Here is a 114612-nt window from a genome sequence, read left to right on the forward strand (position 1 = left end):
GCCGAGCCCGGTGACACTGAAGGCGATCAAGGCCAATCCGGCGCTTGAAGGAATCGAACTTGTCCGCCTTGGCCGCCTCTCAGTGGCCGAGCTGACCGTTAAGGAATGGGACGAGATTCTGCGTATGTCGAAGGACGCCGCCTAGGCCCCACGCAACCCGCTGATCGTCGCGCCGCCCGCGCTGAGCTGCTCGATGTCGGTCAGGCAGTGGATCAGGCGCAGGCCATCGTGCCGCATGGCCTCCTTAACCGCGGCGTCGAACTCGGCATTGGTGCTGACCGTTGCGGCCCAGGCGCCGTAGCTGCGGCCCATCATGGCAAAGTCCGGATTGGCGAGGCGAGTCGCGGAGACGCGGCCCGGATACTCGCGCTCCTGATGCATGCGGATCGTGCCATAGGCAGAGTTGTCGAACACGATCACCAGCAGGCTCGCGCCATGTTGCGCGGCGGTCGCCAGTTCCTGCGCGTTCATCAGGAAATCGCCGTCGCCGCAAACGGCCAGAACGCAACGCTCGGGAAAGCGCAGGGCGGCGGCAACGGCGGCGGGAATGCCATATCCCATCGCGCCCGCCGTGGGGGCCAGCTGCGAGGGGAAGCCCGCATAGGGCCAGTAGCGGTGCCACCAGCCGGAGAAATTGCCCGCGCCGTTGCAGATAATCGAATCGGCTGGAAGCACTTCGCGCGCCGTCGCCAGCGCGCGGGCGAGGTCGAGAGGGAACAGCGCTTCTTCTCGCGGCGTGTTCCATTCGCGCCATTCGGCGTGGGCCAGCGCTCCGGCATCGAAGGTGATGATGCTGCCATCGTCCCAAAGCATGGCATTTTCGGAGAATTCCGCCGGGTCGGCGCAGATCGCCAAGTCGGTGCGATAGACGCGGCCCAGTTCCTCCGGGTCGGGGTGAACGTGGACCAGCACCTGCCCCGGATGCTCGGGCGTGATGAGGGTATAGCCGTCGGTGGTCGCCTCGCCGAGCCTTGCGCCGACCACCAGCACCAGATCGGCATCCTTGATCCGGCTGACCAGCTGGGGATTGGGGCCATAGCCGAGGATTCCGGCATAGATGCTCGAAGAGGGGGGCAGCGCGTCCTGACGGCGAAAGGCCGTGGCGACAGGCAGGCCGATCCGCTCGGCGAACTGGGTGAAGTACGTGCGCGCCTTTTCGTGCCAGCCCGCTCCGCCGACAATTGCCACGGGGGCGGCGGCATCGCCGATCATCGCCATCAGGGCGGATAGCGCATCGGGGCAGGGCGGCTGGGCCGGGCGCACTACGGCGGGGCGCGGGGTGGCGGCAACTTCGGCCTCGTGCAGCATGTCCTCGGGCAGGGCCAGCATCACCGGGCCGGGGCGTCCAGCAATGGCGGTCGACCAGGCGCGGGCGACATATTCGGGGATGCGGGCAGGATCGTCGATCCGCGCGGCCCACTTGCATATGGGGCCGAAGAAGGCGGCGAAGTCCATCTCCTGAAAGCCCTCGCGATCACGCATGGTGCGGTCGACATCACCGATAAACAGGATCATCGGCTGCGAATCCTGCATCGCCACATGGACGCCGATGCTGGCGTTGGTGGCGCCTGGGCCGCGGGTGACGAAGGCTACGCCCGGCTGCATCCGCATCGCTCCATCGGCGCAGGCCATGAAGGCTGCGCCCCCCTCTTGTCGGCAGGTTACCACGTCGATGGCATCGTCATCGGCCAGAGCGTCGAGCACCGGCAGGAAGCTTTCGCCCGGGACGGTAAAGACGCGGTCGCAGCCCTGTTCGGCAAGGCAGGCGACAAGCAGCTTGGCTGCGGTGAGCGGGCTTTTGGCAGGAAGTTTCATCTGCAACGGGCTAGCGCGGCAGCTCCAGCTGGGCAAGCGAGGCCATCGCGGCCAACCTGTCCCCTCTCTGGACATAGGCCATGGCGCGCTCGCCAATAGTTACTGAAACGTTAACCTGCCTCGCCATGAGAAGAGCACTCGTCCTGACTTCCGAATCGGCTCGCCACCCGTTCCGGGCTTCGCTGCCTCCCCATGTCTTCGCGCGGATGGGGGAGGTCGAGCGGCGCGTGCCGTGGCATGTTCGCCTCGGCCTCAGCCGGGCGGATATCGAGAGCGCGGCCGCGACCTATTGCACCGGCTTCGTCGCGGCCTTCACCTTCTTCGCCTGAACCGGCAAGATCAGAGGCGGCGCGCGGCCTTTTCGGCCTGCCACAGCCGCCAGCCAAGCCAGGCTGAGATCACGCACATCCCTGCGCTGAGCAGCAGTTGCTCGGCCAGCGGAACGCCGACGAAGCTCAGCCCCAGCGCCAGGATAGAGCCGATCACCATGGCTCCGGCGTTGACGATGTTGTTCGCGGCTACTGTCCGGCTCGCTTCGCTGGTCTCGACCCGGGTGGTGAGGAAGGCATAGAGCGGCACAACGAACATGCCGCCGAACACCGCGATGAGCAGCAGCGCGCCGAGCACGATCCAGGCCATCGGGTGCGAGATGAACTGGCCGACATCCAACAGGTCCGTGCTGCCGATGCTGGCGTGCCAGGCGCGGCAGACGAAGTAGAACACCGCCACCATCACCCCCATTACAATCACCGAGGCAGGCGAGAACCGCGCCGAGACATCGCCCTTGAGCAGTGCGTTGATCGCCACCGAGCCAATCGCAATCCCGATCGAGAACACCACGAGGAACAGGCTCGCCACTTCCTTGCTCGCCATCAGCACGTTTTTGGCGAGCGGCGGGAACTGGATGAACAGCACCGCGCCGATGGTCCAGAAGAAGCTGATCGCGAGAATGGCGTAGAACACCTCGCGGTTGTGCATGGTGCGGGCAACGATGCGGACCGAGGCGGTGAAGGGGTTGTAGTCGATCGGCTCGACCGCGCCGATGGCAGGGGCAGGCGGGATCTTGCGGCTGGAAACGAAGCCCAGCGCAGCAATCACGATCACCAGTATCGCTGCCACCTCGACCTCGATGAACCCGGCAAGGATCGTGCCCGCCATGATCGCGAGATAGGTGCCTGCCTCGACCAGCCCCGTTCCCGCCAGCACTTCCTTGGGTTGCAGGTGTTGTGGCAGGATCGAATACTTGATCGGCCCGATAAAGGTCGAGTGGATGCCCATGGCGAACAGCGCCAGGAGCATCAGCGGCAGGGCGAGCGCTTCTGTCAGCACTCCCATCCAGGCGAGCGTCAGCCCTGCGGCGCCCACGAACATGATCCCGATCTCTGCAGCTTTGACGATGCGGATGATCTTCGCCTTGTCGCGCATGTCGGCCAGTTGCCCGGCCAGCGCCGAGAGCAGGAAGAACGGCAGGATGAACAGGCCCGAAGCGACACCCGAAAACACCGTCTCCGCCGCGGCCGAATTGTAGACCGAGTAGACCACGAACAGCACCATGGCGTTCTTGTAGAGGTTGTCGTTGAAGGCGTTGAACAGCTGGGTCACGAACAGCGGGCCGAAGCGCTGCTGTCGGAGAAGATAGGTCGAGGTGAGCATTTATGCCTTCGCGCTGCCTGCGGACTTTCACGCCCGCGGGCGCTGTCATCTGCCTTAGGGATTTACATCTGATTGCGCCAAGGCCTTTTTCCCGTCGCCATATCGCACTAGGGGCAAGACATGCTGACGCTGCCCAACATTCTCACCATGAGCCGGATCGCGATGATCCCTCTGCTTGCCGCTCTCTTGTGGTGGCCCGGCTGGCACGCGGGTTATCTCGCCGCCTTCGCGCTTTACTGCGTGATGGGGATCACCGACTATTTCGACGGGATGCTGGCGCGCCAGAGCGGGAGGGTATCGAAGCTCGGCATCTTCCTCGATCCGATTGCAGACAAGATCATGGTTGTTTCCGTGATCCTCGTGCTGGCGGCGATGGGGGTGCTGAACGGGCCCTATGCGGGCGATGTGCATGTGATTGCGGGAATGACTATCGTGATCCGTGAGATCGCGGTGTCGGGCCTGCGCGAGTTCCTGGGCGGCCTGCAGGTGAGTGTCCCGGTGTCGAAACTCGCCAAGTGGAAGACGACCTTTCAGCTGATTTCGCTTGGCTCACTCATCCTCGGCGAGGGGCTGCCCGGCTGGACCATGGAGGCCGATGGCATCGTCCACAACGTGCCGCACATTGTGGGGCTCATCAGCCTGTGGGGCGCGGCGGTGCTGACGGTGATTACCGGCTGGGACTATCTGCGCGTTGGCCTCAAGCACATGGATTGAGCCGCTCGGCGCGGGGTCACTTCCACCATTCGCAATAGAGCACGTTGCTCCATCTGCGTGCGCCCTTGCCGAGACCGATGGCGCTCACCCTTGCCTGCCCGAGCAGCGCCGCAACATCGCCGGTAAGGTTCTGTCCGCAGAGCGGCGGGGTTTCGACACCATATTGTGCTTCGGGCCCGATCCGGTCGCGCATGGCTTCGCGGAACGCGCGATGCAGGTCGTAGGTGCCGATGTCGCTGGCGCTTGGGGTCGGGCGGAAGTCGGTGGTCACATGCAGGTTCACGAAGTCGGCGGCATGCGGACCGAAGCGCATCAGTTCGAGATAGGGCTCGGCATAGTTTCCGCAGTCGAGGCAAGCACTGGCAATCTGGAGATCGAGCGGGAAGGCCGCATCGGGGTTCTGTGCCTCCAGCGCTGTGATTATATCACCCATCGCCAATTGGTCGGGCGCTGGCATGCTGGAGCGAGCGCTTATGAGACCCTCCACATCCACGTCGCAAGGCAGTTGGGCACTGTTGCCGTTGGGCGTGCCATCGGGGCCGGTCTCCTCCACATATTTGCTGAGGTCGGCGCTAAAATAGCTGACTGCGTCATTGGTGTACTCGACGCTGACCCAGCAGCCGTCGAGATTGTAGCTGTAAGCGCTGTTGCGGACCCATTCCGCGGCGGGGAGCTTCCGGTCGATCAGGTCCTTGGGCCGGCCGATCGTGTTCCACTGGGCGAAGTCCCGCAGGGTCCAGCACGGCGGGCCGCTGCAATTGGCCATGACAACTTCGTGTACCTCGCTGACATCGAAAGCGACCGTGTCGACGGTGGTCTGGGCGGTGGCAATCTGCTGGGTAGTTTCGGCGGATTCTTTGCGGTCGATCTTGAATGCGGCGACCGAGATGACAAAACCGAACACGCCGAGAATAGCCAGCAGGCCCGTGGCAAAGGGATGCGCCCCGAATAATTCGATTGTGCCCCGAATCGGCCCCGGCTTTTGCTGTTCGCTCATCGTGCTGCCCCCACTGGCGTGAGGCGGCACTATCAAGCTCAATCACCCCTATGTGAAGCCCTCAATACCTAGCCCGCGCACAGCTCCTCGGCCAGCATGCGGAATTCCTCCTCGCGCGGCGAATTGGCGCGCCAGACCAGAGCGATCTCGCGGCTGGTCTTCGCACCTTTGAGGGGGCGGGCGACCACGTTCGTCTCGTGCAGGATGCCGGCATCGATCGCCATCTTGGGCAGCATCGTCAGGCCTAGGCCATTGTCGACCATCTGCACGAGCGTGTGCAAGCTGGTGCCGATCATCGTCGCACTCGCGCGCAGTTCGGGCCGGTTGCAGGCAGCGAGCGCGTGTTCCTTCAGGCAGTGCCCGTCTTCGAGCAGCATCAACCGTGCCTCGTCGATCATAGTGGGGGGAATCTCGGCGGGTGGATCGCGCGGGTCGTTTTTCGGAAAGGCGACGTAGAGTTCGTCGTCGCAGATCGTTGCCTTGGCGACCTCCCCCGTGGCGAAGGGCAGGGCGAGCAGCACGCAATCGGCGCGGCCATGGTGGAGCGATTCGATGGCGTGGTCGCTCGTCTCTTCGCGCAGGAACAGTTTCAGCTGCGGGCGTTCCTTGCGCAGACGTGGGAGCATGCGCGGGAGCAGGAACGGGGCGATGGTGGGAATCACGCTCATGCGCAATTCCCCCGAGAGCGGCTGGCCCGCCGCCTGCACCAGTTCGCTCAGTTCCTCGGCCTCGCGCAGCAGGCGGTGCGCCTTGGCCACCACCTGATTGCCGAGCGGCGTGAACCGCACGACCCTGCGGCTGCGCTCGACCAGCGTCACGCCGAGCAGGCTTTCGAGTTCGCGGATGCCCGCCGAAAGCGTCGACTGCGAGACGAAGCTGGCATCGGCCGCGCGGCCGAAATGGCCAGCCTCGTGCAGCGCGACGAGATATTGCAGCTGCTTGATGGTGGGGAGGTAGGTGCTCATGACAGTGCCTCCCTTATCCGCTCGCCCTGAGCTTGTCGAAGGGCTGCTTTCGTCTTTCCGACCGCCAGAAGGAAGAGCAATGCTTCGACAAGCTCAGGATGAGCGGACGTTGTGAAAACCTACTCCGCCTCAGCCTGCGAGGCCATGTCGGCGTGGATTTCGTCGATGTGCGTCATCTTCAGCCGCCCTTTCTCGACCGCGAAGGCGAGCTTGCCTTCGACCAGATCGAGCGCATCGCGACCGAACACCTCGTAGCGCCAGCCGTCGAGCACCGGCAGCTTGCGGATACCGGCGGCCAGCGCCTCCATCTCGTCCGATCGGGTGAGCAGGCGCGAGGCGACGTCGATCTCGCGGCAGCGGATTTTCAGCAGCAGCTTGAGCAGGTCGGCCACCAAGGCCCCTTCCTTGCCCAGCGGCGCGCCGCGGCCCGAACGTTCGGGCAGCTCGTCGCTGGGCAGCGGCTCGGCAGCGGCGAGCACCTTCATCAGCCGCTTCCCGATGTCGTTCTCGGCCCAGGCCTGCGACAGACCGCGCACCTTGGCGAGATCTGCCTGCTTTTTCGGCGGGTGGCTGGCGATGTCGGCCAGCGTCTCATCGCGGATGATGCGGCCGCGCGGGATGTCCTTGCCCTGCGCCTCGGTCTCGCGCCACGCGGCGAGCGCCTTCAGCCGCCCGAGCACCGCCGGGTTGCGGCCGGGTGCGCGGATGCGCCGCCAGGCGACCTCGAGATCGTTCGCATAGTTCGCCGGGTCGGCCAGCTTCTCCATCTCGGCATCGAGCCAGTGGCCGCGGTCGGTCTTGATCAGTTTCTTCAGGATGCGCGGGAAAATGTCGGCCAGATAGGTCACGTCTCCGATCGCATATTCGATCTGTCGCTCGGTCAGCGGGCGGCGGCTCCAGTCGGTGAAGCGGGCGCCCTTGTCGATGGTCTTGCCGAGCCAGCTTTCGACGAGGTTGGCATAGCCGATCTGCTCCGACTGGCTGATCGCCATCATCGCGATCTGGGTGTCGAAAATCGGGTGCGGGGTTTTGCCGGTGAAGTTGTAGACGATCTCCACGTCCTGCCCGCCGGCGTGGAAGACCTTGAGCACGTCCTCGTTCTCGCACAGCAGGTTCCACAGCGGGGTAAGGTCGATGCCCTTGGCCAGCGGATCGACTGCCGCAGCTTCCTCGCCATTGCCGATCTGGATCAGGCACAGCAGCGGATAATAGGTGTTCTCGCGCATGAACTCGGTGTCGACACAGACGAAATCGTGTTCTGCAAGACGCTCGCACAGTTCGGCGAGTTCGGCGGACTTGGTAATCAGGGGATGGATCTTCATGTCTTTCCCATACATCGTTCGGACGGTTCACCGCCCATCGGCCCGCCCTTCGCCATAGCCATCGCCAGCGGTGCTGACCTTGACAAAGCGACTGGCTTGCCCTGTTAGCGCGCGCGTAAAGCACCGGCTTTGAGCGACCCTTGCGTAGCGCGCTCTTAGCCCCTTAGCCCGCCTTTTGGAAAGAGTCCCCATGCACGCCTATCGTACTCACACATGTGCCGCCCTGAACCAGAGTGACGTCGGCCAGAGCGTCCGCCTGTCGGGCTGGGTGCATAACAAGCGAGATCATGGCGGCGTGCTGTTCGTCGACCTGCGCGATCACTATGGCATGACCCAGATCGTGGCCGACAGCGATTCCCCCGCGCTGCCGGTGCTCGAAAAGCTGAAGCTGGAATCGGTTGTCACCATCGATGGTGATGTAAAGGCCCGCGCGCCCGAGGTGGTGAACCCGAACCTGCCGACCGGCGAGATCGAGGTCTTCGCGCGCGAGGTGAATATCCAGAGCCGTGCCGAGGAACTGCCGCTGATCGTCAACTCGGCGGAGGATTACCCGGAGGAAACGCGCCTCAAGTATCGCTTCGTCGACCTGCGGCGCGAGCGGGTTCACAACAACATCGTGCTGCGTTCGCAGGTCATTTCGAGCCTGCGCCAGCGGATGATTGCGCAAGGCTTCAACGAGTTCCAGACCCCGATCCTCGGCGCGTCCAGCCCCGAGGGCGCGCGCGACTATCTGGTGCCGAGCCGCCTGCATCCGGGCCGCTTTTATGCGCTGCCGCAGGCGCCGCAGATGTTCAAGCAGCTGCTGATGGTGGCGGGCTTTGATCGCTATTTCCAGATTGCCCCCTGCTTCCGCGACGAAGATCTGCGCGCCGACCGCAGCCCCGAATTCTACCAGCTCGATTTCGAGATGAGCTTCGTCACGCAGGAAGACGTATTCCAGGCCATTGAGCCGGTGCTGGCAGGCGTGTTCGAGGAGTTTTCGGGCGGCAAGTCGGTCACCCCGGCAGGCGAGTTCCCGCGCATTCCTTATCGCGAGGCGATGCTCAAGTACGGCTCCGACAAGCCCGACCTGCGCAACCCGATTGTCATTTCAGACGTGTCGCACCACTTCACCAAGTCGGGCTTCGGCATCTTCGAGAAGATCGTCGGCACCGGCGGCGTGGTCCGCGCGATTCCCGCGCCGAACACGGCGGAAAAGAGCCGCAAGTTCTTCGACGAGATGAACGACTGGTCGAAGAAGGAGGGCTTTGCCGGGCTCGGCTACGTCACCCGCAAGGGCGGCGAGTTCGGCGGACCCATTGCCAAGAACCATGGCCCCGAAAACATGGCCAAACTCTATGAAGAGCTGGGGCTGGGCGACGACGACGGCCTGTTCTTCGCTGCGGGCAAGGAAAAGGACGCGGCCAAGCTCGCTGGCGCGGCGCGCACCCGCACCGCCGAAATCCTCGGCCTGATCGAAGAGAACTGCTTCAAGTTCTGCTGGATCGTCGACTTCCCGATGTACGAGTACGACGAGGAGGCCAAGAAGGTCGACTTCAGCCACAACCCGTTCTCGATGCCGCAGGGCGAGATGGAAGCGCTCGAAACGCAGGACCCGCTCGATATCCTCGCCTGGCAGTACGACATCGTCTGCAACGGCTATGAGCTGTCTTCGGGCGCGATTCGGAACCACCGGCCGGACATCATGTACAAGGCCTTCGAGGTCGCCGGGTACAGCAAGGCCGATGTGGACGAGAATTTCTCGGGCATGATCGAGGCGTTCAAGCTCGGCGCGCCGCCGCACGGTGGCTCGGCGCCGGGGATCGACCGCATCGTGATGCTGCTCGCCGACGAGCCGAACATCCGCGAAGTGATCGCCTTCCCGCTGAACCAGCGCGCGCAGGATCTGATGATGGGCGCGCCCTCGCAGGTCTCGGCCCGCCAGCTGCGCGATGTCCATATCCGCACTGTTGAACCGCCGAAGGAAGGATGACCCGGGAGACCGCTATAGTTGCATCCCGTTCAGGTTTCTCCGCCTAAAGCTTACGCAAAGCGAGCAGGCGAAAGGGCGTGAGCATGATACGAAAAGCGGTTCTGGCGGCTTTTGCGGCGCTGGCATTGGCGGCTCCGGCTGCGGCGGAAACGCTGACCGTCGAGACCTATCGTCCCTCACATAGCGAGGCTGCGCTCGGGGTGCAGAGCCTGGTGGTCGAGCGTTTCGCTGGCAGGGAAGGCGCGCGCTTCTCGTTCATGGTCGCCGACGCGCTGCAACAGGCCTCGATCCGCGGGCGTCCATGGTTCACGGTACTGGTCGATGCGGGAGGCGAGGCCAATGCCGTGCTTGAGGGCCGGGTGACGCCGCACATTTCCGAACACCGGTTCCGCCGCAAACGCGAGGTCTGCTGGACATACGATGAAGACGGCGACTGCACCGAGGAACGCAAGGTAGACCTCGAGTGCATCCGGCTGACGGTCAACGTGCGGCCCGATGTGCGGCTGTTGGCGCGCGACGGCATCTTGCTGTGGACCTTCACCTCGGCGCGGAACGATCAGGAAGAATTCTGCCCGGATGTCGATGACTATCCCGATGTGGATGCGATGATCGACGGCGTGTTGCCCGATCTTGTGCAAGACATTCGCCGGGAGCTGGCCCCTACGGGTGTCCTTGAGCCGGTCCGCATCATGGAAAGCCGCAGCGGCCTCAGCGGCGATGCGCGCGACGCCTTTCGCGAAGCCGTCCGCCTCACCAAGAACGACGAAGCCGCCGCCTGCGACATGTTCGAACGGCTTTATGCCGCCAACCGCGAGCAGCCTTCGCTTATGTTCAATGTGGGCCTGTGCGCGGAACGGCGCGGCGATCACCCGCAGGCTCAGGTCCTGTATCAGGCCGCGCTGGCCTCCAGGCGGTCGGACGACGAGGCTTCGGCGGGGCTGCGCCGGATCGACGATACGGCCGTCGCGATCTCGCAAATCGCCTTTCACTTTGAACAATAGCGTTGCAATCCCCATATTGGACGGCGCAAAGCCGTTGCACGGCACTTGCCAGCCATCGCAGCACTCATTAGGGGCGATTGCGAAACGAACTCAGAACCCTTCGAAAGGCACAGTTTCATGAGCGATATCGCTGACCGCGTTAAGAAGATCGTCGTCGAGAACCTCGGCGTCGAGGAAGAGAAAGTTACCCCCGACGCAAGCTTCATCGACGATCTGGGCGCCGACAGCCTCGACATCGTCGAACTGGTGATGGCGTTCGAAGAGGAATTCGGTGTCGAGATCCCCGACGATGCGGCTGAGAAGATCAACACCGTTGGCGATGCCATCAAGTACATCGAAGAACATACCGACTGAGGTCGGACCGCCTCGTTCGCGAAAGGTCCGCCCGATCGCGGACGGGGATTAAAGGCTCAGCCATATCGGCTGGGCCTTTTGTGAATGTGGAGAGCTACTATGCGGCGTGTCGTCGTAACCGGATTGGGGCTTGTCACGCCACTGGGCGCTGACGTCGAAACAACATGGGCCAACCTGATTGCGGGCAAGAGCGGGATCGGCACGATCACCCGCTTCGATACCGAGGGTCAGAAGTGCCTGATCGCCGGCGAGGTAAAGCCTGCGGACCATGAGTATGGGTTCGACCCGAACAAGCGGGTCGATCACAAGGTCCAGCGCCAGGTCGATCCGTTCATCATCTATGGCATCGATGCCGCCGGACAGGCGATCGAGGATGCGGGCCTTGAAGACATGCCCGAAGAGATGCGCCTGCGCGCGGGCTGTTCGATCGGCTCGGGTATCGGCGGCCTGCCGGGCATCGAGCTCGAATCGGTCAACCTGCACGAACGCGGGCCAAGCCGCGTCTCGCCGCACTTCGTGCATGGCCGCCTGATCAACCTGATCTCGGGTCAGGTCTCGATCAAGTACGGGCTGATGGGTCCGAACCATGCGGTCGTCACCGCCTGCTCCACCGGCGCGCACTCGATTGGCGATGCCGCGCGGATGATCCGCGACGACGATGCCGACATCATGCTGGCGGGCGGCGCGGAAGGCACGATCAACCCGCTCGGCGTGGCCGGCTTTGCCCAGGCGCGCGCGCTCAACTGCTCGATGAACGATCGGCCCACCGAGGCCAGCCGTCCCTATGACAAGGACCGCGACGGCTTCGTGATGGGCGAGGGCGCAGGCGTGGTAGTGCTCGAGGAATACGAGCACGCCAAGGCACGCGGCGCGAAGATCTACGCCGAAGTGGTCGGCTATGGCCTGTCGGGCGATGCCTATCACGTCACCGCGCCGCATCCGGAAGGCAAGGGCGCGGAAAATTCGATGCGCATGGCTCTGCGCAAGGCTGGAATGGAGTCGGGCGACATCGACTACGTCAACGCCCACGGCACCTCGACCATGGCCGACACCATCGAACTGGCCGCGGTCAAGCGTGTGCTCGGCGACGATCTGGGCGGTGCCTCGATGAGCTCGACCAAGAGCGCGATTGGCCACCTGCTTGGCGGCGCGGGTGCGGTGGAGAGCATCTTCTGTATCCTCGCCATGCGCGACGGCGTGGTTCCGCCCACGCTCAACCTGCACAATCCGGATGAGGGCACCGAAGGCGTCGATCTGGTGCCCCTTGAGGCGAAGAAGCGCGAAGTGCGCGCGGTCCTCAACAACAGCTTCGGCTTCGGCGGCACCAACGCCTCGCTGGTGATGAAGAAGGTCGACTGACATGCGCCTGCTCGGCGGTTTCCTGTTTGCCGCCGTTCTGGCCGTGGTGGCCGTCGTCGGGTGGGGCGCATGGGGCTGGTATGGCGCCTCGACAGTGGAGAAGGAGACATCCTTCATCGTGCCGTCGGGTGCCTCGCTGGCGTCGGTGGCCGACAAGCTCGAAGACGATGGCCTGATCGCCTCGGCCGAGACCTTCACCCTGCGCGCCAAGCTGCTGGGCAGCGATGAGCCGATCAAGGCAGGCGAATTCCTGATCCCGGCAGGCGCAAGCGGGGCGGCGATCCTGTCGAAGCTTCAGAGCAACGACGTGCTGCGCCGTTACGTGACGATCCCCGAGGGTATGCCTTCGATCCTCGTCTACGAGACGCTGATGGCTGAACCGCTGCTCACTGGCGAGATTGAGGTCCCTGCGGAGGGCTCGGTGCTGCCTGAAAGCTACGACTTCCAGCGCGGCGAGAGTCGGCAGGCGGTGCTCGATCGGATGCAGTCGGCCATGACCGAGGCGCTGGCCGAGGAGTGGGAAAAGCGCGGGCCGAACGCTGCGGTAAACACTCCGCGTGAGGCGCTGATTCTCGCTGGCATCGTGGAAAAGGAAACCGCGCTGCCCGAGGAGCGGACGAAGGTCGCCGGGCTCTATTCCAATCGCTTGCGGCAGGGGATCATGCTGCAGGCCGATCCGACGATCATCTATCCGATCACCAAGGGCAAGCCGCTGGGACGGCGCATCCGCCAGTCTGAAATCGCGGCGGTGAACGATTACAACACCTATTCGATGCTGGGCCTGCCCAAGGCGCCGATCACCAATCCGGGCCGCGCCAGCATCGCCGCCGTGCTCAACCCGGCCGAGACGAGCGCGCTTTACATGGTGGCCGATGGCAGCGGCGGCCATGCCTTTGCCGACACCATCGAAGAGCACAAAGCCAACGTCGAGAAGTGGTATGCGCTGCGCCGCGAGCGGGGCGAGATGTGAGCCCGGACCGGGCCGGGGGTGACAAGGGCGAACCAGCTCCGCTGATCGTTACCGCGCTCCTGCCCGAGAGCTTGCAATCGCGCGCCGACCAGCTGCGGCAGGCGCACTTTCCGCCAGAGCGCAACTTTCTCAAGGCGCATGTCACGCTGTTCCACGCGCTGCCGCCAAGCTGTGAGAGTGAGGTGCGCGCGGTGCTGTCCGAGCTGGTGCGCGAACACGCCCCGGTTCCGGCCTATCTGACCGGTGTGATGAAGCTGGGACGGGGCACGGCTCTGGGGATCGAGAGTGAAGGCATGCTCGCCTTGTGGGAGCGGCTAGCGGAGCGCTTCCACGGCCTGCTCACCCCGCAGGACGAGCATCGCCCGCGCCTGCATGTAACAATCCAGAACAAGGTATCGCTGGAGGATGCCAAGGCGCTTCAGGCCGAGCTTGCGCCGCGCATCATGCCGCGCGAATTCGCCTTTCGCGGCTTTGGTCTGTATGCGTACCGTGGCGGTCCATGGGAGCTTCTGCGCGACTTTTCGTTCAGGGGCCAGGCGCGGGTCGACGACTGATTTGCAAAGAGAGAAGAGGCAGGGTTGACCGCCGCCTCAGGGCGACCTAAAGGGCGCGCCTTGCCAGCGCGTTTGCACAGCAAACCAAGGCGGCAAGCATGGTATGGCGGAGTAGCTCAGCCGGTTAGAGCAGCGGAATCATAATCCGCGTGTCGGGGGTTCGAGTCCCTCCTCCGCTACCATTTCGTGAAACATCTCAAACCTCGCAAAAATGGCGGTTTTCCGGCGCGTTGTGGTGTTGGAGATGATCGCAATCGTCCTCACGCATGCGTCCTTGAGTTGGAAAGTTCTGGTCAGCTTTCGACCGGTTTGGACGCCTGTTGTGCTATGATTTGCGCTATTGTTTTCTCGCCTCATGTTGATCGAGGTAGCCATGGGAAAGGCCCCCAATTTCGATCCTTCGAGCCTTGATATGCTCCGTTCGGACAGGCGTTCCGATCCGTTGGTGGCCGGGCTTTGTGGGATTGTCAGCGTCACCGGTACGAAGACCTGGACGTATCGGAGGCGCATCGCGAAGCCGGGTGCGATCGTGCAGCTCACGCTTGGCACCTATCCAGCTCACACTAATCTGGATGCGCGCGAGTCGGCCAGCGGGTTGAATGCCGCTTTAGAGCGAGGGGAAGACCCTGCGCTCCTTGCTCCAGCGCAGGATCGCCATGCTGCCCAGTTCCCTGATACGCTCGCGTGCCTTTGCATCGTCGAGCCACGGCCTGTCGTCCGGCACCGGGCGCCAGATTATTTTGCGCTGATCTCCTTGAGCATGGCGTTGTCCAGCATCGAATCCGCCAGCAGATTCCTATAGGGCTTCGGCCTTTCACGGCTTCCGTCCAGACCTAAAGCTGGGTGCACCGCGCGCATTCAGAGCGTCCGCAACGATCGAATTCCGAGTGGAAGGCGGCTTACCATCTGTTGGGCCTGTGTTGGGCAAATTTTCAAGCACCACCAACAAATGAATATGCGCTCGATCAAGCAGTAAGCTAAACGAGCCGCCACATTCCTTTGGGCAGAATCGCCAAAAATGAGCTTGAAAACGAGAAAGAGCTTCCAGCTTGGCAGTCTTGCCAAACGGAACGCATCGGATGTCCTCCCCCTTGGTGACGAACACGCACTTCAGTCCGCGGGGGCGGCTTTCCACGCGCTTGCCGACACAATGCCGCAAATGGTCTGGTCCACTTTGCCCGATGGTTCGCACGACTACTACAATGCGCGCTGGTACGAGTTCACCGGCGTCGCGGAGGGCTCGACCGATGGTGAAGGCTGGGCGGGCATGTTCCATGAGGATGATCAACCAGAGGCCTGGAAGAAGTGGAGTCACAGCCTTGCAACCGGCGAACCATACGAAGTCGAATATCGACTAAGGCATCATAGTGGCGACTATCGGTGGATGATCGGTCGTGCGCTTCCGATCATCGATGAAAATGGCGAGATTCAACGTTGGATCGGCACTTGCACCGATATTGAGGATCAGAAACGGACAGCGCTTCAGAACGAGATTTTGAGCCAAGAGCTTAGCCATCGCATCAAGAACATTTTTGCCATCGTATCGGGGCTTATCAGTCTTACAGCGCGAGCGGACTTAGCCTTCGCCGAAACGGCACGGAAACTGATGGAGCGCATTGCCGCGCTGGGCCGTGCGCACGAATTCGTGCGACCACATACCGACAGGTCACGGCCCAAAGTTGATCGTATGACGCTTTCAACGTTGCTGGCTACGATCTTCGAGGCCTATCCTGCCTACTCCGAGGGACGTATTGAGATAATCGGCGCCGAAGTCCCGATCGATAGCAAGGCGGCCACTCCGGTCGCGCTGATCTTTCATGAGTTGGCGACGAATGCGATGAAGTACGGTGCTCTCGCCGAGCCGGACGGGCGTGTCCGGCTTGAAGTTTCCGAAGACAACGACATGGTTTGTCTCGGGTGGGGCGAATTCGGGAAGAATGCAGCGCGGGTAAGTTCACCAGCGGGCTTTGGTACCCGTCTCATCGACATGGCCATCAAGCAACAACTTGGCGGTTCTTATGAGCGTCGGTGGGAAGCTGGCGGACTGGTGATGCAAATGTTCCTGAAGCGGAACCGTCTGGAGCAGATGGCCTAGCTCTATTCGAAAAGGACCATTTCAGCTGGCGGTTCGGTGTCCTTTCCTTGTCGTACCGCGAGAACATACGCCAGCACATCTTTCAGCATGGCAAGGTCGACAGGTTTTTCTACCGCACCCAGAGTGCCGGAGATGCCATCGCCGAGTTGCGCAGGATTGGCCGTTACAAAAACGACTTCCACCTTGAACTCGTTAGCCAGTCGGGCGCCGATGTCAGGACCGGTCGCTCCGTCGGCCAGGTTCACGTCAACCAATGCAACGTCCAGCTCTTTTTCGGCAATCTCCATGGCCGACTTCATATCGTCAGCAACTCCAGCGCAGCGATAGCCCAGGTCGCACACCACGGCCTCCATCTCCATCGCAATCAGGAATTCGTCTTCGACTATGAGAATATTGGTCATTGCGATTATCAGTCGGCTTGTGCGGTGGAAGGGTTCGCATGCCTAACGGGGGCAGGCTGTAAGGGTTCCCAGGTCTGATGGATATCCTAGTGTCGTGGGTCTCTTCCCCGCTGCCTTATGCGGCACGAAAATGCCCAACCGTAGCCTGCAGATCAGTTCTACCGTTCGTGGATGGCGCGCTTACTGCCCTTTGGTACTCGGACTCCGATTTTCTTTCGCGGCAATCCATGGCCCGGACCATCATTTGAAGGCAATATCAGGTCGAGTAGAATTCCGTTCCGACGAAGATATCTGACTGCGCTTGGTGAACTTCCGGGGACACCGCAAATCCGACACCCCGCTGCCGCAAGGTCCTCGAGCCGACAGGTTGCAAGCGATACACTTTTCCCGCTGACATTTCGCAATCCAGCGCCTAACGGACAGACCCGATGCAACCCTTGCGTGCTTTACTTGATCGGCGATGCCATCTTGCGCTTGGGCTCGTTGTGCTTGCAATCTGCATCAAGGCACTGATGCCTGCCGGCTACATGGTATCGCCTTCGGCCGACAAGGTGCTGACCGTCACGATCTGCTCCGATGTCAGCAAGGGCGTCAAGCAGCTGCAACTGACCGTTCCCGGCAAGCCTGCAGGGTCAGACCATGCGAGCGCGGCCACCAAGGGTGACCATTGCGCCTTTGCCGGGCTCGGTCATGTCGCCATTGGCGGGGCCGATGGCTTCCTGCTCGCGCTCGCCTTTGCCTTTATCCTTGTGCTCGGCCTTGCGCCCTCGCGGCGTTTGTCGATCGGAGAGGTCGCCTATCTTCGCCCGCCCCTGCGCGGGCCACCGACTGCCGCCTGACAATCTAGCCTGATCTGTCGGCCCTGCCGACGCGCGCCTTCGCTGCGCGCGTTGCGCTGTCGGAGTTGTTTTTCCATGTATTCGATTCATCGCTGCCCGCAGGGGCAGTCCCTTGCGTTCAATACTGCGCATGCAAAGGGCATCGTCCTGCACCTGCGCGAAAATCGTTCGTCGCTGTCGCAGGACGCGCGCATCACTTTCACCGTGCTCATCGGCCTGTTTATGGCCATGGCAATCCTTCCCGCGCTCAAGGGCGAACTGCTGGTGCCCATCTTTGCGCTTGGCACCACGGCACTGCTGCTTTGTGCTCTCGATTGGCACAAGCGGTCACGCCCCGCGGCAGAGTACCTGACCATCACCGGCACCAGCCTGAGCTGGTCCAGTCACGATGCGGCATCGGTCGAGCTGCCTCTTCACGCCACTCGGCTGGTGCGCGAGGAGGCGTCGCCTACGCGCTTCAGGCTGTTTCTCGAATGCCGCGCCGAGAGGATCGAGGTTGGTCGGTGTCTTAGTCTGATGGAAAAACGGGCAATCGCCCCGCTGATCGCCAGCCATCTTGGGGAGGCAGGCGCATGAGCGTCGCCGCGATCTGCCCGTACACTGCACGCATTCTGTTGCGGATACGGTGGCTGGCCTGGGGCGCAATTTTCGCGCTGATGGCCATGCAGTTGGCACCGCATCTAGCCGGACCGTCTCAAACCCAAACAGCGCCAGCCTCTGACTTCGTCGCCGGACGCATGTCCGTCCTCGGCTGATCGCATTCACCCGCACACATCGAATGAAGGACCACCAACCAATGACCATTATCGCCAACCACCTGCGCCTTGCCCTTATCAGCAGTTGCGCCATCGCGCCTATCGCGGCCAATGCGCAAGACAGCACACCCATCGAAGCCATCGACGTCGTGTCGGGCCAGAGCAGCGAGAGCATCGTCGAGACTCCGATCACCGGAACACGCCTTGAACGCGACAGTCTGGCGCGCAAGCAGGCCAGCACTAGCGACACTGCCGAGATCCTGGCCGATATCCCCGGCGTGAGCGCCAGCTCGGGCGGCGGCTTTTCGTCGATGCCGGCGATCCGCGGCCTGTCGGAGCAGCGCCTCACGGTGTTGGTCGACGGCTTTGCCATCGACATGGCCTGCCCCAACGACATGAATTCGCCGTTGTCTTACACTGACCCGCAGACCGTCTCTTCGATCAGCGTGCTGACCGGCATCGCCCCGGTCAGCAGCGGCGGTGACAATATTGGCGGTGTGATCGCAGTGGAAAGCACGCCGCCGCAGTTCGCTATCATGGGCAACACGCTGCTAACCGGAGAGCTGTCGAGCTTCTATCGCTCGAACGGTGACGGCTTCGGCGGTGCCGCCAAGCTGACCTTTGCCACCGACAGCCTCAGCGCGACCTATACCGGCTCTTACATCCAGTCCGACCAGTACGAAGGTGGCGAGGACGACGGCCTCGTGCGCTCGACCGAATTTGCCAAGACCGATCATACGCTGGCATTGGCATGGCAACATGCCACCGGTCTGGTCCAGCTCAAGGGCGGGATTCAGCGCTCGCCTTACGAGGGTTTTGCCAACCAGTACATGGACATGGTCGACAACAAGAGCTGGTTTCTGAACGGCAGCTACGATGGCTATTTCGACTGGGGCGATGTGGAACTGCGCGCAGCTTACCGTGACACCGACCACATGATGGACTTCCTCGAAGACAAGCAGCCTGGTGCCATGCCGATGAACACCGAGGTGCATAGCTTCGATGGCTCGGTGAAACTGTCACTGCCGCTGTCGATGCACGAGACACTGCGGGTCGGGGCCGAATACCACGATCAGTGGCTCAACGATTACTGGCCTCCGGTCGAGGGCAACATGATGATGGGGCCGGGAGAGTTCGTGAATGTCAACGGCGGCAAGCGCGACCGCGCAGGCGCCTTCGTCGAATGGGAGCGTCACTTCAGCGACCGGCTGTCGGCCATTGCGGGTGTACGCTATGACCGGGTGACGATGAACACGGGCGAGGTGAAGCCCTATGGCACCAGCATGATGCAGATGGCTGACGTCATGGCCGCCTCCGCCTTCAACGCCGCCCAACGTAAGCGTACCGATGACAACTGGAGCGGATCGGCTGTGATCGTCTATGAACTTTCGGACATTGCTGCGCTCGAACTCGGCTATGCCCACAAGGCGCGTTCGCCCAACCTCTATGAGCGTTACAGCTGGGGGCGCGGCTCGATGGCGAGCCGCATGATCGGCTGGTATGGCGATGGCAACGGCTATGTCGGCAACCTCGACCTCAAGCCAGAGCGCGCCGACACCGTGAGCGCGGCGCTTGGCCTGGGCGACGACAAGGCTGGCTGGAGCCTGCGGATCGCTCCCTACTATACCCGCGTCAACGACTACATCGACGGTGCCTTCGTTCAGGAATTCACCGACATGATGGGAGTGCCGACCGGCTTTGTGCAGCTGCAGTTCGCCAATCAGGATGCCGAGTTCTACGGGGTCGATGTGTCGGGTGCGGTTGAGTTGGGCGAGGGCAGGCCGGGCAACAGCACGCGGCTGACCGGTGCGCTGTCCTGGCTAGAGGCCAACAACCTTTCCGATGGTGGCCCGGTTTACCGGCAGATGCCGCTCGACGTGAAGCTGGGCATCTCGCATCACAGCGGCGCGCTGGAACTTGCCGCCGATGTGGAATGGGTGGCCGAGAAGACTCGTGTCGATGCAACGCGCAACGAGCCGCGCACCGATGCCTATGCGCTGGTTAATCTTGGCGCGGCCTATACCATCGGCGGCGTGAGGGTGAGCCTCGATATCGAGAATGCGCTGGACACAGGCTATGCCTTGCCTTTGGGCGGTGTCTCGCTTGGCGACTATCGCGCAACCGGTGGGCTTCGTCCGGTTCCGGGCCGCGGACGTTCGATCAACGTCGGTCTGTCGACAGGCTTCTGACGGACGCGGGGAGGCCAGCTGGCGAGGGGAAGGGGCCAAAGCTGATGGCTTATGCAGACGTCCGAGACGGCTGGCATCCTACAGTTCTTGCTGGCACGCTGGCGGCGCATCTCGCGCTGCTGGCGGTCGCGGCAACGGCGCTGCACGTCTCATCGAAGCGAGGGGACCGCAAAGCCGAGGCGGTCGTTGCGCTGTTCGATGGCGCACAGGCGGCCCCCGCGGCCGAGGTATCTCCGCCGCCTGAGGCGCCTGCGACTAATCCGCGCCCACTGCCCTCGCCGGAGCCTGAACGGCCGCCGAAGACATCGTCCGTTTCGGAGCATGGCGAGGGCGAGCCGGGGGAGCCGGTCGCTGTGGACATGCCGGCATCGGTCGGGCCGCAACTTGCTTTGCAGGTGCCGGAACTGGCCACGGGCGATACCCTGTCCCTGCCGCCACAACCGGCTCCCATGCGACCGCCGCCGGAAGCTGCACACGATGCCTTGAGCAGATACGCAACTGTGCTTCGCAGCAAGATTATGGCTTGGGTTCCGCGGGGGCGTCGCAAGGAAGGGCAGGTGTTGGTGCGGTTCCGGCTCGACAGAGGCGGGCGCTTGCTCGAAGCAGAAATCGCGCGTTCCAGTGGTGATGTGCAATTTGACCGGACGGCTTTGCGTATGGTGCGTCAGGCCGCCCCGTTCCCGCCCCCGGACGTAGCAATTCCTGAAGAAAGGCTGGATTTCACCATCCCTGTCCGCTTCCACTGAAACCGGTGGTCGGGCAAAGTGAGGTAGCGTGGAGGCTGGGCTACCTCACCCTCGATATCGCTGCATCCTGCGCCGGGGCGGTTCGGTCAGCCCTTGCCACGGATTGAAGCCGGTCAGGCAGTGAAGTGATTTCGATGGGCCTTTTCGATTGCACATTCCCACGCATCAATTTGCCTGTCCAGGCTAAGCGCTTCTCGGCGTGAATAGGTGAGGGCGCTCTCGCGGAGGGACTTATACTTCTCCTTGTTAGTCCATAGCTCTCTGATCTGATCTGCCCAAACAGAGGCGTGAGCTTCATGCGAGATCACAACCCCTCCATCGCCGATGGCTTCTGGGAGCCCACCACGGTCGCTGCCGACAACGGGTATGCCGGAAAACTGCGCCTCACTCGCAATCCTTCCATAGCCTTCATTCCACTGGCTGGGGCAGAGCAGAATCCGCGCCTCCCGGTAGACATCCCGCATGTCCTGGGTGGTTGGCCTGAGCGTGATGTTGTCCAGATTTTCGATGCGCTTGTTGAGCGAGGCACGCTCCTCTGGCGTTAGCGGCCAGGCTTCCTGAAAGATGAAAGGAATATCCGGGAGGAGGGCGGCGACTTCCAGCGCAATGTCCAGGCCCTTGACGCGGCTTGGATTGATGAAGACGACATTGCCTCCGGTTTCCTCGACAAGATACTGCCCTGGATCGATCAAGGGATGGATCACCGAGCAGTCGGCCCGAAATTTTTCACGGTATGCAGCGGCGGTAAATTGCGAGTTTGCGACGCCCTGAAGCGGTCCCAGGCCGCCTATATCGAAGCCGTGCTCATTGAACTCGACGTCCTGAAAGCTGAAAAGGATCGGCAAGTTCAGGCGATGAAAGGCCTGGGCTACAAGGCCAGTCTTATGTGCCTGCACGATAACCACGTCGGGTCTGAAATGTTTGGCTACCTCTGCAGCAGTTTCGTGAGGAAACCAGCTTCGGTATATTGGATAGCCCTGATTGTTGTCAGTTACTGCACGGCGGCCGGTCAGCTTCATCAGCAGGCGCGCTCTCCAGCCAATAAGGCCATTGCCAATAAGGGCGCTGGTCAGAGCGACATCATGCCCACGTTCAGCCAAGCGCTTTAACAATGTATCGCCTGACCGCTGCGATCCGCCGATCATTTGCGGTATTGTCGGTCCGCCCGTGGCCAGCAAGATTTTCAAGTCATTTTTTCCTGTGTTGGATTTTGCCCTATTGCTTGTGCAAGGTAATTAATTGGGAACAGCACAGCGCAACTGTTTATAGATACGAAAATTCGACAAATCACATGTGCTTCGATTGATTGGGATGAATACGTTCACACCGCTTCGAGAATGCTTTCCGGATGGCTTCCGCTGCCTTCCCTGTGCATGGTTCGTCCGCTAAGTAGCGAGCAGTTGTTGCGACGCAATAAAAATGGCCCGCCGATGCGAACGAAATCGGCTGCGCAGCTATCGGGCGCGAATGGAGTTCATGGGTGAACAAGAACGTGCGAAAACGCATTGCGCTGTCGCCGGTATCGACCGAGTCCAATGCGTTCTGCAACCTGTTCACGCAGGCGGTGGAGCAGGCAGGCATGCAGCCCGTGCCCTATCAGTGGGGGCTGCGCGATCTCTCTGGTACAGATGCTGTGATCTTCCACTGGCCCGATCGGTTCCTGCGTCCCGACGATCCTTATACAACGGCCCAGCAGCTCTGGCGCCTGCTGCTCTTGCGAAAAACCCATGGGCTCAAGCTGGTATGGGTGGCGCACAATGTTGCGCCGCATGATGGGGCGGATTCGCGCTCCGTGCTTCGTTCAATGTTTCTGGGGGCACTGGACGGGATCATCTACCTGTCTCAGCGCTCGCGAGACCTCGTCCGCGAACGGTATGACGTTCCCCGGCATGTCATCGAACAGCTAACCGTCCATGGAAGCTATCCGGGGTCCTCCACGCCTTTCCTGCCGCCGGAGCCGGGCATGCCGGTTTCGATCGCATCGGTTGGCCTCGTGCGTCCGTACAAGAACCTGGAAGAACTCGTCGAAGCCGCGCGCGCTCTAGATCCGGCCAAGGTGGACGTGCGCATTGCGGGCAAACGCCATGATGCCGGATATGCCGCCGAACTGGAGTCGATGGCCGGGCCGGGCGGCGCGATACGTTTCGACCTGCGCGATACCTTGCTGAGCGAGGCGGAGATGGAGGCCGCGATCGACGCCGCTCACGGGGTTGTGCTGCCTTATCGCAACATCCTCAACAGCGGATCCGCCATTCATGCCTTGTCACGCGGACGCCCGGTGCTGGTCCCGGCGCTGGGGTCCATGCCCGAACTGGCGCAGCTTGTCGGTGAGGATTGGGTGCGGCTCTATGATGGTGCATTGAGTGCGCCGACGCTGGCCGACTTTGCGGCGCATATTCGCCGCCTGCCAGCTAGCGCGAAGCCGAATCTTTCACCGCTCTCATGGGACCGCGTGAAGCGTGACCTAGATGAGTTTTTTGAGCAGCTTTTCGCGCAACGGCGATAGCCAACCGCCCACCGGCAACGCACGACTTTCGCGACCTGATTGTTCTCAATACTCAATCCATGCCGACTTCTCGCGGAACATTTCTTTCCGTCAGACCATGGCGACAGAGGCAGCGCTAGCCGTGGAATGTCGCGTGGAGTTCGTGATAATTGCGCGCGATGCTACGGGCTAATTCCTTGTCAAATCCGCGCAACCCACGGTCCGCTGTACGTCGCCTTAGCGATAGCTTTAGCTTATCAAGGCGTGTGGGGCGCCGCATCTCCCGCACCAGCTCCGCATTGCGCTGATGGATCAGCGAGCGGCCTGCATGGATGGAAGATGGATAGGCGATTTCCATCAAGGGAAATGGATAGGGAAAGACGATCGGGAGGCCGGTCGACCAATACGAATCGTTGGTATCGTCGATCGGCTTGGTCAGCCCGCCATTTGCGGCGGCATTGTCCAGCAATATGCGAGCGCCCGCGCGCGATACGACGTAGCACTGCGTGCCCAACGTGGGCCATTGAGCGCGGTAGAAAGCTAGCCGTCCGATGTTGGCGATGAAGCGCGACGGCACAAAGAAGCGTGCGTAGAGCTTGTAGAAATCGAGGTTGCATAGTTGCATGAATTTCACGTGGGCCGCAAACTTGGCGGTAGGATCGAACAGCACATCGTCTTCGACTGCCATCAAGTAATCGGCGGAGCCATCCAGAAACTCGCGCATCACGGTGAGGTGGCTGGCCGCACAGCTTCGTTCCGCAGGGGACAGTACGGATCCACCGGTCTGGAAGGCTATCCGGTCGTCATAGGAGACCGGCAGGGCTTCAGCAGGAACGACATCGTGAAATGCCCAGTCGATGTCCCCAAACGGCTCCATCATCGCGGTGAATCGTTGGCGCCGCTCGATCGCATCGGCGAAGGAAATCACACGAGTAATAAGTTTGGGCTCGAGCTTGGCCATGGACTTCGTGGAGGTCGTTTGCTCATTCACGCAATAACTCTCCTCATCATGTTCACCCATGCGCTTAGCTATGACTTACGTCTTCTGACGACCGGCGCAACCTCAGGTGCCGAATGGCAGTCCATATTGGCGCTCTGCTTCACGAGGTTTGATGGTGGAGAACGGCGACTCTCCTCGATTCGCGCCTTGCGCCTTTTGGGAGAGCGCGAACCAGTCTTCAATCCGCGCGAATAGGGGGCAGTGCAGGACTCGTAAGCCGTCGGCGCCGATCACGACCACCCTCGCGCAAGGCAACCGTGTGGGCATCGTTGCCTTGCCTTCCGGCGAGTCCTTGCAAATCGATGACGAATTTGCGACCTCGCGCGCCAGCAGTCGGTCCTCATGCCGGGGGCAAGGCAAGGGATACTGATTGAGAATGGCCGGTTACGAGGCTCTGCCCGAACGCAACCCCACCCGTTTGAAGCGGAAAATGCGCAACTTCTTCGGAGCCTGGGGAGTATTCTTCCAAGGTTTTGTGGAGCACCCGGTGATGGTCGGTTCGATCATCCCGTCGTCGCGTTTCACGATCAGGAAGATGCTTGAGCCCGTCGATTGGGGAAGTTGCAGGCTGTTTGTTGAATATGGGCCAGGCGTGGGTACCTTCTGCCAACCGGTGCTCGACAAGCTGCCGAGCGATGCCAGTTTGATCGTGATAGACACGAACAGGCTGTTCATCGATTATCTGAACCGTACGATCCAGGATAGCCGCTTCATCGCCGTCCATGGTTCGGCGGAAGATGTCGAGCAGATCATTCGCTCGCACGGCCACAAGCATGCCGACTATGTGCTGTCGGGCCTGCCGTTCTCGACCTTGCCCGAGGGGCTCGGTCCGCGCATCGCTGCGGCGACATACCGTGTGATCCGTCCAGGCGGGGCCTTCCTGACCTATCAGTTCAGCAAGGCAGCCTATAACCTTACCGCGCAGCATTTCGATCGCGTGGACAGCGGCTTCGAACCACTCAACATCCTTCCGTGCCGCCTTGCCTGGGGGTGGAAGAGTGCGCCACAGTCCGGCGCTGCCGGCGAGTAGCTCTTCACCAGGCCTGACATCGCAAGCTGTCGAGAGCCGGCAGGACATTCTCGATGCGTTTTTCGCCCATTGCTGGAACCAGCCGAGCAAGGGTTCGTAAGGTAATAGTCACAAGTAGGGAATGACCGGCTGCTGTTGCGGATGCTCCATTCCCGATAGGAATCCTACCGCAGGAAAGGTCTACATTGCCCTACCAGCCGCTCTCCGAATACCGCGCCCTTATCAGAACCAACCACTTCGCCGACGAGCAGATGCTGCTCGATCAGCTCATTGCCAACCATGGCCCGTCGGAGGAGCAGCGCAAGGCGATAGGCGAGCGCGCGTGGAGCGTGATCGACCGGGTGCGCAAGCACACCAAGCCGACGATGATGGAAAGTTTCCTTCAGGAATATGGTCTTTCCACCGAGGAAGGGCTGGGCCTGATGACGCTGGCCGAGGCGCTGCTGCGCGTGCCCGACAGCGAGACGGTCGACCGGCTGATCGAGGACAAGATCGTCCAGGCCGACTGGGGCGATCACTTCGGCCATTCTGACAATGCGCTCGTGAACGCCTCAACCATGGCGCTCGGCCTCACCGCCACGCTGCTCGATGATCCAGAACATGCCGGGCCGCTCTCCGCAGTGCAGAACGCTGCCAAGCGCCTTGGCGCGCCGGTGGTTCGCGCTTCGGTGCAGCAGGCCATGCGCGTGTTGGGCGGGCAGTTCGTGCTCGGCGAGTCGATCGAAGAGGCGATGAAGCGGGCGCGCAAGTGGGAAAAGCAGGGCGCGACCTACAGCTACGACATGCTCGGCGAGGCGGCGGTTACGGCCAAAGACAGCGAAGTGTTCTTCGATGCCTACATGCATGCCCTCGATGAGATCGCGAAGGCGGCCAAGTCCGATGACATTCGCGAAAATCCCGGCCTGTCGATCAAGCTCTCGGCGCTTTATCCGCGCTATGAGATGAGCCAGCAATCACGCGCCATCCCTGCGCTGGCCGAGCGCGTGAGCGAGCTTGCGCGCAAGGCGGCGGAGGCCAATGTCGGGCTCAATGTCGATGCCGAGGAAGCCTATCGTCTCGGCCTCTCGCTTGATCTTATCGAACTGGTCCTGGCCGACCCGCGCCTGGCCGACTGGGACGGCTTCGGCGTCGTGGTCCAGGCCTTCGGCAAGCGCGCCAGCTTCGTGATCGACTGGCTCTATGCGCTGGCCACACAGCTTGATCGCAAGATCATGGTGCGGCTGGTCAAGGGCGCCTACTGGGACAGCGAGATCAAGCTCGCGCAGATGAACGGGGTGGAAAGCTTCCCCGTCTTCACCTGCAAGTCAGCCACCGACATCAGCTTCATCTGCTGCGCCAACCAGTTGCTCGACAAGGCCGACCGCATCTATCCGCAGTTCGCCACCCACAATGCGCACAGCGTGGCCGCCATTATGGAGCTGGCCGGCAACCGCCGCGACTTCGAATTCCAGCGCCTGCACGGCATGGGCGAGGGGCTGCACGGTTTCCTGCTGAAGGATCGTGACGTCCGCTCGCGCATCTATGCGCCCGTTGGCGCGCATCGCGAGTTGCTCGCCTATCTGGTGCGGCGCCTGCTCGAAAACGGCGCGAACAACAGCTTCGTGGCCCAGCTTTCGAACCCGCAGGTGGCGACAGAGGAGATCGCCGCCGACCCGTTCGAAACGCTGGCTGCGGATCGCGAGAAGTCGAAGGACAAGGTGGTCCCTCCGGCGGACATCTATCTTCCCGAACGCATCAATTCACGCGGCTATGATCTGGCGGTGCGCGAACACCTGAACCGCTATCAGGAACTGCGTATGCCCTATGCGGAGAAGATCTGGCGCGCAGGCCCGCTAACGGCGGAAGGAGCTAATTCCGGCGAGGAGATCACCATTTGCAACCCGGCCTTTCCTGATCGGGTGGTAGGCTATGTGATCGAAGCGGACGCTGAGACGGTCGAGTATGCGCTGGACGCTGCGCGGCCTTGGGATGCCACGCCCGAAGAGCGCGCAGAGAAACTGCGCCGCATTGCCGATCTTTACGAGGCGAACGAGGGCGAATTCTATGCCCTGCTGACGCGCGAGGCGGGCAAGAGCCCGGTCGACACCGTAACCGAGCTTCGCGAAGCGGTGGATTTCCTGCGCTACTACGCCAGCCAGTGCGAGAAGCCCGAGCTGGCTGGACGCAAACCGCGCGGTGTGATCGCCTGCATCAGCCCATGGAACTTCCCGCTCGCGATCTTCACCGGCCAGATTGCGGCCGCATTGGCAGCGGGCAACGGCGTGATCGCCAAGCCCGCCGAGACGACGCCGCTGGTCGCCTTCATGGCCACCCGGTTGTTCCATCTGGCGGGTGTACCGGAAACGGCGATCCAGCTCCTGCCCGGAACGGGCGCTGAAGTGGGCGGTCTGCTCAGCGGCGATGCGCGGATCGATGGTGTGTGCTTCACGGGTTCGGTCAACACTGCGCAGGTTATCAACCGGAGCATAGCCGACGCGCTGTCTCCCGATGCCCTGCTTATCGCTGAAACCGGCGGGTTGAACTCCATGATCGTCGATAGCTCGGCCTTGCCCGAGCAGGCGGTGAAGGACGTGATTACCTCGGCCTTCCAGTCCGCTGGGCAACGCTGCTCGGCCTTGCGCATGCTCTATGTCCATCAGGACGTGGCCGAGCAGTTCATCGAGATGCTCTCGGGCGCGATGGATGAACTGACGGTCCAGGATCCGTGGTACCATTCGACCGACGTTGGCCCGGTAATCGATGCCAAGGCGCAAGAGTCCATCAGCGATTATATCGACAGGGCCAAGGCTGAAGGGCGGCTCATCAAGCAGATCGATGCGCCCGAGGAAGGTCACTTCGTCGGCCCCGCAGTGATCCGCGTGAACGGCATCAACGATCTCGAACGCGAGGTGTTCGGCCCGGTGTTGCACCTCGCGCTGTTCGGCAAGCAGGAGCAGCTGCAGGACATCATCAACAATGTGAACGGGCGCGGCTACGGGCTCACCGCAGGGCTGCACACGCGCATCAAGCGGCGGCAGAACTTCATCTCCGACCGGATCCACGTCGGCAACATGTACGTCAACCGCAACCAGATCGGCGCGGTGGTCGGCACCCATCCGTTTGGCGGCGAGGGCCTTTCAGGCACCGGTCCCAAGGCGGGCGGACCGCACTACTTGCCGCGTTTCTATGTTGATGAGATGACGAATGATCCGGTGACGCAGGGGCGCGAGGTTTCGCTTGAGGAACTGAACGCGGCGCTCGCTGAGCTACCCGAAGCACCGAACCGCAAGATCGACGAAACCGAAATGCCCGGTACGACCGGCGAGAGCAACTGCCTCTCGTTGCACCCGCGCGGGCCGATCTTGTGCCTTGGCCCCGATGGCGAACAGGCCATGCGTCAGGCCCAGGAGCTGCGCGAACTGGGCTGTCCCACGCTGGCCGTGGCGCCCGGTGCAACCGGTGAGCATGCGATCGACGGGTTCGTGGATCGTGAACTGCTGGCCGAAGCCGAGCCGCTGAAGGTCGTGGTGAGCTTCAGCAACGCCGAGGACCGCAAGGCGATCCGCAAGGCGCTGGCTAGCCGCGATGGTGCGATTGTGCCGCTCTTCACCACGCCCGACTTCGCCAGCCGGTGCCTGGTGGAGCGGCACATCTGCATCGACACGACCGCCGCTGGCGGCAACGTGTCGCTGCTCAGCTAGCGCTTCTCGTCGGGGAACGGTTCGAATGTGGCCTGCTTGGCCGGTTCGGGCCGTTCCCACGGCAGATGGCGTTCGTCCAGCGTGGTCAGGTTGTTCTGTTCGACCAGCACCGCGCGGGAATGATAGCCGAGCAGCTGCTTGACCGGAATGTCGAGGTTGCGCACGAGGATCTCTGTTTCCTCGGACGTGAAGTCGCTCATCCCGCGCGCGCGCTCCTTGCCATCTTCGTCGTAGATGTGGATCACGTCGCCCTTGTTGTAAGAGCCTTCGATCCTGATCACGTCTTCGCGGTGAACGCCGCGTTCACCCGCATCGACCTCATCGGCAGCGCTGCCATTGATCACGATAGAGCCGGCAATGTGCAGCCGTTCGGACAACCAGGCGTGCCAGGTCGCCAGAGGTTCCGAATGGGCGAGGCAGATGGTGCGCGGACGCTCACCAAACAGCGCTGACGAAATCGGGCTGTCGGCCTCGCCATTGGCGATGATCGTGTGGCAACCCGAATTCTGCGCCATGTTGGCAGCCTGCAGTTTGGTCAGCATGCCACCAGTGCCCAGAGTGCTCACTCCCTCTGTCACCGACAGATACTGGCTGACGTCCTGCACCTCTTCCACCAGCTTGGCATCGGGGTTCGATGGATCCTGGTCGTAAAGGCCATCGACGCTGGTGAGGATGATGAGATGTTCGGCGAGCACCATCTGCGCGACCTTGGCGGCGAGGCGGTCGTTATCGCCCACGCGGATTTCCTCGGTGGTGATCGTGTCGTTCTCATTGATGATTGGAACGACGCCGGCCTCAAGCAGGCGCACCAGAGTGTTCTTGGTGTTGAGGAAGCGCGAATGGATCTCGAAATCGCCCAGCGTCACCAGAATTTGCGCAATATTGAGGTCGTATTCGTGGCCGATCTGCTTGTAGGCGTTGAGCAGAAGAGGCATCCCGCAGGCGGCAGAGGCCTGCTTGTCACGCAGCCCGGCATCTTCGGGTGATACGCCCATCATCTTCATGCCGAGCGCAACAGAACCGGAAGAGCACAAAAGAACTTCGTAACCCTGATCACGGAGCAGCGAGAAATCTTCCATTATTCGCTGCATGAATCCCCAGCGTGGGGTCAAACGGGTCTGATCCGTAAGAAGGCTGGATCCGATTTTTACGACAATCCTTTTGCGAGCCATAGAACAACCAAGTATTACTTCGGGACAAGGGCGATATATTTAAAAGGTTAATTTCGGTGTAACCGGCAGGATTTACGTGTCGTGTTGCCCGCCGATCTGACGGCAGACCATATAGGCGACGATGAATTTCTCGCAAGGCACTGGCTGGGTAAATTAAGCCAATGCGTCTGCAATATCGCTGAGTCGGGGGCAAAAGCGCAGATTGCGCAAGGCTGACCTTGAATGCGCGCCGTTCCGGCGATACCGCGATGCAACACGCAGTTTCAGCCGGGGAAGTTACCAGCCTGACCATGAGCGACTTCGATGCTCTGGAATTTCGCAGCGCGCTCGGCCGTTTTGCGACCGGGGTGACCATCGTCACCACCGTCGATGCGGCTGGCGAACGTTACGGTGTGACGGCCAATAGCTACAATTCGGTCTCGCTCGATCCGCCGCTGGTGCTGTGGTCGCTGGCAAAGACCTCGCGTTCGATCGCCGCATTCGAGGATTGCGAGGCTTTCGCGGTGCATATCCTTGGCGCGCATCAGGAAGAGCTCGCCAAGCGGTTCGCATCCTCGTCGGCGGACAAGTTCTCCGGGCTCGACGTTCATGCCGGGCTGCATGGGGTGCCGCTGTTCGAGGAATGCGCGGCCCATTTCGAATGCACGCTGGAAAACCGCTTCGAGGGCGGGGACCACGTGATCTTCCTCGGCCGTGTGGAGCACTTTGCGCACGGTGATGCGGCGCCGCTGTTGTTCCACGATGGCAAGTTTGCCCGTGTCGAGGCGTCGGAGAAAAAGGCATAGCGGGTGATGCTGAAATGAATGCAACCGGTGGGGAGGCTCGACATGAGCCTCTGCCCGCGCCGCCGAGCCTGCGCGACCTGAGCGAACGCGGCCCGTTCGCCCTGTTCCTCGATTTCGATGGCACGTTGGTCGAACTCGCGCCTGGTCCCGATGAGATCGTGATTCCCTCTTGGCTGGTTGAGTCGCTGAACCGCCTGTCGGCCCGTCTGGATGGGCGACTGGCGCTGATAAGCGGGCGCGCTATCGTCGATCTTGAAAAGCATCTCGGCCCGCTGGCGCTGGCGCGGGCTGGGTCGCACGGGGCTGATTGCCGTCTGGCCGATGGTACGGTCTTGGGCAGGGCGCCCACGGCGCTCACCGATGGCGCGCTGGGCGAACTCGCCGCCTTTGCAGAGATCGAAGGTTTCGTGCGCGAAGACAAGCCACACGGTGGCGCGTTGCATTATCGCCATGACCCCATGCTTGAGGACAAGGGGCAGGCCTTCGCCAAAGCCTTCGCGGGCCGCCACGGACTTGAGATAAAGCGTGGGAAATGCGTGATTGAATTCGTTGCCAGCGGGGCAGACAAGGGCGGTGCAGTCTCCGCGCTGATGGCCGAGCCACCCTTTGCCGGGGCGTTGCCGGTGTTCGTGGGCGATGATGTGACCGACGAAGACGGCTTTCGCGCCGCCGGGCAGCTTGGCGGCTTTGGCGTGCTGGTGGGCGATCGCGAGGGGTCGCAGGCGCGTTTTGGGCTGGATGGGCCCGCTGATGTTTACCGATGGCTGGAGATTGGATGACACACACACCTTCGCTCGAACTATGGCCGATCGGCAATTGCCAGGTGTCCGGCCTTGTCGACCGGACCGGCGCGATTGTCTGGGGCTGCGTGCCGCGTGTCGATGGCGACCCGACGTTTTGCGCGCTGGTCAACGGCGATGCGCAGGACGTGGGCGTCTGGCGCTTCGAGATAGAGGGGCAGGTCTCTGCCTCGCAAAGCTATATCCGCAACACGCCGATTCTGGTCACGCGGCTTGAATCGGAAGATGGCAGCGCGGTCGAGGTGCTCGATTTCTGTCCCCGGTTCGAACGTTCGGGCCGCATGTATCGCCCGGTCGCCTTCGCGCGGATCGTGCGCCCGGTGGCCGGAACGCCGCGGGTCAAGGTCGTGCTACGACCGATGAAGGATCACGGCAACACGCTGGCGGAAACCACCTACGGCACCAACCATATCCGTTATCTCACCAGCGGTCAGGCCTTGCGGCTGTCGACCGATGCGCCGGTCGGCTATGTTCTCGAACAGCGCGTCTTCCGCGTCGAAGAAGATACGCATTTCTTTCTCGGCCCGGACGAGCCGTTTTACGGCAACTTGCGCGAACAGGTGCGCTCGATGGAGCAGCAGACGCGCAAGTACTGGCAACTGTGGTCGCGTGGCCTTGCTACCCCTTACGAGTGGCAGGAAGAAGTGATCCGCTGCGCGATCACGCTCAAGCTGTGCCAGCACGAGGAAACCGGCGCGATTGTCGCTGCGCTGACGACCTCGATCCCCGAGGCGCCAGGTTCGGAGCGCAACTGGGACTATCGCTACTGCTGGATTCGCGATTCGTATTATACGGTCCAGGCGCTCAACCGGCTCGGCGCGCTTGACGTGCTGGAGAAGTACCTCGGCTATCTGCGCAACATCGTCGATGCGTCCAAGGGCGGGCACATCCAGCCGCTTTATTCGGTGATGGGCGAAGGGGAACTCAACGAAACCACCGCGGGGTGGCTGGCCGGCTATCGCGGAATGGGGCCGGTGCGCATCGGCAATGCCGCCTACAAGCAGGTGCAGTACGATTGCTATGGCCAGATTGTCCTGCCGACGGTGCAGGGCTTTATCGACAAGCGACTGCTCCGGATCGCCGACGAACGCGATTTCGAAGCGCTTGAAGAAGTGGGCGAAAAGGCCTGGCAGATGCACGACAAGCCCGATGCGGGCCTGTGGGAATTCCGCACCCGGCAGCAGGTCCACACCTATTCCGCAGTCATGAGCTGGGCGGCCTGTGATCGGCTTGCCAACAGCGCAGAGCATCTGGGCAAGCCCGACCGGGCCGAACACTGGCGCACGCGCGCCGACGCCATTCGCGCCACCATCGAGGCGAAGGCCTGGAAGGAGGAGGGCGGCCACTATGGCGCCAGCTTCGAGAGCGATTATCTCGATGCGAGCCTGCTGCAGCTGCTCGAACTGCGCTATTGCTCGCCCGACGATCCACGCTTCGTGGCCACCTTCGAACAGGTCGAGAAAGAACTGCGCAGGGGCGAACACATGCTGCGCTACGCCGCCGAAGACGATTTCGGCGCGCCGGAAACGGCTTTCAACATCTGCACCTTCTGGCTGATCGAAGCGCTTGCCATGACCGACCGCAAGGACGAGGCGCGCGAACTGTTTACCACCATGCTCGATCATCGCACCGGCTCGGGGCTGCTGTCGGAGGATATGGATTTCGAAACCGGCGAACTGTGGGGGAACTTCCCGCAGACCTATTCGCTGGTTGGAGTGATAAACTGTGCCGCCCTGCTGTCGCGCCCGTGGAATGCGTTACGCTAGGCCAAGCGCGTCAGCCTGAGGGCTGAACGGGGGACAATATGAGCAGACTGGTAGTCATTTCGAACCGCGTCGCGGTGCCCAAGGCGCGCGGCGCTGCCGGGGCGCAAGGCGGGCTTGCCGGTGCGCTCAATGCGGCCCTGCGCAAGAATGGTGGAATCTGGTTCGGCTGGTCAGGGCAGGGGGTGGACCAGTTCACCGGCTCGATCAACTATGCCCGATCGGGCGACGGCGTCACCACCGCCACCATCGATCTCGAATATCAGGACGTCGACGAATATTATAACGGCTATGCGAACTCCACGCTGTGGCCGCTGTTCCACTTCCGTATCGACCTGACCCGCTACGAAAACGAATTCGGCGTGGGCTACGAGCGCGTGAACGAGCGCTTTGCCGAGGCGGTTCTGCCGCTGATTGAGGCAGGCGATGACATCTGGGTGCATGACTATCATCTGATGCCGTTGGGGGAACAGCTGCGCGAAAAGGGGGTGAAGAACCGCATCGGATTCTTCCTCCACATCCCGTGGCCGCCGACCAATCTGCTGGTATCGCTGCCATTCCACGAGCGGCTCGTGCGCGCATTGCTCCGCTATGACCTGATCGGATTGCAGAACGACACCTGGCTCGACAGCTTCCTGCATTATTGCCGCAAGGAGCTGGGGGCAGAGGTCGACGAAGAGACCGGCACCGTGGTCCTCGAAGGGCGCAAGACCATAGCCAGGGCCTATCCCATCGGGATCGACTTCGAGCACTTCATGAGCAAGGGCGAAACCGGAGAAGCGCGCCAGGCGCAGCAGCGGCTCGAATCCTCGACCCGCCACCGCACGGCGATGATCGGGGTGGATCGGCTCGACTATTCAAAGGGACTGCCCGAGCGCCTCGACGGTATCAGCCGCTTCTTCGACAACTACCCCGAGCGGGTGCGCGACCTCGTTTTCATCCAGATTGCACCGCCCAGCCGCGAAGACGTGCAAAGCTACCAGCACATCCGCGCCGTGCTCGAACAGAAGACCGGCCAGATCAACGGCGCGCGTTCCGAGGTCGATATCGTGCCGATCCGCTATGTGAACCGGGGGCATAGCCAGGAGGAACTGTTCGGCTTCTATCGCGGCGCGAAGATCGGCCTCGTCACGCCCTTGCGCGACGGGATGAACCTGGTGGCCAAGGAATATGTCGCGGCGCAGGACCCTAACGATCCGGGCGTGCTGATCCTGTCGCGGTTCGCCGGTGCTGCGCCGCAGCTCGATTGCGACGGCGAAGGCGCGCTGATGATCAACCCGCACAGTTCTGACGATATCGCGCACCATATCCGGCTCGCGCTCGACATGCCCTTGGAAGAGCGCAAGGCACGGTGGGAGCGCATGATCGGCACCGTACGCGACGACAACGTCCATTGGTGGACCGAGAACTTCGTCGGCGATCTGGCTGCGATCAAGCTGGATTGACCTTGGTGGCAACCGCTTGGGGGCCTCGCGGTTAGCGCTCCATCGCGGAACGCTATTGTGGTCAGACTGTCGATATCAGCGCATTGATGGCCATGAACAGCAAGGCCAACGAGCTGAGCAGGAACAGTGCGAAGCGAAACGGCACGGTGTTGACCAATGCCTGCCACAACGAATGCGCGATCCGCAGCGCGGCATAGAGCCAGGCGGCAATAAGCACGGCCTGTGAGTAACCGACCAGAGCGAGGATCAGTACGCAGGCATAGAACAGCGTTGGCTGCTCCATGAGGTGTGCGTAATTGTGGGCTTTCCAGTTTACCTCGGGTGCGAGGACGCCCTCAAGGTCCTGTCCCCGACCGCCCCTGCGTTTCCCGATAGGGATGTTGGCGTGGGCAAGCGCAGGCAGACGTACGGCCGCCATCCAGATCAGCATTATCAGCGACCAAATGATAAGCACCGCTGCGGGGGCTAGAATCTGGGTATGCATCGTTAGACCTCCTCAGCCGGCGACTTGCCGAGCCCTATCTAGCGTGCTCCTGCTTCGAGAACACGTGCGAACTGGCCGGGATCGACATTCCCGCCGGTCGCCATGACCACAGTGGTTCCATCGAGACTGGCCTTGCCGGAAAGCGCAGCGGCCAGCGCCACCGCTCCGCCGGGTTCGAGAACCAGCCGCAGCCGGTCGAAGGCAAGGCGCTGGGCATCCTGCACCTCGGCTTCGCTGACGCGCAGGCCGAAAGGGCAACGCTCGCGCAGTACGGCGAAGTTCAGCGGGCTGGTGGCCAACGTTTGCAGAGAGTCGCATTGAGTGGTTGGCGGATTGTCGGCCACACGGCAGATCTCGCCCGCTTCGAGCGACCGGCAGACATCGTCCCAGCCTTCGGGCTCGACCGGGACCACCGCGGCATCGGGGCAGGCCAGCGCCAGACCGGCGGTCAGCCCGCCGCCGCCACAACAGGCGATGATACGATCGACCGGAGGCGCGCCCCGGGCTGCCAGTTGCTCGGCAATCTCGATCCCGGCGCTGCCCTGTCCCTCGATCACCCACGGGTCGGCGAAGGCATGGCAATAGGTCGCGCCTTTCTCTTCGGCGATGGCCTGCGCGATCTCCTCGCGGTTTTCCTTGAGACGGTCGTAAGTCACGATCTCGGCGCCCAGCTCGCGGGTGCGCGCCAGTTTGATCGGCGGCGCATCGGCGGGCATGACGATGGTTGCCGCCATGCCCAGCCGGTGGGCGGCCCAGGCGACGCCCTGCGCATGGTTGCCGCTCGACACGGCCACAACGCCCGCCGTGCGTTCCTCTTCACCGAGAGCGGAGAGTCGGTGCCATGCGCCGCGTATCTTGAATGCGCCGACAGGTTGCAGACACTCGGCCTTTATCCAAACCTGCTGGCCATTGATCGTCATCGGGAGGAGAGGCGTGGGTGGGAGGATTTCGGCCACCTTCCGAGAAGCTTCGAGTACGCCGTCGCGGGTGGGCGTGCGGGGTTCCTGATCGATCATTCGCCAACCTATGGCACTCGTCTGCGTTGCGGACCAGCCTCACCGATGCTGCGCATGCGTTCGGAGCTTTATCCCGTGCGCGAACGCGGCTATCTGCGGCCCCGACCTATACCTATCTTCGGAGTCTTCTCCCCATGACCGATCCTCTCAAGAGCAACCGCAAGGCCGAACTGCTGTCGACCCAGGTCGAGCATATCGACATCACGAGCTTCGATGCGCGCCCCATCATCGACGCCATGGGCAAGATGAGCTTCACCAGCCGTGACCTCGCGCGCGCCACCGGCATTTACAACGACATGCTGTCCGACAAGGACTGCACCGTGTTCCTCGTCATCGCAGGGTCCACCAGCGCGGGCGGCTGTATGGATCTCTATGCCGAGCTGGTGCGCAACAACATGGTCGACGCCGTCGTCGCCACCGGCGCCACCATTGTCGACATGGATTTCTTCGAGGGGCTGGGCCACAAGCACTATCAAGCGCTCGAAGTGCCTGACGACGATACGCTGCGCTCGCTCTACATCGACCGCATCTACGACACCTACATCGACGAGGACGACCTCCAGAACGTCGATCACACGATCTTCGAGATCGCCGAATCGCTCGAGCCGAAGGCCTATTCGAGCCGCGCCTTCATCCGCGAGATGGGCAAGTATCTGGTCGAGCACGGCAAGAAGGAAAACAGCCTCGTCAAGCTCGCCTACGAGAACGACGTGCCGATCTTCTGCCCGGCCTTCGTGGATAGCTCTGCAGGCTTCGGTCTCGTCAAGCATCAGGTCGACGCGATGAAGGCGGGCAAGCCGCACATGGTGCTCGATGCCATTGCCGACTTCCGTGAGCTCACCCAGATCAAGATCGAGGCGGGCGTATCGGGCCTGCTGATGGTGGGCGGCGGTGTGCCCAAGAACTTCATTCAGGACACCGTGGTCTGCGCCGAAATTCTCGGCCACGAAGAAGTCGATGTTCACAAGTATGCGGTGCAGGTGACGGTGGCCGACGTGCGCGACGGTGCCTGCTCGTCCTCGACGCTGCAGGAAGCGGCAAGCTGGGGCAAGGTGAACACGGCAATCGAGCAGATGGTGTTCGCCGAGGCCGGTTCGGTCATGCCGCTGCTGGCGTCCGACGCCTACCACCGCGAGCACTGGAAGAAGCGCGAACCGCGCCGCTGGGCCAAGCTGTTCGATCAGTAAGCTCGCGCGAAGGGCCGAGCTAGCGCGGTGCCTCGTTGAGGCTCGTGGCCAGCTCGGCCATTGCCATGAACTGATCAATCGAACGTCCGACATTGGCGCGATCCCGCGTGGCGTCGATCGAGCCGCTTTCGAACATGTTCTGCGACGACAGGACGATCGTCAGTTCGCCGTCCTTGAACAGCGCGCGCACGTCCCTGCCGTTGAAGGCGTCTTCGAGCGCGATCAGCTTTTCGATATAGATCGGGTGCACCAGCCAGCGCGCCTCGACCTGATCGTTGGTGTAGATGGTGAAGGCGTCCTCGAATGCGGGGTGGACCATATCGGCCCGCGCCAGCTTCACGCCGTCGAGTTCGATCTGCTCCTTCTCGCCGAGCCAGAGCATCTTCTGGTGCTTGCCCGAGCGCTCGACCAGCGTAACGCCGTGGAAATGCCGCGCCGCGGCAATCGTGATGATCGGGCCTCGGAAGACGGTCACGTAACGGGTGTTCTTGCCGCTCTTCTGTTTGCGTTCGAGATGGGCCTCATGAAGCGAAAAGGCGAGCTCGCCGAGATCGCCCTGCCACAGATCCTCGAATGACGCGCGCGAATAGGACTTGAACATCTCGTGTTCGCGCGCGCGCCGAAACCCTTCTCCGGCGGCGCAGTCGTGGGTGTAGGTGAGGCCCAGCGTGCCGGCGATGGCTTCGTTGATGCCGGTTTTCGTCGCCTTGACCGCCTCTGCGCGCGGGCGCCAGGCCCAGACCGCGCCGAGCATCGCCTTCGCGAAGATCAGGAACAGGCTGATCTCCTCGCCCGCCGAAGCGATGCTCAGCACTGCGATCAAACCCAGGATTCCCGACCCGAGCCAGAGGAAGCGTCGGTTGCTTTTCTCCCGCGCTTGATCGCGAACACCGGCCTGTGTTTCCAACCATCGGCCAAGATCGCCTGCCATCAAGGCGTCAATGTCCGGTTTTTCGATCATGGCCCCAAACCCTTTGCGCGGGCGAGGATTACTGGCACAAGACTCGCGCACAGGGATAGAGGAGAAATGGGCGCATGGACCTGATTGTGGGCATGGCCATCGTTGGCGTGCTGCTGCTGGTGGTGATCGGCATTTACAACCGGCTCGTTTCGCTGCGGCAGCAGGTGCGGCAGGGCGTTGCCGATATAGACGCGCAGCTGCGCCAGCGGCACGATCTTATTCCCAATCTCGTCAATATCGTGAAGGGCTATGCCGCGCACGAGCAGGATACGCTGGAGCAGGTGATCGCGGCGCGCAACGCGGCTGCGCAAGGCTCGCTCGCCTCGGGCGACGAGCAGCAGCTGCGTGCCGCGCTCGACCGCCTGCTGGCATTGGGCGAGGCCTATCCTGATCTCAAGGCCAACACCAACTTTCAGGAACTCCAGCGCGAGCTTTCTGTTATAGAAGACAAGCTGGCTGCCGCGCGCCGAGCGCTTAATGCCGCGGTTGCCCGGTACAACACCGGGCGGGAAACATTTCCGGCGGTGCTGTTCGCCGGTGTCCTTGGTTTTTCGGAGGCAGATTTCCATCGTCTTGACGACAGCGAGAAGGGTTCTGTGGACGCAGTGCCGCAAGTGCGATTCTAGTGGTCCATTTTCACTTGCAGTTCATTCTGTGCGGACTATATGCGCGCTTCCGCTGCCCCAAGGGATTCCCACCGCAAGGCAGCTTCTTGTCGGTTTAGAGCCTTAGGGGGTCCCTTGAATTGCACCATTTTCCTGACGCACAAGCTGTAGTCCGCGCCCTTTCGCCCGACGAGCCCGTCATTCTGACGCGGCCGCAGGCGGCTGCGCGGGCGGCGCGTTTCTTCGTCGAGCATTTCCCGGGCACTGCGATGTATGCGGTGAAGGCGAATCCCTCGCCCGATCTCATTCGCATCCTGTGGGAGAACGGCGTTACCCATTACGACGTCGCCTCGATTGGCGAGGTGCGCATGGTTCGCGCCGTGCTGCCGCAGGCCGAGCTGTGCTTCATGCACCCGGTGAAGACCGCCAGCGCCGTGCGCGAGGCCTATTTCACCCACGGCGTGCGCACCTTCAGCCTCGATACCATCGAAGAGCTGGGCAAAGTGGTGAAGGCCACCACCGATGAGAACGGCGAGCCCGCCGAAGATCTGCGCCTGCTGGTGCGCCTGCGCGTCTCGTCCGAGCATTCGGAGCTGTCGCTGGCGGCCAAGTTCGGGGTTGACCTCGTCGATGCCGCGCCGCTGCTCCAGGCCACGCGCCAGCATTGTGACGCGCTGGGCATCTGTTTCCACGTCGGCAGCCAGGCGATGACGCCGTTCGCCTATGTCCAGGCGCTCGAACGTGTGCGCGCGGCGATTGCCGAAGCGGCGGTGACGGTCGATATCGTCGATGTCGGCGGCGGGTTCCCCTCGTCCTATCCGGACATGGAGCCTCCGCCACTGGAGGATTACTTCGCGCTCATCCACCGCCACTTCGAGGCGCTGCCGATTTCCTATTCGGCGGAGCTGTGGGGCGAGCCGGGCCGTGCGCTGTGCGCCGAATATTCGTCGATCATCGTGAAGGTGGAGAAGCGTCGCGGCGACGAGTTGTTCATCAACGACGGCGCCTATGGCGCGCTGTTCGATGCGGCGCATGTGGCCTGGCGCTTCCCGGTCCGCGCGCTGGAGGACGACCTCACCCAGCCGCTCGCCGAGTTCTCCTTCTACGGGCCGACCTGCGACGATGCCGACTTCATGAAGGGCCCATTCCTCCTGCCGGAGGATATCCAGTCGGGCGACTTCATCGAGATCGGCATGCTCGGGGCCTATGGCGCTGCCATGAAGACCGGGTTCAACGGCTTCGGAGCGGTCGAGGCCTCCGTGGTCGACGACGAGCCGATGGCGAGCCTTTACCTCGGCCGCAAGGACGAGCGGGTCTCCGACAATGTGGTGAGCCTACGCTAAGGTCGGGTGGCCCCGCGTAACCATTTGCAAAATTACTTCCCGTAATGGGACGGAGCCATCTGGTCGTTTAGCGGCGGTTCGATGGCACTCTACGCGCACGCGACAAGCCCGGTTGGAGTTCCCATGATTCGCAGCAAGCTTTTGACCGCCTCTATACTGGCCGCCGGTGGAGTGATGTTCTCGACTGCCGCTATGGCGGAGGTTCCCGTTGGAACCGAGGTGCTGCGGGAATGGAACCTCGTGGTTCTCGGCGATCTCGCTTCCAGCTCGGAAGTCGAGGGGCGCACCTTCGTTGGCGGCAATCTCAGCGGCAACGCGTCGAACTACAACATCATGCCCGATGAGCCTTCGCCCAATGGCCAGCCCGGCCTGATCGTGGTCGGCAACGTGACCGGCGGCCACAAGAACCTCAACAATGGTTCAGGTGCTATCGTTGGCGGCAATGTGGACAGCGGGTTCAACCTCAATGGCCAGCAGACGGTGCAGGTCGGAGGCACGCTGTCGAACACCAATATCAATTCGAATGTCGTCACCAGCGGCATTGCCGCGAGCGATCCCGCCTTCGTGCAGAACCTCAAGCAGGACGCGAGCCTGCTTGAGAGCAGCATGCTCAACCTGTCTGCCGACCTGGAGGGCCTCTCGCCCAACAGCACAATGGAGACCATGGGCAGTCGGGGTGTCTTCAACGCTGCGCCCGACGCCGAAGGGCTCGCGGTCTTCTCGATCGACGCAGCCGACCTTAACGCGATCGGCGAAATCGACTTCCGCCTCAACGGCGCGGAAACGGTGGTGGTGAACGTGACCGGATCGTCGGTCGTTCTGAACGACAACTTCCTCGGCGGAACGCAGGAACTGGGCGAGAATGTGATCTGGAACTTCTCCGAGGCCGAGAACCTGGAGTTTACAACGGCTTTCGGCGGCTCGGTGCTGGCTCCCAAGGCCAAGGCGACGACTGCCAACTACATCGAAGGCTCTGCCGTGTTCGGCAGCCTGACGCAGAACGGCGAGATGCACGTCGGCACCTACAAGGGCGGCTACACCCCGCCGGGAAATCCCGGAACGCCTCCGGGTGGTTCGTCGACATCGAGTGGCGGCACGCCGGTTCCGGAGCCGGGCATGCTGGGCCTGTTCGGTGCTGCGTTGGCTGGTCTTGTGTTCCTGCGCCGTCGCCGCCGCCGCCAGAACGCCTGAGCACTTAAATCCGCTTCAAACAAAAGGGGCGGCCTCCAAGCAGGAGGTCACCCCTTTTTATATGCCGGATCTCCGGCGGAGGATTGTCGGGATGTCAGGCTGCTACGCGAAGTTGCAGTTCTAGCCGCTCCCAAATCTCCACCAGCGCGGTGGTCAGCTCGTCCATCATCACCTCGGTGTGCGAGGGGCCGGGGGTGAAGCGCAGCCGTTCCGTGCCGCGCGGCACCGTCGGGAAGTTGATCGGCTGCACATAGACGCCGTATTCCGCGAGCAGAATGTCGGAAATCTTCTTCGCGCGCACCGGGTCGCCCACCATCAGGGGGACGATGTGCGTGGTCGAATCCATCACCGGTAACCCGGCATCGCGGAACTTTGCTTTCAGCATCGCTGCGGCGGCCTGCTGGCCATCGCGCTCTGCGCTCGATTGCTTGAGGTGTTTCACCGAAGCGAGCACGCCCGCAGCCAGCACCGGGCTGATCGAGGTGGTGAAGATGAAGCCGGGCGCATAGGAGCGGATGCAATCGATGATCCGCGTATCGGCAGCGATATAGCCGCCCATCACGCCAAACGCCTTGCCCAGCGTACCCTCGATGATGTCGATCCTGTGCGCGGCCTCGTCGCGTTCGGAAATACCGCCGCCGCGTTTGCCGTACATGCCCACCGCGTGGACCTCGTCGATATAGGTGAGCGCGCCGTACTTCTCGGCCAAGTCGCAAATGGCGTGGATCGGAGCCACGTCGCCATCCATTGAATAGACGCTTTCGAAAGCGATCAGCTTGGGCACGTCGGAAGCTTCGGCGGCGAGCAGCTCTTCAAGATGGGCGACATCGTTGTGACGCCAGATGCGTTTTTCGCAGCCCGAATTGCGGATGCCCGCGATCATGCTCGCGTGGTTCAGCTCGTCGGAGAAGATCACGCAGCCGGGCAGCAGCTTGCCCAGCGTGGAGAGCGTTGCATCGTTCGAGACATAGCCCGAGGTGAACAGCAGCGCGCCTTCCTTGCCGTGAAGTTCGGCCAGTTCGCGCTCAAGTTCGATATGGTAGTGCGTGTTGCCGCCGATGTTGCGCGTGCCTCCCGAGCCCGCGCCAACATCGTGCAGCGCCTCTTCCATGGCGGCGACGACCTTGGGGTGCTGGCCCATCGCGAGATAGTCGTTCGAGCACCAGACAGTGATCGGCTTGGGGCCGTTGTGCCCGGCAAAGCAGCGCGCATTGGGGAAGGCACCCTTGTTGCGCAGGATGTCGATGAAGACGCGATAGCGACCCTCGCCGTGGAGACGGTCAATCGCCTGGTCGAAGATATGATTGTAGTTCAGCGTACCGGTCCGATCTGCGCCGCGCGCTTGGCTGCGGCAATCCTCATGCGCGGAATTAGTCAACACAGCGTTATTTTGAAAGGGCGATGTTTGCGAAGGGTTCTCATTACAACCCTGCAATTCTGCCAATTCCGTAGTGTTGGAGAGCCCGATGTAGCGCGGTGTCATGGCTGGCGTCACCTGTGATGATTGCAAGATCGCTGTCGGGCTTCGTGAAGGCCTGACCGCGCGTGAGATAGGCAATGCGGCGGGCAATTCCTTGCGCTCCATCAACAAATGCGACTTCCGGCCCGAATTCTTTGGCCAGTTCTTGGGTCAGCAGCGGGAAATGGGTGCAGGCGAGTACCACCGTGTCGATCCGCTCGCCGCCCGCTTGGCGGCGTAGCCCGGCAACGGCTGCGGCAATGGCTGCCGGGTCGGGTTGTTCGCCGCGCAGCTTCTGTTCTGCGGCCAGGACAAGCTCGGGGGCGGCGTGGCGCAGCAACGTCTTGCCCTTGGCGAACTCGGCCTCGAGGCGGTCGACATAGGGTTGGCGAATCGTAGCGGCGGTGCCGAGCAGACCGATACCCCCGGTTTGCGTTGCTTCGGCGGCGGGTTTGATCGCAGGTACGGTGCCGACAATCGGTGTTTCGAGCACCTCGCGCACCATGCCCAGTGCAATGGTCGAGGCGGTGTTGCAGGCGATGCAAATGAGGCGCGGGTGATAGCGTTCCGCGAGTCGCCCCGCCAGCCCACAGACGCGGGCGGCGATTTCATCCTCGCTTTTGTCGCCATAGGGCAGAGCCGCACTGTCAGCGACGTAGATGTATGACGCTTCGGGCAGCAGCGCGCGTGTTGCGGACAGCACGGTGAGCCCGCCGACGCCCGAGTCGAACATTAGGATGGGGGCATCGGCACGCATATTCGCTCCAAATCCGTTCGGGCCGAGCTTGTCGAAGCCCTGTCTTTTCCCGTAAGCGCGGCGCTATAAGATTGCACGGCCCTTGGGCAAGCTCGGGGCGGATGGAGCTGTGGTTTGGATTCTCTTTTTGCATTCCTGATCGGATATGCCTTCGGTTCGATCCCGTTCGGCTTGCTGCTCGCTATGGCGGCGGGCAAGGGCGATATTCGCCAGATCGGCAGCGGCAATATCGGCGCGACCAATGTGCTGCGCACCGGCTCGAAGGGGCTGGCGGCGGGGACGCTGTTGCTTGATCTGGCCAAGGGGCTGGCTCCGGTGCTGATCGTGCGCGCGCTGTTTGGCGAAGAGGGCGCGCTGCCTGCCGCTGCGTTTGGCCCGGTGCCGCTCGCGGCGCTCGGCGCGGTGTTGGGGCACTGCTTCCCGGTGTGGCTGAAGTTCAAGGGCGGCAAGGGCGTGGCCACCAATGCGGGCGTGGCCTTCGGGATCGGTTGGCCGGTTGGGCTGGCCTATGCGCTGGTGTGGCTCGGCTTGCTCGGCACAGTGCGGATCAGCTCGGTCGCGGGTATGGGCGCGGTGCTGGCGGCTGTGCTGGCCGGGGCGCTGCTGGGCTATGATCGCTTCGTGCCGATACTGGCGGTGATCGCAGTGCTGGTGATCTGGCTCCACCGCGCGAACATCGCTCGCATCAAAGCCGGGACTGAACCGAAGGTCGGCGGCAAAAAGTGAGCGAGGGGCGGGCTGCAGGATCGTCGCTCTCGCAAGCGGAAGCCTATGCCCGCATCCGCCTGCTGCGCTCCGCCAATGTTGGCCCCGTGTCCTATCGCCAGCTGCTGGCGCGGTATGGCAATGCCGAGGCCGCGCTGGAAGCTCTGCCCGAACTGGCCGCGCGCGGGCTGAAGAAATCCTATCGGGTGGCGACGCGCACCAGGGTAAGCGCCGAGATCGAGGCCGCGCGGGCGACAGGCGCGCGCTACCTGTTCCACGACAGCGCCGACTATCCGCCGCTGCTGGCCGAGTTGGAAAGCGCTCCGCCGATCCTCACCGCGCGCGGTGACCCTGCGCTTGCGCATCGGCCCGCCGTGGCGATGGTTGGCGCGCGCAATGCCTCGGCGGCGGCGTTGAAGCTGGCGCGCGATCTGGCGCATGAGCTGGCGGGGGAGGGCTATGTGGTCGTCTCAGGGCTGGCGCGCGGGATCGACGGGGCCTGTCACGAGGGCGCCTTGCCCGCCACCATCGGCGTGATCGCCAGCGGGATCGACATTGCCTATCCGCCGCAGCACGCCAAGTTACAGGAGCGCATCGCCTGCGACGGCCTGCTGCTGGCGGAACAACCCCCCGGTACCGAACCACGCGGGAGCCACTTTCCCTCGCGCAATCGCATAATCGCCGGAATCGCCGCCGGAACGCTGGTGGTCGAGGCCGCCCCGAAGTCGGGCTCGCTGATCACCGCGCGGCTTGCGGGCGAGGCGGGACGCGAGGTGATGGCGATCCCCGGCTCGCCGCTCGATGCGCGCAGCCACGGGTGCAACCAACTCATCCGCGAGGGCGCGATCCTCGTCCAGAGCGCTGAGGACGTGATCGAACTGCTCGCCGGGTTCGACGGCATGCCCCGCTCTCAGGTGCGCGAGCCCGAGCCGGACTTCGCCTCCGCGCCTGACGATGAGGTGCCGGCCACTGACCTGGCCGACCTCCTCAGCACCGCCCCCGTCGCCATCGACGAATTGATCCGCCAGACCGGCTCCAGCCCCGGCGCGGTGCACATGGCCTTGCTTGAACTGGAGATTGCCGGGCACCTTGCGCGCCACGCCGGGGCAAAAGTCTCGCTAGCCGGATGAGCCCAGCCTCGCTAACTGCCTGCTTGACGCGAGGCTGCTAATCGCACCACCCTCGCGTGTACGTACACGTGTAAGGGACTGACGGCTTTCTCCATGCAGCTAGTTATCGTCGAATCGCCCGCGAAGGCGAAGACCATCGAGAAGTACCTCGGCAAGGACTACAAGGTCCTGGCCTCCTACGGTCACGTCCGCGACCTGCCGCCGAAAGACGGCTCGGTCCGCCCGGACGAAGATTTCGCGATGGACTGGGAGGTCTACGCCGACAAGCGCAACCGCGATCAGGTGAAAGCCATTGCCGACGCGGCCAAGAAGGCCGACCGCCTGATTCTCGCCACCGACCCCGATCGCGAGGGCGAGGCGATCAGCTGGCACGTGATGGACCTGCTCAAGCGGAAGAAGGCTCTGCCTGCCCATGTGCAACGCGTCACCTTCAACGCGATCACCAAGCCCGCTGTCACCAGCGCTATGGAGAAGCCGCGCGATCTCGATCAGGATCTGATCGACGCCTATCTCGCCCGCCGCGCGCTCGACTATCTGTTCGGCTTCACCCTGTCGCCGGTGCTGTGGCGCAAGCTGCCCGGTGCCAAGAGCGCGGGCCGCGTGCAGTCTGTCGCGCTGCGGCTGATTTGCGAGCGCGAGCGCGAAATCGAGGCGTTCAAGCCCGAGGAATACTGGTCGGTCGTCGCCCATATGGAGCATGATGGCAGCCAGTTCGACGCGCGCCTCGTCAAGTTCGACGGCAAGAAGCTCGACAAGATGTCGCTCGGCAATGGCACCAGCGCCGAGGCGGCGAAAGCGGCGGTCGAGGCCGGGCGGTTCACCGTTGAAGAGGTCGAGACCAAGCCGCTCAAGCGCAATCCCGCGCCGCCGTTCACCACCTCGACCTTGCAGCAGGAGGCAGCGCGCAAGCTCGGCTTCTCGGCCAGCCACACGATGCGCTGTGCCCAGTCGCTCTACGAGGCGGGCGCGATCACCTATATGCGTACCGACGGCGTGCAGATGGACCCATCGGCCATCGACGCCTGCCGCGATGCCATCGGCGACCGCTACGACAGCGCCTATCTGCCCGAGAAGCCGCGCTTCTATTCGACCAAGGCAAAGAACGCGCAGGAAGCGCACGAGGCGATCCGCCCGACCGACTTCACCCGCGACCGCGCCGCATCGGGCGACGAAGCAAAGCTCTACGACCTCATCTTCAAGCGCGCGATGGCGAGCCAGATGGCAACTGCGCAGCTTGAACGCACCAGTGTCACCCTGCGCGAGGCGACCGGCCAGCACGAACTGCGCGCCACAGGGCAGGTGGTGAAGTTCCCCGGCTATCTCGCTGTCTATTCGGAAAGCTTCGACGAGAAGAATGACGACGAGGACGACGGCCTGCTGCCGGTGCTGCGCCAAGGCGATTTGCCGGCCAAGAAGGGTGTCGACGCCACCCAGCACTTCACCCAGCCGCCGCCGCGCTTCTCCGAGGCGAGCCTCGTCAAGCGGCTGGAGGAACTGGGCATCGGCCGTCCGTCGACCTATGCCTCGACCATCCAGACCCTAAGGGATCGCGCCTATGTGCGAATGGAGAAAAACCGTTTCTTCGCAGAGGATTCGGGCCGTCTTCTGACAGCCTTTCTCGAACGCTTCTTCCCGACCTATGTCGCTTATGACTTCACCGCCGGGATGGAAGACGAGCTTGACGAGGTCTCGGGTGGCCGCGCCGAATACAAGGCGCTGCTCGAAAACTTCTGGAAGGACTTCAAGCCCAAGTCCGACGAGGTGATGGAGCAGCAGCCTTCGGAAGTGACCGAAGCGCTCGATGTGTTCCTGGAGGACTATCTGTTCCCCAAGCGCGACGACGGCAATCCGCCGCGCTGGTGCCCGAAGTGCGCCGAGGAAGGCCGTGACGGCGGCGAGCTGCATCTGCGCGGTGGACGGTTCGGCGCCTTCATCGGCTGCGTGAACTATCCCGAGTGCAATTTCCGCCGCAAGTTCGGCCAGCCGGGCGAGGGCGATGGCTCGGAAGACGAGAGCATGGGCACCGATCCCGAAACCGGCCTGCCGGTCGAGCGCAAGACTGGCCGCTTCGGCCCCTACGTGCAGATCGGCGAGGGCAAGGACGCCAAGCGCGCGAGCATTCCCAAGGATATCGATGACTTCGACCTCGACTGGGCGCTGAAGCTGCTGGCGCTGCCGCGCATCATCGGCAAACACCCTGAGACGGGCATGGATATTGAGGCTGCGATAGGACGTTACGGGCCATACCTCAGGCACGATGGCAAGTATGCCAAGCTCTCGGGCACCCGTGACGTGTTCGAGACGGGCATGAACGCGGCGGTCTCACTGTTGGCCGAAGCGGCCAACCGCAAGGGTGGTGGCAGGGCCAAGGCCGAGCCGGTCAAGACCTTCGGCGCGCACCCCGAAAGCGGCGGCGAGATGAAGGTGATGCCGGGGCGCTATGGCCCCTATGTCACCGACGGCACGACCAATGCGACCATTCCCAAGGATGTGAAGCCCGAAGACCTCACCGAGGAACAGGCGATCACGCTGATCACGGAAAAGGCCGCGAAGGGTCCGGCGAAAAAGCGCAAGGCTCCGGCAAAGAAGAAAGCCCCTGCCAAGAAGAAGGCGCCTGCGAAGAAGAAGGCTGCGGCGAAGAAGCCCGCTGCGGGAGACTAACGCGCCGGCGCGATGGTTTCCTGCAGCGGCGTGGATGTGCCACAAGCGCCGCGTGAAACCCGCTCCCGCCTTTCAGCATTGCCCCGCTGCATGCAAAGCGCTTGTCGCGCGTTCTGACTCGCTGCGGTGTCAACTTCGACAGGTCGACGTAAGCCGGTGGGAACTTTGGGCTTTTCCCAAGGTTGTGGGCGCGACAGTGTGTCAACTTTGTCAAGTTCGGGTGCGAAAAGAACAATTGGCGATCAGCTTGCCTTTCTTCGCAGTTGCACACAAGTGGGGCGGATGGATCAAATGAGCTCAGTCGCACGCGCCCGGGAGGCCGCCGCTTCCGAAGACGGCTTGCCACTTCCGCGCCGGATCTGGGCGATTGTCGCCATCAGCCTGGGCACGAGCCTGCTGGTGATCGACGGCGCAATCCCGACCGTGGCGCTGCCGACAATTGCTCGCGACCTTGGCGTTTCCAGCGCGATGGTGACCAATATTATCACCGTTTATCAGCTCGTGCTGGTCATGCTGCTGCTGCCTTTCTCCTCGCTCGGCGACAGGCTCGGTCATCGTACCCTTTATCAGTATGGGCAGGCGATGTTCATGGTCGCCTCGGGGCTGTGCTACTTCGCCGATAGCTTCGCCTTGCTCATGGTGCTGCGTGGGGCGCAGGCGATAGGCGCGGCGATGGCGCTGAGCGTTTCGGCAGCGATGCTGCGGCAGATTTATCCGTCGACCAAACTTGGCACCGGGCTGGGCGTCAATTCGGTGATCGTGGCCAGCTCCGCCGCGCTGGCGCCGACATTGGGCGGCTACATCGTGGGCCACACCGATTGGCACCTGGTGTTCGTGGCCGCCGTGCCCTTTGCCATCGTGTCGCTGATAATTGGCCGCACCTTGCCGGACCCAATTCCGCTTAACCGGCGCAGCGAGCTGGTTTCGGGCGTATGGAGCGCGCTATCGATGTTGCTGCTTGTTGGCGGGCTGCAACTGGGCACGCATGGGAGCGTGGTGGTTGGTATGGCGGTCTTTGCCGCTGGCATTGCATCCACCGCGATGCTGGTGCGCCGTGAACGCCAGCGTGAAACGCCGGTGTTGCCGGTCGACCTGCTGGCAAGGCCCGTGATCGGGCTGTCCGCTCTGGCGGCGATGGCTTGCTTCGTATCGTCGGGCGCGCTGCTCCTGTCACTGCCGTTCCGCCTGGAGACAGGCATGGGCTACGATCCGCAAGTGGTCGGTACGCTGCTGCTGCCGTTTCCGCTCACCATGTTGGTAGTCTCGCCAGTGGCGGGCTGGGTTTCGGACCGGGTGGCGCCCACCAAGCTCGGGGTGGCGGGTATGGCCATCGCGATCGTTGGCCTGCTGCTGTTGGCGACGATGGGCGACGATCCGGGCAAGTTCGGCATCAGCTGGCGGTTGTCGTTCACGGCGCTGGGCTTCGGCCTGTTTTTCAGCCCCAATTCGCGCCTGATGATCGGCCGCGCCCCGCGCGAGCGGGCGGCAGCGGCGGGCGGACTGCTCAGCACCTCGCGGCTCTTCGGGCAGACGCTGGCCGCCGTGCTGGTGGGTATCCTGTTGCAGGCCGGTTTCGGCCAGAGCCCGGTTCCGCTCTATGCCGCATGTGCGCTGGCGGTGGTGGCAGCGGTCTGTTCGTTGGCGCGCTATCGGACCTTCACCAATACGTCGGTCAGCTAGCTGGAAAGCATCGCGGCCAGCGCCTCGGCAATCGCGGTATGGCCTTGCGCGGTTGGATGCCAGGGGGCACCGGGGCCGGATGCTGTCGGCGAGAACCCGCGTGAAAAAGGGCGCGGGTCGCAGACAGTGTGCGATGCCGAAAGTGTGTCGACGGAAAGAACTTCGGCCCCGCTCGCCCGTGCCGCGCTGGCCGTCACCTCAGCAAGCCTGTGCGCAAGCTCGCGAGCCTGTTCGGCGGCATTCGCGCTGATAGGCGTGGCGCTGCACAGTTCCTCGGGCACCAGTGTGACATATTGCACGAACACCACCCTGGCGGCAGGTGCGGTGTCATGGATTTCGCGAACGATTTGCCTCAGGTTGGTTTCAAGCGCGGCATAGTCAGCATCGGAGGGCCGATGCGGCAGGTCAGGGCAGGACCGCGTTTCTCCGCCCATCGCCATGCCCACCGCCGGATCGCATGAGGCGGAGAACAACAGACCCATGTAGTTGAGGTCATTCCCGCCCACGGTGATCGTGACCAGCCGTGTATCGGGACGCACCGCAGAAAGCTGGGCAGGCAGTTCGTTCCATGCGTCCAGCAGGTGCGCGGACGTGGCCCCGCCGCAAGACTCATCTTCCAGCGCAAGGTTCAGATGGGCGGCAAGCAGGCTGGGATAGTTATTGACGGCGCGGTTGCAACGTTCGGGAGTACCGGGTTTGTTCGGCCCGATCCCCGCGCCAGCCGCAAACGAGCTGCCCATTGCAACATAGTGCGAGCCTGTTGGTACGTCGCGGGCGTCAGGAAGGCTTGCGCAGGAAGTCGCCAGCGAAAGAAGTGCAAGGGCAGCCAGCGGCCTCACTTGACCCAGTCGAGCCCGATTTCTTCGAAGATCTCGCGGCTTTCCGACCACTTCTCGTCCACCTTCACATGCAGGAAAAGGTGGACCTTCACGCCGAGGATTTCCGCTAGCTCGGCCCGTGCCGCCTCACCGATGGCCTTCAATTTGCTGCCGCCCTTGCCGAGGACAATGCCCTTCTGGCTGTCGCGCGCGATCACGATCTGCTGGTGGATTTCCACCGAGCCATCGGGCCGCGTCTGATAGCTTTCGGGCCGCACGGCGCTGTCGTAGGGCAGCTCTTCATGCAGTTGCCGGTAAAGCTGTTCACGGGTAACTTCGGTGGCGAGCAGGCGCTCGCTTGCATCCGAAACCTGATCTTCGGGATAGTGCCAGACGCCCTCGGGCATCAGCGAGGCCAGATGGGTCTTGAGTTCGGGCACACCGTCGCCGGTCAGCGCCGAAACGAAGAACACCTCGGCGAAGTCGGCCATCTCGGTCAGCTCCTGCGCCAGCGCTAGCAGTGGCTCTTTCTTCGAGACATCGACCTTGTTCAGCACCAGATACTTGCGCTCAGGGCGGCCCTTGAGGTTCTCTAGCAGCGGGATCAGCTCGTGCCGCCGCTGCTTGACCGGGTCGACAATCAGCAACACCGCATCGGCCTCCACTGCGCCTTCCCACGCCGCTGACACCATCGCCCGATCAAGCCGCCGCTTCGGCGCGAAAATGCCAGGGGTGTCGACGAGGATCATCTGCACTTCGTCGTGCAGTGCAATGCCGAGCATCCGCGCGCGGGTGGTCTGCGCTTTGGCGCTGGTGATGGCGACCTTCTGGCCGACCAGCTGATTAACGAGCGTCGACTTGCCCGCATTTGGCGCGCCGATCACGGCCACAAGGCCGCACTTTGGGGGAGCCTGATCGCTCATCCGTATTTCTCCATGAACAGCCTTGCGGCTTCGGTCTGCGCGTCTTGCTTGCCGCTGGCAGTGGCCTCGACCGCGCCGACCTTGTGTACGCTCACGCGCACTGTGAACTTGCGGGCGTGGTCGGGCCCTTCGATGTCGACCACTTCGTATTCAGGGGGCTTGCGCTGGTTGCCTGCGGCCCATTCCTGCAGCGCGCTCTTGGGATGTTTGGCGCGGCCTGCTGCGCCGTCCATTGCCTCGGCCCAGATCGTGCGGATCAGGTCGCGAGTGGGGGCGAAGCCGACTTCGAGGAAATTGGCCCCCAGCAGCGCCTCCATGATGTCCCCGAGCACGTTGTCGCTGTCGGACGCGCCATCGTCACGCGCCTGCTTGCCCAGGCGAATGTGCGCGGGCGCTCCGATGGCGCGGGCACGCGCAGCGCACTGATTGCGTGAGACGAGCGCGTTCAACCGCTGGGCGAGCTTGCCCTCGGCGCTCTGGTCGCGTTCGTAGAGCCACTCGGCCACGGTCAGACCAAGCACCCGGTCGCCGAGGAATTCGAGCCGCTCGTAGTTTCCCGCCTCGCCGGTGCTGCCGTGGGTGAGCGCATCGCGCCACAGGCCCGCCCGGTTGACGGTGAAGCCCACGCCGGTGAGCCATTTGCGGGTGTCGGAGGAAAGCTCGCTCATATCGGCTGTCCGATCCGGCTCCACCGCGCGGCGGTGAACCATGTCCACGGCTTGAGCCATTCGGCGCTGCCGTCGGTCGAGAAATACATGAAGCTGGCGCGGCCGACGAGGTTCTCGACCGGCACCATGCCGACCCATCCGTTCGCCACCGCAGGCTTGCGCGAATCCTGCGAGTTGTCGCGGTTATCGCCCATCATCAGCAGGTGGCCTTCGGGCACGGTGATCGACGGCGTGTTATCGACTTCGACGGTGGTGAGATCGAGCACGTTGTAGCTCACCCCGTTGGGCAAGGTCTCGCGGAACTGCGGGAACGAGCAGGCGAAGCTGCCATCATCCTGCCGCACGGTGAAACGCGCACGACCGGGGCCGCAACCGCGCGCGGCGGTGGTCGGCAGCACGAAGTTCGCGACCGGCTCCTTCGGAACGGCCGCGCCGTTGATGTAGAGCACGCCATCCATCATCTGGATCGTGTCGCCGGGCAGGCCGATCACGCGCTTGATATAGTCGCTCTTGTCGAGCGGATGCTTGAAGATCGCCACGTCGCCGCGCTCGGGCAGGGTGGAGAACAGCCGCCCGTCGCCGACATCGAGGTCGAACGGCAGCGAATACCGCGAATAGCCATAGGGCCACTTGGCCGCGAACAGGTAGTCACCCACCAGCAGGCGCGGCATCATCGATTCGGACGGGATGTTGAAGCTCGTGAACACCAGCGTGCGGAACAGCAGCACGATAAGCACCAGCTTCACGAGGAACCAGGCGAAGCTCTTGGCATCCTCCGGCTTCTTCTCGGGCTCGGCCGCTGCGCCGGTGGGTTCGGGCTCGCGCAGTTCGCGGATATGGTCGGTGTCGCTCATCGTGGCGCGGTCATGTTGCCCGCGCGGCCCTCCGTCAAGCGGGGCTTCGCCTTGATTGCCTTCGCATGTGCAACATTTTGCGGTTTTCTTTGCCCGACGATAGGCCTAGCCATTGCGCCGAACAGAATTGAGGAAGGGATCTGACATCACCATGAGCACCACTCGCGAGGAATGCTGGAACGCGCTGGCGCAACTGCCGCAACCCACCTTGGCGGAGCTGTTCGCGGCGGATGAGGCTCGGGTGGAGAAGCTGACCCGGCGGATAGAGCTCGACGATGGCGGCATTCGTTTCGACTGGTCGAAGACCCACCTCGACGATGCGCGGATCGAAGGCTTCGAAGCGCTCGCCAAGGCTTCCGACTTCGACGAGATGCGCCGGCGGTTGTTTGCGGGCGAAGTGGTGAACCCGACGGAGGAGCGCGCTGCCGAGCATTCCGCACTGCGCGGTGTTGGCAAGGACTCCAGCGTGGAGGAAGCCGAGGCTCTGCGCGCACGGATGCTGATGCTGGTGCAGGCGATTCACGATGGCGTGCTGGGCGAGGTGCGCCATCTGATCCACGTCGGCATCGGCGGTTCGGCGCTCGGTCCGGCGCTCGCGGTTGACGCGCTGGCGCGCGAGGATGCGCTGGTCGATGTGCATGTGGTCGCCAATATCGACGGGCTCGCGTTGGAAGAGGCCTTCGCCAAGTGCGATCCGGCCACCACGCTGGTGGCGGTTGCCTCGAAAACCTTCACCACCATCGAGACGATGACCAACGCCCAGAGCGCGCTGCGCTGGCTGGCCGACAACGGTGTGGACGACCCCACGGGCCGGGTGATCGCGCTCACCGCCGCGCCGGAAAAGGCGGTGGAATGGGGCGTGGATGAAACGCGCATCCTGCCCTTCGCCACCAGTGTGGGCGGCCGCTATTCGATGTGGTCGAGCATCGGCTTTCCGATTGCGCTTGCCATCGGGGTGGAGGGCTTCGAGCAGTTCCTCGCCGGTGCCGCGGCGATGGACCGGCACTTCGAAAGCGCCGAGGACAGCGATAACCTTCCGCTGCGGGCGGCCTTTGCCGACTTGCACTATGCCCGTATCTTGCGCGCGCAGACCCGCGCGGTCTTCGCCTATGACGAGCGGCTGCGGATGCTGCCCGACTATCTCCAGCAGCTCGAAATGGAATCGAACGGCAAGAGTGTGACCGTGGGGGGCGAGCCCGCCGAAATCACCGCACCGATCACCTGGGGCGGAGTGGGCACCGATGCGCAGCATGCGGTGTTCCAGCTGCTACATCAGGGCACCCACCTCGTCCCGGTCGACTTTATCGCCAGCATCGAGCCGGGCGATGCGCTCGACCCGGCGCATCACCATATCCTGCTGATGAACTGCTTTGCCCAAGGCGCGGCATTGATGGCGGGCAAGAGCAACGACGATCCGCATCGCAACTATCCCGGCAACCGTCCCTCGGCGACGATCCTGCTCGACGACGTGACGCCGGAGAGTTTCGGCGCCCTGATTGCTTTCCACGAACACCGCGTTTTCGCCGCGGCGGTGCTGATGGACATTAACCCTTTCGACCAGTTCGGTGTCGAGCTGGGCAAGGAGATCGCCAAGAAGATCGAGGCGGGTGGCGAGAGATTCGACCCCTCCACCGAAGCTCTGCTCAAGGCCGCTGCGCTCTCCTGACCGCTCTGGCATGCTGAATAGCGTGCTCCGGAAAAATCCTTAGTTGGAGAACGGCACGGTGAAACTGCCCGAATGCTAGACGCTTACGTTCGAACAGAGCGTCGGGAAAGCGTTGGGACTGTAAGCAGTGAAGGGTATCGTTTTCAACATCTTGCAGGAAGCTGTCGAACAGAAGTTCGGTGAAGACGCCTGGGAGAGCCTGATCGATGCTTCGGGCGTGTGCGGGGCCTATACCTCGCTCGGCAGCTATCCAGATCAGGAGCTCTTCGCGCTTGTCGCGGCGGCGGCGGCCTTGCTGGAAACGAATGAGGCCGAAGTTCTGCGCTGGTTCGGCCGCAGCGCCATGCCGATGCTGGAGGTTCGCTATCCGGAGCTGTTCGTGAACCACCGCACGTCGCGCAGCTTCATCCTCAGCGTCAACGATATTATCCACCCCGAGGTGCGCAAACTCTATGCGGGCGCCTCTTGCCCGCATTTTCACTTTGACGAGGATACCGAGGGACGTCTGCTGCTCGGTTATCGCTCGCCACGCCAGCTCTGCCAACTGGCGCACGGCTTTATCGACGGCGCTCTGGATCTGTTCGACGAGCGAGCGACAATCGAGCATCTGTTATGCATGCATCGAGGCGATGGCATCTGCAGGATGGCCATCGACTGGCATCCGTGAGCGCGCTTCATGACAGGATCGAAAGCGACACGGACAGCCGTGTTCAGCGTCTCGAGCGCCGCCTTGAGCGCGAGAGAAAGGCGCGTATCGATGCCGAGGCCGTAGCCGAGGCAGGTCTGCGCGAGCTGTACATCAGTCAGCGGCGGCTGAAGTTGCTGCATAAGGTTACCGTGGCGGCAAACTCGCCTGGAGGCCTGCGCCAATCTTTGCACGCGGCGCTGGAGGAGATCTGCACCGATCTCGATCTGGCCTGCGGGATTGCCTATACGGTGACCGACGGCGGCGAGGCGGCGCGCGCGATCGACCTGTGGTTTTCCGCCGAGCCGAGCCGCATCTTCGATTTCATCGAACTATCGCGCGAGGCCGAATTTGCCATAGGCGAGGGGCTGCCCGGTCGTGTGCTGGCCGATGGGAAAGCTCATTCGCTTGAGGACACCTCGCAGGCTGCGGACGGCGAGGGCAGTGCGCTGGCATTTACCGCTGGGCTGGGATCGGGCTTTGCGTTCCCCATCACCATCGCCCGCGAAACGGTCGCGGTCTTCGAGTTCTTCTGCCGCAAGATGATCCACCTCGATCCGCCGTTGCGCGCGCTGTTGGAGCAGATTGGCGTTCAGGTCGGACGGGTGTTCGAGCGCGAGCGCAGTCGGCAGGTGCTGCTGCACGAGGCCCGCCACGATGCGCTTACCGGTTTGCCTAACCGGATTGCCCTGCTGGAACGTATCAGAGCTGCCGCCATTGCCGGGAACGACGATGCCCTTGTCAAGATTATGGTGGTCGATCTCGACGGGCTGAAGGGAGTCAACGATCTGATGGGGCACCATGCAGGTGACCAGCTCATCAAGACCGCCGCGCGGCGGCTTGAGGCCTGCGTGCTCGGCCACCAGCGATCGATGCTGAATGCAGGAGGAAGCTCTTGCGTGTCGCGGGTGGGGGGCGATGAATTCATCATCTTGCTCGAAGGCAGGGAGTGGATTGATCAGGCCAGGGGCCTGGCCGAAAAGATGCACCGGGCTTTGGCAGAGTCTGAAGGGCTTCTTCCGGGCATAAGCGGTATTGCAGCTTCCATTGGGATCGCCAGGCTCGAAGGGACCGGCGATCTCGACCAGCTGGTTCGCAACGCCGATGTCGCCATGTATGCGGCGAAGGAGCGCGGCGGCTCGACCACCGTTGAGTTCGACGAGTCCATGCGCGACACGTTTCGATTCCGGGACGAACTCGAGAAGGAGCTGCGCGAGGCGATCCGCGCCCGTCAGTTCTTGCTCAATTTCCAACCTATCGTCGAGGCGGCGGATCCGAACGTGATCGTCGGTTTCGAGGCGCTGGTGCGTTGGCAGCATCCACAGCGCGGACTGGTCCATCCGGCAGATTTCATCCCGGCGGCGGAAAGCTGCGGACTGATCCTCTATCTGGGCGATTGGGTGCTCGAAGAGGCCTGTGCCGCGATTGCCCGGCTGAATGCCTGCGGCGGGCGCGGAGCGGACCGCTATGTGTCGGTCAACGTTGCGGCTCACCAGTTCCTGTCAGCGAGTTTCTCGGCGCGCGTGGGCGAACTCATCATGCGCAAGGGAATCGATCCGGCGAACCTGAGGCTCGAAGTCACCGAAGGGGTGGCGATTACCGACGCGAAGCGCACCCGCGAGGTGCTCGAACAGATCCGTGCCTGGGGCGTTAAGACAAGCCTTGACGATTTCGGCACCGGCTATTCCTCGCTGAGCTACCTGCAGCAGTTACCGTTCGATACGCTCAAGATCGACAAGAGCTTCGTCGCCGACCTCGACGACAAGCGTTCGCAGCAGATTGTGCGCACAATCGTCGAACTGGCGCGCTCGCTCGACCTCTCGGTGGTGGCGGAAGGGGTCGAGGATGCCATGCAAGGCGAGCTGCTCGCGGCCCTTGGTTGCGATTACCTGCAAGGCTATCATTACGGACGTCCGCTCGCCGAGAGCGAGGCCTTCGCACGATTATGACTTTCTTGCGTAGTCGCGAAAGAAATTGACTTTTTGGCGATAAGCCGCCAGAGCCCTGCCTACCGAAGCGCATGGCAGCGTGAACAGGCGATACGTCGCCCCGGCCGCGGTTCGGTTATGTTTTCCCAAGCTTCCCATTTCACGCGGGCGGTTCCTTACCTCCGCGAGTGCGCGCCCATATGGCTGCGCGCCTTCGCACTGCATGCGAGTATTTCTCTATGACTACCACTTTCGACCAGCTCGGCCTGTCGCAGCCTGTCCTTCAGGCGCTCGACATGAAGGGCTACACCACCCCGACCCCGATCCAGCAGGAGGCGATCCCGCCCGTGCTCGAAGGTCGCGATCTGCTCGGTATCGCGCAGACCGGCACCGGCAAGACCGCTGCCTTCATGCTCCCGAGCATCGACAACCTGCGCAAGAGCGACAACCGCGTACCGTTCAAATCTTGCCGGATGCTGGTGCTTGCCCCAACGCGCGAACTGGCCGGGCAGATTGCCCAGTCGGCCGAGGACTATGGCGCGCTTGCCGGGCTGAAGGTTCACTCGATCGTCGGCGGCACGTCGGTCAACAAGGACCGCAACAAGCTTCACAAGGGTACCGACATTCTGGTAGCGACGCCGGGCCGACTGCTCGACCTGATTGACCAGAAGGCGTTCAACCTCGCTGGCCTCGAAATCCTCGTGCTCGACGAGGCCGACCAGATGCTCGACCTCGGCTTCATTCATGCCCTGCGCAAGATCCGAGACATCGCCCCGAAGGACCGCCAGACGCTGTTCTTCTCGGCCACCATGCCCTCGCAGATCAAGGAACTGGTGAGCGGCTACTGCAAGAACCCGGTGCAGGTTTCGGTCACGCCCGAAAGCACCACGGCTGAACGCGTCGACCAGTATCTCTTCATGGTCCAGCAGGACGAAAAGCAGGCCCTGCTCGGCCTGATCCTGAGCAAGCGTTATGAAGTGCCGGGCAAGATCGAGCGCGTGCTCATCTTCACGCGCACCAAGCACGGCGCCGACCGGGTGGTGAAAAAGCTGGAGCAGGACGGCATCCGTGCCAATGCGATCCATGGCAACAAGAGCCAGCCCCAGCGCCAGCGCGCGCTTGACGAGTTCCGCAGCGCCAAGACCTCGGTGCTGGTGGCAACAGACGTTGCCGCGCGCGGGATCGACATTCCGGGCGTGAGCCACGTGATCAACTACGAGCTGCCCAATGTGCCCGAGCAGTATGTCCACCGCATCGGCCGGACCGCGCGTGCGGGCCGTGACGGCGTGGCGATTGCTTTCTGTGCCGAGGATGAGCGCACCTATCTCAAGGACATCCGCAAGACGACCGACGCCGAGTTCGAGCGCCTGCCGTTGCCGGAAAACTTCCGTGCCGTGGTCGAAGGTGTCGGGCCGACCAAGCCCGCGCCCAAGCAGCAGCGCCAGCGCGTTGCGCCCAAGCCGCGCGGTGCCTCCGCCGGTGGTGGTCGTGCGCAAGGCAAGCCCGCTCAGGGCAAGCCTTCTGGTCAGAAGCGCGCGGGCGGTGAAGGCCGTCCGGGCGGTCAGGCTGGACAAGGCGGACAGGGTCGCCCCGGTGGCGGTTCGCGTCGTCGCCGTGGCGGCGGTGGCGGTCAGGGCGGCGGAGGCGGAGGCCAGCGCGGTCGCGGCTAATCCGCAACGCAAAGCCCTTCCCCTGTGGGGAAGGGTTGGGATGGGGGTTCCACGCCAGCCAAGTATCTAGCACCCACCCCCAGCCCCTCCCCAAGGGGAGGGGAGCAAGGCGGGTGCATCAGACTCTTGGAGGCAACGCCTTTCAAATCCTTCCGTCAGCCCTCATATGGCCTGCTCCGCCACGAAGCAGCATAGGGCCACATCATGAGCGACTACGACTACGACCTTTTCGTCATCGGCGCCGGGTCGGGGGGTGTGCGCGCCTCGCGCATCGCCGCCAGCCACGGCGCGAAGGTCGCGGTCGCCGAGGAGTACCGGATCGGCGGGACCTGCGTCATCCGGGGCTGCGTGCCCAAGAAGATGCTGGTCTACGGTTCGATGTTCGCCGAAGAGCTGGGCCATGCCGACAAGTACGGCTGGACCATCGAAGGCGCGACATTCGACTGGAACGCGCTGCGCAGCTTCGTGATGGCCGATGTCGACCGGCTCGAAGGTCTCTACGGCAACACGCTGTCGAGCCACGAGGTCGAGCTGTTCCGCGAACGCGCGACGATTGCGGGGCCGCACGAGGTGACGCTGGCAAGCGGGAAGACAGTCTCCGCCGGCACGATCCTCATCGCGACCGGTGGCTGGCCCTCGGTGCCCGAGTTTCCCGGCAACGATCTGTGCATCACTTCGAACGAGGTGTTCCACCTTGAGCAGCAGCCGAAATCTCTGGTGGTGCAGGGCGGCGGCTATATCGCGATGGAGTTTGCCTCGATCTTCAACGCGCTCGGCACTGAAGTCTCGGTCATCAACCGTTCGGATAAGGTGCTGCGCGGCTATGACGTGCAGATCGTCGAGCGGATGCTGCACATCGCCATGGAGCGCGGCATCGATTTCCGCATGAGCTGCGAGATCGAGAAAGTCGAGCGCGATGGCGATTGCCTGCTCGTTCACACCGGCACGGAAAATCCGATCCGCGCCGATCAGGTGCTGATCGCCACCGGGCGCAAGCCCAACAGCGAGGGGCTCGGTCTCGAAAACGTCGGGGTCGAACTGGCTGGCAACGGCGCGATCAAGGTCGACGAATACAACCAGACAAGTTGCGAGAGCATCTATGCCGTGGGCGATGTGACCGACCGGGTCCAACTCACACCCGTAGCTATCCGCGAGGGCCACGCCTTTGCCGACAGCGTGTTCGGCGGCAACAAGCGCACCATCGACTACGACAACATTCCCAGCGCCGTTTTCACTCAGCCGCCGCTGGCAGGCGTTGGCATGACCGAAACAGAGGCCCGCAGCCAGTATGGAGGGGTGAAGGTCTACACCTCGGACTTCCGCCCGATGAAGAACCTGTTTTCGGACCACGTGGAGCGCGGCCTCTACAAGATGATCGTCGACGATACCTCGGGCAAGATCCTCGGCATTCACATGATCGGCCCGGAGTCGCCGGAAATCCTGCAAGTCGCCGCTGTGGCGGTGAAAGCGGGGCTCACCAAGCAGGCCTTCGACGACACCGTCGCTCTCCATCCGAGCATGGCGGAAGAGCTGGTACTGCTCAAATAGCGGGGGCCGACTGCGCGCTTCGGGCGTTGGGCCTGTATGTGGTTCGACAGTTGGACAGATATCGCGCAGATCGCGCTTACGAGCCTTTGCATCTATGCTCTGATTATCGTGCTTCTGCTGCTGGCGGGCAAACGCTCGCTGGCAAAGCTGAACGTGTTCGACCTCGTGGTGACGATTGCCCTGGGGTCGATCCTCGCCTCGACCATGATCGTGAAAGATATCTCTCTCAGCGATGGGCTCGTGGCGATGGGCGTGCTTGTCCTGCTGCAGTTCCTCGTTTCGTGGCTGTCGGTGCGGGTGCGCTGGTTCAAGCGATTGATCCGTTCCGATGCGCGGCTGATCTTTCGCGATGGCAGCTTTCTTGAAGGCGCTATGCGCGAAGAGCGGGTGACGCAGGCCGAGGTATTGGCCGCGATCCGCAAGAAGGGTCACGGGAAAACCGAGGAGATCGCCGCCGTTGTGCTGGAGACAGACGGTGACTTCAGCGTAATCGCCCACGGCCGCGCCGCCGATTACAGCGCGGTCGCCCCGATGCTCAGCGATGGCGAGGGCAAGGAATAGGACGGTTAGCTGGCAAGCTGTTCTGAGAGAAACGCGGCCACATCGTCCATAGCCACACACTTGTCGAGATAGGCCTCGCCGATGCCCTTGAGCAGGATGAAGGGCAGGGTACCTGCGTCCATCTTCTTGTCATGCAGCATGTGCGCGGCAAGGTCCTTGCCCGAACAGGTAAGCCCGAGCGCGGAAATCTCGGTGCGCAAGCCCGCGGCGGCGATGGCGGAGGTGACGCGAGCTGCGTCATCAGCACTAATGTTGCCGATCCGCGCTGAGTAGCGCGCCGCCAGTACCATCCCCAGCGCCACGCCCTCGCCATGAAGCAGGGACGAGGAAAAGCCGGTTTCGGCCTCAAGCGCATGGCCGAAGGTGTGGCCGAGATTGAGCAGAGCGCGCGTACCGGTGGTTTCGCGCTCGTCCTCGGCCACGATCCGGGCCTTGGTCGCGACACTCTGCTCCACCGCATAGGCCAGCGCTTGCGCATCGCCATCGACGACCTTGGCCCCGTTTGCCTCGCACCAGTCGAAGAAGGTCCGGTCACCAAGAATGCCGTACTTGATCACCTCGGCATAGCCCGCGAGCATTTCGCGGCGGGGCAGGGTGGCCAGCGCGCCCGTATCGGCCAGCACCAGCGCGGGCTGGTGGAAGGCGCCGATCAGGTTCTTGCCCTGCTTCGAATTGATCGCGGTCTTGCCGCCTACTGACGAATCGACCTGCGCTAGCAGCGTCGTGGGGATCTGGATGAAGCCGCAGCCGCGCTTTAGCACGCTGGCGGCAAAGCCGGTCAGGTCGCCGATCACACCGCCGCCCAACGCCACGATATGATCGCCGCGCTCGACGCCCTTGCCGAGCAGCCACTCGACCACGCCTTCAAGGCCCGTCCAGCTCTTGGCGGCTTCGCCGGGATCGAGCACGAGGAAGTGCGGCGTGTATCCTTCTTCCATCAGCGAGCCGGTCACCGTTTCACGCCAGTGCTCCGATACGTTGGCATCGGTGATGATCGGTACGTCTTTCTTGCGTAGCAGCGGGCCGCAGTGCGTGGCGCAATCGGCCAGCAGACCTTCGCCCACGCGCACGTCATAGGCGCGCCCTGCCAGCTCAACCCGAATTACTGCCCCAACGTCTGCCATGTCTTCAAAGCCTCCAGAATGCGGGCGACCACCTCGCCATGCGGCCCCTTGCCGCTGGTCACCTTGATCGGCGCCCGGGCATAGGATGGCTCGCGCTCGGCCTTCAGCCGGGCGAGGATTGCGCGCTTGTTGCCTCCGCGCAAAAGCGGGCGGTTATCGTTGCGGCTGACCCGTTCGAGCAGCGTTTCGAGATCGGCATCGAGCCAGATCGCGATCCCGCGCTCGAGAATCATCTCCGCTGTCTGCTGTTGCACGAAAGCTCCGCCTCCGGTCGCGATAACAGCATGGTTCTGATCGAGCAGCCGTTCGATCACGCGCCGCTCGCCGTCGCGGAAATAGTCTTCGCCGAACTGGTCGAAGATTTCGGGCACGCGCATCTGTGCCGCTTTCTCGATTTCGTCGTCGGCGTCGTAGAAGGGTATGTCCAGCTCCGCGGCCAGTCGTCGGCCGACCGAGGACTTGCCCACGCCCATCATGCCGACCAGCACTAAAGGCCGTGCAAGGCGCGCGACAAGGGTCTTTCGGCTCTCGCTGTCGGGTAGGGCAGGTGGCTTGGTCATTGCCGCATGGCCTATAGATAGGCTAACCGCTGGCGCAAGCGTGCCGACTGTCGGCGATACGGGACTGCACAAGAGTGAGACGTGGCGGAATGAGTGCCCTGGTGGTGATTGCGGTGTTGGCTCTCGTCGTGGCCCTGGTGGCGTGGTTCGATGGTGGCCAACAGGAGATTCGGCAGATTTCGCAGCCTGTAGACTGGCCTTCGGAGGTTGCACGATGAAACGGACGGCTCTCCTGCTCGCCGGTGTGGCTCTGGCCTGCACCTCGGCAACCTTTGCTCTGGCCGCGCCCGAAGACCTGCTTCCGCCGAGCTTCGGCAATGCGCCACCTCCACCACCTCCGTCTCCCGCACCATCGCCTTCGCCGCGTGCGTCCAGTGGTACACCAGCAGCACGCCCGTCCACTGTGTCAGGTCCAAGCGTCGATACTGGTTCCAATTCGAACCCGGTGGTCCAACCGCTACCCGGACCTGGTGAAGACCTGCCGGTCGCGGATAGTGGCCGGGTCTCCCTGCCCGAAGGTTTCCCCACGCTGGCCGAGCTGGAGGCGATGGAGCCCGACGAGATCGATCAGGTCCTCGGCCTGACGCCCAAATACGATATTCCTCCCGGTGCCCGACGCTCGATGGAGAAGGTGGGCGTGCTGTCGAGCGCGGAGGGTGGTTTCCACTCACGCAGCTTCGCCGGTCAGCCCGCGCGCCTGGTTGAGGCCGCGCTGGAGGCCGCCAAAGGGCCGATGATCTCGCGCTGGGGGCACATCCTGCTGCGGCGCGTGCTGGCGAGCAGGCTCGATGCGCCTGAGGGCATGGACCCGGCGGGCTTTGCCGCCATGCGCGCCTCTGCGCTCAACGCGATGGGCGAGGAGACGGTGGCCCGCGCGCTGGTGCAGGATGTCGATGGTTCGAACTACAACCGCGCGCTCACCGATGCGGCGATGGAAAGCTATCTCGCCACCGGCGACATTCTGGGCATGTGCCCGGTGGCGCGGCTTCAGCCGCTGCTGCGCGAGGATGGCGAGTGGGAGATGATCCAGGGGCTCTGCCTCGCCTATGATGGACAGGTCCGCAGTGGGGAACGACGCCTGCAAAAGGTGCTTGGCACCCAGATGGCCCCGACCATCGACGTGCGGCTTGCGCAGCGTTTTGCCGGGGCTGCGGGCGAAGGGCGGCGTGCCGTCAATATCGAGTGGGACGGGGTCGAAGACCTCACCCCGTGGCGCTTCGGGCTGGCGCGCGCCTTGGGGGCGGACATTCCCGAAAGCCTGCGCCGCCCCGGCCAGCAACCCGAACTCGACATTGCCGAGGTACAGATTCCGGCCAGCCCGCTGCTCGACCGTATCAAAGCTGCTGACGTTGCGGCGGAGCGCGGTATCTTTTCGGCTGCGGCGATGGTCGACCTTTATTCGCTGCTTTATGCCAGCGACCTTTACGATGCCGGTGCCAAGGCCCCGGCACGCCAGTTGCGCGCTGCCTATGCCGCCGCCGATGTTACCCAGCGGATCGCGGCCATGCGCAGTCTGTGGACGGCCAACCCCGGCTATGGCTCGCGGGTGCTCACGGCCTATGCCGCCGCGCGGATCGAGCCGTCCGAAGCGCTGGCCGACGATGCGGGCGAGCTGATCGCCTCGATGCTTACCGCCGGGCTTGATCGCAATGCCATGCGCTGGAGCGGTGTGGTCGAGGATGGCTCGCTCGGCTGGGCCCTGCTTTCGCTGGCGCGGCCTGCCGGCAGGGCTCCGGTCTCGGCTGGCGCGGTGGAGAGCTTTGCTGATGTGAGCGAACGTAAGGCCCGGTTCCTGCTGGCAGGGCTGGCGGGTCTTGGCCGTTTGAGTGACGATGACGCGCGCAACCTTGCCAGCAACCTTGACACCTCGCTCGATCGCACCGGCCCATGGCGCGCCAAGATCGAGCGCGCTGCCGCCACCGACAATGCTGCGCTGGTCGCCTTGCTTGCCGGTGTCGGAATGCAGGGCCAGAGTTGGGCGGGGATGACGCCGCGACAGCTCTACACCATCGTGCGCTCGCTCGATCAGGTTGGCCTTTCTGCCGAGGCGCGCATGATTGCGGCTGAAGCGGTCGCACGCGGCTAATGGCGACGCGCGCTGCCTCCGGCGCGATTGCGGCCTTCCTCGACATGCTCGCGGCAGAGCGTGGCGCGACGCGCAATACGCTTGATGCCTATGGCCGTGACCTGCGCGCAAGCGAGGAAGCGGTTGGCGATCTTTGCGCGGCGGGGCGCGAACAACTGGCGCGGCTTGCTGGGCAATGGGCGCATCTGGCGCCCTCGTCGGTGGCGCGGCGGATTTCCGCGCTGCGTCAGTTCTTCGCCTTCGCCGTGGACGAAGGTTGGCGCGACGACGATCCCTCGACCGCGCTGGCCCGCCCGCAAACGCGCCGTCCGTTGCCGAAGCTGCTCTCGCACGATGACGTCGCCAGGCTGTTCGCCGTGCTGGAAGAGGAAGCGGCGACCAACAGCCCGGCAGCTATTCGGATGCTGGCGCTGGTCGAGCTGCTCTATGGCTCGGGCCTGCGCGCGAGCGAGCTGGTGTCGCTGCCGTTATCCGCCGTGCCGCGCGATGCGCCGTTCCTGTCACTGGTGGGCAAGGGCGGGGTGGCGCGCATGGTGCCGGTGTCGAGCCGCGCGCGCACGGCCCTGTCGCGCTGGCTGGAGGTTCGCCCGCAAGGATCGAAGTTCCTGTTCCCCTCGCGCAAGGCCTATCTCAGCCGAATCAGGCTTTATCAGCTGATCAAGGAACTGGCCGCGCGCGCCGGGCTCGACGCCTCGAAGGTGAGCCCGCACGTTCTGCGCCATGCCTTTGCTACGCATCTGCTCGAAGGCGGGGCGGACCTCAGGCTGCTGCAAACGCTGCTCGGACATGCCGATATTTCGACCACGCAGATATACACCCATGTCGACGCTGCGCGGCTCGTGGCTCTGGTAAACGCGCGTCATCCTCTTGCGGGCGACGGGCGGGCGAGCTAGCGCGGCCTTTATGGTAGCTTACCTCGAATTCGAAAAGCCGGTCGCAGACCTTGAAAGCAAGATTGCCGAGCTGCGCGCCGCAGCGGGTGAAGACGGCGACGTCGACATCTCGCCCGAACTGGCGCGGCTGGAAGCACGCAGCGCGAAACTGCTGGCCAGCACCTATGCAGGGCTGTCGCCATGGCAGAAGACGCAAGTCGCTCGCCATCCGGGCCGTCCGCACTTCCGCGACTATGTCAGCCTCGGCTTCGAACATTTCATGCCGCTGGGCGGTGACCGCCTCTATGGCGACGACCGCGCGATAATGGGCGGCCTTGCTACCCTGCGCGGGCGCAAGGTCATGCTGATCGGGCACGAGAAGGGCAATGACACCGTCAGCCGGCTCGAACACAACTTCGGCATGGGCAAGCCCGAGGGCTACCGCAAGGCGATCCGGCTGATGGAAATGGCCGACAAGTTCGGCCTACCGGTGGTGACGCTGGTGGATACCTCAGGTGCGTTCCCCGGCATCGAGGCCGAGGAGCGCGGTCAGGCCGAGGCAATCGCTCGTTCCACCGAAGCCTGCCTCGCGCTGGGCGTGCCGATGGTGGCGGTGATCGTGGGCGAGGGCGGCTCGGGCGGCGCGGTGGCGCTGGCGAGCGCCGAGCGTGTGCTGATGTTCGAACATGCGGTCTATTCGGTGATTTCGCCCGAGGGCTGCGCGTCGATTCTCTGGCGCACCGCGGAAAAGGCGCCAGATGCAGCCGAAGCGATGAAGCTCACCGCGCAGGATCTGGCCGAGCTGGGCGTGATCGACCGTATCGTGCCCGAGCCGGTTGGCGGTGCGCAGCGTGATCCGGCCAAGGCTGTGAGCTCGCTGATCGAGGCGATCGACGCGGAACTCGACGGGCTAGCTAAGCTCGATTCGGCCACCCTTCGCAGACAACGTGAGGAACGGTTCCTCGCGCTTGGCCGGAACCTCTGAGAGCCCAGGCTGTTTGGCTTAGGACCCTTGCCGTGCTGCGTTGCGCGGAATAGCCAAGCGGTCATAAGGTAAGGGAACGGGCAGGGGCGGCACGTGGCTTCCCCCTGTCGTCCTTTCGTTAGATGAGGATCTTCACATGTCGCACGGTGTCCGCGCATTTCGTTTGTCTTCCCGCGTCAAGGGCCTGCTTGCGGCAACCAGCGCGTCGCTTGGCCTCGTCGCCTGCGCCACGGTGCCGGGCGCAAATGTCGCGCCCGGTTCGCCCATCACGCAGGCCGAGGCCCAGCAGGGCGCGGAATATCACGAACAGTTCGTGGCCGAGTTCGGCGGCGAAATGTCGGGGCCGCAGGCACGCTACGTGTCGCAGGTGGGCCAGAATATCGCCGTCCAGTCAGGACTGGCGACAAGTCCCACCGCTTTTGATGTGACCCTGCTCAATTCGTCAGTGAACAATGCTTTCGCGGTGCCGGGAGGCTATGTCTATGCCACGCGTCAGTTGGTGACGCTGATGAACAACGAAGCAGAGCTGGCCGCGGTGCTCGGGCATGAGGTTGGCCACGTTGCGGCGCGCCACTCCGCGCGGCGTCAGGCGGCAGCGCAGCGCAACCAGCTCGGCGGGTTGGGCGTTGCGATCCTCAGCCAGGTGCTGCTCGGCAACAGCGGGCTGGGCAACACGATCGCGCAAGGAGCGATGCAAGGGTCGCAGATGCTCACCTTGAGCTATTCGCGCAGTCAGGAAATAGAGGCTGATGAGCTTGGCATCAGGTATCTCACTTTGGCTGGCTATGATCCCCACGCGATGGCGACCTTGCTTTCAAGCCTCGCGGCGCAAAACGCGCTCGACGCGCAATTGCAGGGCCGCGCCAACGCCACGATCCCCGAATGGGCCAGCACGCACCCTGATCCGGCGAGCCGGGTCCAGAATGCGCTTCAGTTGGCTGGAAATGGCACCGGGGTGGTGAACCGTGACAGCTTCCTCAACAACATCGACGGGCTGATATATGGCGACGATCCGGCGCAGGGCGTGATCGAAGGCAGCCAGTTCATCCACCCTCAGCTGCGACTGAGCTTTACCGCGCCCCAAGGTTTTTACATGGTCAACGGGACCAGGGCCGTGAGCATCAACGGCGATGCCGGCAAGGCCCAGATGACCACCGCTGCCTTCTCGGGCAATCTGGATAGCTATATCCGCTCGGTGTTCCAGGCGATTGGCGGCCAGAACTCCAATCTCGCCCCGACCTCGATCCAGCGCACGACAGTGAACGGTCTGCCTGCGGCCTATGGCATGGCACGGGTCAACAACGGTCAGCAGCAGGTCGACGTGACCGTGTTCGCCTACGAGTTCTCGCCCAATCAGGCGTTCCACTTCCAGGCGATCACGCCCGCGGGGCAGGCCTCGGTATTTAACGAGATGTTCAACTCGATGCGCCGAATCAGCGCGAGCGAGGCCAATGCCGTCGTTCCGCGCAGGATCGATATCGTGACCGCGCAGCGCAGCGACACCGTCGCCACGCTGGCGCGGCGCATGGCCTATCCCGATGCGCAGGAGGCACGGTTCCGGGTGCTGAATGGGTTGTCGGGCAACGCGACGCTGGTTCCCGGCCAGCAGTACAAGATCGTGGTGCGCGTGAACTGAGCACAAAGAAAAGGGGCGGCAGGTTTCCCCGCCGCCCCGTATTTCTGTTATGCCTTATAAGGCTGTTGTTACGTCTAGGTGGCAGCCGGGCCAGCCATTTCGGTCTTCACCTGGTTGAAGGTGGTGCTGAGCTGGTTGCCGAGAGCGCCCATGGCGGTAATCGCGGCGACGGCGATCAGGGCAGCGATCAGGCCGTATTCGATGGCAGTGGCGCCAGCTTCGTCGCGGGCGAGCTTGTTGAAGAAGGTCATGGTTGTCTCCTGAATTTTCGAAGTCTTCGGTACCCGATCCAGCTGGTTCCCCATCCGGACACTTGGGTTTTTACGGATGAATCGTTGATAAAAGGCTAATCGCTGCTTGCCGCGACGACCTTGGTTCTCACATCGCCCCACATGTTGACGGTGACGTCGGCAACGCCTTGCAGGATGGTTACCATGGCGAGCACGATTAAGCTGAGAATCAGGCCATATTCCACCGCAGTTGCGGCGGTGCGATCGGCCATGACGTGTTTGAACAATTTCCATGCTGCCATGGAGGTCCCCTTTTCCTAGGCGCGTGGGTAAGAATGTCAGTAAAGAGCTAAGGAACGATTATTAAGCACCTTACGGAGGTTACGTTGCCTGTCTGGATGCCCGTGGTAGCTATCGCTCTTGTCGACGCGGAGGGGCGTGTCCTGCTCCAGCAGCGACCGGCGAGAAAACACCATGGCGGCCTCTGGGAATTTCCCGGCGGCAAGATCGATGCCGGAGAGACGCCACGTGATGCTCTGGCGCGCGAGATCGCCGAGGAGTTGGCGATCCAGGTGAAGCCTTGTGATTGCGCGGCCCTGCTGCTTGCCGAGGAGGCGCGCGAAGGGCAGCCTCCCGTGGTCTTGATGCTCTATCGCGCGACCTGCTGGCGCGGTTCGCCGGACGGGCGCGAAGGCCAGACCTGGGGCTGGTTCACCCGCGAAGAGGCTCGGGGGCTGGCTTTGGCACCGATGGATCGCGAGTTAGTGGAAAGAATATCGGATTAGGGCTTGCCAAGCGGCACAGGGCTCCGTATTCGGCCGCTTCCCGAGCGCACCCGTAGCTCAGCTGGATAGAGTACCTGACTACGAATCAGGTGGTCGGAGGTTCGAATCCTTCCGGGTGCGCCATTTTTCCCCATGACTTAGTGTTTCCAGCTGCGCCCTCCCGGGGCGTGCTAAGTCACGTCTACATGCACGCGGACCGGGGTCGATTCAGACTCGCATGGGGCTGTGCATCTGAAATGAAGCCTGCCAGGTTTCGTGCATGCCAGCGGACTACTGCGCCGGCAGTTTACCCGCATCTAACGGTTACGAAATCTATCCAGCGTTGAATCCTGCTCGTGGTACTGCAGCCCATGTGCTGTCTTTTCGCAGGAACCGGAGCACTCCTTGAAGTCGGTACCAGAGGTTGATCTGGCGGTATCCGAAATTCTCGATCAGCGCGGCCCAGCCTATTCTCAGGAGATCCCTTGCCGATGGCGTGCGACGCAGCTGCTGCTCCTCCAGTATGAGCGTTCCGACGCTCAGGGCGCTGCCAAAAACAACCGATACAAAGAAGAACGCAACCGCCATCATAGGATCCAGCAAACCCAGCAGGGCAGCAGCCGGGATCACTATGTAACCAAAAAGCTCAGCCGGCGGCCCCAGGACATCCTCAAGAACAATATGCGGCATGGCGAGCATTCCGACACGTCCGTAACGCGGATTGAAGATCATGCGCCGATGCCGCTGCAGGGTCTCCAACGAACCTTGCTGCCAGCGGGCGCGTTGATTATCGAGCCCCTTGAGCGCTGACGGCGCCTCCGTCCAGCACACGATGTCAGGCACGAACGCGAACCGATAGTCGCGCTTTTGCTCGCGCAGATGGCGATGCAGCCGCACAACAAGTTCCAAATCTTCGCCAACCGTATCGTGTCGGTATCCGCCGATCTCCACCAGTGTTGATCGACGAAATAGTCCGAATGCACCGGAAATGAGCATCAGTGTGTTCGTATGCGCGTTCGCCACGCGGGCGGTAAGGAATGCCCGGAGGTACTCTACCACCTGAAATCGCGGCACGAGCCCCTTGGCGACACCGATCTCTTGAAGCGATCCTCCCTTGATCGTGCAGCCGTTCACAACCCTGATCGCGCCGCCCACCGCCACAAGGCGGCCATCGTCGTGCATGAAGGGTTCGGCAGCGCGCAGCAATCCGTCGGGCTCGATAATGGAATCGGCGTCGATCACACACACGAGCGGCGTGCGAGCGAAACCCAGGCCTGCATTTGCCGCGTCAGCCTTCCGCCCGTTTTCCTTGTCGATAACGAGCAGGTTAGGAAACCGGCGGGAAGTGTAGGCCCCCCGTATCTTCGTTTGCTGAAGTTCCGCGATCTGCCTGCGATCACATTTCTCCAGTTCGAAGGCGCGAAGCAACTGGCCCAGCGTGTCGTCCTTCGATCCATCGTTGACGACAATCACCTCGTGCTCTGGATATTCCAGCGCAAGGAGCGCCTTGACACTTTCGACGATCGACAGCTCTTCATTATAGGCAGGCGCAATCACGGTGATGGGCATCGCGAGATCGGCGTAGCGTTGCCACAGCTCGCGAGCGCCCTCGCTCGGTTCGATTCTGGTTACGAACACCCAATTGGCAATCAACAGCTGGGCAAGGCCGATCATGTTGCGCAAGAAAACCACGATGAAGCAGAAGACCGCTACCGCGATAATGCCATTGGCCGCAGCATCCTGAAAAGCCGCCCAGGTCATGCGTAGCTCCTCGAGCTTGAGCCGTAAGCATTCAAGGCAGCCTGGCCTGACGCAAAGCCAAGCGTCTCCAGGGCCTGTTCAGCGCGCAGCCGCACCCACAGCTCCGGATCTTCGAGCAGATTTCGGATATCATCCACCGCCTCTTTCAGGCCCAATGCAGAGCAAGCATTTACCGCCTGCGTTCTTACCGTCGCATCGGGATCATGGAGGGCGGACCGGACAAAATCGCGGCCGCCCGGATGGCCAAGCTTGGCGCTGGCGCGCATTGCGGCTGAACGCACCTCGGCATGGTCGTGGCAAGCGGCTTTTTCGAGCAACGCGATAACACTGACATTGCCACTCCACCCAAGAGAATCGATCACCTGCGCACGCCAGACCGGGCTCAGATCATCCTCCAGCAACAAGGCGAGCTGGTCCGGATAATCAGGCGCACTTGCCCGCAGCAGCGCAACATCCAATTTGCTTGGCGCGCGCGCCGTCATCCGCAGGATTCGCATAGTCTCGCGCGGTGGTGGAAGCGCATGGGCAGCAGCCAGCGCGAATGCGGCCTCCACCTTGACCCTCTGGCTGCGGTCACGCGCAAGCATCTCACGAAGGCGCGCGATACAGGATTCGCTGCCAAACCGCTGCAACATCCGGATCGCACTCACCCGCTCGGACCGGCGCCAGCTATGGGAGCGGCGCACCGTGGCCGACAGCAAGCCGTCGAGTTCGGCAATCTGCATAAGCCGATCGCGCTCGCCGCCGCGAAGCAGCGCCTGCACCTGGCTTACCGCCGCCAGCCGACGCCTAAAGGTCCAGCCCTTCTCGTCGCCCTCGGGACGATGACCTGCCACCCTGCGGAGATAACTGCGGGTGATTGCAGCATCGATCTTCTTGTTTGCAGCGATCCTGCGCTCGGCAATGTAGCGGCGCAGCACCAGCAACAGGAAAATCGCCACCACCGCGATTGCCATCCAGGCGGAACCCGAAATGACCGTGTCGTAAAATGTCAGCGATAGAGTCATGATGCGCCGAACCGAAAGCCAAGTACCAGCGTGCCTGACAAACGCCGATAGCTGCCCTCGCGATCCTCGTAAGCTCCGACAGTAGTAAGAGTGAAGCCCTTGCCAAGGGGAACAGAAAGCCCACCCGCAGCGCTACGCAGCTGCCTTACGCCGTCTTCCTCCACATCAGGGTAGCTTGCGAGAACCACAAATCCGCCCAGCCGCCCCTCGGGACGATAATTGAGCTGAAGCGAGCCGCCGAGCCGATAGTCCTCGCCGCCGCCAAGCAGGTTTATTGCCCGCGCGGTGACCGAGGTGGCATCATCGAATGCGAAGCGCAGGCCAGGCTGAAGTGCGAAGACGGTCCTTTCGCGATAGTCGGCGTATCGCATATCAACCAAGGCCGTCAGGCGGTTGCTCAGGGCGACCTCGCCGCCAGTACCGATGCTCCAGCTCTCCCGGAAGTCCGCATTGGGCACGACACTGCCCGACACATACGCCAAATGCTGCCCGAGCCGCTGATCGAGCCGGGCCGAAACGCGCACGTCGGTGGTGGCGCGCTCTTCTCGCTCGACCGCCAAGCTGGCACCGGTGTTCCCGCCGAGGGAAAAACCCACGCTCGCGTCTTGCGAAAACCATGTCTCTCCGGCGCGATTATCGAAGGCAATATCGGATACTCCGCCGCCAAAGGTCAGCGCAGTGAGACGAACGCCCTGTTGATCTTCCCGCTGCGCCAGCTTTGCCCAAAGCGAGTCCAGCTCGGGATAGTCAGGTGCAACCGACGCGATCGCCTCGGCCTGATGCTGCGAGGCAAGCCGCTCGCCTCGCCAGAAAAGGATATTTGCGCGCGCCAGCTGGATGTCGAGATCCTGAGGAGCAAGCGCCAGCGCGCGATCGACCAACCTCTGCGCATCGTCAAGGTCACCCTGGGCCGCGCGAACAGATGCAAGCCGACGCAGTAGGTCGGGATCATCTGGATATTTCGCAAGCAGCGCTTCCAGTCCTTCACGCGCTTGCGCAAAGTCTCCGGCGACCCGAGCGCGTTCTACGCGTTCTAGCTTAGTTTCTCGCGGCTCTGGCCCATCCTGAGCAGCGGCAGGCGTCGCCATCGCGAAGATCGCCAGGCACGTGAGGAAGCCAGCGTTTCTCACACCCCCTCGGGGAGCAGCTTCTCGATGCGAACGAGCAGTTCCTGCGGAATGAACGGCTTGGTCAGATAGTCGGCAGCGCCGGATCTGATCGCCGCCACAACGTCCGCCTCGCCCTTGCGAGCGGTCAGCATAACGATGGGGATGTCCTTGGTTTCCGGATCGCTCTTGATAATTCTGAGCACCTCGTGCCCCGGAATGACCGGCATCATGGAATCGAGCACCACCAGGTCGGGTCTCTCCGATTTGATGCTGTTTACTGCTTCCTCGCCGTCGCTGGCCACGATCGTATCATAGCCCGCCCCTTCGAGACGAAACTTGACCAGCTCCACCAGGATCGGATCGTCGTCCGCTATAAGGATGTTGGCCATGGTACTCTCCGTTAGCGAGCACTACGACTACCGTAATTTTCCTTAATTTCGTCTAAATATGGCGGCTGGTTGTGCCCTACCTGCTGGCCGACTTGCGTCAGGTTTTCGAGACCTGCTCTGCAAGCTCCGCCCGTATATCGTGCAGTAGATCAAGGTCTGAATCGTGGCCGGAATTATCCAGAAGAAGACGTTCAATCTCTCTGCATTTTTCACCAAGCGCAGACCGGCCGAAGTAGCCTGCAACTCCCGCAATCTGGTGCAGGAGGCTGGCGATTTCTGTCCTCTCCTCGTCCTTCATCTCATTCCGGGCGATTACGGCATCAATCACGTCCAGCGCGCTGCTCACACGATCGTCGAACATGCGATTCAACCGGGGGTCGGTTTCTTCCTCCAACTCGGTTGCGGGACATACATCTGTCTCTGATGCGCGATTAGCCCACCTGGCCAGCACTTTGTTCAGCTGGGCTAATCGCAAAGGCTTGGCGACATGGGCTTGCATTCCCGCTTCATGGCAGCGGTGGATATCATCGGCATAGGCGTTTGCCGTAACCGCGATGATGGGCAGTTCCTCGGGCGTAATGCCCGCTTCACGGATCATCGTGGTGGCACCAAGCCCGTCGAGAAGCGGCATTTGTATGTCCATGAGCACCATCTCAAACGGCGAGCCATTTTGCTTGGCGCGCATCACCATGTCGACCGCTTCCCTGCCGTTGCGCGCAAGATCGCAGATGTGCCCGGCCTTTTCGACCATTGCCATCGTCACTTCCTGGTTCACAGGGTTGTCCTCCGCGATGAGGATGCGCAGCGCGACCGGCTCAGCTGTTCTTGGTTCCGAAATATTTTCCAAGGCTGCCTCATCGGGCAAATCCGTCTCTTGTAACGGCAAGCTGACGACGAAGCGCGATCCTTCTCCCACTTCGCTTTCGGCCCGTATTGTGCCACCCATTAGTTCGACCAGTTGGGCACTGATCGGAAGGCCAAGGCCGGTTCCGCCATATTTGCGCGCAATTGTGTCGTCAGCCTGAGTGAACTTGTCGAAAACCGATGGGAGCCGATTGGCCGGTATCCCAACCCCGGTATCTCTCACAGCAAGGTTCATGCGCGCCGGCGAGTCACTGGTTGCTTCGACCAGCGTTACGACGACTTTCACCATCCCCTTTTCGGTGAATTTGACGGCATTACCCACGAGATTGAGAACAACCTGGCGCAAACGCATCTTGTCGACGAGGACATGCTTGGGCAGTCGCATGTCGATCTCAAGCGAGAGAATGAGCCCTTTCGAATCCGCCACCGGCTCCATCAGACGCACGACATCGCGCAAATACCGTCGCAGATTCGTTGGTTCTTCCGTGATCGTCATCTGGTTTGCTTCGATCTTTGCGAAGTCCAACAAGTCGTTGAGCAGGCGAAGCATTGACGCGCTCGAATCAGAGATCATCTGCAACCGCCGCCGCTGCACAGGGTCTTTCTCTTCGCTCAAGGCAAGCTCGGTGAAGCCGATCACACCATTCATTGGGGTTCGGATTTCATGGCTCATGTTGGCCAAGAAGTTCGTCTTCGCGGTATCGGCAGCCTGGGCCTCATCACGCGCCTTGGTTAGGCTGTTGCGCATCATGATCTCTTCCGTCCGGTCGATGATCACGCCTACAATGGTGGTAGCCTGCCCCTCTTCGCAGCGTACCTTGCCGATGACTTCCACATGCCGAAGCTTGCCGTCCTCCCTGAAAATGCGCGCTGAAAAGCGGTAGGTTGACAAAGTAATCATGGCTTCCTCAAGTGAGGAAGATACGATTTTCCGGTCGTCCGGATGATAATAGGCGATGGCTTCCTCGAGCGAGACCGCCTTTCCGACCTCGCGTCGGTGGATGCGATAGACCTCGTCGGACCAATAGATGATCTGGTTTACCGTATCGAATTGCCAGTGGCCAACGTGCGCAGTGGCTTCGGCCAGCTCTAGCATCGCATTGTGCCGCTCAAGTTCGGCAGTCGCTTCCTCGACCTTACGAAGCACTGTTCCTTCACGCCGGGTGAAGGCAATGAGGAGAGCGCCCAAGAGCACCGAGATAATAATGCCGCTAACGAGAACCAGCGTGTCACCCTGATTGCTGATGCGTTTTTCGAAAGCCGGGAGGCTGCGCCAGCGAAGGGTGATGATCTGATTCCCGATTTCAATCCGGCGTATGTCCTGGAAGCGCGGCTGCTTCACATCGTCTAATGACGTCGAGAACATCAAGTTTTCAGGCGTGGGCTCGGTTCCGAAATAGACTTCAAGCGAGAAGTCGTTCCCCTCCCTCGGTGTCAGGTCGATCAAAAACTCCTCGGCGACGAGTGGGGAGTATGCCCAGCGCGTGTTAGTCGGCCTAGTCTTCTCGCTAACCGGCTTCATAAACAGAAAGCCGACACCTTTTTTGGCATCTTGAACCAATTCGATCGGCCGGGTCATCGTAGCACGCCCATTGCTACGAGAGCGTAAGATAGCAAGGCGGCGACCTTCCTCGAAGGCGAGATCGAGCCCAAGCGCGGGAAGATTATCGGATAAGGGCTCGATCCGATTGATTATGAAATGCTCATCGCGATTTACCTTGGGATGAATTGCATTTCGATCACCGTATTCGCGCGCGAATTTCTCCCGAAATGCGGGCAAGTCATCTTTTGATACGGCCTCAAAAAAGCCTATCCCTCGCATGCCGGGATAGTTTTGCCGAAGGTCTAACCTGTCGACGTAATCCCTCCATTCTGCAGGCGTGATGCTCGCGGAGTTCGCCGCGAATGCCGAACTGGCATCCAGTGCGCGCTCGTAGGCAGCAATTCGATCAGCCAGCGCCCGCTCTGTATCTGTAGCCATTGCGGTGAATGCCCGGTGAGACATTTCATACTCGCGCTCCGCCATGTACTTCCAAGCGTAGGATGTAAGCAGCAGCATCGCGGCGATGGCTATGGCAATGCCCGAGCTCGCGCTCGGCAAACGACGCCCTCGCCACCTTACTGGTATGGGTGAGTAGTTAGAGAAAAGGAGCATCGGCAGAACGAATGCAACCCCAATCACGTCTCCTGTTACCCAAGTAAGCCAGTTATCTGTCAGCATCTCAGTCGAAACGAGACCCTGGGCCAGTAGCGTTACGCTACCCACAGTTGCCGAAACAAGGCAGGGGAGCAGGATCACCAGCACCAGAAAGCGTGCAAGTTGGAGCGGTTCCAGGATCTCGAGGTGCGGCCCCGATCTGCTGACAGCAAGGCGGCCGATCAGCGCCTGTGCGCAAGCCCCAAAGGCAATCGCAGCCGAAACAACAACCACCGGCATCAAAGCCGCAAGAGGAGTCTCACTGTCAACGCTATTGAAATAATTGGTGGCAAACGAGCCGAGCCAGATTCCCGGCCAGATAGACTTGCCCCGAACCAGCAAGGCGCACAGGGCTATGCCAGAAGCAGGCCATATGATCGTCGCATAGCCAGGCGGAATCGCCAGAGCGAGCCCGATATAGCCCGCGATAAAATAGCCGATGGCCAGAAGCGTGACATCGCGCAACCAACGCACGACCGACGCTTTTGAACGCAGGGGGCCAAATTTCTCCGCGAGCTCTGAGACCACCGCTGTCATGCGTTGCGCCTAAAGATTGATCCAAGCGAATGCGGATAATGGAAGGAAGTTAATGAGTTCGAAAGCGGAGATGCGGAGCGAACGAGAAGCGTAATCGTAGGTGCGCAAGCATTTCCCTGTCGAAGACAAGATCAGGATCGTGTTCGAAGGCTTTTTGCGGTTGCTCTGAACGCGAAGATTTCCTCCAGCGAAAGGTGGAGTCCGCCACTGACAAGGAGACGGACGGATGAAGCGGGGATGCCAACGGCGAATGTGTGCCGCCGTCACGGGATCAGCTCGGCGACCTTCTTTACGTGGAAGTCCAGGTATGGCGGGCTGGAAGTGTCGGATGCCCGCCGGCTGCGCCGGCCGGGGCGAACAGGTCACCAATGACAGCGAATTTAGCGTGGCTCATGCAGCGCATCAGCAGATCGATAAGGGGAAGGTGGGCGAGGGCGCGTACCGGGCGACGCGCAGAAAGGATGACCCAAACCTGCAATCAAGCCGCGACTTCGCCTCAGGTCATGGTGTCGGGCCGCACCAGGCGATCGAACGCTGCCTCATCCACGAGCCCGAGTTCGAGGGCGGATTCCCTTAGGGTGAGCCCTTCTGCGTGAGCGTGACTGGCGATTTTCGCCGCCTTGTCATAGCCGATTTCGGGGGCCAGTGCTGTCACCAGCATCAGTGACTGGTCGACCAATTGCGCAATTCGCTCCTGGTTCGGCTGTATGCCCTCGACGCACCTCTTGGCGAAACTCTCCATTGCGGTTGCCAGCAAGTCGATCGATCGAATTGTCGCTGCTCCAATCATCGGCTTGAATACGTTGAGTTCGAATGCCCCCTGCATGCCTCCGATGCCAGCCGCGTGCTGGTTTCCGATTACCTGCGCGGCTACCATGGTGAGCATCTCGCATTGCGACGGATTGACCTTTCCAGGCATGATCGAGCTGCCCGGCTCGTTGGCAGGAAGTTGCAGCTCACCAAGGCCGGAGCGCGGCCCGGAAGCGAGCCAGCGAATGTCATTGGCGATCTTCGTCAGCGAAACGGCAAGAGCGCCGAGCGCGCCAGACAAGCGCACCAACGCATCGTTTGAGGCGAGGGCCTCAAACGAATTGGCCGCAGGTTCGAACTCATACCCCGTGATGGCTGACAATTCGTGGGCCATCGTCTTGCCGAAGTCATCGGGCGCATTGAGGCCCGTACCAACGGCCGTTCCGCCTTGCGCCAGACGCCTGACATCGCGCGACGCAAAGTCGATTGCGGCAAGATTGCCGTCCAGCTGCGCGACGTAACCGGAAAACTCCTGGCCGAGCGTAACCGGGGTGGCGTCCTGCAGGTGGGTGCGACCGATTTTCACTATGGTGCGCCATTCCTGCGCCTTGGCGGCCAGGGCGTCACGCAACCTCGCGAGCGCAGGAAGCATCCGTTCGGCCAGCGCTTCGGTGGTGGCGACATGGAGTGCGGTCGGAAAGCTGTCGTTGGAAGACTGGCTCTTGTTCACATGGTCGTTGGGGTGGACTGGAACCTTGCCGCCACGGGTTCCGGCGAGAATTTCGTTGGCGCGACCGGCGATCACCTCGTTGACGTTCATGTTGCTGTGCGTTCCGCTGCCGGTTTGCCAGATTGCCAGCGGGAACTGGTCGTCGTGCAGCCCTTCGATCACTTCGCGTGCGGCGGTTTCGATGGCACCAGCCAGCTCTGGCTTCAGACCATGCGCGCGGTTCACCCGTGATGCCGCTAGCTTGATCGTCGCCAAGGCGTGAACAATCGACAACGGCATGCGCTCGTGTTCGGGGAACGGAAAATTGGTCAGGCTGCGCTGGGTCTGCGCGCCCCAGTAGCTTTCCGCGGGGACATCGACTGGCCCCAGGCTGTCAGTCTCGGTGCGGGTTTCGTTCATGCCAATCTCCCATGCGTCAACCGGGGTAGGGCGAGGTCTTCAACACTCCGGCAAGGTGGGCCGCATTGCTCGCGACCATCGCTGCAGTCTGCGTCACCTTGTTGGGGACCTTGTCGAGATCCTTGAAGTCAACCGAGCCCATGGCCTCGCCCACCCAATAGCAGGCTGCCACCGCTGGGATGGTGAAGCCGACGTCATTGAGCGACTGGAACAGCTGCGCCGATGAAAAGTGCGCCCCGTCTTCGTTGCCCACGATCGCTGCGACAGCGACCTTCGAATAGCTTGGCATGCGGCCATCATCGTCCGTTTCCGCGAGAAAGGCATCCAGCCGCTCTAACACTCGCTTTGCCACGCTGCTGACCTGGCCCATCCAGATCGGCCCGCCGAAAATCAGAATGTCGTGTTCGAGCAGTTCCTTGCGCAAGGACGGCCATTCGTCTCCCTCGCCTTCATCCGATGAGACGCCCGGCTTGATGTCGAGAGCGGCCACGCGGACGGTGCGGGTGACTTGGACTTCATGCTTGGCAAAGGCTTCGTTCAGAACCGCGATCATCGCATCGGTTGACGAAGCCGCCTCGGCATCGGACTTGAGGGAACAGTTTAGAGCGAGGGCTTTGACAGGCATGCCAAGCCAACGGGGCGTCATGCCCGATGTTCCGAGTTTTCCGTTTGGCAAAGCCTGGCGTTGGCGGTTCCGGTCCGCAGTTAAAAGTCATGCTCGCAGAAGTCAGCGATCCGAGATCAGCCCTTGTCATCGAACCGATCGGGCGGCGCCTCGTCGGGACCGCGATCCGGCCGGTCGATATCGGGGGTGACCGGTTCGATTTCGTCGGGCCGCTGGGGCACAGGTTCGCGTCGCTCGGGAGGCGAAGGCGGGGTTTCTGGCGGTGCCTGCGGGGTGGGAAGTTCAGGCTCGGGTTTTGGGTTCGTACTCATACCAAGGCAACGATCGGCAGGCCGATTGGTTCATTGCGCTTAGGCACGCGGCTCAAGCAACCCAACACGTTGTTCGCGCGCTGACAAATCCAGAGCAACCAAGAGTTACGCGAAATGCCAGCGCCCGCGGAGGCGCGCCGATTGGTTGGAACGAGCTTGCAGACATGCCCGTGGCAACCCGTTCAGCACGGCTGACGCCCAGCGCCTTCGCGCGCGCCAAGAGCAATACGCTGGCCGGCTGGGGGCCGAACACTCGCTGCGCGACTTCTGACGCGCATTCCTCAACCGGAAATCGTCGTTCGTCGTGGCAGGGGCACGCCTCGCACCATTCAGGAAACTGCATGGCCAGGCGCGCCGTTGGTTTGCCGAACCCTTCCGCAGCTATCAAATCATAACCGGAAAGCGCGCCCCTATGACCGAAACATTCCAGCCTGAAATTGACGAACAGCCCCGTATGCCCGGCGCCGAAGCCGATATGGACGACAAGCCCGACTGGCACCCGCGCTTCCCTGGCTCCGGTCGGCTCGATGGCAAGGTTGCCATCGTTACCGGCGCTGACAGTGGCATCGGCAGGGCCGTAGCCGCGCTTTTCGCTCGCGAGGGCGCCAACATCACGATTGTCTATTTCGCTGACGAGGAAAGCGGAGATGCCGAGAAGACGAAGGCAATCGTCGAGGACGAAGGCCAGCAGGCGATCTGCCTGCAAGGCGATCTCGGGCGGCGGGAGTTTGCGGAGGAGGTCGTCGCCGCCACGATTAATCGTTTCAAGCGGCTCGACATCGTCATCAACAACGCCGGCGAGCAGCACCCCGATGACGACATCGAGGACATCAGCGAGGAACAACTGAAACGGACGTTCCAGACCAACATGTTCTCGATGTTTTTCATGGTGCAGGCCGCCCGTCCACATCTCGCCAACGGCAGCGCAATCGTCAACTGCACGAGCGTAACGATGTACAAGGGCTCTGCCAATCTGCTCGACTATTCAGCTACCAAGGGCGCCATTACCGCCTTTACCCGGTCGCTATCCGAAAACCTTGTTGGCGATGGTATTCGGGTGAACGCTGTCGCTCCCGGCCCGATCTGGACTCCACTCAACCCGTTTGGCGGCCAGCCGCCCGAAGACATGGACGATTTCGGCAAGAGCACCCCCATGGGCCGCCCTGGCCAGCCCAACGAGGTTGCGCCAGCGTTCCTGTTTCTTGCTTGTGATGATGCCAGCTACATGTCGGGGCAGGTGTTGCATCCGAATGGCGGGATCATCGTCACCAGTTGAGATTGCGCGCGCAGACCAGCGAAAGACAAAGGAGAAAACCTATGCCCGCACAATCGAAGGCTCAGCAAAAGGCGGCAGGAGCTGCCCTCGGCGCTAAACGTGGCGACACCAAGGTGAGCGAATTACAGGGGGCATCCAAGGAGATGTACGAGTCGATGAGCGAGGACGAGCTGGAAGACATGGCCAGCACCGAACGGAAGGGCAAACCCGAACACAAGGGCGATTGATTGCCCCATCATCCAAACGTCCTGCCGCGACATTCTGGCGATCCGACGCGCAAATAGTCCGGCGCCTATCTCTGGCGGAACGTACCGCCGGGCCCGGAGTTAACCTCCATGAACATCCGTTTCTGGAGAGACTTCATGCAACACGACATTTTTGCGCGCCTCAAGCGCGACCACGAGAAGCATCGCGATCTGCTCGACAAGATGAGCCAGACGCATGGCGAGAGCGACGAGCGCAAGGTGCTGTTTGAAGAGTTCACGAAGGAAGTGAAGAGTCACGCAGCCGCAGAAGAGCAGGCGCTCTATTCGACCATGCTGCGCAAGCCCGACACCACCGACGAGACACGCCATTCGGTTGCCGAGCACCATGAGATCGAGGAAGCGCTCAACGATCTTGCCGCCACCGACATGTCGTCCTCGGCATGGATGGCCAAGTTCAAGCAGCTCGATCATGACTATCGCCACCATATCGACGAGGAAGAGGAAGACCACTTCCCCGACTTCGAGGACTATCTCACCGACGAGGACCGCGACCATATGCAATCGGTGTTCGATCGACGTAAGGAAGCCGAGAAGGCCGATGCGGGCGTGACGCCCGAAAAGGCGGAAGACGCCAAGGAATAGCGCTTCTGTCGAAAGGCAATCCGCAACAGCGCGCGTAGGCGCAAACAGGAGCAATCATGCCGATGGCGCGCGGTACGGCTGAGGCGGAAAGCAAGCTCGACGAGTTCGACGACAGTTCGGTTGCGCCGGGCGTATGGCGCTATGCCAAGGCCCGGCGCGTGCGCGTCGCGATCGACGGCGAGGAATATTTCGACCTCGTCCAGCAGGCTATGCTGCGCGCCAAGCAGCGGATCATGCTGATCGGGTGGGATTTCGATACCCGCATTCACCTCAGGCGAGGCCGCCGCTGGTATCAGCGCCCGTTTGACCGATCGTTCCCCTCGCGGCTGGGCAGCTTCATCCTCTGGCTCAATCGGAATCGCCCCGGGCTGGAGGTGCGCATCCTCAAGTGGAGCTACTCGGTCTTTTCGCTGGCGACGCGCGGTGCCATGCTGTTCGACCTGCTGCGCTGGGCGCGCCATCGCAGGATCGATTTCAAGTTTGATACGGCGCATCCGGTAGGGTGCAGCCATCACCAGAAGATCGTGGTGATCGACAAGCAATTCGCCGTATGCGGCGGCATCGACATGACCGGCGGCCGCTGGGACACGCGGGCGCATGAGACCGAAGATCCCGAGCGAAAGCTGCCGAGCGGTTCTCTCTATACCCCATGGCATGACGTGACCATGCTGATGGAAGGCGATATTGCCGGGGCGCTGGAGGATCTGGGCCGCCAACGGTGGATTACGGCAGGCGGCAAGCCGCTCAAACCGTCTGAGAAAAGCGAGGAAAGCGCCTGGCCCGAGGGGCTGGAAGCGCATTTCGAAAATGTCGAGATCGGCATTGCGCGCACGCGGGCCGAGCATGGCGGTATGCGCAAAGTCCACGAGGTGGAGCAGCTTTTCTGCGATCAGATCGCCAGCGCCAAGCGCTTTATCTATGCCGAAAACCAGTATTTCGCCAGCCGCGCTGTGTGCGAGGCCATTGCGAAGAGACTGGCCGAGCCCGACCCGCCCGAGATCATAGTTGTGCATCCCCACACCGCCGATGGCTGGGCGGAGGGGCAGGCGATGGACCCGGCCCGCGCGGAACTTGTCACCGCGCTCAACGAACTCGACAAGCACCATGCCTTTCATCTTTACGTGCCCTACACCGATGATCAGCCGATTTACGTTCATGCCAAGCTGATGATCGTCGACGATGAATTGCTCCGAATCGGCTCGGCCAACTTCAACAACCGGTCGATGGGGCTCGATTCGGAGTGCGATGTGTTCATCGACTCAAACCGGCCCGGAAACGGTCATGTCACGGGGCAGATCGAACGGTTGCGTCATTCGCTGCTGGCCGAGCACTGCGGCATGGCGGAAGAGGCTGTACCGGCCCTTCTGGCGACCTATGGCTCGATGGCGGCAATGATCGCCGGGATCAACCAGCGTGGCGAGGGCTTGCAACGGCGGCATTTGCGCCCATTTCATCCCGCAACGCCGGACGAAACGACGCGCGACATGGCCTTGCGAGAAACGCTCGACCCGGAGGAGCCGGGGGATGTGTTCACGATAGTCCCGGCGAGGAATGGCCTTTTCCGTCGCGGCAGCCTATTGGCAAAAGCGAGAGCCAAGGGAAGAGCCCGGCTGAGAAGGATACGCCAGGTCGATTGATGAGTTGCAATCATGAAGAAGAGACGGTCGGCAATAGCAAGCTGCCGGTTCCCGAAAACGTTCAGGAAGCTATCCGCACGCTCATCCGCTGGGCGGGCGACGATCCAACGCGCGAGGGCCTGACGGACACTCCGGCGCGGGTTGCACGCGCCTGGAAGGAATATTGCCAGGGCTACGAGGAAGATCCGCGCGTCCACCTTTCGCGCGTGTTCCACGAGGTCGGCGGGTATGACGAGATCGTGCTGTTGAAGGACATCCCGTTCCAGAGCCACTGCGAGCACCACATGGCGCCGATCATCGGCAAGGCGGCGATTGCCTACCTGCCGACCGACAAGGTGGTGGGCATCTCCAAGCTGGCGCGGGTGCTGCACGGTTATGCGCGGCGCTTGCAAATTCAGGAACGGCTGACGGCCGAGGTGGCCCAGTGCATCCAGGACGAGCTTCAGCCGCGCGGCGTGGCCGTGGTGATTGAGGCGAGCCATGCCTGCATGTCGGCGCGCGGTGTGCGCACGCAGGGCGTGAGCATGGTGACGAGCCGGATCATGGGCCTGTTCCGCAAGGACCATCGCAGCCGCGAGGAAGTGCTCAAGCTGATGGGCTATTGATGCGCGCTGGCTGCGTCGCAGATCAAGTTAAGGACAGACAACGATGACGGCATTGCGGGTTCGCGGCGGGCAGAAGCTGAGCGGACGGATCGAGCCATCGGCCAACAAGAATGCGGTGCTCCCGGTGCTCTGCGCAACGCTGCTGAGCGATGCGCCGATCATGCTGCGTAACGTGCCCGAGATCACCGATGTGACGCGCATTCACGCGTTCTTCTCCGAGCTTGGCAGCAAGGTTGAGTGGGACAAGGCGGCCAAGACGTTCTCTGTCGATCACTCGACCATTTCCTCCAGCGCTCGGGCCAGCTTGCCGCAGGCGATGCGGGCCTCGATCATGATGATCCCCGGCCTGCTTGCACGTCTGGGCGAGGCGCGGCTTGAGCACGAGGTGAAGGGCTGCACGCTAGGCGCGCGCGAGATCGATCCGCATGTCGAGGTGTTCCGCAACTTCGGAGCCGAGGTGTCGTCCGAAGGCCGCCATATCGTGTTCCGCCAGCGCGGCGCGGGCGAGGCGACCCGCATGTGGCTCGAATATGCTTCGGTTACGACGACCGAGAACTTCATCATCTCGGCGCTCAATGCCAAGGGCACCAGCCAGATCGTGAATGCCGCGTGCGAGCCGCATGTGCAGGAGCTGTGCGCGTTCCTCGAAAAGATGGGCGCGCGGATCAAGGGCAAGGGCACCTCGATGGTCAGCATCGAGGGCGAGCCCACGTTTACCAGCGTCGACTACACCTTCGCCGACGACTATCACGAAGTGGCGACCTTCCTCGCGCTGGCGGCGGTGACCGGCGGCGATATTTCGGTGCGCAACGGCTGCCCCGAGCACTTCATGCTGATCGATCGCACGTTCGAGAAGTTCGGCGCCCATGTCGAACACAAGGATGGCTGGTCGCGCATGGAAGCGCCCGAGCGGCTGAGCGTGAAGGACAACTTCACCTCGCACCTCACCGTGAAAGTGGAAGCCGCGCCATGGCCCTATATCCCGGCCGATCTGCTGCCGATCTTCATTGCTCTTGGCGTGAAGGCCGAGGGGCAGGTGATGTTCTGGAACAAGGTCTATGAAGGCGGGCTGACCTGGCACACTGAACTGTCGCTGTTCGGTGCCCATACCCTTCTGTGCGATCCGCATCGCCTGATCACCTTCGGCGGCGAGAAGCTGGTCCCGGCAACGGTGACGAGCCCCTATATTATCCGCGTCGCGATCGCGATGCTGATGGTGGCGGCGAGCATCGACGGCGAGAGCACCATTCTCGATGCCGACCCGATCCGCAGGGCACACCCGGACTTCGTGAAGAACATCGATTCGCTTGGTGTCGATGTGGAATGGGGTGATTGACTTGGGTTAATTGTCAGGCAGCGGTGGCGGCTGGGCTGCTTCGACGAAGAACTGTGAACTGGCAACAACCGGCATGGGGCGGGCGAACAGGAAGCCTTGTCCGTAGTCTACGCCAAGCGCCGCAAGCATGGCGCGTTCTTCCTCGCACTCCACGCCCTCGGCCACGAGCTTGCTGCCAATCTGCCTGGCAAAGTGAACCATGGCTGTGGTGAGCGCCTGACGGGCGACATCCCGGTGAATGTCGCGGGTGAGCGACATATCGAGCTTGAGCAGATCAGGTGCGAGATCGACCAGATGTCGCAGGCCGGAGTAACCGGCCCCCACGTCGTCGATCGCAATCCGTGCATGTGCCGAAAGGCCCGCGAGCTTGTCTTTCAATGCGCAAAAATCTGCAACCTGCTGGTGCTCCGTCACCTCGACAACCAACTTGCGATCGCCATGGGGTGCCAGCAATTCTTCGACTGCGCCGGTCATGATCGTTTCCGGCGAAGCATTGATCGACACATAGGCAGTGCGAGGCAGGTAGTCTGCCGTTGCGAGAGCAGAGCGGATGGCCAGAAGCTCAAGCTCCACACCCCTTCCGACCTCGTTAGCTTCCGCAAACCATTTGTCCGGTCCCCGCTTGTGCGCATCGGGGAAGCGGGCGAGGCATTCGGCACCGACAGGTTGCCCTGTGTCCATTGCAACGATGGGCTGGTGCATTATCTGCAATGAGCCGCTGGCGAGCAAATCACTTACGGCACCTTCCAGAACGGCACGTCTTTCACCGCTTTCGAGGGTTCGTTCGATCTGCTCGACAGCGAGAGCCGCAAACGACTTCAGCACCCCCAGATCGCGCGTGGTCATAGTGCGATCAGGTTTGCGGCTGAGGCAGCAGAAGCTGCCATAGATTGTTCCGTCCGACAGTTTCAGCGGGACATTAAGATGGCACCCTACCGGCAGGAACTCGGTAATCGCGAGCGTCCTTGCAAAAGGATGGTCGGCCGGATCCTGGATAAGTTCCGGCAGACGGCCTTGGGCGATGTGCCAGCAGTAGCTGTCGTCACGCGAATCGCGATATCCAGGCCCCATCGGCAGATCTAGGTCGCTGTCGACGTGAGTGAGTTCCTTCTCATGGTTCTCCACGTAGCGGGAGACAAAGGCGATCTCGGTTCCAAGGTGTTCGCGAACCGCCTTGAGTATGCGTCCGACCGATTCATCGTTGACGGGCTGATGGCGGCGGATGGCGGAGGCAGGGGCAAGGGGCCGCTCGGAAATAGCGCTAAGTGGATAGGGCATAGCAAGTGCGTTATCTGGAAATGGTATAGGATTGGTCACCAACCGCAGCGTGCCACGCACGAAAAAGGGCGCCGCTGTGGGCGCCCTTCGTTGGCAGTGCTATGCTAGCGCAGGCTTAGAGCTGGCCGAGCATGTGCTCCGCGCTCGATACCTTGAACTCGCCGGGGCCTTCGACGTTCAGCTCTTCGACCACGCCATCGTTGACGATCATCGAGAAGCGCTGTGAACGCGTGCCCATGCCATAGCCGGAGAAATCGGCATCGAGGCCGAGCGCAGTGGCGAAGTCCGCGCTGCCGTCAGCCAGCATGGTCACATCATTGGAGCCGGCATCCTTGCCCCAGGCGTTCATCACGAAGGCGTCGTTGACCGAGACGCAGGCGATCTCGTCGATGCCCTTGGCTTTGAGGTCGGCGGCCTTTTCGACATAGCCGGGCAGGTGCTTGGCCGAGCAGGTCGGAGTGAAAGCACCGGGCACGCCGAACAGCGCCACCTTCTTGCCGGCGAAGAACTCGCTCGATTGCACGGCATCGGGGCCTTCGGCGGTCGCCTTGACCAGTTTTACGTCGGGAATCTTGTCGCCTTGGGAAATCATCATGTCAGGTATCCTTCCTGGTGAGGGTCACGCGAGACATAGGAAGCCAGCCTGGAGGTTGCGAGTCATCATTTGCGCGAGCGAGGAGGGTTTACCTCGCACCGATGCGGCCCTATGGCTCCTCGCCACATCTGTGCCGCGCGGAGCCCCGGCGGCGCTCATCCCCACATGACAGGAGAAGTGCGCGTGGCTGACGCAAAGAACGACTATATCATCAAGGACATTGCTCTGGCCGACTATGGCCGTGCCGAGATCGCTATTGCCGAAACCGAAATGCCGGGCCTGATGGCCACGCGCGAGGAATTCGGCCCCGCGCAGCCGCTGAAGGGTGCGCGCATCACCGGCTCGCTGCACATGACGATCCAGACCGCGGTGCTGATCGAGACGCTGACCGCGCTCGGCGCCGATGTGCGCTGGGCCACCTGCAACATCTTCTCGACGCAGGACCACGCCGCCGCCGCCATCGCCGCGCAGGACATTCCGGTGTTCGCGGTGAAAGGCGAGAGCCTCGCCGAATACTGGGACTATGTCGGCGAGATCTTCGACTGGGACAAGGACGGCTCTGGCCAGACCGCCAACATCATCCTCGATGACGGTGGTGACGCCACCATGTTCGCCCTGTGGGGTGCGCGCGTCGAAGCGGGCGAAGAGCTGCCTGCCCCGGCCAATGCCGAAGAAATCGAATTCCAGCGCTCGCTCAAGGCCTTCCTCGCGAAGAAGCCGGGGTACCTCACGGAGACGGTGAAGACCCTGCGCGGTGTTTCGGAAGAGACCACCACCGGCGTCCACCGCCTTTACAGCCTTGCCAAGCAGGGCAAGCTGCCGTTCCCCGCCATCAACGTGAACGATAGCGTGACCAAGTCGAAGTTCGACAACCTTTATGGCTGCCGCGAATCGCTGGTCGACGCGATCCGCCGTGCGACCGACGTGATGCTGTCGGGCAAGGTCGCCTGCGTTGCCGGCTATGGCGACGTCGGCAAGGGCTCGGCGCAGTCGCTCCGCAACGGCGGCGCGCGCGTGCTGGTGACAGAAATCGACCCGATCTGCGCGCTGCAGGCGGCGATGGAAGGCTTCGAAGTGACCACGATGGAAGACGCGGTGACCCGCGCCGACATCTTCGTCACCACCACCGGCAACGAGGACGTGATCACCGCCGATCACATGAAGGCGATGAAGCCGATGGCGATCGTCTGCAACATCGGCCACTTCGATAGCGAGATCCAGATTTCTGCGCTCTCGAACTACGAGTGGAGCGAACTGAAGCCGGGCACGGACCTGGTGAAGTTCCCCGATGGCAAGGAAATCATCGTGCTCGCCAAGGGCCGCCTCGTGAACCTCGCCTGCGCCACCGGCCACCCCAGCTTCGTGATGAGCTGCTCGTTCACCAACCAGGTGATGGCGCAGATGGAGCTGTGGGAAAAGCACGAGGACTACGAGAACGACGTTTACGTGCTGCCCAAGCACCTCGACGAGAAGGTGGCAGCGCTGCACCTCGACAAGCTTGGCGTGAAGCTGTCGAAGCTGAGCCAGAAGCAGGCCGATTACATCGGCGTGCCGGTGGAAGGCCCGTTCAAACCCGAGCATTATCGCTATTGATCGGGGGGTTGCGCCCCGCGAGCAGCTTGCATCGCGGGGCTGCCGGTCATAGCTGACGGAAGATGGAACTCACCCCTCTTGCCGCGGCTATGCTCGGCCTGCTGCTGGCGACATGGACCGGGCTCGCTGCCTGGCTGGCATGGCGTGCCCGCGCACGGGAGCGTGCGGCACGCACTGCCTTGGTGATATCGCGCCGCCTGACAGCCATGATTGAAGAATCGCCGGCAGTGCCGATGCTGGTGCGGGCCGATGGCAGAATCGAAGGGCCGGACCGGCTTGCGGCCTGGCTCGGGCTCGATCATTTGCCTGAGTTCCTCTCCGAACTGGACAGCGGAAACAGCGGGCTAGCGCCGCGCGAGCTCGACAGGCTGCGTGAGGCGCTGCGACGCACCCACAAGACCGCGGCTCCGTTTTCGCTAGCCCTCCACCCACAGCGATCGAGCCGTAGCCTTGCGGTCCATGGCAGCCTTGCCGATCCGGCGGTGGCGAGTGGCGGGGCGGCGCTGACCTGGTGGTTCGACTTTTCCTCAAGCCAGGTTGAGCTTGAGCGCCTGCGCGCCGATGCAGACCGAGCGCGAGCCGATTTCATTGCACTGATCGGACTGATCGAGGCCGCGCCGATGCCGATGTGGTTTCGCGGGCCCGACATGCGGCTCCGGCTCGTCAACGGCGCCTATGTTGAGGCTGTCGGGGCGAACGATGCGAACGAGGTCGTCGCGCAGCAGATCGAGCTCGTCGAGACGGTCGAGGGACGGACTGCTGCCGATGTCGCCTTGCAGGCGCACAGCGAAGATGAGGCGGTGGAGCGCATCGTTCCTGCCACCATCGGCAATCAGCGCCGTTCCTTGCGCGTCTCCGACCTGCCGCTGGGCGAGGACGGGGTGGCGGGCTATGCCGTCGATATCGAGGATATGGAGGAGCAGGGTCGCGCCTTCCGTGCCTTCCGCGAAGCGCAGCGCTCGATGCTCGATCAGCTCTCGGTGGGGGTGGCGCAGTTCGATCCGGACGGCGTGATCGCTTTCGCCAACCAACCGTTCGCGCGCATCTTTTCGCTGCCCGCACCGGCCCTCGCACGCGGGCTCGATTTCGAACGTTTCATCGATATCGCACGCGACAAGGCGCGGCTGCCCGAAGTTCGCGACTTCCCCGAGTGGCGGGGACAGTTGCGCAAGTGGTTCGTGTCCGACAGCGCTATGGAGGATGCGTGGACGCTGCCCGACAACACTCATCTACGTATCGTCGCGCAGCCGATGCCCGATGGGTCATTGGTTCTGGTGGCAGAGGACCGCTCCGAGCAACTTGCGCTTTCGGCCACGCGCGACACCTTGTTGCGCACCCGCACGGCCACGTTTGACTCGTTGTTCGAGGCGCTCGCGGTGTTTGCGCCCAATGGCCAGATCCAGCTGTGGAACCGCACCTTCCCATCGACCTGGGGCCTTGAGGAGGCCTTCTTCGACAAGCATCCGCACATAGATGCTTTGCTCGAACAGCTTGGCGCGCGTCTCGCCAGGCCCGGCCAGCGCACGGCGATCGGCGAGGTGGTGCGTGCCGCCACGCTTGACCGGCAGCACAAGAGCGGGCGGGTGCTTATGGCCGACGGGCGCACGCTCGAATTTGCCGGCGTGCCGCTGCCCGACGGCAACGGGTTGCTCACCGTGCTCGACGTGACCGATTCGACCAAGGCCGAGGCGGCGCTGCGCGAACGCAACGCAGCGCTCGAAGAGGCCGACGCGATGAAGACGCGGTTCCTCGCCAATATGTCCTACGAATTTCGCACCCCGCTTACCTCTATCGGCGGTTTTGCCGAGCTGCTGGCAAGCGGGATCGCGGGCGATCTGAGCGATCAGGCGAAGGACTACGTGAACGCGATCATCACCTCGGTCGAGCGGCTGTCGCAGCAGATCGAGACCGTACTGGACCTGACCCAGAGCGAGGCCGGATTGCTGCCGATGGCGCAAGAAGAGATCGCGCTGTTTGCGTTCCTCACCCGCGTCGTGCGCGAACGCGAAGAGGCAATCGAGGCCAAGAACATCACGCTTGACCTGCGTGGGGATCGCTCGTCCGGGGCGATCACCGGCGATGCGCGTCAGCTGGCGCGAGCGGTTGGAAATGTACTGGACAATGCCATTGCCGCGACGGGTAGCAAGGGCCGCGTGCTCGTCGCCTTGCAGCGGCGCAAATCGGGCGTGCAAATTGTGATTTCGGACAACGGCGCAGGGATGAAGCCCTCGGAACTGGCGCGCGCGCTCGACGGCTATAGGCGCCCGGGCACTGACGAAGGCAAGGCTGGCAAGCGCGGCCTCGGCCTTCCGCTCGCGCGGCAGTTGATCGAGGCGCATGGCGGACGGCTCGAAATCCAATCGGAGAAGGGCGTGGGTACCACCGCGACCATCTACCTGCCATGAGCGGGTCGGTCCCGCTGCCGGACCTCGCTGCGATGGCGGCGCTGGGCGAACGCATCGCAGAGCTGCTTCGACCGGGCGACGTGGTGGCGCTCGAAGGCGATTTGGGCACGGGCAAGACGACACTGGCGCGCGCCATCATCGCCGCGCTCGGCCACGCTGGCGAGGTGCCATCGCCGAGCTTCACCATCGTTGAGACCTACGATCATCTTTCGCCCCCGCTGGTCCACGCCGACTTTTACCGCCTGGAAGACCCTTCGGAAGCAAATGAGATCGGGCTCGACGACTATCGCGAGGGCGCGGCGCTGATCGCCGAATGGCCGATGCGCGCGGGCGGCTTCGGACACGAGGTCGCGTGCCTCGCCATCACGCTCCACTTTCGCGACGAAAACGGGGAAGGGGGGCGTATGGCGATTGTCGAGCCGGGGCAAGCTTGGCTAGGGCGGTGGAGATGACCCAGACTCTCCCGCGTCGTATCGACGAGTTCCTGATCGAATCGGGCTGGGCCGTGCCCGATATCGAGGTGCTGCCCGGCGATGCCAGTTTCCGCCGCTATTTCCGCCTGCGCGACGAGGGCAGGGCGGCGCTGTTGATGGATGCTCCACCCCCAGAAGAGGACGTGCGCCCGTTCCTTCACGTCGCGCACTGGCTTAACGGACAGGGCCTGCGCGCGCCGCAGATTTATGCCCAGTGCGAGGAGCGCGGGCTCATCGTGCTGGAAGACTTCGGCCCCGAGCGGATGCGTGACTGGCTCGATGAAAACCCGGCTGGGGAAAGCCGTGTCTATGGCGAAGCGATTGATGCGCTGGTTGCCTTGCACCAGTGCCCGCCCGGCCCCTTCGCGCCTTACGACATGGCAACGTACCTGCGGGAAGTGGCCCTATTGCCCGAGTGGTTCTGTCCGCATGCCGGAATCGAGGTCGATGCGGCAGGGTTCGAGGCGGCATGGCGCAAAGTGCTCGCTCCGCTCCTCGAACGGCAGGCGCCCGGCGTCACCGTGCTGCGCGACTACCATGCCGAGAATATCATGCTGCTGCCCGATGGCTCGCAAGGGCTGATCGACTTTCAGGATGCGCTGGTCGGCCACCCGGCCTATGACCTCGTGTCGCTGCTGCAGGACGCGCGCCGCGACGTGTCGGAGGAGCTGGAGGCGGCCATGCTCGCACACTATTGCCAGAAGGCTGGCTGCAACGAGCATTTCGCCGCCGACTATGCCCGGCTCGGGGCGCAGCGCAACGCCAAGATCGTCGGCATCTTCGCGCGCCTTGACCGGCGCGACAGCAAGCCGCGTTACCTTGCGATGATCCCGCGCGTGTGGGAAGCGCTGGAGCGCGATCTGGCGCATCCGGCGCTCGCCCCGGTCGCGCGCTGGTTCGATGCCAACATCCCCGCCGAAATCCGCGCCAGCAAAGGCAAACTCACCGCATGACCAAGCTCGCTTCCGATACCGCCATGGTGCTTGCGGCAGGCATGGGCAAGCGGATGCGTCCGCTGACCGCCTCGATGCCCAAGCCGATGGTACGGGTGATGGGCAAGCCCATGATCGACCATGCGCTCGACCGGCTTGCCGATGCCGGCGTGGCCAAGGCGGTGGTCAACGTCCATTACATGCCTGACACGCTTGAGGCACACCTCGCCGAGCGCAAGACTCCGGCCATCACCATTTCGGACGAGCGACCGCAGCTGCTTGAGACCGGCGGCGGGCTCGTGCGGGCGCAGGGCCAGTTACCCGATCCGTTCTTCTGCCTGAACTCGGACAACATCTGGCTCGACGGTCCGCGCAACTGCTTTGCCGACCTTTCCAACCGCTGGGATCCCGATCAGATGGACGCGCTGCTACTGGTGGTCGCGCACAAGGGTGCGGTGAACTTCCGCGGGTTGGGTGACTTCCACATGGACGCAGCAGGCCGCCTGCGTCGCCGGAACAAGCCGCGCGTGGCGCCCTTCGTGTTCACCGGCATCCAGCTCGTGTCGAAGCGCCTGCTGCGCGATGCGCCCGAAGGCCCGTTTTCGACCAATGTGCTGTGGGATCGCGCCATCGAGGAAGGGCGGCTGTTCGGCCTGCCGTTCACCGGCCAATGGTTCGAGGTCGGCACCCCGCAGATGATCGCGCCGACCGAAGACGCGCTCAGGAATGTCTGAGCGGGCCGGGCCGAGCGTTTATTCCATCGCCGCGCATCGGGGCTTTGCCGATGCGCTCGTGGCGGGGCTGGTCCCGCGTTATGGCGATGACACCTTCGGCCTCGCCCGGCTGACGCTGCTGGTCCCCTCGACCCGCGCCGCGCGCACTATCACCGAGGCCTTCGTGCGCCATGCGGGCGAGGCGGGGACAAGCGGTCTGCTGTTGCCGCGCATGGTGCAGGTGGGCGATCTCGATCTCGATGAAGCGCTCGGGCCGCTGTTCGATTCGCTTGGCGCAGGCGCGGCGGTGCCCCCGGCGGCCGATCCCGTGCGGCGGACGCTGAAGCTCGCGCAACTGATCGGCGAGGTGGAGGGCAAGGACGCTCCGACAGGCGCGGCGCTCATGCGGCTTGCCACCGAGACCGGGCGGGTGATCGACCGGCTGCTGATCGAAGATATCGAACCGCATGATCTGCTGAGCGAGCGGGTACTCGGCATCCTTGCCGCCAACTCCGACCATTGGCGCGACAACCTCGCGTTGTTCGCCAAGGTGCAGCTTCTGTGGCGCGACCATCTGGAGCAGCGCGGCGAGATCGACATGTCGGCCCGGCGCAACCTGCTGTTTCGTGCGGCGGCCCGCCGGTTGCGCGAGGCTCCGCCAGAGAATCCGATTGTTGCAGCGGGCGTGACCAGCGCCGCGCCTGCGCTGGCCGAGATGCTGCGCACCATCGCCCACATGCCGCAAGGCGCGGTGATCCTGCCTGACTTCGACCTGTCTATGGACGAGGAGGTGTGGGATGAACTTGGCCATGCCGGCGATCCGTCGCTGGAAGAGCCGTTCGGGCGCGACGATGCGATCACCCATCCGCAGTATCACCTCAAGCTGCTGCTCGGGCGGATGGGCATTGCCCGCGAGGAGGTCCGCCCCTGGCACCGCGCCGGTCTTGGAAAAGGTCCGCCCGCGCGCAGCCATGCTATTTCCAGCCTGTTCCTGCCACCTCTCGCGAGCCGCCGCTGGGCTGCACTTCCGGCGAAGCAACGCCGGCTCGCGGGTGTGCAGCTGATCGAGGCGGGCAACCCCGAGGAAGAAGCGCAGGCCATCGCACTGCTGGTGCGCGAGGCGCTGGACGTGCCCGAGCGACGCGTTGCGGTGGTGACGCCCGACCGGGGGCTGGCCGCGCGGGTGTCGCAGCATCTGCGGCGCTGGAACGTGCGGGCGGACGATTCCGCCGGTGTCCCGCTCAGCCAGACAGCGGCGGGGCGGGTGCTGCTGCTGCTCGCCCAGGTCGGGGCCGAGCGGGCTGCGCCGGTGCCGCTGATGGCGCTGCTGGGCCATCCGCTGGTGGGGCACGAAGAGCGCGCCGACTGGCTGCGCGCGGTGCGACGGCTCGAACTGCGGCTGCGCGGTCCGCGCAGGGCTTCCGGGCTGGAGGAGCCGCGCAGGTTGGCTGAGAAAGCGGGCGTTGCCGACTGGTGGCAGACGGTCGAACCGATCCTCGTGCCGCTGCTGGAAGTGACCGCGCCGCTTGGCCTGGCCGAGTGGCTTGACCTGCTGGCCGCAGCGGGCGAAGCGCTGTGCAGCGAATCTCTATGGGCGCGCGAAGATGGCCGCGCGCTGTCGGCCTTCATTGAACAATGGCGGCTGCATGCGCGCGAGGTGCCGGTGGACTTTGCGTCCGACGAACTACCGCGCGTGCTGCGCGATCTGCTCGATCAGGTGGCGGTGCGCCCGCAGTTCGGTGGCCATCCGCGTGTGGCGATCTATGGCCTGCTCGAAGCGCGGATGACGCGCGCCGATCTCGTGATTTGCGGTGGCCTGAACGAGGGCACCTGGCCGCCAGCCCCCACGAGCGATCCTCTGCTCGCGCCCGCAGTTTTGCGCGCGCTTGGGGTGCCGGGGGCGGACTTCCGCATCGGTCTTGCCGCGCATGACCTTGCCGGGGCTCTGGGCGCGCCCGAGGTGGTACTGACCCGCGCGCGGCGCGATGTCTCCGGCCCCGCGATCCCCTCGCGTTTCCTGCTGCGGGTACGCGCGCTGCTCGGCGGCGACCTGGCGGCGGCGGCAAGCGACGAACAGACGCTGAGGCTTGCGCGCGAGCTTGACCCCGCGCCGATGGAAATCGCACCCTATCCGGTGCCTGCGCCAATGCCCTCGGCAGACCAGCGGCGGCAGGACATTTCGGTGACCCAGCTTGACCGGCTGCGGTCCGATCCGTTCGAATTCTACGCCAGCAAGATCATGGGCCTGCGCGATTTAGACCCGCTCGACGCCGAGCCCGATGCGGCCTGGCAAGGCACGTTGGCCCACGCGATCCTCGAACACTGGCACAAGGGCGAGGGGCAAATTGAGGCACTGGCCGAGCAGCACCTCGCCGACATGCACACCCACCCGCTGATGCGCGCCTTGTGGAAGCCGCGTCTCGTCCGCGCGCTGCAATGGATCGTGGCGCAGATCGGGGAAGACCCGCAGCGCCAGCCATTGCCCAACGGGATCGAGGCCAAGGGCGAGATGCATGTCGAAGGCATCCGCATCCATGGCAAGGCCGACCGGATTGACCGCATGGCCGACGGCACCCTCGCGATTGTCGACTACAAGACCGGCGGTCCGCCGACCGGCCCGACGGTCGAAAACGGCTATGCGCTGCAACTGGGCACGCTGGGGCTGATCGCGCGGGACGGCGGGTTTACCGGCATCGTCGGCGATCCGGCCGCATTCGAATACTGGTCGCTCGGCAAGGCCAAGGTGAAGGACCACCCGACCGGCTTCGGCTATGTGACCACGCCGCTGAAGGTTGGCTCGAAGCGCTCGGGCATCCTGCCCGAGGACTTCCTGCCCGAGGCTGAGCGCTACCTGCATGATGCACTCGGCCGCTGGATTCTCGGCGAGGAGCCGTTCACCGCCGGGCTCAATCCCGATGCGCCGGGCTACAACACCTACGATCACCTGATGCGGCTCGGCGAGTGGCAAGGGCGCGGGGACGAGCGATGAGCGGCGCGGTCTATCCTTTGCAGAACAACCAGATGCTGGCGGTCGACCCGGCGGACAGCGTCTGGCTGTCGGCCTCGGCGGGCACCGGCAAAACGCAGGTGCTGTCGGCCCGCGTGCTGCGGCTGTTGCTCGCCTCCGATGTACGGCCCGAGCAGATCCTGTGCCTCACCTTCACCAAGGCGGGCGCGGCGGAAATGGCGGTGCGAGTCAACGAGGTGCTCGCGAACTGGGTGCGCATGCCAGCGGAGGCGCTGGCAGCTGACCTGCTCGCCATCGGTGCCAGCGCCGCCCCCGAGACGATCGCCCGAGCGCGCAGCCTGTTCGCCAGTGTGCTCGATTGCCCCGGTGGCGGGCTTAGAATCGATACAATCCACGCTTTCGCGCAGTGGCTGCTGGCGGCCTTCCCGAACGAGGCGGGGCTGGTGCCCGGCACGCGCCCGATGGAGGATCGCGACCGCGACCTGCTCGCCTCGCAAGTGCTGGCCGATCTGGTCGAGGACTGGGACGAGAGCGATCCTGGCGGCATGGCCGCGCTGGAGGAACTGAGCGTGAGACTCGGTCCGGCGGACGCGCGCAAGTGGCTGATGCGCTGCGCCGCCGCGCGCGAGGCGTGGTTCGGACCGGGCGCATGGCAACCGCCGCTCAGGGGCCGGGTCGCTCAACTGGTCGGGCTGCCTGCCGAGGCCAGCGCCGCCGATTTCGCCGGAGCCTGCGCGGACGGCAGCGCCGGGGTCGAACTGCTGCGGCAGGTCATGTGGGCCTACGACGGTTGGGGCGCGGCGAGCGGGCAGAAATTCTCCGCGTTGATCGGCGAGTGGCTGCTCGGTACGCCCGAAGAGCGCTTCGCCACCAGCGGCGCGCTGATGGGCGAGCTGTTCAACGACAAGGGCCTGCTCAAGTATCAGAACAACCTCGCCAAGGCCGATCCGGCGGTCGAGATGGTGGCCGCCGATGCGCTCGCATGGCTCGAAAAAGTGCGCCAGCAAGCCGCCTTGCTGGAGCTGGTCGAGGTGCTGACCCCGGCGCTCGAACTGGGGCGGCGCTATGCACTGGCCTGGGACGAGGCCAAGCAGCGCGAGGGGCTGGTCGATTTCGACGACCTTATCCGCCGCGCCGCCGCGCTGCTCGCCGATCCGGGGCAGGGCGAGTGGATCCGCTACAAGCTTGACCGGCAGTTCGACCATATCCTCGTCGACGAGGCGCAGGACACCAACGCGAGCCAGTGGGCGATCATCGACGCGCTGACCGACGACTTCTTCGCCGGGATCGGCGCAGCGGGCGAACGCCAGCGGACGATCTTCGTGGTCGGCGACTACAAGCAGGCAATCTTCGGCTTTCAGGGGACGAGCCCCGACAACTTCCTCTCCAAGCGCGACGATTATGCCGCCAAACTGCGCCAGCGCGCCGCCAATGCTGGCCAGTTGCGCGAAAAGCTGCGCTGGCGCGAGTTGCAGGATCTGGACCTCGGGCGGTCCTACCGCACGGCGCAGCCTGTGCTCACCTTTGTTGATGAGGCCATCGACGCTATCGGCCACAAGGCCTTCGGGCTCGACGAGCGCCCTGCGCCGCATGTGGGCGACCAGCGCCCCGGCCTCATCACGTTGTGGGCGCCGGTGCCGGGCAAGGTCGGCGAGAGCGACGAGGAAGACGGGCCCGAACTGCGCGTGTCCGAGCCCGAGCGGCGTATGGCGGACAAAATTGCCCAGTCGATCCTGCGCATGTGGAACGGCGGCTTTGCGCTCAGCAAGGGCGGCCATCGCAATGCGACGCCCGGAGACTTCATGGTGCTGGTGCGCAAGCGGCGCGAGCTGGCCGGGCTGATCGTGGCGCGGCTGCATGCGGCGGGGGTGCCGGTGGCGGGGGTGGACCGGCTGCGGCTCGCCGCGCCGTTGGCGGTACAGGACCTGATGGCTGCATTGCGCTTCGCCGCGCAGCCGGGCGACGACCTGCAACTGGCGAACCTGCTCGTCTCGCCGCTGATAGGGTGGAGCCAGGAGCAGCTGCTCGAACACGGCTATCGCGGCGACAGCGGCAAGAGCCTGTGGCAGCACCTGCGCGACAATCCGCACCCTGAGGCCGAAGCGGCTGAAGCCATGCTGCTTGACCTGCTCGGGAGGGCCGATTTCGAGGTTCCGCAGGCGCTGCTGCACTGGATACTGGTCGGGCCGTGGCAGGGGCGGCGCAAGCTGCTCGCACGGCTGGGCAGCGAGGCCTCCGATCCCATCGACGAGCTGCTCAACGCCGCTTTCCAGTTCGCCGCGAGCAACACGCCGAGCCTTCAGGGCTTCATCCGCTGGTTCGACGCAGGCGAGGGCGAGTTAAAGCGCGAGGCAGAGGGCGGCGGCGATTTCGTGCGGGTGATGACAGTCCACGGCTCGAAGGGTTTGCAGGCCCCAATCGTGATCCTCGCCGATGCCTGCGGCGATCCCGATAAAGGCATGGCGAGCGGGCTGGAGCTGGTCGAAGAACCCCTCGGCGGCGGCACTCCCCGAGCGATCCCGCTACTCCCGCTCGGCAAGGACGAGCGCGTGGGGCCGGTCGCCGAAGCGGCCGATGCCGCCAAGGCCGCCGAGCGCGAGGAGCATTGGCGCTTGCTCTACGTCGCCATGACGCGCGCGGAAGAGGCGCTGTTCATCGGCGGCGCGCTGGGCAAGCTGGAGAAAGAGCCAGCGCCCGATAGCTGGTATGCCCGCCTCGCGCCGCTGTTCGCGGGCGATCCGCTGGACGACGACATCTGGGGCGCGCGCACCGAACGCGGCGAGCGCGCGCCTGATTTCCCGCACCGCAGCCAGCAGGCGCTGCCGATCCCCGAGGTGCTGCCGCGCTGGGCCACCACCCCGGTCGGTGAAGAGCCGCGCCCGCCGCGTCCGCTTGCGCCGAGTTCCGCCGCGACCGAGGAGCGCGGGGCCGATCCGCCCTTGCCGGTCGCTCAGGCCGCGATTGCCGCGCGGCGCGGGGTGCTGATCCATGCGCTGCTCGAACGGCTGCCCGACGTGTCCGAGGACATGCGACCCGCTGGCGGGCGGGCATGGCTGGCGCGCCACGGGGCGGACCTTGCCGAGGCCGAGCGTGAGGAAATGCTGGACCGCGCGCTCGCCGTGCTGGGCGAGCCAGAGTGGCGCGACCTGTTCGGCCCTGACGCGCTGGCCGAAGTGCCGCTCGCCGCCGTGGTCGGTAGCGAGGTCGTCGCGGGCACGGTCGACCGGTTGCTGGTGACGCCGGAGCGCATTATCGTCGCCGATTTCAAGACGGCGCGCCGTCCTCCGGCGGGGCTTGCCGAGGTGCCGCAGTCCACGCTGGCGCAGATGGCGGCCTATGTCGCGGCGCTGGAGGTGATCTATCCGGGGCGCACGGTGGAGGCCGCCGTGCTCTATACACAGGTTCCGCGCCTGATCGCCTTGCCCGAGGCGGTGCTGGCAGCGCACAAGCCCGGCTTTGCGGGCGCCGAATAAAGCTATGCCCCGTGCTTATTGTCCCGCCATGGGCAATGACTAGATTGCACGAAAGACAAGGAGATTTTCGATGGCAACCAAAGCAGTGACCGACGCCAGCTTCCAGTCCGACGTGCTCGAGGCCGACAAGCCTGTGCTGGTAGACTTCTGGGCCGACTGGTGCGGCCCGTGCAAGATGATCGCCCCGGCGCTCGAGGAGATTTCGGACGAGCTGGAAGGCAAGGTCGAGATCGTGAAGATGGACATCATGGAGAACCCCGATGTCCCCGGACAGATGGGCGTGCAGTCGATCCCGTTCCTGGCGCTGTTCTCGGGCGGAAAGGTGGTCGCGCACCAGATGGGTGCAGCGCCGAAGAATGCGCTCAAGAACTGGCTTGAGAGCAATCTTTGAGCTTATCCGTCGCCCCGGCCTTGAGCCGGGGCCGGGCTTCTTGATCGCGATGAAGTGAGCCCTGGCCCGCCTCAAGTGCGGGCCGACGCGTGGCTAGAGCGGCATGACATAGCATCCACTCGCAAAGCCCCTCCCCTTGGGGAGGGGAGCAAGGTGGATCAGGCTAATGTCATCCCGCTCTAGGGCAGGGCTGAGAGCCGCTCGGCCATAGCGTCCCACAGCGCGGGCGAGGCCGCGCCGATCAGGCCTTTGCGCTCCCACTCATCGACCCGGTAGGCCGAGCCATCGGGCCGCGCGGCCTTTCCGCCCGCTTCGTTGAGCCACAGTACGCCCGCCGCATGGTCCCAGGCCAGCGTGCGCTCGAAGATCGACACATCGTTGGTGCCCAGCGCAAGGCGCGGATATTGCTCGGCGGCGCAATAGGGGATGTCGACCAGCGAATAGTGCGGGGCTATGTGCTCGGTCATCGCCGTGCGTTTGGCCTCGTCCATGAACAGCAGCGAGATTGCGGCGACCGGCGGGCTTTCGCCGGTGGCGCGCGCTTCAACCCGCTCGCCGTTCACAAAGGCGCCCTTGCCCTTGTGCGCGACGCACAGGCGACCAGAGAGGCAATCGTAGATCCACCCCGTGTGCGCTTCTCCGCCAGAGGCCATGGCGAGCAGGATTCCGAACGGCGGCTTTCCGGCCGCAAAGTTGCGGGTGCCGTCAATGGGGTCGATGATCCAGCAGTCGCCCTTGAGTCCTTTAGGCACCTGCGGATCGGCATGGGCAGCCTCTTCGCCGACCACGGCAAGGCCGGGAACGATCCGCGCCAGACCTTCCGCCAGCATCTCCTCGCTCTGTTTGTCGGCGATTGTTACCGGGTCGTTGCCACCCTTATCCTCCACTTCGCCCTCGGCAAGGTTGCGGAAGCGCGGAAGGATCGCGCGTTCGGTCACCTCGCGCAGCAGTTCTTCAACTGCGGCGTGGAAGGCCATTACGTCGGTCACATCTCCCCTCCCGTGAACGGGAGGGAGGTATCAGGAGCGGTAATCGGCATTGATGCTGATGTAACCGTGGGTGAGATCGCAGGTCCATACCGTCGCGCTGCCTTCGCCGAGGCCGAGATCGACGGTCAGGTCCACCTCGTCGCCCTTCAGGTGCTCGGCAACCGGGGCTTCGTCGTAGTCGGGCAGGGGCAGGCCGTCCTTCGCCGCCCAGGCCCCGCCGAACGCAATCCCGAGCTTGTCGCGGTCCGCCGGTTCGCCCGCCTTGCCGACCGCCATCACCACGCGGCCCCAGTTGGCATCTCCGCCCGCAATGGCCGTCTTCACCAGCGGCGAGTTGGCGATCGCGAGCCCGACCTTGCGCGCGCTATCGTCCGACACTGCGCCTTGCACGGTCACGGCGATAAACTTGCTGGCCCCTTCGCCGTCGCGCACTACCAGATGGGCGAGCTGGCGGCAGACATCGTGCAGCGCTGCAGCAAAGGCGTCGGCCCCGGCGTCGTCGACATGCGCGAGCGGCACATTGTCTGCCTTGCCGGTGGCAAAGGCGAGCACGGTGTCGCTGGTCGAGGTGTCGCTGTCGACGGTGATGCAGTTGAATGTCGCATCGCTGGCGGCAGAGAGACAGGCCTGCAGGAAGGCCGGTTCGACCGCCGCGTCGGTGAAAATGTAGCCGAGCATCGTCGCCATATCGGGCGCGATCATGCCCGAGCCTTTGATAATCCCGTTGATCGTGACCTTGGTCTCGCCGATCATCGCCGTGGCGCTGGCGCCCTTGGCGAAGGTATCGGTGGTACCGATTGTGTTGGTGGCCTCTTCGAACGAGCAGGGCTCGGCGGTAAGCGCGGCGGCGACGCCCGCTTCGGCCTTGTCCTTGGGCAGTGGCACGCCAATCACGCCGGTCGAGGAAACCAGCACCTCGGCGGGCTCGCAGCCCAGGTGAGCGGCGACCTGCGCCATGATCTGTTCGACCGCGTCACGCCCGCGATAGCCGGTGAAGGCGTTCGAATTGCCCGCGTTGACGACCAGTGCCCGGGCATGGCCGAGCTTCACCTGCTCGCGCCCCAGCTCGACCTCGGATGAACAGCAGACATTGCGCGTGAACACGCCCGCGACCGAAGTGCCTTCGGCGAGTTCGGCATAAGTGAGGTCGCAGCGGTCCCAAGTCTTGTACTGCGCGCGGGCCACACGCAGCGTGACGCCGGCGATGGGCTCCATGGCGGGGAAGGGCTTGGCGAGCGGGGAGGTGGCGATGTCCATGCGAGGCCCGATAGGCGCTTGGCGCGCGCTGGGCAATCAGGTGCGAAGCGCGTTGGCATAGACAAGCGCGAATAGATCGCTATCTGGGCCTGTGATGCTTCGCCGTCTTTTGACCCTGCTTGCCGTGATGTCGGGCTTTGCGCTTGTCGCAGAGCCTGCGCGTGCGGTGGAAGCAGGCGTCGTCTCGATGGCCGAAGCGGCGGATAGCGGCGACTGTTCGACCATCGTAGCAGCACCGCTCGAACTTTCTGGCCGCATTGCCGTTGCGCCCACGCGTCGCCCCTGTGGCGAACGCCCGGTGGTGGTGTGGAGCCCCACGGTCCAGCTTCAGGCAGACCGCGCGCTGGAATAGCGCCCCTGCGCTTCGGCGCGCCCTTCATCGCACCCGTTTTCCGCCGCGCCTCTTGCACGCGCGGCTCCTCCATATTCACAGTCAGGAATCCCCCGCATGTGGCAGTCTATCGCCAAGTCCCTGTTCGGCTCCTCCAACGACCGGTACATCAAGTCGCTCGAAAAAATTGTCGCGCGGATCAACGGCCTTGAAGACCAGCTGGCTGACTTCTCCGACGACGAATTGCGCGCCCAGACGGCCAAGTTCCGCCAGAAACTCGAAGAGGGGCAGTCGCTCGACGACCTGATGCCCGAGGCCTTCGCCACCGTGCGCGAGGCGTCCAAGCGTGTTTACGGGATGCGCCATTTCGATGTGCAGCTGATCGGCGGCATCGTGCTCCACCGCGGCCAGATTGCCGAGATGAAGACCGGCGAAGGCAAGACGCTGATGGCGACGCTCGCCGTCTATCTCAACGCCATCGAGGGCAAGGGCGTCCACGTCGTCACCGTCAACGACTACCTCGCTCGCCGCGACGCTGAGGAGATGGGCAAGCTTTACGCCTTCCTCGGGCTGACCGTGGGCGTAATCGTGCCCAACCTGCCCGAACATGCGCGGCGCGACGCCTATGCCGCCGATATCACCTACTCGACCAACAACGAGCTGGGCTTCGACTACCTGCGCGACAACATGAAGCATTCGCGCAGCCAGATGGTGCAGCGGCCCTTCAACTTCGCCATCGTCGACGAGGTCGATTCGATCCTGATCGACGAGGCGCGCACCCCGCTTATCATCTCGGGGCAGACCGAGGACAAGTCCGAGCTCTACATGTCGATCGACGCCGTGGTGAAGGAGCTCGAAGAAGAGTATTACGAGACCGACGAGAAGGCGCGCAATGTCCAGCTGACCGAGGACGGCGTCGAGATCATGGAGCAGCGCCTGATCGCCGCCGGGCTGCTGGCGACCGATAACCTCTACGACGTCGAGAACACGCAGGTTGTGCATCATCTCGACCAGGCCCTGCGTGCCGTGAAGATGTTCAAGAAGGACACCGACTACATCGTCAAGGATGGCAAGGTCGTCATCATCGACGAATTCACCGGGCGCATGATGGACGGGCGCCGCTGGTCGAACGGCCTGCACCAGGCGGTCGAGGCGAAGGAGGGCGTGGAAATCCAGCCCGAGAACCAGACCATGGCCTCGATCACCTTCCAGAACTACTTCCGCATGTACCCGAAGCTTTCGGGCATGACCGGCACCGCCGCCACCGAGGCGGCTGAGTTCTTCGACATCTACAAGCTCGATGTTGCCGAGATCCCGACCAATCTGCCCATCGCGCGCATTGACGATGATGACCAGTTCTACAAGAACACGCTCGACAAGTTTGCTGCCATCGCCAAGGCGATCAAGGAGAAGCAGGAGATCGGCCAGCCCGTGCTGGTCGGTACGGTCTCGATCGAGAAGAGCGAATTGCTCAGCCAGTTCCTCGACAAGGAAGCCGTCAAGCACAGCGTTCTGAACGCCCGCATGCACGAGCAGGAAGCACGTATCGTAGCTCAGGCGGGCCGTTTCGGCACTGTCACCATCGCCACCAACATGGCTGGGCGCGGCACCGACATCCAGCTCGGCGGCAACCTCGATTTCCGCATCGGCGATGAGCTGAGCGAGATGGAAGACGGCCCCGAGAAGGACGCCGCCATCGAGCGCATCAAGGAAGAGATCGCCGCCGAAAAGGCGCGTGTGATTGAGGCGGGCGGCCTGTTCGTGCTCGGCACCGAGCGCCACGAAAGCCGCCGCATCGACAACCAGCTGCGCGGCCGTTCGGGCCGTCAGGGCGATCCGGGCCTGTCGCGTTTCTACCTCTGCCTGGAGGACGACCTGCTGCGCATCTTCGGGCCGGACACGCTATTCTCCAAGATGATGAATTCGAACCTCGAAGATGGCGAGGCGATCGGCTCGAAGTGGCTCTCGAAGGCCATCGAAACCGCGCAGAAGAAGGTTGAGGCGCGCAACTACGAAATGCGCAAGCAGGTCGTACAGTACGACGACGTGATGAACGACCAGCGCACGGTGGTTTACGAGCAGCGCGCCGAGATCATGGACTCCGAGAAGGTCGATGACGTGGTTGAGGAAATGCGCCGCGATGCGATCAATGCCATCGTTTCGTCTGCTTGCCCGCCCGGCTCCTATCCCGAGCAGTGGGATATGGAAACGCTCAAGGCCAAGGTTGAGGACGTGATGGGCGAAACGCCCCCGTTCGACGATTGGCTGGAAGAGGAGCAGGTCGATCCCGAACTGATCGAAGAACGCTTGCAGGCGATTGCCGAGGAGAAGCTCGTCGGGCGCGTGGCGCAATTCGACGAAGACGTGTGGCGCGCCAATGAGAAGGGCATTCTGCTCGAACGGCTCGACCACCACTGGAAGGAGCATCTCGCCACGCTCGACGCGCTACGCCAGGTGGTGTTCCTGCGCGCCTATGCCCAGAAGCAGCCGATCAATGAGTACAAGCAGGAAGCCTTCGGCCTGTTCGAATCCATGCTCGATACGCTGCGCGAGGATGTGACCCGTGTGCTGCTGACCGCGCATTTCCGCGTTGCGCAGCCGACCCCGCAGGCGCCGCTGCCCGACCTGCCCGATTTCCTTACCGGCCACATCGACCCGCTCTCGGGCGAGGACAATTCGAACGATGGCGACGGTTCGGCCCGGTTTGCGCCGCTGTTCGGCTCGCTGGCCGGATCGCCGGTGGCAGGTGTCGGCCCCGGCGGCGCGGAGAGGAACGATCCTTACAAGGACCAGAACGTCAACCGCAATGCGCCATGCCCGTGCGGTTCGGGCAGCAAATACAAGCACTGTCACGGCGCGGTCTGAGCGGCAGAGCCCTTGTCATAATCGTAACGCTCGTTAGTAACCTCTCGTGAGAGAGGAGAGGGCGATGCGAATTTCGAGGTTGGACTTGCCGCGCTGTCAGGTCGGCGAGGGGCCGGTGTGGGACGTGGCCGAGCAGGCTTTGTTCTATATCGACATCCTCGCGCAGAAGGTGTTCCGGTGGGATCCGATTACGGGCGACCATGCGCAGTGGGACGTGCCCGACATGATCGGCTCGATGGCTTTGCGCGAAGAGGGCGGGGCCATCATCGCTCTGGTCAACGGCGTTCATAGCCTCGACTTTTCCACCGGCGCGGTCGAGCCGCTGGCATTGATGGAGCCGGCCGATCCGGCGATCCAGCTCGCCGATGGCAAGGTCGATCGTAAGGGGCGCTTCATCTTCGGCACCAGCCACCGCAAGGCGAGCGAGCCTGTGGGCGGTCTCTTCGCGCTTGATAAGGGCACGATCCGTCAGCTCGACAGCGGGCTGATCCTCGGCAACGGCCCCTGCTGGTCGCCCGATGGCGCGACGCTCTATCACGCCGACAGCATGGCGCACCTGATCTATGCCTACGACTACGACATGGAGAACGGTACCGCCTCCAACCGGCGCGCGTTCTTCAACACCAGCGACTATGGCCCGATCCCCGATGGCTGCACGGTCTCTGCCGATGGCGACCTGTGGACCGCGATCTGCGAGGGCGGGGTGTTGCTGCGGATATCGCCAGAAGGCGAGGTCAAGCAGGTGATCGAAATGCCCACGAAACTCCCCGCAAGCTGCATGTTCTTCGGCGAGAAGTTGGACCGGCTGTTCGTGCCCAGCATCGACCCTTCGTTCCTAGGGCGCGAGCCGGGCGAGGGCGACGGGTGGAACTATGTGATCGACGACCTCGATGCCACCGGCCTTTCGGAGCCGCGTTATCATGGATAAACGACTTCCCCCGCTGTTGGTCGCGGTGTTCATCAACATCGCCGGGTTCAGCTTGATCCTGCCTCTGCTGCCGTTTTATGGGCAAGTGTTTTCGGCCAGCTCGTTCGAGATCGCGTTGCTGTTCGCGGCCTATTCGTTCGGTAACGTTTTCGGCGAGATACACTGGGGCCGCCAGTCCGATAGTTGGGGTCGGCGCAAGGTGTTTTATATCACCACCTTCATCGCCGGGCTGACCTACATCGCCTTTGCCTTTGCGCCAAACCTGTGGGCCGCGATCGCTATCCGCATCGTCAGCGGGTTCTTCTCGGGCACACTCAGCGTTGCGCAGGGTTTTATCGCCGACGTTTCCCCGCCAGAGCGACGGGCCAAGACAATGGGCTATTTCGGCGCGGCCTTCTCGCTTGGCTTTGCCTTCGGGCCGGTGCTGGGTGGCCTGTTCGCGGGCGAGGAAGTCGCGGCGCATAGCTTCTACGCACCCATCCTTATCGCCGGGGCGCTGTCGATCATGGCGAGCATCTGGTGCTTTATCGTGCTGCGCGATGCGGTCGAGCCGTCGGGCAAGGGCCGCCCGCTGCCCAAGTACTCTGAGGCTTTCGCCTTCGTTTCGTCCGAGCCGCTGTTGTCGCGGCTGTTTGTGATCTCGTTCTTCGGCATTGCCGCCTTCGCCTCGATGGAGGCGATCTATGGCCTGTGGAGCGAGGCCAACTTCGGGTGGAGCGCGAAGGACCTGGGCTGGGCCTTCCTCGCCATTGGCGGCGGCGGGCTGTTCGCACAGCTGGTGCTGATCGGGCCGCTGGTGGCCCGCTTCGGCGAGGCGCGGGTGATCCTGATCGGGCTCGCCTGCCTCGTGCTGGCCATGCTGCTTCAGCCGATTATCCGCACGCCCTTCACCGGGGTGGCGCTGATGGGTTTGCTGATGACCGGGCACAGCCTCGCTTTTCCCTCGGCCGGTGCACTGCTCAGCCGCAACACCCCGCCAGAGCGGCAGGGCAGCACGATGGGGCTGCTGATGGCCTCGAACGCGATAGGGCGTATCATCGCCCCACCAGCCTTCGGCGCCTTGTTTGCGCTTGGCATGGACCTGCCGTGGTATGCAGGTGCGGCGATGATCGCGCTGGCGGCAGTTATCGCATTGCAGGCGGTGCGCCTGCTCGATGCAAAGCGCGCGGCGGCGGCCTAGCGGTAGCGCGCGGGCGCTTGGAGCACGGCGTTGGCGATCAGCAGGTCGAGCCCGTCGAGATAGCCGCGTGTCGACGGGTCCTGAGCGAAGCCGACCACCAGTCCGTCGCCATGCTCTTGCGCCATGAGGTAAGGCTTGAAGGCCATCTGGCGGCGGTTTTCGTCCCAGATGTAGCCACTAGCGAGCAGCTCGTCGGGCGCGGCATAGCGTACGGCATTGGTTCCCGTTCCGCGCGCAAGCGGGGTGAAGATCAGGTTGCCAGCGGCATTGACCACCGGCCCTGCCTCATAGCCTGCCGAGAGGATCGTATCGGGATCGATGGCGGTGTTGAGCAGCGCGCCGGGAAGCACGTCGGGCAAGGCGTCGGGGTCGCCGATGAGGCTGCGATATTCGGCCAGGCTGGCGATATCGGTGCCCGGTGCAACGGGGCCTTCGCCCGTTATCTTCGCCTTGGCGTTCCGCGCCGACGCGGCGCCTTCCGGCTTGGTCTCCAGCAGTGTCTCTTCGCCTCGGTTCAGGTCCATGATGGAGCGTCCGATGGCGACCAGCACGCCGCCGTCTTCGGCGAAGCTAGCGAGCGAGGCAAGGCCACCGGACCCGAGCGCACGGGCAGGGCTCCCATCTGGCACCAGCAGCACATCGTAGCGGCCCAGGTCGGCCTCACCCACCTTGCCGGTGCGGATCGGCGCGACTGGCATTCCAAGCCTTTGCTCGATCACATAGCGCAGCGCCCCGGCCGAAAGCGGCGACACGCCATCGTCCCACAGCATCGCGATGCGCGGAGCAGTGAGCATGGCAACATCGTCGCTGCCCAGGTTGGGACCGCGGTCGACCCAGCCATTCGCGAGCGCACGGGTCTGTGCGCCGATCACGCGGGCAAGAGCGTTCAGCTCGTCGAGCTTGCCCGCATTGGCCGCAGCGGTGAAGACCACCGAACCGCGCGGATAGGTTTGCCCGCCGGTCGAGAAGGCCTCGGCGCTGGAGCGACCGATGAGCCCGGCGCGCAAGGCCTCGGCAACCAGCCGCGCCTGTCCGCTGTCGCTCCAGGGCACGACCAGGCCGAAGGCGCCGGGCGGCTCGGTACGGTCGGGCAGAGGCGTGTCGGCGGCAAGCGTGCTGCCACCATCCGCGCTGGCGCAGAGCGAGACATCGACCCCAGACATCAACCCGAGCGACCACGCGGTCGAATCGTAAAGCTCGTGCGGCAAGTCTCGGCTGCGGCGATCCTCCTGCTCCGCGATGAAGAAGGTGGGCAGGTCGGTCTGCTCGTCGAGCAGCGAGCGCACCAGTCGCCCGGTGCCCTGTTCGCGCGGCACGGCGAGGTAGCCTTGCGGATAGCTCTTGCCGCAGGCGCTGGCCGGGCCGCTCACCTGTCGCACGGCAATGCCTTGCAACGCTAGCCGGCGACCGAGTTGTTCGGCGTTCCAGTAGCGCGAAGCGAGGTTGATCACATAGCTGCCGCGCCCGGCTTCGCCGGTGGCGGCGCTGCGTCGATAGGCGGCGTAGTCCGTCAGGAAGCGGCGCGCGTTGGTGGCGACCGTGTAGGCCGTGGCGAGCGTAGTGGTGAAGTGGTTGCGCACCCCGTCGCGATAGGTGAGCAATGTGTCGTCGGGCCGCTCGTAAACGAGGCCGCGCGCGCTGGCCTGCTCGAATGTCATTCCAATCGCGCCGTTGAGCATGGGCCAGCTATCGCCATAACCGGGATAGAATGCGTCGAAGACTTCGCGGGTGTAGTAAGGCTGGCCGATGGCATCCAGCGCGGCGGCATTGTTGCGCCCGAGCAGCTCCTGCGCGGAGATCTGGCCGAGCGTGATGTTCGGATTGATGGGGTTGGCGACGGGCGGCATGAAATAGGTGCTGTCGCCGCCCATCTCGTGTGCATCGACGAAGACAACCGGCTGCCAGTCGCGCACGGCGGCGACCTTGCCGCGAGTTTCGGGCTGGGTCAGCGCGAACCAATCGCGGTTGAGGTCGAACAGGTAGTGGTTCACGCGCCCGCCCGGCCAGGGTTGATCGTGCTCGGCAGTGTCGGGATCGGCCTGCGGAACCAGCCCACGCGCCGCCACGGTGCTCTGCACGAAACGGTTGCGGCCATCGGGGTTTTGCGAGGGGTCGATGATAACGACGCTGTTGGCGAGGATCGTGTCGACCGTCGCGTCGCCCTTTGAGGCGAGCAAGTGATAGGCAAGAGCCAGCGCGGCATCGGTGGATGAAATCTCGTCGCCGTGAACGCCATAGGAAAGCCAGGTTACGGGCACGGTGCGCTCGATAATGGCGCTGGCGGCGGCGGGTGCGAGGCCGCGTGAAAGCTCGCCCATATCGGACTTGATCGCATCAATCCGCGCCATGTTGGCGGGGCTGGCGATGACCGCATAGATCAGCGGGCGGCCTTCCCAGCTCTCGGCATATTCGATCAGCCGCACCCGGCCAGGAGCCGCCGCCGCGAGCGCCTCCATATAGGTGAGCACATCGGCAGGGGCGGTGATCTCTTCGCCGGGAGCGTGACCGACGACTTGGCGTAGCTCGGGGATGTCAGGATCGAAGGTGCCGGGAAGAATTGACTGCGCGGCCAGTGGCGTGGTGGTGGCGAGCAGGCTGGCAGCGCCGAGCAGCGCGGCGCGGACAATGGTGTGGCGGATCATCAAGCTTCCCTGTCGTTTTGTAAGGGCACGATGATCGGATTGGCGGCTTTAGGCAAGCAGCCATGCACAACCTTTTGCAAAAAGGTAATACCGGCTCAGGCACGGAACCCCGCAAGGCGGGTTATCGCGCTGATATGGAATGGAAAATGGCTCCCCGAGTAGGATTCGAACCTACGGCCAAGTGATTAACAGTCACCTACTCTACCGCTGAGCTATCGGGGAGCAGCCCTCAGGCAGGTGAGGGCCTATATGGGGGCGATTCCGGTTTGGCAAGGGATGATTTCGGCTTTCGGTCGGTGCTTCGAAAAAAGTGCCGAAGGGCCGCCAGCGACGAAAAGAACCCTAGTGCGCGAATTGCTCGGAAACGATCCGTTCATCCAGGGCCTGGCCCGGATCGAACAGCATGATCATCTCCTTGTCGCGCGCGATCTCCACCTTGACCTCGGCCACGTCGCGCACTTCCTTCTGGTCTGCCACCACCGCCACGGGGCGCTTGGCCGGTTCGTTTACGCGGAAGGTGACCGTCATCCAGTCGGGCAGGATCGCGCCCGACCAGCGGCGCGGGCGGAAGGGGCTGATCGGGGTCAGCGCGAGCATCTGCGAACCCAGCGGCAGAATTGGTCCGTTGGCCGACAGGTTGTAAGCCGTCGATCCCACGGGCGTGGCCAGCAAAACGCCATCGCCCACAAGCTCGGGGATGCGCACGCGTTCGTTGACGGAGATCTCGATCTTGGCGGTCTGGCGCGTCTCGCGCAGCAGGCTGACCTCGTTAATTGCGTAGTAGCAGGTCGTCTCGCCGCTCTGGGTGGTGGCGGTCATCCTGAGCGGGGCGATGCGCATCGGTTTAGCGCGGTTGATGTGATCGCCCAGGCCGCGGGCGCCGTGCCAGCGATTCATCAAGAAGCCGACCGTGCCAAGATTCAACCCGTAAACTGGCAGCTTGCGCCCGGCGTCGAGCATGTGGTGCAGCGCGTCGAGCATCGAGCCGTCGCCGCCAAGCGCCACCACGCAGTCGGCCTCTTCCACCGGCACGAAGGCAATCTGTTCACGCAGACCGCGCGCCGCCTCGCGCGCGGGATCGGTCTGCGCATGGAGCAGCGCCAGCTTGGTGAATTCGTGGTCGGCCATGAAAAGTCCCCGCGCAAAAGCCGCGGCTGTACTATGAAGCGGCGTCCCGATTTGCAACGTAGTCAATTGCGCGCGGGCATTCTAGGCCGGTTTGGCGCAGGGGCCGACGATGGATTCTCAAGAGACCGAATGTCATGACCGGCTGACCGGAGTGCTCAATGCCCGCGCAGCCATGCAGCAGTTGGGTGACTGGCAGGCGGGGACCGATCCCGGACAGGTCGCTCCTATTCACGCCATGTTGCTGTCGCTAAAGCGCTTCTCTGCGGTGAACCTGGCTTATGGCAAGGCTTCGGGCGACCGGGCTCTGGTCGAGATAGCGGGGCGTATTTCCGCCTTCGCACGCGCCGAGTTCGACCGCGAATGGCTCGTCGCGCGCATCACGGGGAGCACCTTCCTGATTGCCGCGATGGAGGCCTCCAGCCGCGAGCGGTGGCAATGGCTGGCCGAAGAGCTTGCGCTCGACATTGCCCGGCCTCTTGCGAGTATGGAGGCCCCCGCGCCGGTTCGTTTATGGCCGCGTATGGCGCTGTTGCGCGCCGTGGCGGGAGAGAGCCCAGAGCGCATGATAACGCGGCTTGGCGAGGCGCTGGAGAGTGGGCGTCACAATCCGGGCAAGCGGTTCTGCTGGGTTGACGGGACGCGCTCGCTGCCCGATCGTAGCGCGTCGCAACTCGAAGCCGATCTTATTGCCGCGCTCGGTCGCGACGAGATCGCCATCGTCTATCAACCGCAGTTCTGCACGAAGACCGGCGCAATGGTCGGGGCCGAGGCGCTGGCCCGGTGGGAGCATCCTACCCTGGGGAGGATCGGCGCGGGCGCCATGTTGGCAATTGCCGAGCGGGCCGATCATATCGGTCAGCTCTCGCGCCATATTGTGCGCAAGGGCCTGCTCGGCGCGCGCGACTGGCCGCTCCACCTCAACATCTCGCTTAACGTCACCAGCGCGGACCTTGCGACCCGCGATTTCGCCGAAGTGCTGGCCGATGCGGCGAGCCAGGCGGGGATCGCCCCCGAACGAATTACTCTCGAGATCACCGAGCAGGCGCTGGTGATCGAACTGGATCGTTCGGCGCAACGGCTTCAGGCTCTGGCCGATCGCGGTATGCAGATCGTGCTCGACGACTTCGGCGCGGGCTTCTGCAACTTTCGTTACCTCACGATGTTGCCGTTGACGGGCCTCAAGCTCGACCGCTCGATGATCGAGAACCTGGGCGAAGACAGCCGCGATCTGGCGGTGTTGCGCGGAATAGTCGCGATGGCGCAAGCGCTCGATCTCTCTGTCGTGGCGGAGGGGGTCGAGACCGAATCTCAAAGGGCGATTGTGGGGGCAGAGGGTTGCGTAAAGTGGCAGGGATTCCTCGGTGCCCGGCCTATGTCCGCCGACGAACTGGCTTCCTTTATGGGAGACTGAGGGCTAGGAGCGCGCGCCTGTTTTCAAGTAAAGAGGTGCCGCCATGCGAAGGCTCGATGCCAGCCAGAAATACCCGATGGTCCTGCCCGACGGCACGCAGGTGAAGACGGTAGTCCACCTAAATCAGGTGATCGACCACCCGCGCATCGAGATCGGCGACTTCAGCTACTTCGGCCACCTCGAAGTGCTGGATGACTACGCGGCCTACCTCGCGCCCTATATCTATCCGCCGAGCAAGGAGAAGCTGGTGATCGGCAAGTTCTGTCAGATCGCCCACGGTGTGCGGATCATCACCAGCACCGCCAACCACGATACTTCCGGCTTCTCGACCTTCCCATTCGCCAACTTCATGATGGATTCGAGCATGGAAATGGCGGACGTGGTCAAGCTGATGGACCTGCCGGATCGCAAGGGCGACACCGTGATCGGCAACGACGTGTGGATCGGGATGAACGCGATCATCATGCCCGGAGTTACCATCGGCGACGGAGCGATCATCTCGGCCGGCGCCGTGGTGGTGAAGGACGTCGCGCCTTTCACGGTGGCAGGCGGCAACCCGGCGCGGGAAGTGAAGGCACGCTTTGATGCTGAAACCACCGCCGCGCTGCTCGATATCGCCTGGTGGGACTGGCCGCACGACCTGATCAGCGACAATTTCACCGCCATCACCGGGGCTGACATCACTGCCTTGCGCGCGGTGCGGCCGACCAACTAACCCTTCTTCGCCGCCTTGCGGGCAATCCCGCTCAGGCCCTTGGTCAGCTGGAACAGCCCGTTGAGCCTGCTTTCCGGGTTGCCCCAGGCGCGCTCGATCACGAGCTTCATGTCGGGCCGCAGGCGGGCGGTGCCTTGCAGGCGCTCGACATAGGCGAGCAGGCCGGCCGGATCGGGGAAGTCGTCATTGTGGAAGGTGACCAGGGTGCCGCGTGCGCCCACATCGATCTTGGCGATGTTGGCGCCGATGGCCTGCTGCTTCACCTCGATCAGGCGGATGAGGTTCTTGGTCGGGGCGGGCAGGTCGCCGAAACGGTCGATCATCTCGGCAGCCATGGCGTCGAGGT

General features: G+C 63.2%; 99 protein-coding genes, 3 tRNA genes and 1 pseudogene (2 of these 103 cut by a window edge). 65 read left to right on the forward strand and 38 right to left on the reverse strand.

Features of this window, described 5'->3' with window-relative positions; translation table 11 throughout:
* Positions 1-145, forward strand: partial view of an EVE domain-containing protein gene (locus ABDJ38_RS03490; RefSeq protein ID WP_346783673.1) — the 3' portion only. 269 nt of this gene lie to the left of the window's left edge; 145 of the gene's 414 nt are visible here — the last part of the coding sequence; its start codon lies beyond the left edge, outside the window; the stop codon is at positions 143-145.
* On the opposite strand, the gene ABDJ38_RS03495 is transcribed toward ABDJ38_RS03490, so the two are convergent.
* The gene (locus ABDJ38_RS03495) at positions 142-1815 is read right to left on the reverse strand and encodes a thiamine pyrophosphate-dependent enzyme (protein WP_346783674.1); all 1674 of its coding nucleotides are present in this window, start codon (positions 1813-1815) and stop codon (positions 142-144) included. The two genes, ABDJ38_RS03490 and ABDJ38_RS03495, sit on opposite strands and share 4 nt — an antisense overlap.
* A gap of 125 nt (positions 1816-1940) precedes the next feature.
* On the opposite strand from ABDJ38_RS03495, the gene ABDJ38_RS03500 reads away from it, so the two are divergent.
* Complete coding sequence (locus ABDJ38_RS03500) at positions 1941-2144, forward strand: hypothetical protein (RefSeq protein WP_346783675.1); 204 nt, start codon at positions 1941-1943, stop codon at positions 2142-2144.
* Between the two features lie 10 nt (positions 2145-2154).
* Here ABDJ38_RS03500 and ABDJ38_RS03505 read toward each other — a convergent pair whose 3' ends face one another.
* On the reverse strand, positions 2155-3468 hold the full coding sequence (locus ABDJ38_RS03505) for an MFS transporter (RefSeq protein ID WP_346783676.1): 1314 nt from the start codon (positions 3466-3468) through the stop codon (positions 2155-2157).
* Between the two features lie 120 nt (positions 3469-3588).
* On the opposite strand from ABDJ38_RS03505, the gene pgsA reads away from it, so the two are divergent.
* Positions 3589-4182, forward strand: coding sequence for a CDP-diacylglycerol--glycerol-3-phosphate 3-phosphatidyltransferase (gene pgsA, locus ABDJ38_RS03510; protein ID WP_346783677.1), 594 nt, complete (start codon positions 3589-3591; stop codon positions 4180-4182).
* Between the two features lie 16 nt (positions 4183-4198).
* Here the strand turns inward: pgsA and ABDJ38_RS03515 are convergent, their stop codons facing one another.
* The 3 genes from ABDJ38_RS03515 to rnd form a co-directional block, all read right to left on the reverse strand.
* A complete protein-coding gene (locus ABDJ38_RS03515; protein ID WP_346783678.1) occupies positions 4199-5179 on the reverse strand; it encodes a hypothetical protein in 981 nt (326 codons plus the stop codon).
* 68 nt (positions 5180-5247) lie between these two features.
* Positions 5248-6144, reverse strand: a complete 897-nt coding sequence (locus tag ABDJ38_RS03520; protein ID WP_346783679.1) for a hydrogen peroxide-inducible genes activator — start codon at positions 6142-6144, stop codon at positions 5248-5250.
* A gap of 119 nt (positions 6145-6263) precedes the next feature.
* The gene (gene rnd / locus ABDJ38_RS03525) at positions 6264-7466 is read right to left on the reverse strand and encodes a ribonuclease D (protein ID WP_346783680.1); all 1203 of its coding nucleotides are present in this window, start codon (positions 7464-7466) and stop codon (positions 6264-6266) included.
* 190 nt (positions 7467-7656) lie between these two features.
* On the opposite strand from rnd, the gene aspS reads away from it, so the two are divergent.
* From aspS to ABDJ38_RS03570, 9 genes are all read left to right on the forward strand, one after another.
* Complete coding sequence (gene aspS / locus ABDJ38_RS03530; protein WP_346783681.1) at positions 7657-9438, forward strand: aspartate--tRNA ligase; 1782 nt, start codon at positions 7657-7659, stop codon at positions 9436-9438.
* Between the two features lie 83 nt (positions 9439-9521).
* The gene (locus tag ABDJ38_RS03535; protein WP_346783682.1) at positions 9522-10439 is read left to right on the forward strand and encodes a tetratricopeptide repeat protein; all 918 of its coding nucleotides are present in this window, start codon (positions 9522-9524) and stop codon (positions 10437-10439) included.
* 117 nt (positions 10440-10556) lie between these two features.
* Positions 10557-10793 (forward strand): acyl carrier protein, encoded by a 237-nt coding sequence (locus ABDJ38_RS03540; protein ID WP_119591335.1) that lies wholly within the window; start codon positions 10557-10559, stop codon positions 10791-10793.
* A 99-nt stretch (positions 10794-10892) separates the two neighbouring features.
* Positions 10893-12152 (forward strand): beta-ketoacyl-ACP synthase II, encoded by a 1260-nt coding sequence (gene fabF, locus ABDJ38_RS03545; RefSeq protein WP_346783683.1) that lies wholly within the window; start codon positions 10893-10895, stop codon positions 12150-12152.
* Position 12153: 1 nt separating this feature from the next.
* Positions 12154-13122: an endolytic transglycosylase MltG gene (mltG, locus tag ABDJ38_RS03550; RefSeq protein WP_346783684.1), complete on the forward strand. Its 969-nt coding sequence runs from the start codon at positions 12154-12156 to the stop codon at positions 13120-13122.
* Entirely contained in the window at positions 13119-13676 is a 558-nt protein-coding gene (locus ABDJ38_RS03555) for a 2'-5' RNA ligase family protein (protein WP_346783685.1), read from the forward strand. Before mltG ends, ABDJ38_RS03555 begins: the two co-directional genes overlap by 4 nt.
* Before the next feature lie 105 nt (positions 13677-13781).
* A tRNA-Met gene (locus ABDJ38_RS03560) sits at positions 13782-13858 on the forward strand.
* A gap of 191 nt (positions 13859-14049) precedes the next feature.
* A complete protein-coding gene (locus ABDJ38_RS03565) occupies positions 14050-14478 on the forward strand; it encodes an Arm DNA-binding domain-containing protein (protein ID WP_346783686.1) in 429 nt (142 codons plus the stop codon).
* Positions 14479-14694: 216 nt separating this feature from the next.
* Complete coding sequence (locus tag ABDJ38_RS03570) at positions 14695-15771, forward strand: sensor histidine kinase (RefSeq protein WP_346783687.1); 1077 nt, start codon at positions 14695-14697, stop codon at positions 15769-15771.
* 2 nt (positions 15772-15773) lie between these two features.
* On the opposite strand, the gene ABDJ38_RS03575 is transcribed toward ABDJ38_RS03570, so the two are convergent.
* The gene (locus ABDJ38_RS03575; protein ID WP_346783920.1) at positions 15774-16184 is read right to left on the reverse strand and encodes a response regulator; all 411 of its coding nucleotides are present in this window, start codon (positions 16182-16184) and stop codon (positions 15774-15776) included.
* 416 nt (positions 16185-16600) lie between these two features.
* Here ABDJ38_RS03575 and ABDJ38_RS03580 point away from each other — a divergent pair, with 416 nt between their 5' ends.
* The 5 genes from ABDJ38_RS03580 (at position 16601) to ABDJ38_RS03600 (ending at position 20701) form a co-directional block, all read left to right on the forward strand.
* Positions 16601-17011: a DUF2946 family protein gene (locus tag ABDJ38_RS03580; protein ID WP_346783688.1), complete on the forward strand. Its 411-nt coding sequence runs from the start codon at positions 16601-16603 to the stop codon at positions 17009-17011.
* Positions 17012-17086: 75 nt separating this feature from the next.
* Positions 17087-17587, forward strand: a complete 501-nt coding sequence (locus ABDJ38_RS03585; protein ID WP_346783689.1) for a DUF2244 domain-containing protein — start codon at positions 17087-17089, stop codon at positions 17585-17587.
* On the forward strand, positions 17584-17766 hold the full coding sequence (locus tag ABDJ38_RS03590) for a hypothetical protein (RefSeq protein ID WP_346783690.1): 183 nt from the start codon (positions 17584-17586) through the stop codon (positions 17764-17766). The genes ABDJ38_RS03585 and ABDJ38_RS03590 overlap by 4 nt, the downstream gene beginning before the upstream one ends.
* Before the next feature lie 41 nt (positions 17767-17807).
* On the forward strand, positions 17808-19955 hold the full coding sequence (locus ABDJ38_RS03595) for a TonB-dependent receptor plug domain-containing protein (RefSeq protein WP_346783691.1): 2148 nt from the start codon (positions 17808-17810) through the stop codon (positions 19953-19955).
* Between the two features lie 44 nt (positions 19956-19999).
* Positions 20000-20701 (forward strand): energy transducer TonB family protein, encoded by a 702-nt coding sequence (locus ABDJ38_RS03600; protein ID WP_346783692.1) that lies wholly within the window; start codon positions 20000-20002, stop codon positions 20699-20701.
* A gap of 113 nt (positions 20702-20814) precedes the next feature.
* On the opposite strand, the gene ABDJ38_RS03605 is transcribed toward ABDJ38_RS03600, so the two are convergent.
* Positions 20815-21888 (reverse strand): glycosyltransferase, encoded by a 1074-nt coding sequence (locus tag ABDJ38_RS03605; protein ID WP_346783693.1) that lies wholly within the window; start codon positions 21886-21888, stop codon positions 20815-20817.
* A gap of 293 nt (positions 21889-22181) precedes the next feature.
* Between ABDJ38_RS03605 and ABDJ38_RS03610 the strand changes: the two genes are divergently transcribed.
* On the forward strand, positions 22182-23207 hold the full coding sequence (locus ABDJ38_RS03610) for a glycosyltransferase (RefSeq protein ID WP_346783694.1): 1026 nt from the start codon (positions 22182-22184) through the stop codon (positions 23205-23207).
* A gap of 115 nt (positions 23208-23322) precedes the next feature.
* Here the strand turns inward: ABDJ38_RS03610 and ABDJ38_RS03615 are convergent, their stop codons facing one another.
* Positions 23323-24207 (reverse strand): glycosyltransferase family 25 protein, encoded by an 885-nt coding sequence (locus tag ABDJ38_RS03615; protein WP_346783695.1) that lies wholly within the window; start codon positions 24205-24207, stop codon positions 23323-23325.
* Positions 24208-24562: 355 nt separating this feature from the next.
* Here ABDJ38_RS03615 and ABDJ38_RS03620 point away from each other — a divergent pair, with 355 nt between their 5' ends.
* Together ABDJ38_RS03620 and putA are read left to right on the forward strand one after the other, a co-directional pair.
* Positions 24563-25216 carry a class I SAM-dependent methyltransferase gene (locus ABDJ38_RS03620; protein WP_346783696.1) on the forward strand — a complete coding sequence of 218 codons (654 nt, stop codon included), beginning with the start codon at positions 24563-24565 and terminating at the stop codon, positions 25214-25216.
* Between the two features lie 185 nt (positions 25217-25401).
* Positions 25402-28896, forward strand: a complete 3495-nt coding sequence (gene putA, locus ABDJ38_RS03625) for a bifunctional proline dehydrogenase/L-glutamate gamma-semialdehyde dehydrogenase PutA (protein ID WP_346783697.1) — start codon at positions 25402-25404, stop codon at positions 28894-28896.
* Here putA and proB read toward each other — a convergent pair.
* Positions 28893-30068, reverse strand: coding sequence for a glutamate 5-kinase (proB, locus tag ABDJ38_RS03630; RefSeq protein ID WP_346783698.1), 1176 nt, complete (start codon positions 30066-30068; stop codon positions 28893-28895). The genes putA and proB overlap by 4 nt on opposite strands.
* A gap of 248 nt (positions 30069-30316) precedes the next feature.
* Here proB and ABDJ38_RS03635 point away from each other — a divergent pair, with 248 nt between their 5' ends.
* From ABDJ38_RS03635 to ABDJ38_RS03650, 4 genes are read left to right on the forward strand one after another with little or no spacing between them, the layout of a single operon-like run.
* Positions 30317-30853 (forward strand): flavin reductase family protein, encoded by a 537-nt coding sequence (locus ABDJ38_RS03635; protein ID WP_346783699.1) that lies wholly within the window; start codon positions 30317-30319, stop codon positions 30851-30853.
* Between the two features lie 14 nt (positions 30854-30867).
* The gene (gene otsB / locus ABDJ38_RS03640) at positions 30868-31632 is read left to right on the forward strand and encodes a trehalose-phosphatase (protein WP_346783700.1); all 765 of its coding nucleotides are present in this window, start codon (positions 30868-30870) and stop codon (positions 31630-31632) included.
* Entirely contained in the window at positions 31629-33419 is a 1791-nt protein-coding gene (locus ABDJ38_RS03645; protein ID WP_346783701.1) for a glycoside hydrolase family 15 protein, read from the forward strand. The genes otsB and ABDJ38_RS03645 overlap by 4 nt, the downstream gene beginning before the upstream one ends.
* Positions 33420-33457: 38 nt before the next feature.
* Entirely contained in the window at positions 33458-34861 is a 1404-nt protein-coding gene (locus tag ABDJ38_RS03650) for an alpha,alpha-trehalose-phosphate synthase (UDP-forming) (RefSeq protein WP_346783702.1), read from the forward strand.
* 61 nt (positions 34862-34922) lie between these two features.
* On the opposite strand, the gene ABDJ38_RS03655 is transcribed toward ABDJ38_RS03650, so the two are convergent.
* On the reverse strand, positions 34923-35345 hold the full coding sequence (locus ABDJ38_RS03655; protein ID WP_346783703.1) for an MAPEG family protein: 423 nt from the start codon (positions 35343-35345) through the stop codon (positions 34923-34925).
* A 38-nt stretch (positions 35346-35383) separates the two neighbouring features.
* Positions 35384-36361, reverse strand: a complete 978-nt coding sequence (locus ABDJ38_RS03660; protein WP_346783704.1) for a threonine ammonia-lyase — start codon at positions 36359-36361, stop codon at positions 35384-35386.
* A 134-nt stretch (positions 36362-36495) separates the two neighbouring features.
* Between ABDJ38_RS03660 and ABDJ38_RS03665 the strand changes: the two genes are divergently transcribed.
* A complete protein-coding gene (locus ABDJ38_RS03665; protein ID WP_346783705.1) occupies positions 36496-37548 on the forward strand; it encodes a 1,9-bis(guanidino)-5-aza-nonane synthase in 1053 nt (350 codons plus the stop codon).
* Positions 37549-37567: 19 nt separating this feature from the next.
* Here the strand turns inward: ABDJ38_RS03665 and ABDJ38_RS03670 are convergent, their stop codons facing one another.
* Positions 37568-38362 (reverse strand): DUF3137 domain-containing protein, encoded by a 795-nt coding sequence (locus tag ABDJ38_RS03670; protein WP_346783921.1) that lies wholly within the window; start codon positions 38360-38362, stop codon positions 37568-37570.
* 221 nt (positions 38363-38583) lie between these two features.
* Here ABDJ38_RS03670 and ABDJ38_RS03675 point away from each other — a divergent pair, with 221 nt between their 5' ends.
* The 3 genes from ABDJ38_RS03675 (at position 38584) to ABDJ38_RS03685 (ending at position 41648) form a co-directional block, all read left to right on the forward strand.
* Positions 38584-39135 carry a LemA family protein gene (locus ABDJ38_RS03675; protein WP_346783706.1) on the forward strand — a complete coding sequence of 184 codons (552 nt, stop codon included), beginning with the start codon at positions 38584-38586 and terminating at the stop codon, positions 39133-39135.
* Between the two features lie 119 nt (positions 39136-39254).
* Positions 39255-40457, forward strand: coding sequence for a type III PLP-dependent enzyme (locus tag ABDJ38_RS03680; protein ID WP_346783707.1), 1203 nt, complete (start codon positions 39255-39257; stop codon positions 40455-40457).
* 123 nt (positions 40458-40580) lie between these two features.
* Complete coding sequence (locus ABDJ38_RS03685; RefSeq protein ID WP_346783708.1) at positions 40581-41648, forward strand: choice-of-anchor A family protein; 1068 nt, start codon at positions 40581-40583, stop codon at positions 41646-41648.
* A gap of 94 nt (positions 41649-41742) precedes the next feature.
* Here the strand turns inward: ABDJ38_RS03685 and hemA are convergent, their stop codons facing one another.
* Together hemA and murI are read right to left on the reverse strand one after the other, a co-directional pair.
* Entirely contained in the window at positions 41743-42963 is a 1221-nt protein-coding gene (hemA, locus tag ABDJ38_RS03690; RefSeq protein WP_346783922.1) for a 5-aminolevulinate synthase, read from the reverse strand.
* 106 nt (positions 42964-43069) lie between these two features.
* Positions 43070-43864, reverse strand: a complete 795-nt coding sequence (gene murI, locus ABDJ38_RS03695) for a glutamate racemase (RefSeq protein WP_346783709.1) — start codon at positions 43862-43864, stop codon at positions 43070-43072.
* A 114-nt stretch (positions 43865-43978) separates the two neighbouring features.
* Between murI and plsY the strand changes: the two genes are divergently transcribed.
* The 4 genes from plsY (at position 43979) to ABDJ38_RS03715 (ending at position 50040) form a co-directional block, all read left to right on the forward strand.
* The gene (gene plsY, locus ABDJ38_RS03700; RefSeq protein ID WP_346783710.1) at positions 43979-44590 is read left to right on the forward strand and encodes a glycerol-3-phosphate 1-O-acyltransferase PlsY; all 612 of its coding nucleotides are present in this window, start codon (positions 43979-43981) and stop codon (positions 44588-44590) included.
* A complete protein-coding gene (gene dprA / locus ABDJ38_RS03705; RefSeq protein WP_346783711.1) occupies positions 44587-45699 on the forward strand; it encodes a DNA-processing protein DprA in 1113 nt (370 codons plus the stop codon). Before plsY ends, dprA begins: the two co-directional genes overlap by 4 nt.
* Before the next feature lie 93 nt (positions 45700-45792).
* A complete protein-coding gene (gene topA / locus ABDJ38_RS03710) occupies positions 45793-48360 on the forward strand; it encodes a type I DNA topoisomerase (protein ID WP_346783712.1) in 2568 nt (855 codons plus the stop codon).
* A 291-nt stretch (positions 48361-48651) separates the two neighbouring features.
* Complete coding sequence (locus ABDJ38_RS03715; RefSeq protein ID WP_346783713.1) at positions 48652-50040, forward strand: MFS transporter; 1389 nt, start codon at positions 48652-48654, stop codon at positions 50038-50040.
* Here the strand turns inward: ABDJ38_RS03715 and ABDJ38_RS03720 are convergent.
* The 4 genes from ABDJ38_RS03720 to lepB form a co-directional block, all read right to left on the reverse strand.
* The gene (locus ABDJ38_RS03720) at positions 50037-50780 is read right to left on the reverse strand and encodes an SGNH/GDSL hydrolase family protein (protein WP_346783714.1); all 744 of its coding nucleotides are present in this window, start codon (positions 50778-50780) and stop codon (positions 50037-50039) included. The genes ABDJ38_RS03715 and ABDJ38_RS03720 overlap by 4 nt on opposite strands.
* Positions 50781-50875: 95 nt before the next feature.
* Positions 50876-51781, reverse strand: coding sequence for a GTPase Era (gene era / locus ABDJ38_RS03725; protein ID WP_346783715.1), 906 nt, complete (start codon positions 51779-51781; stop codon positions 50876-50878).
* Positions 51778-52449, reverse strand: a complete 672-nt coding sequence (gene rnc / locus ABDJ38_RS03730; RefSeq protein ID WP_346783716.1) for a ribonuclease III — start codon at positions 52447-52449, stop codon at positions 51778-51780. Before rnc ends, era begins: the two co-directional genes overlap by 4 nt.
* On the reverse strand, positions 52446-53303 hold the full coding sequence (gene lepB, locus ABDJ38_RS03735) for a signal peptidase I (protein ID WP_346783717.1): 858 nt from the start codon (positions 53301-53303) through the stop codon (positions 52446-52448). The genes rnc and lepB overlap by 4 nt, the downstream gene beginning before the upstream one ends.
* 151 nt (positions 53304-53454) lie before the next feature.
* Between lepB and pgi the strand changes: the two genes are divergently transcribed.
* The 6 genes from pgi to ABDJ38_RS03765 all read left to right on the forward strand — a co-directional run bounded on the left by pgi (position 53455) and on the right by ABDJ38_RS03765 (position 61361).
* A complete protein-coding gene (gene pgi, locus ABDJ38_RS03740; RefSeq protein WP_346783718.1) occupies positions 53455-54969 on the forward strand; it encodes a glucose-6-phosphate isomerase in 1515 nt (504 codons plus the stop codon).
* A 127-nt stretch (positions 54970-55096) separates the two neighbouring features.
* Entirely contained in the window at positions 55097-55636 is a 540-nt protein-coding gene (locus ABDJ38_RS03745; RefSeq protein ID WP_346783719.1) for a heme NO-binding domain-containing protein, read from the forward strand.
* On the forward strand, positions 55633-57603 hold the full coding sequence (locus tag ABDJ38_RS03750) for a putative bifunctional diguanylate cyclase/phosphodiesterase (protein ID WP_346783720.1): 1971 nt from the start codon (positions 55633-55635) through the stop codon (positions 57601-57603). Before ABDJ38_RS03745 ends, ABDJ38_RS03750 begins: the two co-directional genes overlap by 4 nt.
* Positions 57604-57821: 218 nt before the next feature.
* Positions 57822-59252: a DEAD/DEAH box helicase gene (locus tag ABDJ38_RS03755; RefSeq protein WP_346783721.1), complete on the forward strand. Its 1431-nt coding sequence runs from the start codon at positions 57822-57824 to the stop codon at positions 59250-59252.
* A gap of 204 nt (positions 59253-59456) precedes the next feature.
* Entirely contained in the window at positions 59457-60800 is a 1344-nt protein-coding gene (gene gorA, locus ABDJ38_RS03760; protein WP_346783722.1) for a glutathione-disulfide reductase, read from the forward strand.
* Positions 60801-60836: 36 nt separating this feature from the next.
* On the forward strand, positions 60837-61361 hold the full coding sequence (locus ABDJ38_RS03765) for a DUF421 domain-containing protein (protein WP_346783723.1): 525 nt from the start codon (positions 60837-60839) through the stop codon (positions 61359-61361).
* 5 nt (positions 61362-61366) lie between these two features.
* Here ABDJ38_RS03765 and aroB read toward each other — a convergent pair whose 3' ends face one another.
* Positions 61367-62485, reverse strand: a complete 1119-nt coding sequence (aroB, locus tag ABDJ38_RS03770; protein WP_346783724.1) for a 3-dehydroquinate synthase — start codon at positions 62483-62485, stop codon at positions 61367-61369.
* Positions 62464-63045, reverse strand: coding sequence for a shikimate kinase (locus tag ABDJ38_RS03775; protein ID WP_346783725.1), 582 nt, complete (start codon positions 63043-63045; stop codon positions 62464-62466). The genes aroB and ABDJ38_RS03775 overlap by 22 nt, the downstream gene beginning before the upstream one ends.
* A gap of 214 nt (positions 63046-63259) precedes the next feature.
* Here ABDJ38_RS03775 and ABDJ38_RS03780 point away from each other — a divergent pair, with 214 nt between their 5' ends.
* The 4 genes from ABDJ38_RS03780 to ABDJ38_RS03795 all read left to right on the forward strand — a co-directional run bounded on the left by ABDJ38_RS03780 (position 63260) and on the right by ABDJ38_RS03795 (position 68624).
* Entirely contained in the window at positions 63260-65131 is a 1872-nt protein-coding gene (locus tag ABDJ38_RS03780) for a hypothetical protein (protein WP_346783726.1), read from the forward strand.
* A complete protein-coding gene (locus ABDJ38_RS03785; protein WP_346783727.1) occupies positions 65131-66024 on the forward strand; it encodes a tyrosine recombinase in 894 nt (297 codons plus the stop codon). The genes ABDJ38_RS03780 and ABDJ38_RS03785 overlap by 1 nt, the downstream gene beginning before the upstream one ends.
* 10 nt (positions 66025-66034) lie before the next feature.
* A complete protein-coding gene (locus ABDJ38_RS03790; RefSeq protein WP_346783728.1) occupies positions 66035-66988 on the forward strand; it encodes an acetyl-CoA carboxylase carboxyltransferase subunit alpha in 954 nt (317 codons plus the stop codon).
* 136 nt (positions 66989-67124) lie between these two features.
* Complete coding sequence (locus tag ABDJ38_RS03795) at positions 67125-68624, forward strand: M48 family metalloprotease (protein WP_346783729.1); 1500 nt, start codon at positions 67125-67127, stop codon at positions 68622-68624.
* A 74-nt stretch (positions 68625-68698) separates the two neighbouring features.
* Here the strand turns inward: ABDJ38_RS03795 and ABDJ38_RS03800 are convergent, their stop codons facing one another.
* Positions 68699-68875 (reverse strand): Flp family type IVb pilin, encoded by a 177-nt coding sequence (locus tag ABDJ38_RS03800; RefSeq protein WP_346783730.1) that lies wholly within the window; start codon positions 68873-68875, stop codon positions 68699-68701.
* Positions 68876-68970: 95 nt separating this feature from the next.
* The gene (locus ABDJ38_RS03805) at positions 68971-69156 is read right to left on the reverse strand and encodes a Flp family type IVb pilin (RefSeq protein ID WP_346783731.1); all 186 of its coding nucleotides are present in this window, start codon (positions 69154-69156) and stop codon (positions 68971-68973) included.
* Between the two features lie 84 nt (positions 69157-69240).
* Here ABDJ38_RS03805 and ABDJ38_RS03810 point away from each other — a divergent pair, with 84 nt between their 5' ends.
* Both ABDJ38_RS03810 and ABDJ38_RS03815 read left to right on the forward strand, forming a co-directional pair.
* Positions 69241-69639 (forward strand): (deoxy)nucleoside triphosphate pyrophosphohydrolase, encoded by a 399-nt coding sequence (locus tag ABDJ38_RS03810; RefSeq protein ID WP_346783732.1) that lies wholly within the window; start codon positions 69241-69243, stop codon positions 69637-69639.
* 46 nt (positions 69640-69685) lie between these two features.
* Positions 69686-69762, forward strand: a tRNA-Arg gene (locus tag ABDJ38_RS03815).
* Positions 69763-69951: 189 nt separating this feature from the next.
* Here the strand turns inward: ABDJ38_RS03815 and ABDJ38_RS03820 are convergent.
* The 5 genes from ABDJ38_RS03820 to ABDJ38_RS03840 all read right to left on the reverse strand — a co-directional run bounded on the left by ABDJ38_RS03820 (position 69952) and on the right by ABDJ38_RS03840 (position 77482).
* Complete coding sequence (locus ABDJ38_RS03820) at positions 69952-71379, reverse strand: glycosyltransferase (RefSeq protein ID WP_346783733.1); 1428 nt, start codon at positions 71377-71379, stop codon at positions 69952-69954.
* Positions 71376-72335: a HEAT repeat domain-containing protein gene (locus tag ABDJ38_RS03825; RefSeq protein WP_346783734.1), complete on the reverse strand. Its 960-nt coding sequence runs from the start codon at positions 72333-72335 to the stop codon at positions 71376-71378. Before ABDJ38_RS03825 ends, ABDJ38_RS03820 begins: the two co-directional genes overlap by 4 nt.
* 47 nt (positions 72336-72382) lie before the next feature.
* Positions 72383-73474, reverse strand: a complete 1092-nt coding sequence (locus tag ABDJ38_RS03830) for a DUF6584 family protein (protein ID WP_346783735.1) — start codon at positions 73472-73474, stop codon at positions 72383-72385.
* 38 nt (positions 73475-73512) lie between these two features.
* Entirely contained in the window at positions 73513-73884 is a 372-nt protein-coding gene (locus tag ABDJ38_RS03835) for a response regulator transcription factor (protein ID WP_346783736.1), read from the reverse strand.
* A gap of 97 nt (positions 73885-73981) precedes the next feature.
* A complete protein-coding gene (locus ABDJ38_RS03840) occupies positions 73982-77482 on the reverse strand; it encodes a CHASE domain-containing protein (protein ID WP_346783737.1) in 3501 nt (1166 codons plus the stop codon).
* A 207-nt stretch (positions 77483-77689) separates the two neighbouring features.
* Here ABDJ38_RS03840 and ABDJ38_RS03845 point away from each other — a divergent pair.
* Positions 77690-77827, forward strand: a pseudogene (locus ABDJ38_RS03845) (transposase); the annotation flags it as partial.
* 151 nt (positions 77828-77978) lie between these two features.
* Here the strand turns inward: ABDJ38_RS03845 and fumC are convergent.
* The 3 genes from fumC to ABDJ38_RS03860 all read right to left on the reverse strand — a co-directional run bounded on the left by fumC (position 77979) and on the right by ABDJ38_RS03860 (position 80297).
* Positions 77979-79361 (reverse strand): class II fumarate hydratase, encoded by a 1383-nt coding sequence (gene fumC / locus ABDJ38_RS03850; RefSeq protein ID WP_346783738.1) that lies wholly within the window; start codon positions 79359-79361, stop codon positions 77979-77981.
* Positions 79362-79377: 16 nt separating this feature from the next.
* A complete protein-coding gene (locus ABDJ38_RS03855) occupies positions 79378-79986 on the reverse strand; it encodes a flavodoxin family protein (protein WP_346783739.1) in 609 nt (202 codons plus the stop codon).
* A 116-nt stretch (positions 79987-80102) separates the two neighbouring features.
* A complete protein-coding gene (locus ABDJ38_RS03860) occupies positions 80103-80297 on the reverse strand; it encodes a hypothetical protein (protein WP_346783740.1) in 195 nt (64 codons plus the stop codon).
* A gap of 412 nt (positions 80298-80709) precedes the next feature.
* On the opposite strand from ABDJ38_RS03860, the gene ABDJ38_RS03865 reads away from it, so the two are divergent.
* The 6 genes from ABDJ38_RS03865 (at position 80710) to ABDJ38_RS03890 (ending at position 85999) form a co-directional block, all read left to right on the forward strand.
* Positions 80710-81573 carry an SDR family oxidoreductase gene (locus tag ABDJ38_RS03865; protein WP_346783741.1) on the forward strand — a complete coding sequence of 288 codons (864 nt, stop codon included), beginning with the start codon at positions 80710-80712 and terminating at the stop codon, positions 81571-81573.
* Between the two features lie 41 nt (positions 81574-81614).
* Complete coding sequence (locus tag ABDJ38_RS03870) at positions 81615-81800, forward strand: DUF3008 family protein (protein WP_346783742.1); 186 nt, start codon at positions 81615-81617, stop codon at positions 81798-81800.
* Between the two features lie 135 nt (positions 81801-81935).
* Positions 81936-82421: a hemerythrin domain-containing protein gene (locus tag ABDJ38_RS03875; RefSeq protein WP_346783743.1), complete on the forward strand. Its 486-nt coding sequence runs from the start codon at positions 81936-81938 to the stop codon at positions 82419-82421.
* Positions 82422-82477: 56 nt separating this feature from the next.
* Positions 82478-84058 carry a phospholipase D-like domain-containing protein gene (locus tag ABDJ38_RS03880; protein WP_346783744.1) on the forward strand — a complete coding sequence of 527 codons (1581 nt, stop codon included), beginning with the start codon at positions 82478-82480 and terminating at the stop codon, positions 84056-84058.
* Complete coding sequence (gene folE / locus ABDJ38_RS03885; protein ID WP_346783745.1) at positions 84058-84663, forward strand: GTP cyclohydrolase I FolE; 606 nt, start codon at positions 84058-84060, stop codon at positions 84661-84663. The genes ABDJ38_RS03880 and folE overlap by 1 nt, the downstream gene beginning before the upstream one ends.
* A gap of 43 nt (positions 84664-84706) precedes the next feature.
* Positions 84707-85999 (forward strand): UDP-N-acetylglucosamine 1-carboxyvinyltransferase, encoded by a 1293-nt coding sequence (locus tag ABDJ38_RS03890; protein ID WP_346783746.1) that lies wholly within the window; start codon positions 84707-84709, stop codon positions 85997-85999.
* Between the two features lie 6 nt (positions 86000-86005).
* Here the strand turns inward: ABDJ38_RS03890 and ABDJ38_RS03895 are convergent, their stop codons facing one another.
* On the reverse strand, positions 86006-87337 hold the full coding sequence (locus tag ABDJ38_RS03895; RefSeq protein ID WP_346783747.1) for a sensor domain-containing phosphodiesterase: 1332 nt from the start codon (positions 87335-87337) through the stop codon (positions 86006-86008).
* Positions 87338-87392: 55 nt separating this feature from the next.
* The gene (locus ABDJ38_RS03900) at positions 87393-87872 is read right to left on the reverse strand and encodes a peroxiredoxin (RefSeq protein WP_346783748.1); all 480 of its coding nucleotides are present in this window, start codon (positions 87870-87872) and stop codon (positions 87393-87395) included.
* Between the two features lie 183 nt (positions 87873-88055).
* Here ABDJ38_RS03900 and ahcY point away from each other — a divergent pair, with 183 nt between their 5' ends.
* The 8 genes from ahcY (at position 88056) to trxA (ending at position 100820) form a co-directional block, all read left to right on the forward strand.
* Positions 88056-89465 (forward strand): adenosylhomocysteinase, encoded by a 1410-nt coding sequence (ahcY, locus tag ABDJ38_RS03905; protein ID WP_346783749.1) that lies wholly within the window; start codon positions 88056-88058, stop codon positions 89463-89465.
* A 62-nt stretch (positions 89466-89527) separates the two neighbouring features.
* Positions 89528-91870: a PAS domain-containing sensor histidine kinase gene (locus ABDJ38_RS03910; protein ID WP_346783750.1), complete on the forward strand. Its 2343-nt coding sequence runs from the start codon at positions 89528-89530 to the stop codon at positions 91868-91870.
* A complete protein-coding gene (gene tsaE / locus ABDJ38_RS03915; RefSeq protein WP_346783751.1) occupies positions 91867-92322 on the forward strand; it encodes a tRNA (adenosine(37)-N6)-threonylcarbamoyltransferase complex ATPase subunit type 1 TsaE in 456 nt (151 codons plus the stop codon). The genes ABDJ38_RS03910 and tsaE overlap by 4 nt, the downstream gene beginning before the upstream one ends.
* Entirely contained in the window at positions 92319-93296 is a 978-nt protein-coding gene (locus tag ABDJ38_RS03920) for an aminoglycoside phosphotransferase family protein (protein ID WP_346783752.1), read from the forward strand. Before tsaE ends, ABDJ38_RS03920 begins: the two co-directional genes overlap by 4 nt.
* The gene (locus ABDJ38_RS03925; RefSeq protein WP_346783753.1) at positions 93293-94009 is read left to right on the forward strand and encodes a nucleotidyltransferase family protein; all 717 of its coding nucleotides are present in this window, start codon (positions 93293-93295) and stop codon (positions 94007-94009) included. The genes ABDJ38_RS03920 and ABDJ38_RS03925 overlap by 4 nt, the downstream gene beginning before the upstream one ends.
* A complete protein-coding gene (locus ABDJ38_RS03930; RefSeq protein WP_346783754.1) occupies positions 94002-96977 on the forward strand; it encodes a PD-(D/E)XK nuclease family protein in 2976 nt (991 codons plus the stop codon). The genes ABDJ38_RS03925 and ABDJ38_RS03930 overlap by 8 nt, the downstream gene beginning before the upstream one ends.
* Positions 96974-100429, forward strand: a complete 3456-nt coding sequence (gene addA / locus ABDJ38_RS03935) for a double-strand break repair helicase AddA (RefSeq protein WP_346783755.1) — start codon at positions 96974-96976, stop codon at positions 100427-100429. Before ABDJ38_RS03930 ends, addA begins: the two co-directional genes overlap by 4 nt.
* A gap of 70 nt (positions 100430-100499) precedes the next feature.
* A complete protein-coding gene (trxA, locus tag ABDJ38_RS03940) occupies positions 100500-100820 on the forward strand; it encodes a thioredoxin (RefSeq protein ID WP_346783756.1) in 321 nt (106 codons plus the stop codon).
* A gap of 179 nt (positions 100821-100999) precedes the next feature.
* Here trxA and ABDJ38_RS03945 read toward each other — a convergent pair whose 3' ends face one another.
* Positions 101000-101797, reverse strand: coding sequence for an inositol monophosphatase family protein (locus ABDJ38_RS03945; protein WP_346783923.1), 798 nt, complete (start codon positions 101795-101797; stop codon positions 101000-101002).
* Between the two features lie 42 nt (positions 101798-101839).
* Positions 101840-103066, reverse strand: a complete 1227-nt coding sequence (gene argJ / locus ABDJ38_RS03950) for a bifunctional glutamate N-acetyltransferase/amino-acid acetyltransferase ArgJ (RefSeq protein WP_346783757.1) — start codon at positions 103064-103066, stop codon at positions 101840-101842.
* A gap of 94 nt (positions 103067-103160) precedes the next feature.
* On the opposite strand from argJ, the gene ABDJ38_RS03955 reads away from it, so the two are divergent.
* From ABDJ38_RS03955 to ABDJ38_RS03970, 4 genes are all read left to right on the forward strand, one after another.
* Positions 103161-103418: a hypothetical protein gene (locus tag ABDJ38_RS03955; protein WP_346783758.1), complete on the forward strand. Its 258-nt coding sequence runs from the start codon at positions 103161-103163 to the stop codon at positions 103416-103418.
* 96 nt (positions 103419-103514) lie between these two features.
* Positions 103515-106262, forward strand: a complete 2748-nt coding sequence (gene secA, locus ABDJ38_RS03960; RefSeq protein WP_346783759.1) for a preprotein translocase subunit SecA — start codon at positions 103515-103517, stop codon at positions 106260-106262.
* Positions 106263-106326: 64 nt separating this feature from the next.
* Entirely contained in the window at positions 106327-107190 is an 864-nt protein-coding gene (locus tag ABDJ38_RS03965; protein WP_346783760.1) for an SMP-30/gluconolactonase/LRE family protein, read from the forward strand.
* On the forward strand, positions 107183-108370 hold the full coding sequence (locus ABDJ38_RS03970) for an MFS transporter (RefSeq protein ID WP_346783761.1): 1188 nt from the start codon (positions 107183-107185) through the stop codon (positions 108368-108370). The genes ABDJ38_RS03965 and ABDJ38_RS03970 overlap by 8 nt, the downstream gene beginning before the upstream one ends.
* On the opposite strand, the gene ABDJ38_RS03975 is transcribed toward ABDJ38_RS03970, so the two are convergent.
* From ABDJ38_RS03975 to ABDJ38_RS03985, 3 genes are all read right to left on the reverse strand, one after another.
* Positions 108367-111012: a M14 family zinc carboxypeptidase gene (locus ABDJ38_RS03975; RefSeq protein ID WP_346783762.1), complete on the reverse strand. Its 2646-nt coding sequence runs from the start codon at positions 111010-111012 to the stop codon at positions 108367-108369. The two genes, ABDJ38_RS03970 and ABDJ38_RS03975, sit on opposite strands and share 4 nt — an antisense overlap.
* Positions 111013-111159: 147 nt before the next feature.
* Positions 111160-111234, reverse strand: a tRNA-Asn gene (locus ABDJ38_RS03980).
* 120 nt (positions 111235-111354) lie between these two features.
* Complete coding sequence (locus ABDJ38_RS03985) at positions 111355-112140, reverse strand: NAD kinase (protein ID WP_346783763.1); 786 nt, start codon at positions 112138-112140, stop codon at positions 111355-111357.
* Between the two features lie 109 nt (positions 112141-112249).
* On the opposite strand from ABDJ38_RS03985, the gene ABDJ38_RS03990 reads away from it, so the two are divergent.
* Positions 112250-113551: an EAL domain-containing protein gene (locus tag ABDJ38_RS03990; protein WP_346783764.1), complete on the forward strand. Its 1302-nt coding sequence runs from the start codon at positions 112250-112252 to the stop codon at positions 113549-113551.
* 76 nt (positions 113552-113627) lie between these two features.
* Entirely contained in the window at positions 113628-114266 is a 639-nt protein-coding gene (locus ABDJ38_RS03995; protein ID WP_429771086.1) for a CatB-related O-acetyltransferase, read from the forward strand.
* Here the strand turns inward: ABDJ38_RS03995 and mfd are convergent.
* On the reverse strand, positions 114263-114612 hold the end of the coding sequence (mfd, locus tag ABDJ38_RS04000) for a transcription-repair coupling factor (protein WP_346783766.1). Its footprint extends 3130 nt past the window's final position; 350 of the gene's 3480 nt are visible here — the last part of the coding sequence; the start codon falls outside the window, past its right edge; the stop codon is at positions 114263-114265. The genes ABDJ38_RS03995 and mfd overlap by 4 nt on opposite strands.

It is taken from the genome of Aurantiacibacter flavus, from assembly GCF_039710615.1.
GTDB lineage: Bacteria > Pseudomonadota > Alphaproteobacteria > Sphingomonadales > Sphingomonadaceae > Alteraurantiacibacter > Alteraurantiacibacter flavus.

Coding starts and splice junctions, on each gene's coding strand:
- ABDJ38_RS03495 (WP_346783674.1), bottom strand. CDS start 1,815: ATGAAACTTCCTGCCAAAAGCCCGCTCACCGCAGCCAAGCTGCTTGTC.
- ABDJ38_RS03500 (WP_346783675.1), top strand. CDS start 1,941: ATGAGAAGAGCACTCGTCCTGACTTCCGAATCGGCTCGCCACCCGTTC.
- ABDJ38_RS03505 (WP_346783676.1), bottom strand. CDS start 3,468: ATGCTCACCTCGACCTATCTTCTCCGACAGCAGCGCTTCGGCCCGCTG.
- pgsA (WP_346783677.1), top strand. CDS start 3,589: ATGCTGACGCTGCCCAACATTCTCACCATGAGCCGGATCGCGATGATC.
- ABDJ38_RS03515 (WP_346783678.1), bottom strand. CDS start 5,179: ATGAGCGAACAGCAAAAGCCGGGGCCGATTCGGGGCACAATCGAATTA.
- ABDJ38_RS03520 (WP_346783679.1), bottom strand. CDS start 6,144: ATGAGCACCTACCTCCCCACCATCAAGCAGCTGCAATATCTCGTCGCG.
- rnd (WP_346783680.1), bottom strand. CDS start 7,466: ATGAAGATCCATCCCCTGATTACCAAGTCCGCCGAACTCGCCGAACTG.
- aspS (WP_346783681.1), top strand. CDS start 7,657: ATGCACGCCTATCGTACTCACACATGTGCCGCCCTGAACCAGAGTGAC.
- ABDJ38_RS03535 (WP_346783682.1), top strand. CDS start 9,522: ATGATACGAAAAGCGGTTCTGGCGGCTTTTGCGGCGCTGGCATTGGCG.
- ABDJ38_RS03540 (WP_119591335.1), top strand. CDS start 10,557: ATGAGCGATATCGCTGACCGCGTTAAGAAGATCGTCGTCGAGAACCTC.
- fabF (WP_346783683.1), top strand. CDS start 10,893: ATGCGGCGTGTCGTCGTAACCGGATTGGGGCTTGTCACGCCACTGGGC.
- mltG (WP_346783684.1), top strand. CDS start 12,154: ATGCGCCTGCTCGGCGGTTTCCTGTTTGCCGCCGTTCTGGCCGTGGTG.
- ABDJ38_RS03565 (WP_346783686.1), top strand. CDS start 14,050: ATGGGAAAGGCCCCCAATTTCGATCCTTCGAGCCTTGATATGCTCCGT.
- ABDJ38_RS03570 (WP_346783687.1), top strand. CDS start 14,695: ATGAGCTTGAAAACGAGAAAGAGCTTCCAGCTTGGCAGTCTTGCCAAA.
- ABDJ38_RS03580 (WP_346783688.1), top strand. CDS start 16,601: ATGCAACCCTTGCGTGCTTTACTTGATCGGCGATGCCATCTTGCGCTT.
- ABDJ38_RS03585 (WP_346783689.1), top strand. CDS start 17,087: ATGTATTCGATTCATCGCTGCCCGCAGGGGCAGTCCCTTGCGTTCAAT.
- ABDJ38_RS03590 (WP_346783690.1), top strand. CDS start 17,584: ATGAGCGTCGCCGCGATCTGCCCGTACACTGCACGCATTCTGTTGCGG.
- ABDJ38_RS03595 (WP_346783691.1), top strand. CDS start 17,808: ATGACCATTATCGCCAACCACCTGCGCCTTGCCCTTATCAGCAGTTGC.
- ABDJ38_RS03600 (WP_346783692.1), top strand. CDS start 20,000: ATGGCTTATGCAGACGTCCGAGACGGCTGGCATCCTACAGTTCTTGCT.
- ABDJ38_RS03615 (WP_346783695.1), bottom strand. CDS start 24,207: ATGGGTGAACATGATGAGGAGAGTTATTGCGTGAATGAGCAAACGACC.
- ABDJ38_RS03620 (WP_346783696.1), top strand. CDS start 24,563: ATGGCCGGTTACGAGGCTCTGCCCGAACGCAACCCCACCCGTTTGAAG.
- proB (WP_346783698.1), bottom strand. CDS start 30,068: ATGGCTCGCAAAAGGATTGTCGTAAAAATCGGATCCAGCCTTCTTACG.
- ABDJ38_RS03635 (WP_346783699.1), top strand. CDS start 30,317: ATGCAACACGCAGTTTCAGCCGGGGAAGTTACCAGCCTGACCATGAGC.
- otsB (WP_346783700.1), top strand. CDS start 30,868: ATGAATGCAACCGGTGGGGAGGCTCGACATGAGCCTCTGCCCGCGCCG.
- ABDJ38_RS03645 (WP_346783701.1), top strand. CDS start 31,629: ATGACACACACACCTTCGCTCGAACTATGGCCGATCGGCAATTGCCAG.
- ABDJ38_RS03650 (WP_346783702.1), top strand. CDS start 33,458: ATGAGCAGACTGGTAGTCATTTCGAACCGCGTCGCGGTGCCCAAGGCG.
- ABDJ38_RS03655 (WP_346783703.1), bottom strand. CDS start 35,345: ATGCATACCCAGATTCTAGCCCCCGCAGCGGTGCTTATCATTTGGTCG.
- ABDJ38_RS03660 (WP_346783704.1), bottom strand. CDS start 36,361: ATGATCGATCAGGAACCCCGCACGCCCACCCGCGACGGCGTACTCGAA.
- ABDJ38_RS03665 (WP_346783705.1), top strand. CDS start 36,496: ATGACCGATCCTCTCAAGAGCAACCGCAAGGCCGAACTGCTGTCGACC.
- ABDJ38_RS03675 (WP_346783706.1), top strand. CDS start 38,584: ATGGACCTGATTGTGGGCATGGCCATCGTTGGCGTGCTGCTGCTGGTG.
- ABDJ38_RS03685 (WP_346783708.1), top strand. CDS start 40,581: ATGATTCGCAGCAAGCTTTTGACCGCCTCTATACTGGCCGCCGGTGGA.
- murI (WP_346783709.1), bottom strand. CDS start 43,864: ATGCGTGCCGATGCCCCCATCCTAATGTTCGACTCGGGCGTCGGCGGG.
- topA (WP_346783712.1), top strand. CDS start 45,793: ATGCAGCTAGTTATCGTCGAATCGCCCGCGAAGGCGAAGACCATCGAG.
- ABDJ38_RS03715 (WP_346783713.1), top strand. CDS start 48,652: ATGAGCTCAGTCGCACGCGCCCGGGAGGCCGCCGCTTCCGAAGACGGC.
- ABDJ38_RS03720 (WP_346783714.1), bottom strand. CDS start 50,780: ATGGGCAGCTCGTTTGCGGCTGGCGCGGGGATCGGGCCGAACAAACCC.
- era (WP_346783715.1), bottom strand. CDS start 51,781: ATGAGCGATCAGGCTCCCCCAAAGTGCGGCCTTGTGGCCGTGATCGGC.
- rnc (WP_346783716.1), bottom strand. CDS start 52,449: ATGAGCGAGCTTTCCTCCGACACCCGCAAATGGCTCACCGGCGTGGGC.
- lepB (WP_346783717.1), bottom strand. CDS start 53,303: ATGAGCGACACCGACCATATCCGCGAACTGCGCGAGCCCGAACCCACC.
- pgi (WP_346783718.1), top strand. CDS start 53,455: ATGAGCACCACTCGCGAGGAATGCTGGAACGCGCTGGCGCAACTGCCG.
- ABDJ38_RS03755 (WP_346783721.1), top strand. CDS start 57,822: ATGACTACCACTTTCGACCAGCTCGGCCTGTCGCAGCCTGTCCTTCAG.
- gorA (WP_346783722.1), top strand. CDS start 59,457: ATGAGCGACTACGACTACGACCTTTTCGTCATCGGCGCCGGGTCGGGG.
- ABDJ38_RS03765 (WP_346783723.1), top strand. CDS start 60,837: ATGTGGTTCGACAGTTGGACAGATATCGCGCAGATCGCGCTTACGAGC.
- aroB (WP_346783724.1), bottom strand. CDS start 62,485: ATGGCAGACGTTGGGGCAGTAATTCGGGTTGAGCTGGCAGGGCGCGCC.
- ABDJ38_RS03775 (WP_346783725.1), bottom strand. CDS start 63,045: ATGACCAAGCCACCTGCCCTACCCGACAGCGAGAGCCGAAAGACCCTT.
- ABDJ38_RS03780 (WP_346783726.1), top strand. CDS start 63,260: ATGAAACGGACGGCTCTCCTGCTCGCCGGTGTGGCTCTGGCCTGCACC.
- ABDJ38_RS03785 (WP_346783727.1), top strand. CDS start 65,131: ATGGCGACGCGCGCTGCCTCCGGCGCGATTGCGGCCTTCCTCGACATG.
- ABDJ38_RS03790 (WP_346783728.1), top strand. CDS start 66,035: ATGGTAGCTTACCTCGAATTCGAAAAGCCGGTCGCAGACCTTGAAAGC.
- ABDJ38_RS03795 (WP_346783729.1), top strand. CDS start 67,125: ATGTCGCACGGTGTCCGCGCATTTCGTTTGTCTTCCCGCGTCAAGGGC.
- ABDJ38_RS03800 (WP_346783730.1), bottom strand. CDS start 68,875: ATGACCTTCTTCAACAAGCTCGCCCGCGACGAAGCTGGCGCCACTGCC.
- ABDJ38_RS03805 (WP_346783731.1), bottom strand. CDS start 69,156: ATGGCAGCATGGAAATTGTTCAAACACGTCATGGCCGATCGCACCGCC.
- ABDJ38_RS03820 (WP_346783733.1), bottom strand. CDS start 71,379: ATGACCTGGGCGGCTTTTCAGGATGCTGCGGCCAATGGCATTATCGCG.
- ABDJ38_RS03825 (WP_346783734.1), bottom strand. CDS start 72,335: ATGGCAATCGCGGTGGTGGCGATTTTCCTGTTGCTGGTGCTGCGCCGC.
- ABDJ38_RS03830 (WP_346783735.1), bottom strand. CDS start 73,474: ATGGCGACGCCTGCCGCTGCTCAGGATGGGCCAGAGCCGCGAGAAACT.
- ABDJ38_RS03835 (WP_346783736.1), bottom strand. CDS start 73,884: ATGGCCAACATCCTTATAGCGGACGACGATCCGATCCTGGTGGAGCTG.
- ABDJ38_RS03840 (WP_346783737.1), bottom strand. CDS start 77,482: ATGACAGCGGTGGTCTCAGAGCTCGCGGAGAAATTTGGCCCCCTGCGT.
- fumC (WP_346783738.1), bottom strand. CDS start 79,361: ATGAACGAAACCCGCACCGAGACTGACAGCCTGGGGCCAGTCGATGTC.
- ABDJ38_RS03855 (WP_346783739.1), bottom strand. CDS start 79,986: ATGCCTGTCAAAGCCCTCGCTCTAAACTGTTCCCTCAAGTCCGATGCC.
- ABDJ38_RS03860 (WP_346783740.1), bottom strand. CDS start 80,297: ATGAGTACGAACCCAAAACCCGAGCCTGAACTTCCCACCCCGCAGGCA.
- ABDJ38_RS03865 (WP_346783741.1), top strand. CDS start 80,710: ATGACCGAAACATTCCAGCCTGAAATTGACGAACAGCCCCGTATGCCC.
- ABDJ38_RS03870 (WP_346783742.1), top strand. CDS start 81,615: ATGCCCGCACAATCGAAGGCTCAGCAAAAGGCGGCAGGAGCTGCCCTC.
- ABDJ38_RS03875 (WP_346783743.1), top strand. CDS start 81,936: ATGCAACACGACATTTTTGCGCGCCTCAAGCGCGACCACGAGAAGCAT.
- ABDJ38_RS03880 (WP_346783744.1), top strand. CDS start 82,478: ATGCCGATGGCGCGCGGTACGGCTGAGGCGGAAAGCAAGCTCGACGAG.
- folE (WP_346783745.1), top strand. CDS start 84,058: ATGAGTTGCAATCATGAAGAAGAGACGGTCGGCAATAGCAAGCTGCCG.
- ABDJ38_RS03890 (WP_346783746.1), top strand. CDS start 84,707: ATGACGGCATTGCGGGTTCGCGGCGGGCAGAAGCTGAGCGGACGGATC.
- ABDJ38_RS03900 (WP_346783748.1), bottom strand. CDS start 87,872: ATGATGATTTCCCAAGGCGACAAGATTCCCGACGTAAAACTGGTCAAG.
- ABDJ38_RS03910 (WP_346783750.1), top strand. CDS start 89,528: ATGGAACTCACCCCTCTTGCCGCGGCTATGCTCGGCCTGCTGCTGGCG.
- tsaE (WP_346783751.1), top strand. CDS start 91,867: ATGAGCGGGTCGGTCCCGCTGCCGGACCTCGCTGCGATGGCGGCGCTG.
- ABDJ38_RS03920 (WP_346783752.1), top strand. CDS start 92,319: ATGACCCAGACTCTCCCGCGTCGTATCGACGAGTTCCTGATCGAATCG.
- ABDJ38_RS03925 (WP_346783753.1), top strand. CDS start 93,293: ATGACCAAGCTCGCTTCCGATACCGCCATGGTGCTTGCGGCAGGCATG.
- ABDJ38_RS03930 (WP_346783754.1), top strand. CDS start 94,002: ATGTCTGAGCGGGCCGGGCCGAGCGTTTATTCCATCGCCGCGCATCGG.
- addA (WP_346783755.1), top strand. CDS start 96,974: ATGAGCGGCGCGGTCTATCCTTTGCAGAACAACCAGATGCTGGCGGTC.
- trxA (WP_346783756.1), top strand. CDS start 100,500: ATGGCAACCAAAGCAGTGACCGACGCCAGCTTCCAGTCCGACGTGCTC.
- ABDJ38_RS03945 (WP_346783923.1), bottom strand. CDS start 101,797: ATGGCCTTCCACGCCGCAGTTGAAGAACTGCTGCGCGAGGTGACCGAA.
- argJ (WP_346783757.1), bottom strand. CDS start 103,066: ATGGACATCGCCACCTCCCCGCTCGCCAAGCCCTTCCCCGCCATGGAG.
- ABDJ38_RS03955 (WP_346783758.1), top strand. CDS start 103,161: ATGCTTCGCCGTCTTTTGACCCTGCTTGCCGTGATGTCGGGCTTTGCG.
- secA (WP_346783759.1), top strand. CDS start 103,515: ATGTGGCAGTCTATCGCCAAGTCCCTGTTCGGCTCCTCCAACGACCGG.
- ABDJ38_RS03965 (WP_346783760.1), top strand. CDS start 106,327: ATGCGAATTTCGAGGTTGGACTTGCCGCGCTGTCAGGTCGGCGAGGGG.
- ABDJ38_RS03970 (WP_346783761.1), top strand. CDS start 107,183: ATGGATAAACGACTTCCCCCGCTGTTGGTCGCGGTGTTCATCAACATC.
- ABDJ38_RS03975 (WP_346783762.1), bottom strand. CDS start 111,012: ATGATCCGCCACACCATTGTCCGCGCCGCGCTGCTCGGCGCTGCCAGC.
- ABDJ38_RS03985 (WP_346783763.1), bottom strand. CDS start 112,140: ATGGCCGACCACGAATTCACCAAGCTGGCGCTGCTCCATGCGCAGACC.
- ABDJ38_RS03990 (WP_346783764.1), top strand. CDS start 112,250: ATGGATTCTCAAGAGACCGAATGTCATGACCGGCTGACCGGAGTGCTC.
- ABDJ38_RS03995 (WP_429771086.1), top strand. CDS start 113,628: ATGGTCCTGCCCGACGGCACGCAGGTGAAGACGGTAGTCCACCTAAAT.